Source organism: Lysinibacillus sp. NPDC056185 (genome assembly GCF_047737915.1).
Classification (GTDB): Bacteria; Bacillota; Bacilli; order Bacillales_A; family Planococcaceae; genus Lysinibacillus.
The window spans coordinates 46,936-129,867 of record NZ_JBLLLQ010000012.1 but is presented as its reverse complement, the minus strand read 5'-3'; the positions used below and the strand labels follow the sequence as shown (position 1 = coordinate 129,867).

Below are 82,932 nucleotides of genomic sequence, written 5' to 3'. Positions count from 1 at the left end.
GCTATATACAGTTTATATTTTTATTAAAAGTCAAGAATTAAAGTAATGCACTTAATATTTCTGGATCTATATACAATGTGCAACATTATAATATGATATTTTTTAAGCTGAACTAATTTTGATCTTGGTTCAGCTTTTATGTGTGTTTTAAGTGTTGGTTTGAAATAAAGATTGATCAAAAGTATGCTACGGCTGTTGTTATAATCTAACTCAAAGTTGAAAGGGTTAGACCTCAACGCCTCGCCCTGCTGTAACAGTCAATCTCCCTTGTTAGTCATACAGATCCATCTCCCACCAACATTTGAAAACATGTTGCACTATACCAAACAACTGATTATTCAGATATTCAACTAACGGAGCAGTTTAGTTGATTAAGCTAACGAATTTTAAAGGAGAGTAGAAATTGAGTATGAATCAATTATATTTATCTTTAAATAAAGCAGGTTTGATGTTTAAGGGGAATTCAGAACAGGGAGAGGGTGATTTCATTCATCTTGAAACTGACGAGAATGGAACAACAAATTCAGTGGATGTAAATACATTTGAAACGCTTTTTGGGGATGTAAAAGGGAATCCAAGCTACGAGGCATTGTCGGGTTCTCATACTTTTAAATGGGAAGATACGCAATACACTATGACAGCAGAGGAAATGGGTTATCAAAAGTACTTTAACAAGTGGAAAGAGCAAGGGTTGTTTAACTAACGAGAGCGGTAGGTTAATAAGAAAAGGGCTTGCGTGTATGATTGAATCTCATATATGCAAGTCCTTTTGTTATGCTTTCTCAATCACTCCAGTAGCTTAACACAAGACTTTGTAGCTCCCATCAAGCAATCTGTGTCAATGAATTTAGTTATAAAAGGTTCGAGGAGTGTCGAGAAAGGATTTATTAAACATAAAAAAGAAAAGATGACTTTTATAGTCACCTTTTCACTTGTAAGTAGCAATTTAGTTATTGAATATTTGTTCGTAACGGTGGAAGAATGCCACTGTGTGCGCTCTTGTTAGAGAATCATTTGGTTTAAACTCTTCATTTGTTTTAGTAGTTGTTAAACCATTATCACGAAGGAATTTAATAGCTTCTGACTGAGATACAGTCTTACCATAATGCATTGAAGCTAAGATACGAGCGAAGTTACCCCGTGTGATATCCTTACCTGCAATGGCTTGTTTGGATGCTGTGTTTGCACCTAGCACTGGTAGAGAGTATTTTGTAGCCAGTTGGTAGTTTTTGTCTCCATACCATGAAGTTTTAGCTATCGTTGAAGCTAGTTCTGATGGTTTGAAGTAACGAAATAGGATAGATAACATTTGGTTTTCCGTTAAGTTAGTGTACGGTTTAAGTAAGTTTTCGTACTTACCTGTTGATGGGTTTTTCACGTTTGGGTCTCCACTGATGATACCGATGTTGACAGCCCACTTAAAATCCTCAGCCCAGTATTGGTTTGCATCGTAATCAGCAAACTTCGTTACATCAACGTTGCCCGTTGTGGGCGGTGTTACTGGAGGTGTTGGTGTTGGTGTTGGCGTTGGTGTTGAAGCTGAGTAGTTTAAATAACTTGATGCTACATACCCCTTTGTCCCGTCACTTCTTTTCACAGGATACCAAACAAAATGGTTTTTCTTCGTTGATACTTCTTCATATTCAAAAGGACCCGTAATGGTAACAATTTCGCCTTCACGTAAAGTATCAAAAGGACTATCAATAGAAGGTCTTGTTCTAAATTTTACATTAGTTGTTGTTGCACTAACTTTTTGATTTGTTTCAAAAAAATACTTTGATTTTGTTAATGGTAAATCAAAATCATAGTTCATCTCTGAAAATTTAATATTTTCCCTGCTGTTAGAGTCATATTGAAAATCTTCGCGTGAAAAAGGCAGCTCTGTTAAGTCTATTAATTCTAATTTCTCAATAATTTGGAGAATTCTTTCTTGATAGGCATTTGTATTTCTTACATCAGTTGCTTGGACAATTGGACTATTTACTGGCTTAGTACCGTTATAAGCCATGATAGCGAAGTACCAATGTTCCAGTACATCTCTTTCCCCACCGTTGATGCTAGGTAAATCCTTCCGCTCAAACATTTTATTTAGAGTCTCTACACCAGCTTGAATATTATAGACAATATCGCTTTTTAGTTTATCTTGATTGTAGCCGGCTTGATTTGTAATTTGCATAATGCCAATTCCCTTATCAGCTGTCACAATCGCTTCACCATTCATATCGAAATGACGCCAATTTCCACTTTCACCTTCCGCTATTGCTTTCACAATTTCAGGAGGAACATCATAACTCAGTGCTGTTTCGGTTAACAAACAGTTCATTGTGGAATAATCAGGGTTTTTTTTCGATGCCGATTTATAATCACATGTATTTGCAATATTATTATTATTAGCTAATACATTTTTATCTATATTTATAGATAGAGAGAGGGCACCAATGGCAATAACACTAATCAATGGTTTCAATATCTTTTTCATATCTGAATATTACACTTCCTTTCATATTTTCTAAAGTTATAAGATTCAGATATATGTTATCATAAACCCAATATTTGGGATAGTGGTAATATTCAATGTTTCTTTCATTTAACAGGATTGAGTGATAAATGATAGCCCTAACATATATTGTTTAATATTGATTCGGTGAAAGGGTTGTAAATAGTGATTGTTGGATTTTTACCTTTTTGTTAAATATGTAAGCTTCCTAAAGTCCATTGAGACAAGCCCAAGCCAAATCTATCAACTCTTACAGGCTCGTTAAATGGCTCTGTAAGCTTGCTCGATTGTTGTTGTAAGCTGACTCAAAGTTGAAAGAATTGAACTTTGCCACACTCCTTATTTCAACCAAGAGCTTGTGTTTGTTTTTTCGCTTCTTATATTTATTAATCCGATTCAAATAGAAAAAGCACACCAATTTAATGATGTGCTACCGCAATCTCATCATAGCTCGATTTATAAGCTCACACTTCCGCACACCCATATTTGTAAATATGTTTCACTAGACATAGCAACTGATTATTCAGTTATTCAACTAACGGAGCAGGATAGTTGAATAAGGAAAAAATTACATATATAAAATAAGGCATTATATTGTTAAGATTTGATAGGTAAAGTATTCTATGGAATGAAATTGGAACAGTGGCGTTTCTCCAACAAGTGAGGACGTCTTTTTAATTAACGTAGCAGAATTGAGGAATAACGATGTCAGAACATTTAATATAAAGTATCAATACTTCTTGGTAGGTGAAATCAGTGTATTTTAAAGCATTTTTAAAAAAGGAAAAAATAGATATATTAATTTTTGCATCAGCTATGATTCTTGGATGTGTTTCAAGTTATATATTTATTAATGGGCCTGTAACGTGGGCAGGTCCTATTGGGTGTATTACCGCATATATAGTAATGTTCTTTTGGGAATATAGAAAATTTAAAAGAGATACTAAAGAATCAAATAAACTATTACATAATAGAAGGAGTTTTTAATACTATTAAGAACTCTGTTTCTTCTTTACTAATTTTTTAACTTTGTGAATAAATACACTTAAACAAACGGGGTGCGATTGTTCAATTAGAGCAGTCGCTTCTTGTGCTAACGGTGCAGTTTAATTGCACAAGATTGTGTTATAAACTGAAACTTTTACCAATATATACCGTCAAACTTACGTACGGAGAATTATTCTGGAATGTGCACTTAATTTTTGAAAGAGGAATTTAGAAATGATGAAACAAGCTATAATTTCAGGAATTGTATTTAGTTCAATTTTGTTAGTTGGGTGTAATGGGGAGTAGAAAGAAGAACAAGTTCAAGAGAAAATGACTGAGGGAATGGAAAGCGAGCGGAAGTATTAGTTGCTTCGAAAAAAGGGGAAATTGATGAAATACCAAATTTATTATCTGAATTGCCATAGGTGGTGTTTTGTATCGATAAGAATCCAGAACAAGAAATTAAACGAACTAAAATAAAAGCAAAATGTGGCTGTAAGGGTTCTTCTGTTCCAGCAACAGAAGGCATTCTTGGTTTATCAACTCGGACACCTTTTAATTCTTCTTTTAATTGATTTAATATAGCTAATTAATGGATTATTATATGGATATTGATTTAAACGGATTATTGCTTTATAAAATGATTTTAATGCTGACAAAAAACGACTAATTGTATTCGGACTTTTATTGAATTAGTCTTGATCTCGGATCTTGCAGTTCATTTCATGCATTAAATAATCTGCAACAACAACTCGTATCTTTTCTTCTTCATCATTCCATTGCACTCGTTCCCCTTAAAAATTACTTTCTTCCTCTAACCATTTGAAAAAGGGAAGTAAACAGTTTAAATAGGATGTTGCAGAGCTCTTATCAATTCGTCCTAAACAATCATTAAAATAATCTGATAATGGTAAAAAGGGTTGGTTTTCTTTAAATACTAAAAGCTTATACTTACTTTCTATATGTTTTGGGCAGTATTCATACCAATACAAAAACATTCACCTCCACTAATTAAAAACAACTAATATTACTTTAATTTTTTACATTGTAATTTGGTGCATACTTCAATAAATTACAATGTAATACTTAACAAAATAAAAAATGTACACCACAAAAATTTATTTTAGTAATGTACATTTTCGTAATTTGTGCAACATTATAAACAAGTTATGATTGAATCAAATACCATGTACAATTACTTGTTTTTAACCTTACAGAGTACTGTATATAGTCTTTTTAATTTTTTTCTATAATAAATTGAATGGTATGAGCAAGTCCTGTGTGGAGTATACCTTCATTTCGCATTTGTTCACCTGTGAAAAAATGGATGATCTTATAAGGTTGACACCATTTTAGAACATCCAAAGGATCATATAAAAAATCAAGCTGTTTTGGGCCACCTGACGCGTAAGGTAGTTGATAAATTGAATAAAGTTCCATCATAATACGGCCGCCAGATTTTACAGAGTTCACAATCCTCTTAAACACTTCTTGTTGCTGTTCAACCGGAAAATGTCCAAACACCATAATAGCAGCATCAAACTTTTCTACTGGTAGTTCATCTTGCAGTAAGTCAGTAAGCTTTGTATGAACTGAAACATTATGTTTTTCTGCGAGCTGTTCTGTTTTTTCAAGACCGCTTTCTGCATAATCAAAGGCAGTTACTGTATGCCCCTGTAAAGCTAAAAATACAGCATTTCGACCTTCACCTTCGGCATATGCAGCCACATTTGGATAATCCTTTAAATAGTGTACATAGTCTTCTATAAATGTATTTGGCTGCTCACCATACACATATTCAGCTGTTTTAAATCGTTGATCCCATGTATTCATTCCATCACTCCTCACTAAATAGTGTAAGTAAAATATGCTCTAGAATCGAATTTTTTGCTCAGTTTCTTTGAAAGCAACCATGCGTTGCGAATTAGCAAATGATAACTTCTAGAATAAAGTGTAATAATCCATTATTATTTGATCAAAATCCTATATGTTGGAGGTGAAATTTAATGAATTTAGAAAACCGTTTAAAGGAATTGAGAGAACAGCATAAGTATACACAGGATGATGTCGCAGCTTTTTTTAATATTTCAAGACAATCCGTTTCAAAATGGGAGTTAGGAAAAGGCTATCCTGATATAGATAATTTAAGAAGGTTAAGTGATTTATATAAAATTTCTTTAGACCAGCTTATTACAGGTGAAGAAAAATATCATAAACTAGAAGCCTCAGCCCCAACCCCAGCTTCAGCCACTGATTCAAATAAATCCGATCATAAAACTGTTGGGGATTTCTTGTGGAGGCATTGGTGGCTTGTTTTTCCTATATTTGGTATGTTATCTGCTTGGTTCCATTATTATTAATCAATAAAAAGCTACCTCTCTTTGAGGTAGCTTTACCATTAAATAATAGGTTTGCGTTCTTTAATGACGCGAATTGTTTTTAATGTTGTATCTTCTGGTCCTTGAACAGGTAAACCAGCTTCAATATTCATTTGAATATAACGAATATTTTCTTGAGTAATTATTTCCCCGGGAATAAAAATCGGAATACCTGGGGGATATACCATAACAAATTCTGCGCAAATACAATTATCCGCTTCTGCAAGTGGAACAACTTCAGTATCTGCATAAAATGCATCACGTGGTGACATAGCAAGTGCAGGAATTTCTGGTACATTGACCATTGTTTCAGTAATAGCAGCTTCTGAATCGAATGCTTTTGACATACGGCTAAGGGCATTGATAAGGAGATTAATTTCCTTTTTCGTATCACCTAATGTCACTAAACATAAAATATTGTATAGATCTGATAATTCTACTTCAATATTTGCATTGTGACGAAGCCATTCTTCAGCTTGATGACCAGAGATACCTAAATCTTTAATACTTATTAATAGCTTTAAAGGATCCATATCATAAGTTGCTGATGAATTTAATTTTTCTTTACCAGCACATTTTAAATGTGGAATTTGGTTAATGCGTTTACGTGCATCCTTTGCCAAGCGAAGTGCATCGCCAATTAAATCATAACCATGGATCGCTAGCTGACGTCGAGCTGTGTCAAGGGAAGCGAGTAATGGATAAGATGTCGATGTTGTTGTTAGCATCGACAGGATAGCTTGGACACGTTTTGCAGAAACAAGTCCTTCACGAACATTTAAAATAGACGTTTGAGTCATAGAACCGCCAAGCTTATGTACGCTGGTTGCAGCCATATCAGCTCCAGCTTCCATTGCAGAGTATGGAAGATCATCATGGAATTTAATGTGTACACCATGTGCTTCATCGACAACTACCGGAATATTGCGGCTATGGACTATTTCGACAATACGCTTTAAGTCTGCTGAGAAGCCGAAGTACGTTGGATTAATAACAAGAACTGCCTTTGTATCTGGATAAGCATTTAAAGCTTTTTCAACAGCTTCAGGCGATATTCCATGAGAAATACCATATTCACTATCTACTTCAGGATGAATAAAAATCGGGATTGCTCCAGCGAAAACAATCGCCGACATAATGGATTTATGAACATTCCGTGGTACTAGAATCTTATCACCTGGACCGACGACGGTCAGAATCATCGCCATGATGGCGCCACTAGTACCTTGAACGGAAAAGAATGTATGATCAGCACCAAAGGCTTTGGCAGCAAGTGCTTGCGCTTCTTTAATAGCGCCCTTTGGTGAATGTAAATCGTCTAGTGGAGCAATATTAATTAAATCAATTGATAAAACGTTGTCGCCGACGAATTCTCGGAACGCAGGGTCCATACCTTGACCTTTCTTATGGCCTGGAATATGGAACTGAATTGGGTGTCTGTTCCGATGTTTAAGTAATACGTCGAACAATGGAGTCTCTAATTGTGACAACGCAGGTACCACCTCACTTTATAATATGTAAGAAAACAAATGAATTATAGCACCTAATTGCAAGAAAAAATAGACTTTACAGAAAAAAATAAAATAAAAAGGATATTTTGATAATTTCGAGAAATTAGTATCGTAGGAAAGGGGAGATACTATGAATTGGAATTCACGTGTAACAGAGCTTTTAAATATTAAATACCCAATTATTCAAGGGGGATTAGCCTATTTAGCATATGCAGATTTAGCAGCGGCGGTGTCGAATGCTGGGGGGCTAGGGCAAATAACAGCAATGAGTTTACGAGATCCTGACTTATTGCGCGCAGAGATTCATAAAGTACGAACATTAACGGATAAACCGTTTGGCATAAATTTTGCAATTGGTATGTATGGCACTGGTTATGAAGATATGGTGCATGTTGCAGTGGAAGAAAAAGTACCAGTTGTTACAATGACTGGTGGGAATCCTGCACCAATTTTTGATATTTTAGAAGGAACGGATATTAAAAAATTAGTACTTGTTGCTGCACGTAGACAAGCTCAAAAGGCGGAACAACTAGGTGCAGATGCTGTTATGGTTGTTGGTCAAGAGGGTGGAGGTCATCTTGGACGTGATGATATAGGGACAATGGTACTTGTGCCACAGGTTGTAGATAGTGTGAAAATACCTGTTATTGCCTCGGGTGGAATTGGCGATGGTCGTGGCTGGATGGCAGCTCATGCACTAGGAGCAGAGGGAATTGAAATGGGTACTCGTTTTATAGCGACAAAGGAATGTGTTGATGCCTCTGAGGCTTATAAAGAAGCCTTAATCGGAAGCACCGAGGCAGATACGACTGTTATAAAACGCTCTATAGGTGCACCGGCAAGAGCGTTGAGCAGTGAATTTACGGAAAAGATATTAGAAATTGAGCGTACTACACCTACGTATGAGGCATTAAAAGATTATATTAGCGGGAAAGCAAATAAACGTTTTATTTATGATGGCGAAAAAGATGAAGGAATTGGCTGGGCTGGACAAGTTACAGGAATGATCCACGATATTCCAACAGTCGAGGAGCTAATCACTCGAATGCTTGCAGAAGCAGAAAGTATCCGGGTAAAATGGTGTCAGTAAGATAAAGGTGGTTATGTCCAATGGAATACTCTTATCCATTTTCAACTGATTGGTCAACTGAGGAAATTGTTGATGTTGTCCAATTTTTTGAAGGAATTGAACAAGCTTATGAAAAAGGCATTAAGCGTGAAGTAATGATGACGAAATATCGTCGTTTTAAAGAAATTGTTCCTTCACAGTCCGAGGAAAAAACAATTTTCCGTGAGTTTGAAGAAGCAAGTGGCTATGTCAGTTACCCTGTTGTGAAACAAGCAAAAGAAGGAACTGATGGCACGATTATTAAAGTTGCCCCGAAGCAACGTCGATAAAAATGTGGACGTGAGAAATACTCACGTCCACATTTTTTATCTGCTAGCTTTACACTATCCCTGTGTTAAAAATAAGCGTATTTCATATACTACATAAACAATATAAAACATCCCAATTTTTTGAAAAGAAGAGAAAAAATAAATAATTTCCTCAAACCCTCATCCATAAGAATATTCCTCAAATAAATTTTCAATAGCTAGGAATAATAACGAAAATTTTCCACAATATATAAATATCATTAAAATTGTTTTAGTTATTATGTCACAAAGCTTGAAGCACAATCCGTCAAACTTTATTTTCCAACAATGATGTTATAAATAGGGAGTAAACGGCTAAAGGTTTCTTCCGTTAATTGATGAAGTTGGCTAGCTGACAGCTTGACAGCTTGATCTTTTGGAATATGGCGACCTACTAAAAACTCGCCTTTTTTAACATCACGTAAACGGATAAGTAATTCATCTAGCTTGTCTTCCTTTGCATCTTGCATGGAAATGGCTGCTGGAGACATGTGGTCCCCAGAGACAATGAAATCCTCAGGAAGCTGCTGCAGCATTGCTCTGTTGGCAATTAAACGTTCTGCCATCACATTTTTTTGTGGAGCTTCATAAATAATAGCTAAGACGATGAATAAATGTGTGCTCCAAAGTCCAATCTGAAAGTGAGGTAATGATTTATAACCTCTTTTGTACGGAGCGAAAGCAACCCAGCTGTCGTTTGGGGGATTTACTGTTCTACGCGCATGCTTCGCAACATGAGGATAAAATTCTTCTCCGAGATGACTCGAAAAGAAGGAAGAAAAATCCTCTCCAAGCAATTGGAATTTTGGACGTACACATACATTTAAAGCATCCATTCTCTGTTCTAAACCGTCTATTTGAAAAACATTGAAGTCTTTGTTAGTCCACTTTATTTTCGGCATTTTTATTAACTCCTTTCGATTTATAAGGTTTATTTTATAAGGAAAATGGGAAAAAATCTTATAACAAGCATTTTATCGAATGTGACAAGTTTTGTGAAAAAATAAAAAAAGGAAGTGATTTTTATGAAACCAATCGTAAAAATTATACGTAAAGTCGACATTGAAAAGCAATATGAACACATTTTGCAATTAGAATTAGATTATGAATTAGCCTCGCTATTCTCGGCAATGAATGAAAAAAATGAAATTGAAATTGAAAAAAGTAAAAAACGTCTTGGTGAAATTCAGCTGGAACTTGAAAGCTTGCACGCCTATGCGTAATAAAAATAATATTCCGATTTGAAAAATCACTTGCTGAATATTCCGACAGCAGGTGATTTTTATTGCTATAAAGGGTAAAATAGACAGTATATCATAATGGAAAGTTATATTTTCAGGGAAGAATTATGTGCTGCTTATTAAGTAGGCTAAAAGCATAGGACCTTTTCTTATAATCGAAGGGTGGGTTTTTATGGATTTACAACAAATTGATCAATTTGCGAAAAGTATTATATATGAAGCGGGTAGCCGTATTCGAGAGGCCTTTTCGTACAATCTAGTTATCGAGACAAAATCAAGTGCAAACGACCTTGTCACAAATATTGACCGTGAAACAGAATTATTTTTTATCGAAAAAATACGAGGTTTCGATCCAACCCACAAAATTTTAGGGGAAGAGGGTATGGGAGAGAAAGTTGAGTCGTTAGATGGTGTTGTATGGATTATTGATCCAATCGATGGCACGATGAATTTTGTGAAACAACATCGTCATTTTATGATTTCTATCGGTATTTTTGTTAATGGGGTAGGCAAGCTTGGTTACATATTTGATGTAATGCGTGAAGATTTATTTTATGCTATTGCAGGTGAAGGGGCATGGTACAATGACTCACCATTACGTAAATTGCAGTCAGTCAAAATAGAAGAATCGGTCATTGGTATAAACGCACACTGGGTAGCACCAAATCGACATATTCACAATGAAAAAGTAATTGAAATGGTTCGGAAAATACGTGGAACGCGGTCATATGGTTCAGCCGCAATGGAAATAGCGTTTGTTGTCAGTGGTAAATTAGATGCTTATGTATCAATGCGACTATCGCCGTGGGATATAGCTGGAGGTACGATTATCGCCAAGGAAGTTGGTGCTATTACCACTAATTTACACGGAGAGGGCTTTGATTTCTTGCATCAGGATACGTTTATTATTGCCAATCCTTCTATACACAAAGAGTTATTAGAAAAATATATTGTGCCTTATGAATAAAAAAGGAGCTGTCTATTTTTTAGACAGGCTCCTTCTTACATTAGCAATCAACTCTTATTAAAGTAAACCTTGCTCACGTAGTTTACGTTTCATTTTAAAGGCTGTCATGAAAATGACACAAGTAGCAACAATGCCTGCTATTATACCTAATACACTGTCAATTGCCACTGAATATCCGATAGAACACATTGCTAAAACAGCTGCTAATGCGTAAATGGCCATTACGAATTTTGCACGATTCATAGCCGAGCCTCCTATATTAAAAATTTGTAAATAAAATATATTTTTTAGAATGAGGAAAATTCTAATAAGGACATTTCTATCCTTCTTGTGCTATAATATCACAGTTAAACATTCGAAAAAAGAATATGGAGTGGAATAATGACAAACTTACGTCAAGATCTTCGCAATATCGCAATAATCGCCCACGTTGACCATGGTAAAACTACTTTAGTCGACCAATTACTAAAACAATCAGGTACATTCCGTTCAAACGAACGTGTTGAAGAACGTGCAATGGACTCTAACGATATTGAACGCGAACGTGGTATTACGATTTTAGCTAAAAATACAGCAGTAAACTATGAAGGAACTCGTATCAACATCCTTGATACGCCTGGACACGCTGACTTCGGTGGTGAGGTAGAACGAATTTTAAAAATGGTAGATGGCGTTGTACTAGTTGTCGATGCGTATGAGGGTTGTATGCCACAAACACGTTTTGTGTTGAAAAAAGCATTAGAACAACGTTTAACACCAATCGTTGTTGTTAATAAAGTAGACAAAGATTCAGCTCGTCCACTAGAAGTAGTAGATGAAGTACTTGAATTATTCATTGAACTAGGTGCAGATGAAGATCAATTAGAGTTCCCTGTTGTCTATGCTTCAGGTGTAAATGGTACAGCTTCTTTAGACGCTGATCCATCTAAGCAAGAAGCGGATATGAAATGTCTATTTAAGAAAATTATCGAAGCTATTCCAGCACCAATTGATAACTCAGAAGAGCCATTACAATTCCAAGTAGCTTTACTTGACTATAATGACTTCGTTGGACGTATCGGTATTGGTCGCGTATTCCGCGGAACAATTTCTGTAGGTCAACAAGTATCTCTTATGAAGTTAGACGGAACAGTGAAAAACTTCCGTGTAACGAAAATCTTTGGTTTCTTCGGCTTAAAACGTGAAGAAGTTGAGACAGCAAAAGCTGGTGACTTAATCGCCGTTTCAGGTATGGAAGACATCAACGTTGGTGAAACAGTTTGCCCTGTTGAGCACCCAGAAGCGCTAACGCCATTACGTATTGATGAGCCAACTTTACAAATGACTTTCTTAGTAAACAATTCTCCATTCGCAGGTCGTGAAGGGAAATGGGTTACTTCTCGTAAAGTAGAAGAGCGTTTACGTGCTCAATTACAAACAGACGTATCTTTACGTGTTGAAGATACTGATTCTCCAGATGCTTGGACAGTTTCAGGTCGTGGAGAGCTTCACTTATCTATCCTTATCGAAAACATGCGTCGTGAAGGCTTCGAATTACAAGTGTCAAAACCACAAGTAATCGTGCGTGAAATCGACGGCGTGAAATGTGAACCTTTCGAACGCGTTCAAATCGATGTGCCTGAAGAAAATGTTGGTTCAATTATTGAATCAATTGGTACACGTAAAGGTGAAATGCTTGATATGGTGAACAACGGCAGTGGTCAAGTTCGTTTAACGTTCTTAGTACCAGCTCGTGGATTAATCGGTTATACAACTGAATTCATGTCGATGACAAAAGGTTTCGGTATTATCAACCATACGTTCGATTGCTATCAGCCGTTATTACCAGGAAGAATTGGTGGCCGTCACCAAGGTGTACTAGTTTCAATGGAAACTGGTAAATCAACAACTTATGGTATGATGCAAATTGAAGACCGTGGTACACTGTTCTTGGAGCCAGGTACAGATATTTACGAAGGTATGATCGTTGGAGAAAATACTCGTGACGCTGATATCACTGTAAACATCACAAAAATGAAACAAAAAACAAACATCCGTTCAGCAAACAAAGACCAAACGAATGTTATTAAAAAGCCACGTATTCTATCACTAGAAGAAGCGCTTGAATACTTAGGTGATGACGAGTACTTAGAAATCACACCAGAATCTATTCGCCTTCGTAAACAAATTCTAGATAAAAACGAACGTGAGAAAGCAGCGAAAAAATTACGTAACGCAGAACAATAATTTTCCGCTGACATGAAAGGAAGAGGAGTCTTGGATATAAAGTCCGCTTTATTGGGTGAACTAAATGTTATTCAAGTTGCTGCATCAACAAATGCAGAGGAAACAACAAAGGTTTATGAGAGAATGGCTGGTATAACAAGATTTTTATATGAAAATTTACCGAGCTATGACATTGCAGGCTACGTTGTATTTCTTCTTGTATTTGTACTTTCTGCTATTGTCTATAAATTAGGCTTTGCAAAGAAGTTAAAGCTATCTCAAAATATTGCCATTTATGTATTCCTGTTCCTAGGGTGTATTATGTTGACATTTTTCGCGTTGTTCCTACCTATGATTGAGGGTCTCATCGTAGCGGCGTTAATTTTGATTGTATATAAAACACGTATGTGGCGTGAAAAAAGAGAAGAGCAACAAGCTGCAAATCGATGAGGGTAGCTTGGCTCCTATACCGTGAAACTTGTATTGAGTTTTTAAGTAATAAAACAGCCTTAGCATTAATTTGCTAAGGCTGTTTTATTTGGTATAGTAAAAAATTTTATCGTTTTAAGCCATCTACATATAAACGATTGGCTACGGAACCCATTTTCAATCGATTGTGTCTCTCAAACCTAAATTGATTGGCACCGAAATCTTCTAGTGTGAATAAGTTAATGTCGATAGGCTTATTTCATCAATCAAGGAGGAAATGGAATGCGGTGGCTTAAAAAAGGTTTACTATTTAGTGTTATTGCTTTATTATTCCTTTCTTTGACGGCGTGCAATAAAACAGAGCTTGAAAAAGTCAAAGTTGGGGAAGTGACGCGCTCGATTTTCTATGCGCCGCAGTATGTAGCACTTGAAAAAGGGTACTTCAAGGATGAAGGGCTTTCCGTTGAGCTACAAACAATTGCAGGTGGCGATAAGACAATGACGGCGTTACTTTCTAATGGCATTGATATCGCCTTAGTTGGATCGGAAACTTCTATTTATGTAACGCTCCAAGGCGCCAATGACCCGATTCAAAATTTTGCGCAGTTAACTCAAACTGATGGCACATTTTTAGTGGCGCGTAAAAAGATGGATAATTTTTCATGGGATCAATTAAAAGGCTCTACATTTTTAGGACAACGTAAAGGTGGAATGCCACAAATGGCTGGTGAGTTTGTCCTGAAAAAACATGGCATTGACCCTGCGAATGATTTAAAGCTCATTCAAAACATTGATTTTGCTAATATTTCTACAGCCTTTGCTTCTGGAACAGGGGACTATGTACAGTTATTTGAACCACAAGCTAGTATCTTTGAGAAAGAAGGTAAAGGCTATATTGTCGCTTCATTTGGTACTGAATCTGGGCAATTACCTTATACATCATTTATGGCGAAAAGCAGCTATTTAAAAGACAATGCGAAGACAGTTCAAGGCTTTACAAATGCATTGAAACGAGCACAGGATTTTGTACAAAAAGCGAGTCCGGCCGAAATAGCGAAAATTATTCAACCATACTTTGAAAATGTCGATGTTGGATTAATTGAAACAGTGGTTGAGCGTTATAAATCACAAGGTTCCTATGCTACAGATCCTATTTTGGATAAGGGGGAATGGGATAACTTGCAAAAGATCATGGAGGAAGCAGGTGAACTTCCTCAACGGGTGGATTATGAAAAGCTTGTGAATACAACCTTTGCTAAAAAGGCAGCTGAGTAATATGGAAATTTTAAAAGTAGAAAATATTCACCATAGCTATTTTTCAAAAACGCAGGCTAAGGAAGTTTTACGTGATATAAATTTAGATATTCGTGAAGGTGAGTTTGTTTCTTTTATAGGGCCTAGCGGATGTGGGAAAACGACGTTATTATCAATTATTGCGGGCTTATTTGCGTCTACAGAAGGTAAGGTATACATTGATGGTGAGGAAATTTCATCACACAATCAGTCTCTCATTGGTTACATGCTTCAGCAAGATTATTTATTTCCTTGGAAAACTATCGAGGAAAATGTCACGATTGGTTTGAAAATCATGGAGCGAAGCACTAAAACGCATAAAGTAACTGCAAATGCACTTTTGCGAGAAATTGGTTTACCGCACGTAGGGAATAACTATCCGAGAGAGTTATCAGGTGGCATGCGTCAACGAGTAGCACTGGCAAGAACTTTAGCGGTGGACCCTAAAATTTTATTGCTAGATGAACCGTTTTCGGCACTTGATTATCAGTCTAAATTAAAACTGGAGGATTTGGTTGTTGAAACGTTAAAGGCCTATCAAAAAACTGCAGTTCTTGTAACACATGATATTGGTGAAGCCATTGCGATGAGTGAACGGGTATTTCTATTCTCGGCAAATCCGGGTACATTGCATAGAGTTTTTGAAATACCTTCGGAGTTACAAGAGCTTTCACCTTTTGATGTTCGACAGCATCCAGCATATTCAGATATATTCCAAACTATTTGGAAGGAGCTGGAGAGTCTTGGATAATGCTTTATTTAAACAGTATCTGCAAATGCTAAAAAAAGAAAAGCGCTATGTTCGATTATATCAGCTTATTATCTTACTCGTATTTTTTTGTGGGTGGGAGCTTCTTTCAAGATTTGGATGGATTGACCGTTTAATTTTTAGTTCACCAACGCAGGTATGGCACACATTAGTAGAAAAAGTGAGTGATGGTACGTTAACACTGCACGTTGGTGTAACGTTAATGGAAACAATCATTGGCTTTATTGCTGGTACATTAATAGGTACTTTAATAGCAATCGTATTGTGGTGGTCACCGATGCTATCAAAGGTGCTGGATCCATATTTAGTAATTTTAAACGCCATGCCGAAAGTTGCCTTAGGGCCAATTTTAATAGTCGCTCTTGGTCCGGGGTATTTTTCAATTATAGCGATGGGTGCGTTGATTTCAATCATTATTACAACCATCGTAGTTTATACAGCTTTTAAAGGGGTAGATCCAAACTACAGCAAAGTATTACAAACTTTTGGGGCAACTAGATGGCAAATATTTAGGGCAGTTATTTTACCTGCTTCGTTCCCAACGATTATTTCTACTTTGAAAGTAAATGTAGGACTTTCTTGGGTAGGTGTCATTGTAGGTGAGTTTTTAGTTGCTTCCAAAGGGCTAGGTTATTTAATTATTTATGGCTTCCAGGTGTTTAATTTTAATCTTGTGCTTATGTCACTTCTCATCATTGCTTTCTTTGCTACGATTATGTATCAGGTTGTCGAGTTAATTGAGAAGGCGATTGTAAAAAATAATGATTAGACGACGAAGGAGGTGTCTCAAAAATAATGAGACACTTCCTTCAGTTGTTGAAAAACTCTTATATCAATGAAATTAAGGTTTCCCATTATATAAAGTATGGCTCTTCGGCAAAGTGCGGGGGTTGATTTCCGTTCCGACTGGGTGCTTTGTCGCTGACACTTCGCTTTCGCGCAGAGCAAAGCTTCCTAGGGGCGTCCGATGAGCCGCTTCGCTTCGCTGCAGGGTCTCGGGCCAACAGATGTCTTTTGCGCGAAAGCGTAGTGCTAACGAAGCGTCAGTAGCACGATGTTGGTCACGAGGGCGTTATCACAGGACGTGATGGTTTTAGCCTTCGTTCCTCTTTTGCTAATCCCCTAGGAGTCACCCAGCCTCCACTCCAATCAACCACTTCACATAGCGCGTATCTTCTGGCATGTTACTCTAATTTATAGTGATAAACCAAAATTTCAGCAGCAAATGTTTTCTGTGCGAAAGCGAAGCGTCAGCAACAAATGTTTTCTGTGCGAAAGCGAAGCGACAGCAACAAATGTTTTCTTCGATGAAATGAAGTGTCAGCGGCCCAGGGTTACGATCGTATCACTGTTATAAGTCTTTCCGTTCGATTAGAGAGCCTGGAATCACCTTTATCTAAAGCATCACAACATTCACAAAAATGTCCTTGACCATTTTATTTTTCAACACTATAAAGGAGGTGTCTCAAATAATGAGTCACCTCCTTCAATTGCTGTTAAAATTCTTTATCCATTTGTGGTGAAGTACGATAAAAACGGAAATTTCCTGTTTCAATGCGTGCAACGGTATTTTCTTCAATACGATCATGGCATGTGCCACACATATACGTATGAATTGGTCGATTGCGTAATTTTTTTGCTAACGGTAAATTATCATCTAAATTGTTAATTGTATCGCAAATAACGCATTTTACGCGCATTGCATTCCCTCCTACTCAGCACGAATTGCTACTATATTTTTGATAGGGTTGTCTACATTTGAACCGTCTCTAAATAGCACATGAACAGGGCCATCTTCCATTAATGGCTTGCCATCTTGGCTATATTTTAAAATTAATGTGTAAGCTTCTTCAATTGTAAATGAATATTCTTTGCCATCTTCACATTCAATGACGATTGTTGTTGCTTCAGGTTTAATCTCAGCATTTTTCAAGAAGTGACTTAATTCAATCCCGAAAGTACCTGTTGCCATCCCTTTGCGGTCAAATTTTCGTTCTGATTTCAATGTTGGTGGGAAAGTAGCTCCTTCCATAATCTCACGCGACCAGTGAGCACCTACCTCACGCATATATTTAATATCCGAATCTTCCTCAACTTCTTTTGTATCGAAGTACGTTTTTAAATCTAATTTACGATCATCGAAAATCCAAACAGTGGGATCTAATGTTAGTTGGAATGTAACTGCGCCCTTGATAGGAATTATTGTTTCCATTATAGAAATCCTCCTCAAATCTTGTATATCCATGAAATAGTATAACGCTAATGACTAGAGATAATAAAGAAATATAATTCGATTTCTCTATTTTCCAATGTAGACACTTGCATTTTTAACGACTAAAAGATAAACTTTATTAAGATAGAATCGAAGAAATATCAGATAATGGGGGCGTCCTCATGGATACTAAATCACAAACTTCTTTTCAGGAGAAGGCTTTGGAGCTTTTAGTTGCTGATGCAGACAAAATTGCTCGCCTCATTCGAGTACAAATGGATCATTTAACAATGCCACAATGCCCTTTATATGAAGAAGTATTAGATACACAAATGTTCGGCCTTTCACGTGAAATTGACTTTGCTGTGAAGCTTGGACTCGTTGATCGTGAAAAAGGCAAAGAAATTCTCGATTCACTCGAGAAAGAGCTTTCTGTACTACATGACGCGTATACAGACAAATAAAAAGAAAAAACTCAAACGCAATTTGCGATTTGAGTTTTTTTTCTAGAATGAGGTTTTCCGATGAAACAATATTTAAAACGTTATGCACAAAATTTTGATTACCCATTATTTTTTACTGTCCTATTTTTATGCTTATTTGGATTAGTAATGATTTATAGTTCAAGTATGATGGTAGCGATTGCAATAAAAGAAAAGGCGCCAGATTATTATTACCACAAGCAAGTAATCAATTTATCTGTAGCTTTTCTTGGATTTTTAGTAGCGGCATTTTTCCCGTATAAGCATTATGCGAATAAAAAAGTTATGTTGATACTTACCGCTGTATTAGTTGTACTATTTACTTGGGTAAAAATTGCTGGTAATGGTGATGAAGTAGGAATAGGGTCTAAAAGTTGGATTCATGTCCCTGGTTTTGGGAACTTTCAGCCTTCTGAATATGCGAAGCTATTTATAATTTTATATTTTGCTGCTGCTTTTTATCGGAAGGGACAAAAATATACACTTGAAAAGCTACAACCAACAGAAATATTTTATCCAATATTTATCTGGATTATGGTTGTTGCTGGTGTAGCGTTTGAAACCGACTTGGGAGCAAGTATTATTTTATGTGGAATTGCTGTTTCTGTTGTAGCAGCGAGTGGCATTCCATTTAAAACGTTTTGGAAGTTTTTTGGGGTATTGGGTGCGTTTGGAGGAGTCATCTTTGGTATACTAATGCTGTTTAAAGGAAATATGTTAACGCCAAACCGTATGGGACGTCTTCATTCTTTCATAAACCCGTTTGAGTATGAGAGTGGTAGTGGTCACCAAGTTGTCAATAGTTATTATGCCATTGGCGGAGGCGGTCTAGAGGGAAGAGGTCTCGGTCAATCGATTCAAAAATTGGGGTATTTACCTGAACCACAAACCGATTTTATTATGGCGATTATTATGGAGGAACTAGGAATTTGGGGCGTTCTTATCGTTTTAGGTGGTATAGGATTTATTGTATATAAAGGATTTTCGATTGCGTTGCGCACGAAAGATCCACTAGCACGTATGATTACGGCTGGTATTGCGAGCTGGATTGGCTGGCAAACGTTTATCAATCTTGGGGGTCTAACTGGGTTAATCCCGTTAACCGGTGTAACGCTACCTTTTATTAGCTATGGCGGGACATCTATAATTATTCTATCTTTAGCAATGGGAATATTAATCAATGTTTCTATGTTTGAAAAGGTAGAAAGGAGAAAGACACAATCATAAAGGGGGATATCAATGGAGTCAATCAAAAAAATTCTCGTAGCCAATCGAGGAGAAATTGCAATTCGTATTTTCCGTGCATGTACGGAGTTGAATATCCAAACAGTAGCCATTTATTCGCGGGAGGACAGTGGGGCTTTCCATCGCTTTAAAGCAGATGAGGCCTATTTAGTAGGAGCTGGCAAGAAACCAATTGATGCTTATTTGGACATCGAGGGCATTATTTCGATTGCCAAAGATGCTAATGTTGATGCGATTCATCCGGGTTATGGTTTTTTATCGGAAAACGTAGAATTTGCACGTCGATGTGAAGAAGAGGGGATTGTCTTCATTGGGCCGACTTCTCAGCATTTAAATATGTTTGGAGATAAGGTGAAGGCGCGTGAACAAGCAATTGCTGCAGGCATTCCTGTTATTCCTGGAACAGATGGTCCAGTAGATAATTTAGCAGAGGTAAAGGCTTTTGCTAGCGCATATGACTATCCAATTATGATTAAGGCAGCATTAGGCGGCGGTGGTCGTGGAATGCGTCTTGTTCATACAGAAGAGGAGCTAGCTTCCTCCTATGAACGTGCAAAATCAGAGGCGAAGGCAGCATTTGGCTCTGATGAGGTATATGTAGAAAAGGCTATTATTAAGCCAAAGCATATTGAAGTCCAAATTATTGGCGACCAACAAGGTAATATCATTCATTTATATGAACGTGATTGCTCGATTCAACGTCGTCATCAAAAGGTTGTTGAAATTGCACCATCTAATTCAATTTCGGAAGATTTAAGAAACCGAATTTGTGATGCAGCGGTTCAATTAATGAAAAATGTCTCATACATAAATGCAGGGACAGTAGAGTTTTTAGTCGCAGGCGAGGATTTTTATTTCATCGAAGTCAACCCTCGTATTCAAGTAGAGCATACGATTACTGAAATGATTACGGGTGTTGATATTGTGCATGCCCAAATTAAAGTAGCAGCAGGCTACGGACTGCATAGTGAGGAAATCCACATTCCACAACAGGCAGATGTTCCAATGATTGGCTATGCTATTCAAGCACGTGTTACAACGGAAGACCCTGCTAATGACTTTATGCCAGATACAGGGAAGCTTATGGTGTATCGTTCAAGCGGTGGCTTCGGCGTTCGATTAGATGCCGGAAATGGCTTCCAAGGGGCTGTAGTAACACCGTTCTATGATTCATTGCTGGTGAAAATTTCAACGACAGGGATGACGTTTAAAGAAGCTGCAGCAAAAATGGATCGAAATTTAAAAGAGTTCCGTATTCGTGGGGTGAAAACGAATATCCCATTCTTAAATAATGTCGTGACGCACGAGAAATTTTTAACAGGTGCATTTGATACAAGCTTTATCGATACAACACCTGAGCTATTCATTTTCCCTGAGCGCAAGGACCGTGGGACAAAGCTCTTAAGCTATATTGGTAATGTGACGCTAAATGGCTTCCCTGGAGTAGAGCAGAAAGCGAAACCAATTTTTATACAGCCGAGCATTCCGAGAGTCGATAAACTAATCGTTCCTCCAGCGGGGACGAAGCAAATTTTAGATGCCCAAGGAGCAGACGGGCTTGTGAAATGGATTCTAGAGCAAGAGGACGTGCTATTAACGGATACAACTTTCCGAGATGCGCACCAATCACTTCTTGCGACACGTGTACGTTCACAGGATATGTTCGAAATTGCAGATGCAACAGCGCGTATGATGCATGATTTCTTCTCACTCGAAATGTGGGGAGGCGCGACGTTTGATGTGGCTTACCGTTTCTTAAAAGAAGACCCATGGGAGCGCCTTGCCAAGTTGCGCGAACAAGTACCGAATGTGCTATTCCAAATGTTATTACGTGGTGCGAATGCAGTTGGTTACACAAACTATCCAGACAATTTAATTCGTGAATTTATCGCTGAATCAGCGGCATCAGGCATTGATGTTTTCCGTATTTTCGATAGCTTGAACTGGATTAAAGGAATGGAAGTAGCCATTGATGCTGCACGTCAATCAGGTAAAATTGCTGAAGCTGCGATCTGTTACACAGGAGATATTTTTGATGAAACAAGAGCGAAATATTCAGTTCAATACTACAAGGAAATGGCAAAAGAGCTGGAAGCAGCAGGTGCCCATATTTTAGCGATAAAAGATATGGCTGGATTATTGAAACCAGAAGCAGCATATCGTTTAATTTCCGAGTTGAAAGAGACGACAAGCCTACCAATCCATCTGCATACGCATGATACAAGTGGCAATGGTATTTATTTATATGCCAAAGCGATCGAGGCGGGAGTGGACATCATTGATACGGCGCTCGGTTCGATGGCAGGTTTAACGTCCCAGCCAAGTGCAAATTCCTTGTACTATGCAATGAAGGGCAGTAAGCGTGGGGTTCGTGCCGATATTGATGCGCTTGAAAAGTTATCGTACTACTGGGAAGATGTGCGTAAATATTATAAGGATTTTGAAAGCGGCATGATTAGCCCGCATTCAGAAATTTATGTCCACGAAATGCCAGGAGGCCAATACAGTAACTTGCAGCAGCAGGCCAAAGCAGTGGGCCTTGGGGACAGATGGGAAGAAGTGAAGCACATGTATTCCCGTGTAAACCTTCTATTTGGCGATATTGTCAAAGTAACCCCATCATCGAAAGTTGTCGGTGATATGGCGTTATTTATGGTACAAAATGATTTAGATGAAAATTCTGTACTGACAAGAGGGCAAACTATCGACTTCCCAGATTCTGTGATTGAGTTCTTCCAGGGGTATTTAGGACAACCGCATGGCGGCTTCCCAGAGGCACTGCAAAAGGTTGTGTTAAAGGATCGTGAAGCAATTACTGTACGTCCTGGCGAGCTATTAGAGCCTGTGAATTTTGAGCAACTAGAGGCGGTACTCGAGGAAAAATTAAATCGTGCCGTGACGAAACAGGATGTGCTAGCGTTTGCTTTGTATCCAAAAGTGTTTGAAGAGTATGCCAAAACAGTGAACTCCTTCGGTAATATTTCGGTATTAGATACGCCAACATTCCTATATGGTTTAAAACTAGGCGAAGAAATCGAAGTCGAGATCGAAAAAGGAAAAACACTGATTATAAAACTTGTTTCCATTGGTGAACCACAGCACGATGGTACGCGTGTTATTTACTTTGAGCTAAACGGTCAATCCCGTGAACTAGTCATTCAAGATATGACTGTCGAAGTAGATGGTAGCTTGGCATTGAAAGCTGATCCAAGCAATCCAAATCAAATTGGTGCAACGATGCCAGGTACGGTCTTAAAGGTAGTCGTATCAAAAGGAAGCCATGTAAAACGTGGGGATCACTTATTGATTACTGAAGCAATGAAAATGGAAACGACCGTCCAAGCACCGAAAGATGGCATCGTGAAAGAAGTTTACGCAAGTGCGGGCGACGCCATTTCAACAGGTGATTTGTTAATTGAAATTGAATAATTGATAAAAAAGAAGGTTATTAGATGGCTTTTATAGCATACTAATAACCTTTTTCTTTGCTATATTGATTCATCAGCATAATGTAGGATTGCTTTCCCGGGGGCGTCGGGGCAACAAGTCTGTGCGAAAGCGAAGCGACAGCAACAAATGTTTTCTGTGCGAAAGCGAAGCGACAGCAACAAATGTTTTCTGTGCGAAAGCGAAGCGACAGCAACAGGATGTTGGTTTTATCGGAACACTTTCAGGAATTATCGACCAACTTTTGAATTTTATCTACTAACTTTTACGTTTTATCTACTAACTTTTGAATTTTATCTACTAACTTTCACGTTTTATCACCCAACTTTTAAATTTTATCGACATCCACCTTCCAGAGAGCAAAAAAGATTCACACACAAAACTTTATTTTGTCGCAACTAACATATTCATATGACATGTTTTAATAAATGCCATTCCCAACTTTTGATGATGTACCTATAAATATTACTATTGTTTAATAATAAACTTGTGTCGATTTTTTGACATATTATTGAGATAGAAGCGTTTGAAAATAAAAAGATTCGCCATCGGAAATATGGCGAATCTTTTTCTACTATTATTTGTTTTTTTCATTATAATTGCTACGTGCAACTAGCATTACCATATAGCAAAGTAGACCAAATAGAATTGAAATAAATAATGAATGAAGTAATGCGACTGTTAAATTCAATTTAGTTAGAACTACTAGCATACCAGCAATTACTTGTAAAATTACTATCGTAAAGGCAATAATCCAGCCGTAGTAAATAACACGTTGATGTTTATATTCTTTTACAACGTGCCACGTTATGTATGCAATCCAAATGAAAAAGATAAGAACAGCTAGACGATGTCCCATTTGCACCCATTCATACATATTATTAAAAGCTGCGAATGGTGTGTCGTTATAGCAAAATGGCCAGTCAGGACATATTAAGCTAGAATCTGTATGGCGAACAAGCGCCCCTGTATAAACGACTAAATAAGAATAAATTGTGACAGCAATCGTATGCCAACGCAATTTTTTTCCAATAAAAACGTTATCGGCATCAAATTTCCGATCGACTTCAAATACAATCATAGAAAGGAGGAGTACAGCAGCAAAGGAAATAAGAGAAATCCCAAAGTGGAGCGCTAATATGAAATCACCTTGTCCCCACAACACTTGAGCTGCTCCGATAAGAGCTTGTGCGATTAAGAAAAACATCGCTAAGAAACCTAATAATTTTACTTCGCGAATATGACCGAGTTTACGCCATGTCCAAACTGTTAACGCAAGAATTGAAATAGATACGACCCCAGTTACAAGACGATGTGAAAATTCAATTAAGACTGCTGATGTAATTTCTTTTGGAATAAGAGAACCATTGCAATCAGGCCAGTTTCGACCACAGCCTAAGCCACTATCTGTTTTGGTAACTAGTGCCCCACCTAGTAAAACAAGGAGCATTCCAACTGTAGCGGCAACAGCAAACCATTTCATATACCTGTTGTGTTGCATAAAATGAGTCACCTACTTTATCTATGGACATTACATGAAAGTAATGTTTCTGCTACTAGATAATATCGAAAATACAATTAAAATACAACTTGTAATGAGTAGGGAGTATTAGATGTCGATTCCATTTCACAAATTGTTCATAATTTCGTACTCTAACCTTCACAATTCATTTTAGAAAATGATTTACTATAGATATGTTGTTTTTAATATATTTCTAGACAAAGCTAATTTTTACAACTTCATCTAAATTTCACTTAATGTCTAGAAATCAATCGCAAATTTCGCTATAGTAATTGGTAGCGGAATATGCTTACAAAAATGAAAGGAGAAGGTATCATGTCAAACGGTCGTGCACTGACGGCTACTAGAAATAATGGACCAGCATCTACATCTGTTGTAAAAGATTTCTTAGCACTAATAAAAATTGGAATCGTTAACTCGAATCTTGTCACAACGTTTACAGGGATGTGGCTGGCATTTCAATTTTCTAGTAGACACTTCTTGCAAGAGCTTGATGTCATATTGTTCACCATGCTGGGTGCGGCATTAATTATAGGTGGCTCAGGCGCAATGAATAACTTTATTGATCAGGATATTGATCCAATCATGAAAAGAACAAAGGGTAGACCGACAGTAACGGGTAGATTTAAGCCGAATTTTGTATTGACTATTGCCCTCTCATTTTTAATTGTAGGTGAAATTTTGTTATTTGCGGCATCGTTTGCTGCCGGCATGTGGGGACTAGTAGGGATATTTGCTTATGTCGTTCTGTACTCAATGTGGTCAAAGAGGAAGCATGTTAGTAACACGGTTGTAGGAAGTATTTCAGGGGCGATCCCACCAGTTATTGGGTTTGCAGCAGTTGAACCTGCATTAGGTCCTGGAGCACTTGCCCTATTCCTTATTATGTTTGCATGGCAACCACCGCATTTTTATGCACTTGCTATGAAACGTACTGAGGAATATCGTGCAGCTAATATACCAATGCTACCTGTAGTAAAAGGATTTAAACGTACAAAGTACTCAATGTTTTTCTGGATTCTTTTATTATTACCATTACCATTCCTTTTACCAGAGCTTGGGGTTGGCTTCTTAATTCTTGCCACTGCATTGAACTTGGGCTGGTTGATTCTAGCTTGTAAAGGCTTTACCACAAAAGATGATATGAAATGGGCAAATAAAATGTTTATCTATTCTTTGAATCATATGACCATACTATTTGTATCCATCATAATTTTTGCGTTGTTTAGCTAAATTTAGGAATTCTTTCTTTTCCTAAAGAATTCATATAGACAGAACTTATTTCCTAGGTACACATGAAAAATACAACAAAGAAAGAGGGGTTTAATTAAGCTATGATGAAAGGGCTTAAAAAATGGCGTCTTTTTTCACTACTAGCAGTGATGATGGTTTTCCTTTCTGGCTGTGGTGAAGATTATATTTCTGCACTGAAACCATCTGGTCAAGTAGGTAAAGAACAATTCAATCTATTAATGCTAGCTACTGGAATTATGACGTTAGTTGTAGTAGTAGTATCCGTTATCTATTTACTTGCATTCTTAAAATTCCGCCGTTCAAAAGTTGGCGAAAACGTTATTCCTAAGCAAGTAGAAGGAAGTCACACTCTTGAAATAATTTGGACAGTTATTCCAATTATTTTATTATTAATCTTAGCTGTACCAGTTGTTACGGCTACTTACAAATTTGCAGATGTTGCTGCGATGGACGAAGTAGATGAAAACGGTGACAAAACAGCACTTACAGTAAATGTAACTGCTAAATTATATTGGTGGGAGTTTGAATACCCTAACCAAGGTATTGTAACTGCACAAGAATTAGTTGTACCAACAGGTCAAAAAGTTTACTTTAACTTAAAAGCTGCCGATGTTAAGCACTCATTCTGGATTCCTGCTATAGGCGGTAAAATGGATACGAACGTTGATAACTTAAACAAGTTCTATCTAGAATTCGATAAAGAATCCAAAGACCTTAAAGATGGTGTATTCTATGGTAAATGTGCTGAGTTATGTGGTCCTTCACATGCTCTAATGGACTTCAAAGTTAAAGCATTAAGTCCGGATGCATTCGATGCATGGGTAGCTTCAATGAAAGCAACAGATAAAAAAATAGCTGACAAAACTTCAGCTGATCTTGGGGAAGCTACATTCGCTAATAGCTGTATGGGTTGTCATGCTGTATCTGGTACAGGCGGTTCAGGTTCAGCGGGTCCTAACTTAGCTACATTTGGTGACCGTAACCGTGTCGCTGGTTTCTTAGATCATGATGAAGAAAACTTAAAAGCTTGGATTAAGAATCCTGAGCAATTCAAGCCAGGTAACTTAATGATGAATCCAGAAGGTACTGCGCCAGTTTATGGCGATTTAACTGACGAAGAAATTCAAGCTCTAGCAACTTATATCATGGGCTTATCTGTTGAGAAATAATTTTAACTTTTATGTAACAAACTTTGAGGGAGGTAAAAGTTGTGAGCTCATACACACAGAAAAAGGGCTTTGGAGCAACTGTCTGGGAATACATTACAACTGTTGACCATAAAAAGTTAGCAGTAATGTATTTATTAGCCGGTACATTGTTCTTCGCTATCGCTGGTTTTGAAGCGTTATTAATGCGTATTCAATTAATGAAACCAAATAACGATTTCGTCTCAGCTGGTTTTTTCAATCAATTATTAACAATGCACGGAACAACAATGTTATTCCTAGCTGCGACTCCATTACTATTTGCATTTATGAACATGCTTGTACCATTACAAATTGGTGCGCGTGACGTAGCATTCCCGTTCCTTAACTCTTTAGGGTTCTGGTTATTCTTCCTAGGTGCACTATTCCTTCACCTATCATTCTTTATGGGTGGCGCGCCTGATGCGGGCTGGACGTCTTATGCATCATTATCTTTATATTCTCCTGGACATGGTATTGACTTCTATGTTCTCGGTTTACAAATATCAGGGGCGGGTACATTAATATCAGGTCTTAACTTTATCGTTACGATTATTACGATGCGTGCTCCAGGTATGACATTCATGCGTATGCCATTATTCACTTGGACAGCGCTAGTATCAAGTGCATTAATTCTATTCGCATTCCCTCCATTAACAATTGGTTTATTAATGATGTTATTTGACCGTATGTTCGGTGGTAACTTCTTTGACCATTTAATGGGTGGTAATACAATTATTTGGGAACACTTATTCTGGATCTTCGGACACCCAGAGGTTTATATCTTAGTATTACCAGCGTTCGGTTTATTCTCTGAGATTATTCCAGCGTTCTCTCGTAAACGTTTATTTGGATACTCTTCAATGGTATTCGCAACAATTTTAATCGGTTTCTTAGGGTTCATGGTTTGGGCTCACCACATGTTTACAGTTGGTCTTGGGCCAACAGCCAACGCAATCTTTGCTGTTGCAACAATGGCAATTGCCGTTCCAACAGGTATGAAAGTATTCAACTGGATCTTAACTATTTGGGGCGGATCTATTAAAGTTACAACACCAATGCTTTATGCACTTGGTTTCATCCCATCATTCGTTGCGGGTGGTGTTACAGGGGTAATGCAAGCATCTGCACCTCTTGACTACCAATTACACGATTCTTACTTTATCGTTGCTCACTTCCACTACGTAATCGTTGGTGGTATCGTAACAGCGTTATTTGGTTCAGCGCACTTCTACTGGCCAATTTTCTTCAACCGTATGTTAAACGAGACACTTGGTAAAATTACTTTCTGGGTATTCTTTATTGGATTCCATTTAACGTTCTTCGTTCAACACTTCTTAGGTTTAATGGGTATGCCACGTCGCGTATTCACATACAGGGAAGGTCAAGGTTGGGATTCGTTCAACTATATCTCTACAATCGGTGCATTAATGATGGGTGTAGGGGTTATCTTAATGGTAATCAACTGCTTAATGTCAATCAAAGGCAAACCAGCAGGTCGCGATCCATGGGGCGATGGACGTACATTAGAATGGTCAATTCCACAACCAATCCCATTCTATAACTTCCGTCAAACACCACTTGTTCGTGGTTTAGATCCATGGTGGATCGAAAAGCAAGAAGGTAATAAAGAAGTTACATTTGCTGAGCCAATCGGTGATATTCATATGCCAAACAACTCAGCTATCCCATTTGTTATTTCTATGGGCTTGTTTATCGCAGCATTCGGTGCTCTTTATAATCAAGATGCAGATAAACCATGGTCAATTTATATTTTAATTGGTGGTCTTGCAATTACATTTGGTGCAATGATTTTCCGTTCTGTTAAGGACGATCACGGTTTCCACTTACACAAAGAGGAAATTCTTGAAATTGAAGAACATCTTTACGGCAAAGGAGGAAATAAATAATGGATTTCAATACTAAATTTACTCCTCATACTTGGCCAGATCATCCTGAACAAGCGACGATGGAAGGGAAAAATAAAGTTGTTGGTTTCTGGATTTTCCTTGCCTGTGAAGTTGTACTTTTCGCAAGTTTATTCGCTACTTACCTAGCACTTAAGAACAAAGGGCCTGCTGGCATGGAGTTCACAACACAAGATTTATTTGAATTACCTTTAGCTTTCGCTATGACGATGTTATTATTAACATCTTCACTAACATCTGTTTATGCCATTTACCATATGCGTAACTTTAACTTTAAAGCTATGCAAACTTGGTTTGGTATAACATTACTTTTAGGTCTTGGATTCTTAGGTCTTGAAATCTATGAATTCAATCATTATGTAGGTCTTGGTTTTACATTTGACCAATCTGCATTCTCAACTGCGTTTTATTCATTAGTTGGTACACATGGTTTCCACGTAACATTAGGTCTTGTGTGGTTTGCTACGTTAATGCTTCGTAATGCTAAGCGTGGTCTTAACTTATACAATGCACCTAAATTCTTCGTGGCTGCTTTATACTGGCACTTTATCGACGTAGTTTGGGTATTCATCTTTACGGTAGTATACTTGATGGGAGTGATCGGATAATATGTCTTCACACGATACACCTATAGTTGCTAAGTCTCAGGCACAATACGAGTATGATCGTCATCATAATGCCGTTCATATGCGTAAACAAGTTATCAACTTTGCGATTATGATTTTCTTTACGTTTATCGCATTCGCAGTAGTTGCAGCTGATTTTTCTAAATACTTAATATTACCGCTTATTTTATTGCTTGCTGGTGTTCAAGTTGTTCTTCAACTTTACGCTTTCATGCACTTAGAAGACAAAAAAACACACTTCGGTGGTGTAATTGGCTTCTTCATGTGGATGGGTATTTTAATCGCATTTACATTCTTCTTAGCATTTTTAACAATTATTTGGTGGTAATCACCAAAAAAGCACGTTCTCTACTTCGGTAGGAACGTGCTTTTCTTTTTGGGTTCTATTCACGTTATAGTGATGAGCCGGTATGAATTAATATAATTCATGTGAGAATGATTTTCGTTCCAGGTTACTCGCGTTCCTGTGGGCGAGCGTCGAGCCGCTTCCTTCGCTGTTGTTGTTGCTGTCGCTACGCTTTCGCACAGATAAAACATTTGCTGCCGCTACGTTAGCACTACGCTTTCGCACAGAAAACATCCGCTCCGTGCAGGGTCTCACCTGTCTCGCTTTCCCACGGGAGTCGAGTAGCCTTCCACTCCAATCAGCAATAGCGTAGAATTTTTATAAATTTTATTCATTTCAATAGTGGACGCTATGGATAACACACCATAATGAATAGAATAGACTTGTAACAGTGACGTAATTGTACATTTCTGTTGGTTTTACACAGACAAACCCTTTTGCTAAAGATACATTTTCATTTAAATTAAGAGAATACATGCTATGTGAATCAGTTGATTGGAGTGGAGACTGGGCGACTCCTCGGGGATCAGCAATAGAGGAGCGAAGGCTAAAACCATCACGTCCTGTGATAACGCCTTCGTGACCAACATCGTGTTGGCCCGAGACCCTGGAGTGCAGTGAAGCGGCTCGTCGGACGCCCCCAGGAAAGCGCCCAGTCGGAACGGAAATCAACCCTACGCTATGCTGAGGAGCTGGAATTTCCAATAAATTTGGGTACATCATTGAAAGTTGAGGATGACATTTTGTTAAAACGTATGTCATGTGAATCAGTTGATTGGAGTGGAGGCTGGGTGACTCCTTGGGGATTAGCAATAGAGGAGCGAAGGCTAAAACCATCACGTCCTGTGATAACGCCTTCGTGACCAACATCGTGTTGGCCCGAGACCCTGGAGCGAGCAGCGCGAGTGAAGCGGCTCATCGGACGCCCCCAGGAAAGCACCCAGCCGGAACGGAAATCACCCCACGTTATGATGATGAGCTAGCAAAAAATAATATAATTCATGTTGGGTTTTTATACTCTGAATATTTTTTCTATAAATATGATAATCCTGTAAGAGAGGTAAACTGTAGATAGTAATTTGTTCACCTTTCGTTCATTGCAGAATAAGTGTAAGCGTTCTATAATAGGGGTACTGAAGTTAAAGGAGTGCGTTCTGTATGCCACTTAGTATATTTGGTTTCCAAGCTTTATGGAGCCCATACTTAATAGGGGTTCTTGTTTTCATAACAGTCATCTATTTTCTAGTCACAACAAAGTGGCGCAAGGATTTTAAAGTAAGTGAGCCTTTGAAAAAGGAAGAGGCTATTTATTTTGTACTGGCAATGGTAACGATTTATATTATTAAAGGATCACCGATAGATTTAATGGCGCATATTATGTTTACGATGCATATGGTGCAAATGGCTATTTTATTGTTACTTGTACCGATTTTCATAATTAAGGGAATTCCTTGGTGGGTATGGAAAGTAGCGATTGAAGCACCGGTTGTTAAATCTTTATTTAAAGTATTTACACTCCCTGTCGTTGCGGTATTTGTGTTTATTGGTTTATTTTCTTTTTACCACTTACCTGCAGTATTAGACTACATTAAATTAACCGAAACTTTACATGGTACATATACGTTTGTATTATTTGTTTCTGCAGTTTTAATGTACTGGCCTTTGATTCAAAAGATGCCTAATCGTCCGCAAATGAAACCTTTGTATAAATTAGGCTATATCATTGCGAATGCGGTATTAATTACACCTGCGTGTGCGTTAATAATTTTTGCACCAAACGCTATGTATGAAACATATACAAATGGTGATGCATGGCTAAAGGCAATGGAACTTTGCGTACCAGTTTCCACATTATCTAGTTTATCTCTTTCAGGACCAGAGCTCTTTACAAATATGTCAGCTGTTGCCGATCAGCAACTAGGCGGTGTTTTAATGAAGATTTTACAAGAGCTTATTTTTGGGGTATTACTCGGATCAATCTTTATTAAATGGTATCGTTCAGAACAAAAGGATCCTGATAAAATTACTGCTGATGCATTAAAAGAACATCAAAAGAAATGGGAAAGTCAACAACAACAACATCAGTTGTAAAAAGAAACTTAAATTTGTATAAGGGGTTTTGTCAATGGAATTGCAAATTTTGCCTACTATAAGTACGTCATTCATCGTTATTAGTGCTGTACTTGTAGCTATTGGTTGGGGCTTAATTATAAAAGGAAAAGTAGAGGCACATAAAAAAGTAATGCTTGCAGCAGGAGTTGCAGCACTTATCTTCTTTATTATATATGCTACCCGTACAGTCTTTATTGGTAACACGGCTTTTGGTGGCGGAGAAGATTTAAAGCCATATTATACTTTCTTCTTAATTTTCCACATTACTCTCGCAACAACTGGAGCAGTATTTGGAATTGTTAGTATTATTTCTGGTTTGAAAACTAATCTCAAGCTTCACCGTCGTATTGGACCGATTACAAGTATTATTTGGTTCTTCGTAGCTATTACCGGAGTTTTAGTATACATTTTACTATACGTAATGTTTGAACCAGGTGAAACAACATCTGTCTTTAAAGCTATATTAGGCATTTAACCTCTTTCGGCAGGTGTTTAAACATTTAGTACTACGCTTTCGCACAAAGAACATCTACCGGCCTAAACACAAAGCCAATTCAGGACGCAATTATGCTGAGGCATAATTGAAAAAAAAAAATCTCCCTCCTTATTTTTGAGAAGGTGGGAGATTTTTTATGGATGTTTGATTAAATAGGGAAACGATGACAACAACGAGTAAAGGACCAATTAAAATACCGAAAAATCCAAACATTTTAAAACCGATAAACATGGCAATAAAGGTTGTTAGTGAGGAGAGTCCAACTTTATTTCCAATAACTCTAGGCTCAATCATTCGTCGAACTAAAAATTGTGCGATCGTAAGTATGACTAATATAAAAGCATAGATATATTCGCCTGTAAAGGCTTTGTATATTGCCCAAGGAATAAGTAAAATAAATGAATCTAAAAAAGGTACGAAATCTAAAATGACTAGTAAGAGTGCTAAAATAAATGGGAATGGTGTTTTAAGAAAATAAAAGGTTCCAAAAGCTATAGCAAAAATGCAAATACCAACTAAAAATTGTGCTTTTACAAAACCAAATAAAGCCAGTTTTACACGCTGTCCAATAAATAGTATTTTTTGATGATAGTGAAACGAAATAGGTGCTAACATTTTACGGTTAATATTCGGTAGTTCTAAAAGAAACATATATAGTACAATCCAATAAACAAAAATATCGAACAAACGAGAAGTTATATACGTAATTGAAGATGACCAAACATTTACATTTGTTAAAGAAAGAGCATATTTCTCGATTGAAGATAGAGCCCGTGCTATCATAAGTTGAATCTGTATAACAAGATCTAAGGGCAAGTGATAAGTATAGTTGGAAAGCTTGGATTGTGTTTGAATCCATATTGCTGATAGCTGATTGAGGTACTCTGGAATATGAATGATAAATGTTGAAAATTGTTTCCAACTTATAAATATAATGAGAATACATAATAGTAATGTCATGCTTGAAAAGAACAAGAAAAAAATAGATGCGACTATTTTGCGTTTTTTTCGGAACCGTTTACTAATTCGTATGATGACAGGTTCCAATAATAATGCAGTTACGTAGGCAAGCAGTATGGGTAATGACAGGGATATAAACCAGAGAATTGCAATTCCGATAGCTATAACGATGATCGGATGGCGAAAAAAGGGGTGTTTTAAAAATTGTAACATTTATCTCACCTACATCATGTAAAAGATATAGTTAGTATGAGGAGAAATAAAATTTTTACTCAAAATAAAAAAGACTGGACCACCAGTCTTTTCAGATTTAGCTATTGCACTGCATGCTACTGTTGCCGATTTACTGTTAACCCTAATAAAAAAATAAAATAATTTCGATGTTTAATCGACATGTATGCAAAGTGAAAATAACTATCTAAAATTATGCATGAATTTCAAAAGCTTCTAGGTCTAATTTAACCTTTTTTAAGATTTCTTCACATTTTTTTACAAGATGAGCTGGATAAACTTCATCATCACCATACTCAACACCGTGTGGATAGTAGTACTTACCAAGTGCTGGTTTCATTAATGTTAGAATTGCATCGTGTGCACCAACATCACCAGATTTAGCATATGAGAATACACGTAGATAATAACGACCTTCGCGAGTATCGAAACGCTTATCAAATGTCATACGTTCGTAATCCCAGCCGCCATCACATTCTAAACCGTTTTTTTTCATGACGCTTACAATAAGTTCTTGATCAGCTGTTAAATTTTCAAGGTTAGTATTTTCGAAATACATCTATAATCCTCCTTTAGGTTCTCGTACAAAGTATACGCTCATTTTTATAATAGAGCATATTCGACATTGTTGCAATGACAACATTGTGTCAACCCAATTACAATTGATATAGTAAATAGAATAATGTGATAAGAAGGAGTCATGTATGAAAGCTTTATTTCGCATTTTTATGGCATGTGCTGCAATTGCATTGATTGGCTTTATGTTTTTTAATACACCACCACGTGAAAATGAGCCATTAAAAGGCCCAAATGCCAATTCAAATATTATTCCCAAAACCGAATTAAAACAGCCTGAAATGGGAGCAACGACACGTCCGAAAAGCGGGATGTCGACATTAATCGGTCAAGAAGCGAAGGTAGTTTTGGAGAAATATGGTGAACCAGCACGAAAGGAACCATCCTCCTTTGGATATGATTGGTGGGTCTATAACTCCAGTTCCTCTACATTTTTTATGGTAGGCGTTGACAATAATATTGTGACACAAGTTTACATTGCTGGTGAAGGTTTGGATGCTTCTCCTTTTAAGGTTGGTCAGAAGCGCGATGATATATACCGAATGACAATTATTGATTATGAAGTAACTGCGAATGTCGGTAAAAATATTTTCGTTTTCTCGATGAGTGAAGAAGATATGCAGACACGACTGCTTGTAAAATTCGATGGGCTTTTTGCACAACTTTATATAGATAGAGAAACGGGTAAGCTACAAGGAATACGCTTTACTAATAGTAAAACCCTTGTTCTTCATCAACCGTATGAAATGACTTATCAAGGTGAGCTAGTTATACCAACACCACCATCTTCCTTTTTACAGCAGGAAATTAATGTAGCAAGTGCTGCACAGCTTGACGATTTAATAAATGTAACAAGAGTTCAACATGATTTAACACCATTAAATATTGATGATTCATTAGAAGAAGTTGCAAAAATGCATAGTGAGGATATGAAGGTTCACAATTTCCTTGCTCATGAATCACCAACAAATGGAGATTTAAAAAAGAGATTAGAAACACAGGGAATCGAATATAGTGAGGCGAATGAAAATCTTGCGACTGATTATTTTGATGCGATTGAAGCAATGCATGGCTGGCTTAATTCACCTGAGCATCGAAATGTCATTTTAAATGATAAATATACGACAGTGGGATCTGGAGTATTTTTAAACTATTATACGCAAATGTTTTTAGAATCTTCTTCTCAGGGGCTGGATAGTGAGAATAAAGACTCTGAGGAACCAGTAGAAAATATTGATGAATCATCACCATAAATAGAAATTTGAGACTGAAGATAAACTTGGCGAAATCAAGTTTATCTTCAGTCTTTTTCATTTTTAACTTCTTTCAGCAATTGTATTGTATAGCGAAAGCAAAGCGTCAGCTACAAATGTCTTTTGTACCGAAAAGCGTAGAAAAGGTACATAAGACTCCCAGCTCTATAGGTGAGATTAAGCACAATAATCGCCTACATTTTTCGTCACATCGTTACATACGCCGTCATATGATAGAGAACCGAAAGGGGGAATGAAGCTTGCAATTAGCGGAGCTATTAAAAGATTGGCCATGTAGCGTAACTGGGGGATCTATTCGCACAACTATTACAGGAGTCGAGGATTATGCTCAGGCAGTAAAACCTGGGGACATTTTTATTGTACGTAAAGGTAAGAAAACATCGGGAAGTCGTTTTGTAAAAGAAGCATTAGCTCGGGGTGCTGCCGCGATAGTATCAGAGGAAAGTATTTCAATGCCTATTACCGATCAAAATATTCCTTTTGTTTGGGTTCCAAATACATCCTTATTTTTATCGTATGCGAGTGCAAAGCTTTCAGCCTTTCCCGCAGAAGCATTAACAGTCATTGCGATTACAGGTACAAATGGTAAAACAACAGTGAGTCATTTTGTGAGCCAATTATTAAGAGCCCTACATAAAAACGTTGCAGTTATTGGAACTGTAGGATTTTTCATCAATGAACAGAAACAACAAACTGTGTATGAGCAATTAACTACATTACAGGCAAAAGAGTTGCATCCGATTTTAAAGCAATGTGTACGAAATGGTGTTACACATGTTGTTTTAGAAGCTTCATCAATGGGATTACAGCAAAATAGACTTGATCATTGTGATATCGATTGTGGTGTTTTTTTAAATTTATCGGAGGACCATTTAGAAGATCACGGAGGACTTGAGGCATATAAGCGTGCGAAAAAAAGGTTGGCAGATTTATCGAAAAAGCTAGTGCTAAATGGAGATGATAATTTTTGCCGTTCCGTCGGTATTTATGATAAGAAAAAATCCTGCTCATTTGGCTTTGATAATCATAATGATTTACATATCCAAATTGTCAGTGAATCATTTGGAAAAACGGTACTTTGTTTACAAACATCATCGACTGAGCATATTGTAGAAATCCCTTTTGTTGGTAAATATCATGTGCAAAATGCTGTAGCTGCGTTGATGACTTTATGGCGTCTAGGTTTCTCAATTGAAGAGATAGCAGAGCATATGTGGTTGTTAAGGCTACCAGAAGGAAGACTTGAGAAAATAGACAATCCATTTGGGATTGATGTGTATGTAGATTATGCACATACTGCAGAGGCATTACAGGCTGTTCTGCAAACTTTTGATCGCTCGAAAACCCTTTACCTTGTATTTAGCTGTGGGGGAAATCGAGATAAGGCGAAACGTTTTGCGATGGGAGCAGTAGCTAGTAAGTATGCGGATGTCATTTTTTTAACAACTGATAATCCACGCGATGAAGACCCAATTTTAATTAATGAAAGTATTATTGCTGGTTTTACTGAGCAGCAATATTATGAAATCTATCTAGATCGGAAAGTTGCTATTCATCAAGCAATAGCAAAGGCAGAAAAAGGTGATATTGTACTTGTTGCCGGAAAAGGGCATGAACAGACCCAACAAATAAAAAATCAAAAATTCCCTTTTTCCGATCAACAATGTATTCGAGATTACTTTTTAAATCTTATGTCTAAGGACGGCGTTGAATGACAAAGAAAGAACCAGTCGCAATAGCAAGTTTTCGTCCTGTCTCATCCTCGATATCACATTCCATCACAAGTGTCTGACGCCCTTTATGTACGAAACGTCCACGAGCGATTAGTTCTTTATTAGTGGTTGTAGCAATATAAGAGATATTCATATTGGTTGTGACAACATTAAAGCCTTCTGGTACTGAACGTGAAGCAAGTCCTCCCATTGCTGCATCTGCAATTGTTGCAATAATCCCGCCGTGTGGTACCTTAATGGTATTATGGATAACAGGTGTAATGGGAATGCGAACTTCGCTAACTTCAGGCTCAAATTTGCCAACCATGTGTAAAGCAGCATTAATATAACGTCGATGAATACCTTGTTGTTTATCGTGAAGGCCAGACAATAAATGTAGTAAAACTTCCTCATCTTCAGCTGTACTATGTTGTAAAATCTCTGCAAGTAATTGTTCTATTTCTTTTTTAGACGATGGTACCAATTTAAAAACTCCTTCTTTTAAAAATATCAATAATGTAAAATTACCATAAAATCTGTTATGATGGGAAAGAGATTGGGGGAATTAAAAATGATGATGACCTCTGACTGGGCAATCATTTTGGATGAGGCCGATGCGCTTTGTGAGATGATTCTTTCCTCTGAGCCTGCGAAAATGCTGCAGCAAGCATATGATGCTGTGTATAGCGATGTCCAAATAGTCGAAGCTATTTATGCATTTAATCGCATGAAAGAGCAGTATGAAGATGTACAACGTTTCGGAAAATATCATCCGGACTATCATACAATTATGAAATCGATTCGTCAGCAAAAGCGCGCACTCGATTTAAATGAAAAGGTTTCAGCTTTAAGAATTGCTGAGAACGATTTTCAAGATTTACTTGATCAAATAAGCTTACTTATAGGGAAAACTGTTTCAGAAGCGGTAAAAGTTCCTGTAAGTAATCCGTTCTTTGCATCAGGTTCTTCATGTGGTGGAGGATGTGGCTCAGGCGGTTCATGCTCTTGCTCTGCATAAACAAGGTAATACTTTTTTTAGACTGTATGTAAACTCGGGTGAGTTTCTATACAGTCTTTTTTATACTATGCTACAGTAGCGACAGCCATAAACATCAGAGTGTAATTACTGCAGAAAAATTGTATAGTAATTGTATAGGCGTTATGGAAATTAAAGGAGGATTAACAGATGAAGACTTATCGAATTGCCGTTATACCAGGAGATGGGATTGGTAAAGAGGTTGTACCAGCGGCGATAGAAGTTCTTGATAAAGCAGCTCAATTAGATGGCAGCTTTCAATTTGAATGGACAACATTCCCTTGGGGTTGTGATTATTATTTAGAGACAGGTAAAATGATGCCTGATAATGGTATTGAAATTTTGAAAGGTTACGATCAAATCTTTTTAGGTGCTGTAGGCATGCCAGATCTAGTACCAGACCACATTTCATTATGGGGGCTACTTATTAAAATCCGCCGTGAGATGAAGCAATCTATTAATGTGCGTCCAGCAAAGCTACTTCAAGGTTTGCCTTCACCTTTACGTAATCCAAATGGCTTTGATTTTGTTGTTGTACGTGAAAACTCAGAGGGTGAGTATGCTGAGAGTGGTGGCAGAATACATAGTGGACAGGATGAGGTTGCGATCCAAAATGCTATTTTCACAAGGAAGGGAACAGAACGTGCAATGCGATATGCATTTGAAATGGCAAAAACTCGACGCCAGCATGTTACAAGTGCCACAAAATCTAATGGAATTACATACAGTATGCCTTTTTGGGATGAAGTATTTGCAGAAGTAGGTAAAGATTACGAGAATATAGGACAAGTATCTAATCATATTGATGCTTTAGCTGCCTTTTTAGTAATGAAGCCAGAAAACTTTGATGTTATTGTTGCATCCAATTTATTTGGAGATATTTTAACCGACTTAGGTGGTGCAATTATGGGGAGTATCGGAATTGCTCCAGCTGCAAATTTAAATATAGAACGACAATATCCATCTATGTTTGAACCAGTCCATGGCTCTGCTCCTGACATTGCAGGACAAGGGATAGCAAATCCACTTGGACAAATTTGGACAGGCAAAATGATGCTTGATTTCTTAGGTTATCATGAGCTTGGCGCCAAAGTGCTAAATGCGATGGAAGCAACATTAGCTGAAGGTATTAAAACAGGTGATTTGGGAGGAAAAGCGACATTACGTGATGTAACGGATGCCGTATTACATCATCTACAATAAAGCAAAACTTTTGGAACAGTGGGGTTTTCTAATTTTGGGTAGGAATTATTAACACCAATCCCTAAATCTATTATAGAAACGAAGCGAGGTGTAAAATCAAAAGAGGCTGGGACAAAAAGAAATGTTAGACCTAGATATAATCGGTCTAACATTTTTTTGATTTTAAATAGGGAATTCACTTTGGTGAAGCGAAAAATTATTATCTCTTTTTGTTATTTTTCAAAATAAACGAGTTCTGTCCCAGCCTCTATTTTTTCCTTAACAATGTATCCCCAAGAGGGATTCCAACCACAACAACCAAAACCGTTAGAATTACCAGGGCTTGAAAAATAAAATACGCAACTTGATCGAACATCGTATCTCTCCTTCTTTTTTTAATAATTCCTACCTTATATTCTGTAATTATCCAACCCTTGTTGAAGAGAAATAAAGCACAAAATCATTCGTGCTTTTAATAATATAGTTTACTTCATTACGACGTATGTATGCACTTTTTATATTTTGTGATCTTCAACAATAGGTCGCGATTGTTTAATATAAGCTTCGCTGTTCTTCTTAAATTAACGAGTTCTTTAGTAGCAGAACTTTGAGCTGTTCAGACAGCTCTTTTTTTATTCAACTTCGTGGTAGAATAATAAAAAGATAAGACAAATGAACAATTATTTAATAAACTAACGATTATATATTAACTACTTTTGTAGGAGGATTACTATGTTAAACTTAACGGAATATTTGTACAAAAAGATAAAACCGATTATTGAAAATTGGAATGAGGATGGAATATATGCATTATCTTTTTTTGTATATACAAATGAAGCTTCAGATAATATCCCTATTTTTGTAATCAGTTATAATACCGAGGAAGATTGTGAGTATAGTTCACAGCTCAGTGAGCAAAGATGGAATTACGCCTTTTGGAGACAAGATGAAAATGAAATTATTGGCGATGAAGAATCGACAAACATATTATTACAATGGTTTAAGGAAAATGGCATAAAAGATATTGGGTACGAGGACGAAACATTAATGTATGATGAGGATTATAATTATATAGGAAAAGGACCAAACGGATATTTTGAGTTTTTACAGGTAGTTTCTAATGTAGCAAAAAGATTACACGACAATAAAGTTATTATACATACTTTTAACAGAGAAATACCCATAATTATTCACGATTTGGAGTATTCTTGGTTTTCAGAAGAAACAACGAAAAATGGAAACCCTAATGGGATAGCCGAGATATTTTTGGAAGCATTACGTCTAGAATTTCCAGAGTGAATTCTTGTATATAAGCTTTCTGTGTAGGTAAGAGAGTTAGATTTATCCCCGGTACCCAATAATTATATAGGTAGAGAAATTAATAAAAGGTAAGGGCTGTTAAAAGAAGGCCCTCACCAATCAATGTGTTAACCATAATAAAATGGAGATTAGGCTCCATTTTATTATTCTTATTTTTGTAGTAATTCTACAGCAATATCAGGTCGATCTGTAATAATACCTTTTGCACCGTTTTGAATTAGTTTATTCATTGTTGCTACGTCATTGATAGTCCAATAATGAACAGGGATGTTTAAATTGTTCAGAAACTGGATAAACTTTGGAGATTCTAGTGTGATTACTCCTGATTTAGGCGGTATCTGGAATACGTCTACCTTTGGATGATATAAGTGTCCAAACTGGCTTGAGAAAGAAGCAAATGCTTTACGAACATCTGATTCACCTGCACCGAGCGCTACTTGATTTTGTGCATATAAATTAAAGCGATCGATCTGTTCACCGTAAAAGCTTGTGACAACTACTCGATTCTCAGCACCAAGCTCTTCAATTAAACGCCATAGTTTAGATGGCATTAAACTTCCTTCATACGTATCTGGTGCATCTTTAATATCAATATTTACTAACAAGTTTGGATAAGTTTCTAATAGTTCACGTAATGTGACAACGTCTATTTTTTCATCTCGATAAGGAAATTCCCTATCTAAATCTTCAAATTGATAGCCGTGGTTTAGTGCATTTATTTCCGCTAAAGTCATGTCTGCAACAAGTCCATAGCCATCTGTCGTACGATCGACAGTATCATCGTGGAAAACGATAATTTCCTCATCTTTGGTTAAGCGAATATCTATTTCAAAGCCGGCAACACCTAACTGTGCGGCTTTTTCAAAAGCAGGCATTGTATGCTCAGGTGCTATATGAGCACCGCCACGATGTGCGAGAATAATTGGGTGATCAAATTGTAATGCTTGTTTACCTTCTCGTTGTTGAGGTTTAGAAATAGCTTTACTACCTGCCCAAGCCGCTGCACTTGCCGCTGCGATTGCAAGCGCAATCTTTGTTTTCTTACCCATATTCGTCCTCCTTAACAATTAAATTAATATAAATAGTACTGGCAATTTCACTTTTTAACTTTTTTCAGCAATTGTTTTTGTAGCGAAAGCAAAGCGTCAGCTACGATTATGCCGAGGCATAATTGTGAACAAACAAAAGTTCTACGTAAACTAGTACTCTATAACTTGCATAAGTGAATATAAAACTCTAAGTCAACGTTGTATGCTTTACCATTATAACGGAAAATTGAGCGTTCTGTCAGCTAAACTCTGTTGCTATCATTTTCCGGTCTATGGTATTCTTTTATGTAAGAAATGAGGGGAATACTATGAACGAACGCCAAGGACTAATCGTTTACGTCCATCAATTAAAACATGCGAAGTCTCTTCGAAAATATGGTCATGTTCTTTATATTTCTCGGAGGCAAAAATATGTGGTGATTTATTGCGAGCGAGAGGAAATAGAATCAATGACAACAAAACTACAACGCCTTCCATTCGTGAAAGACGTTGTAAAATCTTATCGTCCATTTGTTAAAACTGAGTATGAAAATGCAAAACCAGATAAAGCGAAAGAATATGACTATAAAGCAGGTCTATAATACTATACCAACGCCGGGATGTAGTGATGAAGTCTCATTATTCCAATCAGGTATTGATAAAATAGTTTTGATTCCGAAAATATAGAAGAGTGCTTTATTTCTACAACAACCGCTTTTCTATCTAGTCGTTTAATACTTTCTTCAAACATTTTTTGTCGCTGTGAAGGCTGCTCTTCATTATAAGGGATGCCTTCTCGACAAATATAAATCGGCATGAATTTACTTTCACCGACTGGTTTTAAAGCGACTGCTAAAGAGGCAACCTTTTTTTCTTCTTTAGTGGATGTTAGTATAAAGGCTTGGTGGAAGCGATCTTGGTTGGTTTTCACTATTTCAAGTAGCTCATAAACATCACCATAGCCCTCACCTAATTCTATAAATTGTTGTGGCATAAAAATTGCACATCCTTTCCAATACACATAGTATCATGCTGCGGGAGGTCAAGCACATGAAATTTGCAATGAGTTTTTTTTCCATTCTAGCACTAATCATTACCGGAACGTTATTTTTTCAGTACCATGCTTATTCGTCTGACTTAGAGACAGGCAATGGCGAATTCCGTTATTCACAAGAGATAGAAATTGTCTATCGAGAAAATAGCTTGGATATTCGTCAACATTTTAAAAATTTACCCAACCAAAAAGTGAAGATAGAGTGGCCAGAAAATGCGATAAATCCTAGTTGCTTTATCGATAACGAAAAAAGCTGTGATCGCTTATCAAAAGAAGTCTCACATTTTGAAAAAGGGGAGACTAAATCACAATCTGTTTCATACATAATTCCGATTAAGGGTGGCTTAAAAGATAAAATGCTCATCCAAAATGTTTTCGCCACATTAACGAATGGTGAATCATCTTATTCTGTTGTACATATTTCAACGGATAGTAAAATTGTTGGTCAGTGGATAACAGGCTTGCCTTTAGTAGGTCAGCAAAAACTATCACTTGTTAACTATACAATGTTTAGTGGTTATGGTACAGTTCGTGATATTTATTGGCAGACGGGTAATTTAAAAGTACAAGAGCAAACTCCTGTGTTGTCTATTTATGCCCCGGGAGCTATTTCGAAGGATTTCTTGAAATCATTGGAGAATTTTAAGTTTTTGAATGATGAACATATTGCTATTATTCAAGAAAAGAATCCAGTGAAAGAACATGATGACCGACTTTTATTTTTACCAGAGCTAACTGAACAAGCTGTTGAACAGGAAGTTATACTGTCACAAATAAAGTCGCAATATAAGTTTAAAGATTCACCGGCATGGTTGCCAGAAGTGGTGGCATCCTATTTAGTGAAGGATACGATTGGCTCAGATAAAGCAAAGACAATCGTGAAGACGTTAAAAGAATATATGACGGCTAATCAAGAGTCGGCATGGCAGGAAGCTTTGAATAAACTTGGGGAAGAGCCGATTTCCCCTGCTTCAATGGACGATCTTTTATCCGAGGTATTAGATGCAAAAACGTCTTATTTTAAGTTGAATGCTTCCCAAGAAAGTGGCACATATCCACTATTATTTGAGGATGACCGAAGTATTTACGTGAATGATGTTTTGAGAGAAGATGTTCATGTGATACTTTATGAAGGGCAAGTATTATATAATGCTGATAAATTGTTACCTTATTTAGGTTATACTGCTGGTGAAGGTGAAAATGGATATTATATCAATAGTGATAATCGTACCTTCCGTTTCCCTAAAGAACCAGGATTTTATGTATTTAATCAACGTAGATATTCGACTATTTCAGAACCGCTTATTAAAATTGCCAATAATTATTATGTTGAAGAAGCTTGGCTACAACGATTATTTTTAGTAGAATTACAAAAAAGTGATGGTCGTATCAATATTAAGTTATTAACACAAGAACAAGAATAAATTTTTTGCAGCGGAGGTTCGTCTTTCGCTGCAAAAATGCTTTTATCTTCAATCAGCAGGTTGTTGTTGCAGAAACAACAGGGTTTTGTCTGTGCGAAAACGAAGCGACAGCAACAACAGTTTTTTTGTCTGTGCGAAAGCGAAGCGACAGCAACAACAGTTTTTTTGTCTGTGCGAAAGCGAAGCGACAGCAACAACAGGTTTTTTGTCTGTGCGAAAGCGAAGCGACAGCAACAACAATTACGCTAAGGCGAAATTGATTTATGGAAAAAGAAAGTACGGTGATTTGCCTATGAGAGTTGTAGCAGGAGAACGTAAAGGGATGCCTTTAAAGGCAATTGCAGGGAACACGACGAGACCTACAACTGATAAAGTAAAGGAATCCATATTTAATATTATTGGTCCATTCTTTGATGGAGGTATAGCGCTCGATTTATTTGCAGGGAGCGGTGGCTTAGGTATCGAATCTTTAAGTAGAGGGGCTGAACACGCCGTTTTCATTGAAAAGGATGCAAAGGCGTTCCAAGTACTACAGGAAAACATAAAAAAATGTCGTTACGAGGATTGCTCTGAGCTTTTTCGTATCGATGCGAAGCGTGCTGTGAAAGCGTTATTAAAACGTGATATTACGTTTAAATTAGTATTTTTAGATCCACCATATCATCTCAAAGAATATTATGACTTAGTGCAGATTCTTGTCGACAATGATAAAATTCAACATGATGGCATTATTTTATGTGAGCATGCAAAAGAAGTAGAATTACCACAGAGATTTGGGGATTTTGTATTAAAAAGACAAGAAACATATGGCGGAACGATTATATCCGTTTATCTTCATTCAGAGGGTGTCTAAACACCCGTGGAAATTGATCGTTGCATAGAGGGAGAGGGAGAATAAGTTGTCAGAGAAGATTGCTGTAGTTCCTGGAAGTTTTGATCCAGTGACATTTGGTCACTTAGATATTATAAAACGGGCGGCAGATGTATTTGACACAGTTTATGTTGCTGTTTTAAATAATTCATCCAAGCAGCCGTTATTTTCAGTAGAAGAGCGCATGGCTTTAATGGCGGAGGTTACTAAAGCATTGCCTAATGTACGTATTGAAAGTTCATCGGGGCTATTAATAGACTATGCTAAGGAAAAAAAAGCAAAAGCGATTGTTCGTGGTTTACGTGCTGTTTCGGATTTTGAATACGAAATGCAAATTACTTCGATGAACCGTTTTCTTGATGAAACCATTGAAACGTTTTTCATCATGACAAAAAATCAATATTCATTCTTAAGCTCAAGCATTGTTAAAGAAGTTGCGAAATATGGTAGTGATGTTACTGAGCTTGTTCCTGCTTGTGTTGTAGAAGCTTTAAAAGAAAAGTATGGGTTTGAAAAATAAACTAAAAAAGAGAGGCTAGGGCAAAACTGGCCAAAGCCTTGAAAAGCGCGAGAAATCAATTTTAGCAATGTTGATTTCTCGCGCTTTTTGGATGTGAATTTTTCCTGTTTTTATTTATTTGACAAAAAATGGATTATGGAATTATCATAATATTTTCTGCTATTTTATGTGGTTCTTCGGAGGGAAGTTATAAGAGTAGGGAAATGATTGAATTCCTCTGCTGTGCTTACTCCTAAGTCCGATCTTTACTCCTCGCTCCAATCAAAAAAACTTAAATGCTAAACCTTTTTTTACTCTAAAGAACGATTATTTATTTTAAGAAAAAAAGAGCATAAATAGTGGGTACAATGATTATGCTAAGTAGGCGGAATTTTATATAGGGTCGAACGGAAAGCTTGGCTGATTTCGCGATTACGAAAATTTGTAAGTGAATGCTTATACTTTGCATTGTTAACAACATAACAACTAGTAACGGTAAATATGGAAAGTTTGGAAAAGCTGAGACGGTCATTTTAAGACCATTTGTAACTTCAAGAATAGCGGCTATGGAAAGCTCAGCTGTATAGGGAAGTTTAGGTAGCAGTGAGTCTAAGCCTTGTTGGACAATCGTCTGGATGGTAGTGAAAAAAATTATTGTAGTTCCAACTAATAGTATTGTCGGTGCTGTTTCTTTAATGCTTTCAGAAAATGGTGCTGTATGCAAAGGTGTATTGTGTATGGAGATGCTAGGAGGATCTGTTTTACGAAATAAGAAGTAACCAGTTATTAAACAGCAAATATTAAAACTATGTAGTAAACATAAAAACATCCATCCGAACGTATTACTGTGTAATAAATCAAGGCTTACAAATCCTAGAACGAAAAGAGGACTAGGTGCGTGACATACGGCTAATAAAAAATTTGCTTCTTTTGGATGTAGTTGCCCACTGTTTTTTAAGTAAACAATCGTTGTTGCTCCAGATGGATACCCCCCGAGTGCGCTAATAATGTAGGCTTGTACGTATAGAGAAGCTCTTTTTGTTTTCGTTCGCATAGGAGCCGTTAAACGGAGAAGCCATTGCGTTAAAATAAGGTAAGGTAATAAATACGGGAAAAGGGCCTCCATAAATAGGTTTAAACCTAAATCAGTACCGTTATGAGCAGTTTGTGGGAATAACAAGAGTAATAGAATAAGAACTATGCAAATCGCTATTTGAATTATCGCATACATGTTATCATCTCGTTTCAACTTTTTGTCATTCACATAGGCAAATGCTAAAATCAATATATGTAAAAAAGGCAAAAACATGAACGTATGGTTTTGCAAGCGTCCTAGGAGGTGTTTTTCTTTGAAGAAAAAAATTAGTATTTATGCAGTGTTATTAGTCGTGATTTGTTTTTTAATGTTGTACCGACTAGACGCTTATATCATGAAGCCGGGAAGTGCTTATGATGTCAGTAAATTTGTAAACGTCGAAAATAGCCATACCGATGATAAAGGATCCTTGAGTTTAATGACGGTGGCTATGCAGCAAGCTACGCCTTTTTCATATGTATGGGCGAAAACTCAAAAATATCAAAAATTAATGGATATTGAACAAGTTCGAAATCCATTAGAGGATGAAGAGGAATATAATGTTCGACAGTTAAAATTAATGTCTGATTCTCAATTTAATGCAAAGTATGTAGCTTTTCAAAGGGCTGGACTTCAAACAAAAATTCTCTTTAATGGTGTTTTTGTATTAAATGTATTAGATGGCGGTGCCTCGGATAATTTGTTAAAAGCTGGTGATGAAATTATTGAGGTTGATGGACAAAAAATTAAAAACCAACAAATGCTTGTAGACCTTTTAAAGCCGAAGCAACTTGGTGATAAGGTGACAATTAAATTTGATCGTAATACAAAAGAACAAGAGGTAACGATTGCATTAAAGGAAATCCCTGAGTCAGAAGAGAAAAGGGCAGGGTTAGGTATTACTTATACTGAAAGTAAATCTATTGAAACAAATCCAAATGTGTCAATGAAAACGGAGGATATTGGAGGTCCGTCTGCTGGGTTAATGTTTACCTTAGAAATTTTAGACCAACTTCTCGAAGAAGATTTAACGAAAGGTTATGCTATTGCAGGGACAGGGGAAATGCTGGTTGATGGCTCTGTTGGAAGAATTGGTGGAATAGACTATAAAGTCATTGCTGCTGATCGCGATGGTATGGAATTCTTTTTTGCACCAGATGATGAAATTACTCCAGAAATGAAAGCTAAATATCCTGAACTGGAATCTAATTATGCTACAGCAGTAAAGACTGCGAAAGAAATTGGAACAAAAATGAAAATAGTTCCGGTTAAAACTGTGGATGATGCAATCGAATATTTAAAACAGTTACAGCCGAAATAAAGTTTTTTCTGTAGCGTGGGGTTGATTTCCGTTCCGGCTGGGCGCTTTCCTAGGGGCGTCCGATGAGCCGCTTTGTTGCTGTCGCTTCGCTTTCGCACAGAAAACATCCGCTTCGCTGCAGGGTCTCGGGCCAACAGATGTTTTTTGCTCGAAAGCGTAGTGCTAACGTAGCGGCAGTAGCATCGATGTTGGTCACGAAGGCGTTTTCACAGGACGTGATGTTCTAGCCTTCGTTCCTCTATTGCTGATCCCCGAGGAGTCGCCCAGCCTCCACTCCAATCAACCATTTCACATAGCGTATAACTTTTGCATTTCGCTCAAATGAAATAAAAAAATGGAAGAGCAGATGAATATACTTTCGTCTGCTCTTTATGTTATTGAAAGACTATGTCAATGAAATTATTTGCAATAAAGTAATGCTCTTCGACAAAACTACGGGGTTGATTTCCGTTCCGACTGGGCTTTGCCGCTGTCGCTTCGCTTTCACGCAAAGCAAAGCTTCTGGGGGCGTCCGATGAGCCGCTTTTACGTTTTAACAAAATGACATCCAACTTTTTAGTTTGAGCGGGACCTTTTCAGGAATTATCGCCCAACTTTTAAATTTTATCTACCAACTTTCACGTTTTATCTACCAACTTTTAAATTTTATCTACCAACTTTCACGTTTTATCACCTAACTTTTAATTTTTATCGACATCCTCCTTCAGAAGAACAAAAAGGATTCACACACAAAACTGTGAGTGAATCCTTTTACTTTTTTATGTTGCCCAGTCTCGACTCCAATCAATTCATTAGTAAGCAAAATGTTTGCGCAGCAGATGTACAATAACATTCTCTATTCTGTTTGATTATGGTAAGTGGCCATAGCGTTCATTCTTAATTGCATAAATTAAAAGTACTGCGCTATCATTGATTGGAATGGAAGGCTACTCGACTCCCGTGGGAAAGTGAGACAGGTGAGACCCTGCACGGAGCGAGTGTTTTCCGTGCGGCAGCAACGTAAGCGGCTCAACGGCGAGTAGCCTGGAATGGAAATCACCCTCATTTAAAGCGCCACGACATTTCTTGACCATTTTGTTTGTCAACAACATAAAAGGATGCTAGAAGAATTTCTGGCATCCTTTTTCGTTACTTAAAAACGAATCGGTGGTGTTTGATAATCTTTAGGAAGACTTTGCTCTTTTATTCCTTGTTCTATACTTAAATTGTATACCTCTGCAGCATGAATATCTACAGCAAGCATAGCATCATCCATAGCGGCTACACGACTGATTAAAGGTAAAGGTATATCTTTTTTATGCATGCCTAAATAGCCTTGTCCCTTCTTGCTCATACCAAGTAAACGTATACTAGATGGAGCGTCAAAGCTTTGTAATTGTTCCTTTGTAAACCCAGTATAAATGTGTGTGAGCATACGTTGAAGACGCGTCCAAGTATAGCGTTTTGATTTAATTTTCTCCATAAAACTACTGAATGAATGACTTGTTTTCGCTGCTTTAATTAGAGCATTCTCAATGCCTTCTGTTACTTCAGCGTAGCGCGTAAGTTCATGAGGTGTGTGACGAATAAGCGTAAACTGTAACAATGGCCAAAAAGTTTCCCAACTTGCAAATTCACCATATTTTTCGTGCCAATCAGCTAAATAATCAAACGATGCTTTAGGGAGAAAATCTTCCACACTTTGTAGGGTGCTAGTTGTTGCTAGAGCCTTGCGAATTCCTGTGGCACTAGCAATAGATGCACCTTCTTGTAAAGCGTCATGGTAACCTGCAACGATGCGTGGGATTGTTAAAGGCTTAATGTTACTACTTAGCACTTTGGCAGCCTCAATATAATGAAAACCAAGTATATTGTTTGGCTGTCCCAAATCAATGTATGTTGCAGGGAATTTTTGAGAAAGCTGTTCATAGGCGTAATGTAGACTTTTAGGATAGCTTGCACCCGTTTTAAGGCTTTCTTTAATAAGAGTGTTATATTCAGTGCGATGATTATTAATGAGCTGAAACGTATTCATAAAGGGTTGAATGGAACCATCTTCGCTTCCAAAGGCAAAAGAATCGCAACCAATTGCTGATAATAAGGAAATTGCACCTTTTGCGAAATCGGTTGCAGGTGCGGTACTATAAACGTAGGGTAGCTCGATGACTATATCAACGCCACCTGCTAGAGCCATTTTTGTACGTGTCCATTTATCGACCATGGCTGGTTCACCACGCTGCAAAAAATCCCCGCTCATGATGGCGATGACAATATCCGCTTGTGCTACTTTTTTTGCCTGTTCCAAATGATAGGCATGTCCGTTGTGAAAAGGATTGTATTCAACAACTATTCCGACTGCTTGCAAATTTAAGCCCCCTTTATCATTTGCTTCTCGTTCTTGTAAATTTGGAGCTTTTTGCTTATTATAGAACGATTTGGAGCAAATTCACTTAGTATAATATATAATTATAGGTGGGTTTTATTGTGGTGACAAGAAATTATCTTGACATCTATTTTTACACATTATATAATCAACATTGTTGTCTCGAGGTGATTAAACGAATGAAATGGTCAATTCATCAATTATCTAAATACCGCCAAAACGGGATGCCAATCGATGCCTATGTCCAGTTGGACGAGGTGATGGAGCGAAACCAGGATATTCGAGCAATTTCGCCCGTTCATGTAAAAGGGCTATGTACTTTCGGTGCATCGCAAATGACATGTCAGCTAACTGTGACAGCGACGTTAACACTACCATGTGCACGCACATGGGAAGATGTTGAGTTTCCTATCGAAGTTGAGACAGTTGAAATTTTCAGCTGGATTGACGAGGATAAACGAGGGGAAGATGACGGAGAAATTCACTATATTGATGGTGAAGTAATCGACATGAAGCCGGTTATCGAGGAGTTAGTGCTTCTTGAAATACCTTTGCAAGTGTTCAAGGAGAATACCGAAGGACAAGTGCAAGGTGGTAAAAACTGGTCTTACGCAACAGATGAAGACGTTGAACTACACAAAAAAGCTGACACACAAAAAGTGGATCCAAGACTTGCTAATTTAGCTAAGTATTTTGATCAAACAGACGAATAGACGATCTGTAAGGAGGTGCCATCAATGGCTGTACCATTTAGAAGAACTTCTAAAACTGCAAAAAGAAAGCGTCGTACGCATTTCAAACTATCTGTACCTGGTATGGTAGCTTGCCCAAACTGTGGGGAAGCAAAATTATCACACCGTGTTTGCAAAGCTTGCGGACAATACAAAGGTAAAGAAGTAGTAAGCAAATAATACAGTGTTTGCTCACTTAAAAGGCTAGTAGAGAGACCATGGCTCTTTACTAGCCTTTTTGTTAGTTTGAAGAGACGGAATTTTCCGGCAATAACGAAAAGATATATAGTACTATAATAATTGTATGATACAATTTATCCATCGGGACAAAGGGGGAAATAGTGTGGCTTACATAATTGATAACAAAGAAGGTATTATGACGTTTACGATTAATCGAGAAGAAAAACGGAATGCGGTTAATGATGAGGTTATGGATGGGCTCCAAGAAGTCATTACATATATTCGTAATCATGATGATGTACGTTTCTTGGTCGTGACGGGTGCGGGGGATAAATCATTTTGCTCAGGAGGCGATTTATCTGAGTTTCATTCGCTTGAAACAGAGGATGAAGCGTTCGGGATGTTAGGTAAGATGGGTAAAATATTATATGACCTTGCAACATTGCCTGTACCTACGATTGCGTTAATTAACGGAACAGCGGTTGGTGGAGGTTGTGAAATTGCAACAGCTTGCGATTTTCGTCTAGTGGCAAGTCATGCGAAGTGCGGTTTTATACAGGGGACATTAGCAATTACAAGCGGTTGGGGTGGCGGTACATACTTATTCGAACGAGGATTACGCCATGATCGTGCGATGAAGATGCTAGTCGATGCGAAGCCTTACCCGGCGGAATTACTATATGAGATTGGTTGGGCAATGCGCGTTTTTGAAGGTTCAAAAGAAGCGGCATTGAACGATTTTATCGAACATATGCGTAAAATTCATCCTTCTGTTCATAAGGCTTATAAAGAAATTGAGCTTCGTAAGTGGCGTGAACGTAATATGTATGAACGTGTTATGGAGGAAGTTCGAACATGTGCGAAATTGTGGGAAAGTGAAGCTCACCACGAGGCAGTTGCTAATTTCCTAACAAAGAAAAACAATAAATAATGTATAACGGCAGTGATTATAAGAAAACATAATCACTGTCTTTTTTAATTCGATGATTCTATTTTGCTCGCTCACGCATATAGTAGTAAAAAATGCGAGGGTGATAGATTATGGAATTGAAAAAAAGAAAAGATCAATGGACAAAGGAAGACGATGAAAGATTAGCAGAAATTGTGTTGCATAATGTGCAAAATGGCAAAACACAGCTAGAAGCTTTTGAATTGGCTGCTGCTGAACTAGGTCGTACAAAACAAGCTTGTGGTTTCCGTTGGAATAAAACATTACGTAGTCAATATAGTCAGTCACTACTAGCTGTCCGAAATCAGCCACAACAATCGATGCGGAGCCATTTGAAGTTGGCATTAACAAGTTTTGATGAATTAACAGAAGCCTATCAAAGTCTCGAAGTAAGGCACCGCGAATTACAAAATGAGCACGATAAACTAGTGAAATGGTTGCAGCAAGGGTATTCTTTAATGAAAGATTAAAATAAGGAATCTGACGAAAGTTAAAAGTGCTGTAGAGTAAGGTACTTAGAAAAAATGTAAACTTGAATGAAAACATAATGCTGCGCTGAGTGTTTCAAAAAATATTTATCCCTCATTAACGGTCCGTAAAATTCCAATAGGTGAAGGCTGATAATTAGTGAGAAAAACCACTGATTAAAGTTTCGCTTATTATATTATCGTAAACACTTAGTCAATCCTGTATAATAAAAGAAGCTGCATAGGAGGTGCCTTAGAGATCATTCTAAGGCACCTCCTTCTGTAGAAAGGGACGAAAAGGATCATTTAACTTCTTTCAGCGAATGTCTAATGTAACGTAAGTGAAACGGCAGTTACGGATGTCTTTTGTAGCGACAGGTACAGGTGTCCAAACATCTGCTGAAATAGAGGAACTCAGTCCGAACGTCACGTCCTGTGGCAATTTATCTGTACGAAAGCAAAGAGACAGCAACAAGTGTTTTCTGTGCGAAAGCGAAGCGACAGCAACAAATGTTTTCTGTACGAAAGCGAAGCGACCACCAATCAATTATGCCGAGGTATAATTGATTGGTGGTCGGCAGCGGCTAAGATGTAATTGCGGTAGAACTGTTTAGGAGGGCGTTCTCTTATGTTAGATTGTCCATTGTATATATGGGAGGTGTGATGGATTGTGGATGTAGCGATTATTGGTGCAGGTGCTGTAGGTTTGTTAACGGCAAGTTTTTTAGCTGAGTCTGGTATGTCTGTAACGTTGGTTGCAAGAAGGCTGGAGCAGGTAGATGAACTTAATGCGAAGTATTTAACACGAGAGAATGTTGATGGAACGAAAACTGTGCAAAAAGTTGCTTCAACTACGAAATTAATGGAGTTACCACAGCAAGATTTAATTGTAATCGCTGTTAAGTATGGTCAATTACAAGAGCTATACGGACAATTATCTGCGTTACCAAGTACAATTTCGTTGTTGTTTATGCAAAATGGTTTAGCGCATTTTGATGAAGCACTGCGTTTGCCACAAAAAAATATTGCCTTTTGTTCTGTGTCATTTGGTGCTCAAATGATAGATCAGGTAACCGTGCAACATAGGGGTGTAGGTCCTTGTAAAATTGCGATAGAGCGAGGGGGCAGTGATGCCTTTAACGATTTGTTACAAATTGAAAATTCCTTGTATCCAGTTGAATTGGTTGCTAATGCTGAACAAATGTTGTTTGAGAAAGCTGTATTCAACTGCTTGATTAATCCTTTAACGGCCATATTGCAAGTGAGGAACGGAGAATTAGTAACGAATAAGCGAGCATTTTTATTAATGCAAACTATCTATCAAGAATTAACAGATGCTTTTGAAGGCATAGAACAAGCTATACCTTTTTTCAAGGTGATAGAGTTATGTGAAAAAACAGCAAGTAATACATCATCTATGCTAGCGGATCGGATACATGGGAGGAAAAGTGAAATTGACACGATTGTAGGAGTAATACTAGAAAAAGCTCTAGCAAAAGGTCATGATTTGCCTACTTTACGTACTTTATACCACCAAGTACTTGCGATAGAGGAGAGCGGTGAAAGACGTTGAAAGATTTTTTACATATAATAATAAGTATCATTATTTTTTGTCCAATACTCCTTTTTGTGATTATCTATTTAATTAGTCGAAAGGTTAAAATTCGAGGTACTCATGCTTTTGGGGTGGCATCCGACGTGACAACGGTCTGTTTGTTTTTTTCAGTACCATTAGCAATTGGTGTGCTGTGGCATGTCAATGTTAGTGTGCTATTAATAACGTTGGCGATAATGATGGCAATGATTTTTACATATATTGATTGGCGAACGAAAAAGGAAATTGAAGTGAAATCGCTACTTAGGAAAATTTGGCGCTTTCAATTTTTAGTGTTAAGTACGGCGTATATTGTTATTTGTATAGTAGGTGTTATTCAATCGGTTATAGAATATTTACAGGCTGTCTAAGCATTTTCTTTTCAAGTTGAAGCCATAAGCGTTAAAATAATAGCATTAAAGATTGTTTTATATTAATAACTCTATATGTGCAAAAAATTAAATAAAATTCCAATGTACGACAACGTTTGAGTATCTGGCAAAAATCGTATACTGTTTTTCTAAATATTTGTTGGGAATTGTCGGTTTGATAAACGTTCTAATTGCTTAGTAGTATAAAAAGGGATTTATTTTATTTCAAGTTTGCTTATGAAGAGTAAGAAGATGATTTAGTGAGTAGAGGAGTTTGTGTTAAATGAAACTGGAGTCAATCCAAGTACCCATAAAAAATCGTTTGCTAGCAGATTATTGGTCGTCGAATACTGCCATCCATGAGTTTTTTGAATACGCATATAACGATAAATCTTTTGAAAAACGAGCGCAATATTTAGATCAGCATGCATATGATCAAAAAGAATTAACAGCCATCATACGTCAATTTATGGAGCCGCTCGGTTTATCAAAGAAAGCGAATGAACATTTGCAGCAACTAGAGCAAGGGGCTGTTGCAGTTGTCGGTGGGCAACAAGCGGGTATCTTAACAGGTCCTCTTTTCTCAGTGCATAAGGCGATTTCGGTCATTGCATTAGCAAAAGAGCAAAGTGTAAAACTTCAACGACCTGTTGTTCCTGTTTTTTGGATAGCTGGTGAAGATCATGATTTAGAGGAAATTAACCATACGTATACAGTACGTGGTGAAGATATTAAAAAACGTGTTTACGGTGAACGTTCAAGACGTAAAACGATGGCTTCTGAAACAAGTATAAACAAAGAATCAATGACACAATTAATTAATACGATTGCGAAGGATATGGGCGAAACAGAATTCACTGAAATGCTTGTGAAACAATTAGTGGATACTCTTAATGAGTGTGAAACATTTACGGACTTCTTTGCGCAACTTATGAATCAATTGTTTAAAGATGAAGGTTTATTGATGATTGATGCAGCAGACTTTAAATTCCGCCAATATGAGCGTGATAATTTTACCCGTATCATTCATAAAAATGAAGAAATTGCTAGAGTGGTGACAGAAAAAGAAGCGGAGCTTGAACGTGCAGGCTATGGCACTCCTATTTTGGCATCAAATGAAGCGGCCAATTTATTCTATGTAGAAGATGGGGAGCGTCATCTTTTAGAAAGAAAAAATCAGCAATTTGTAAATCTAGCTGCAAATATCAAGCTATCACGTGAGGAAGTTTTAGAAATTGCTGAAAAACATCCTGAGCAGTTAAGTAATAACGTTGTGACGCGTCCGCTAATGCAGGAAATGACATTGCCTGTGCTTGCGTTTGTTGGTGGACCAGGGGAGCTTGCATACTGGGCGACATTGAAAGATGCGTTTGCGGTATTAGGTTTACAAATGCCGATTTTTGCTCCGCGTCTTCATATCACGATTGTCACACGTCACGTAGAACAACTTTTGCGTGAATATCGTTTAAATGTTGCCGATGTTTGGGATGGAAAAGCGGTACAGCTTAAAGAACAGTTTATTGCTAAAATACAGGATACTGAAGCGAAGCATCAAATTCAGGTGATGCAACAAGATCTTTTAGAAAAGTATGAGGCTCTTCAACTTTATTTAGAAGAGCAACAACTATTACTAGATAAAATTCTTGTGAAAAATAAAGAGAATCATCTAAAGCAATTTGAGTATTTACAGCAAAAGGTTGAACAAACTGTTCTAAACAAGCATGAAACGACAATTCGAAAATTTATGACGCTACAAAATGAGTTGTATCCAAATGAAGGATTCCAGGAAAGAACTTATAATCCTTATCAATATTTTAATGAGTTTGGACCTATGCTAATTACTGAAATGCTGAAACAAAATTATAGCATTGGCAATCACCATTATTTAATTTATTTATAATTCCAATGTTTGTAACTTTATACCTAATTAACAATTTAATACAATGTTAATTTGATGAACAATGACGACATAAATAGTAAATGGAGAGCTATCCTACTAAGGGTAGCTCTTTTTTTGTGTCATTTATCATGGGTTCAATAATTTGTTAAAGGTCTATTCACGTATTAAGTGTTAAAATGTCAAGTTTTTTTTAAAAAAAGTGGTGGAAAGTGGGGGGATGTGGTACATTATTTAATAAAGTGGGGTGAATAGCATGTTCATGGGAGAATATCAACACTCTGTTGATGCGAAAGGACGACTAATCGTGCCCGCAAAATTTCGTGACGCCTTAGGTGAAACGTTTGTTGTAACACGCGGACTTGATAATTGTTTATTTGGCTATCCTATGGATGAATGGCGAAAACTCGAAGAAAAATTAAAGGGCTTACCGATGACCAAAAAGGATACACGTGCATTTGCAAGGTTTTTCTTTTCTGGGGCAACGGAAGTAGAGATAGACAAGCAGGGGCGCATTAACATTCCTTCAACTCTTATGCAGCATGCACATCTTGTAAAAGAATGTATCGTGTTAGGAGTTTCGAATCGAATTGAAATATGGGCGAAAGATGCTTGGGAAGCTTACTTTAGTGAGTCGGAACAATCCTTTAATGAAATTGCAGAAAATATGATTGGCTTTGATTTCTAAATTTTTTTTAGTTAAGGCCAGAAGGGAGCGAGTGGTATGTTCGATCATACAACCGTGTTATTAAAAGAAACTGTTGATGGGTTGAACATCGATCCTGATGGTGTATATGTGGACTGTACGTTAGGTGGAGCAGGACACAGTGAATATTTAGTACAACAATTGTCTGAAAAAGGGCGTCTAATTTGCTTCGATCAAGATATGACAGCTATTAACAATGCAAAAATTCGATTGGCGCCATATATTGAGCGTGTGACATTTGTTCATTCGAATTTCCGCTATTTAAAAGAAGAGCTATTAGCGCTTGGTATTGAGCAAGTTGATGGTGTTTTATATGATTTAGGCGTATCTTCACCACAGCTTGATACACCAGAACGTGGCTTTAGTTATCACCATGATGCACCTCTAGATATGCGCATGGACCAAACGGCACCACTTACAGCATTTCATGTTGTGAATGAATGGGCATATGAAGATTTAGTACGTATATTTTTCCGTTATGGCGAAGAGAAATTTTCCAAGCAAGTTGCTCGTAAAATCGAAGAAGCACGTAAAGTGGCACCGATTGAAACAACCGGCCAACTTGTAGAACTTATTAAAGAGGGTATTCCAGCAGCGGCTCGCCGTAAAGGTGGACATCCAGCGAAGCGCATATTCCAAGCAATACGAATTGCTGTTAACGATGAGCTAGGCGCGGCAGAGGATTCATTAGTCGATGCGATTGATATGATAAACGTAGGTGGACGCATTAGTGTCATTACGTTCCATTCATTGGAGGACCGCCTATGCAAGACTATTTTTAAGGAAGCGTCATCATTACCGGAATTACCACCGAATTTACCAGTGATTCCAGATGACATGAAGCCAACTTTAAAGCTTATCACGAGAAAGCCGACTCTTCCTTCTGATGAAGAATTGGCAGTAAACAATCGTGCTCGTTCAGCAAAGCTTAGAGTGGTGGAGAAAATTAACGACAAAGGGCGTGAGTAAATGGCAGCAGTTCGTGTAAGGCAGCACCAGCAACAACAAGTGCAACAACCGATAACACCCCCTAGTCCACAACCCACTATCATACGTCGCAAAAAAACGAACCAGAAGTTTGAAAAAACAATGCTAATTTTTTTAGTTAGCATTGTTGCTGTATTATCGGTACTAGTTTTGAACAAGCAAGCAGCAATTCAAACGACAAGCATGGACATTCAAAAAATCGAAACTGAAGCAGGAGAGATTGCAAAAAAGAATGTTGACTTGACAGTTCGTGTGAGTGAACTTTCTACATACGACAACATATGGAAAAAAGCTAAAGAACTCGGTTTAACTCAAAATGAGAAAAATGTAAAGGTAGTGCCGGGAGAATGAAAAAAAAGAGATTTCGATTCCAATGGGGAGCCTTTCTATTATTAATTTTTTATGGAGGGCTCTTTTTTCTATTGTTCTCAAGAATGTTTATGTTACAAGCGACAGGTGAAGTGGAAGGACAAGAGCTTGCGGCAAGAGCAGCAGCGAAATATAGCAAAGAAAGTGCAATATCAGCAAGCCGTGGGAAAATTTACGATACAAATGGACAAGTTATCGCGGAGGATACACTTAGTTATCGACTAATCGCAGTCGTCAATAAACAAGCCACGACGGATGCAAAAAACCCTCGACATGTAGTAGATGCTGAAAAAACTGCGAAAATATTACATGAATATATTCCTGCTATGGATGAAGAAAAAATCTATAAACAACTTACTAGGGTAAATGATAAGGGCGAAAAGCCTTATCAAGTTGAATTTGGAAGTGCAGGCCGTGGAATAAGTCATGAGATTATGAGTAAAATTAAAGCGGAGAAATTACCGGGGATTTTATTTGTAAACGATTTAAAACGTTATTATCCAAATGGTATATTCGCCTCGCACTTAGTTGGTTTTGCACTAAAAGAAGAAAATAAGGATGGTTCGTTCACGACAAAAGGAAAAATGGGTCTTGAGCTTACTTATAACAAAGAACTAACCGGAAAAGACGGCAAGGTTGAATATGAGACAGATGCTTTCAGTTATTTATTGCCGAATAGTGAAAAAATGGTGACACCTGCGAAAAATGGTGATGACATTTATTTAACACTTGATAAAACGATTCAAAGCTTTTTAGAGGAAGCGATGACAGCGGTTGAAAAGGAATATAACCCTGAATCGATGACAGCTATTGTGGCAGATCCGAAGACTGGTAAAATCCTAGGGATGTCACAACGACCTACGTTTAATCCTGATACACGTGAAGGCGATAATATGAAATGGCTGAACGAGGCTATTGAAGAGACCATTGAACCAGGCTCGACGATGAAAACGTTCACGCTTGCCTCGGCTATTGATACAGGTGCGTGGGATCCAAATGCAAGATATCCGTCAGGAACATACATGGTTTATGGTAAACCTATTAGAGACCATAATAATGGGTATGGTTGGGGTACGATTCCTTATTTACAAGGCTTCCAACGTTCATCTAATACGGCAATGGCTCACCTTTTAAAGAGAATTGGTGAGGATGTTTTTTTTGATTATTTAGATCGATTTGGATTTGGTAAGAAAACAGGCATTGATTTACCGAATGAAGCATCGGGTACACTTTTATCGAAATATCCAGTAGAACGAGTGACAACAACGTTCGGTCAAGGTTCTACAGTAACGCCGATTCAGTTAATTCAAGCAATGACAGCGATTGCGAATGACGGGAAAATGATGCAACCCTATGTCATAGATCGTATCGTTGACCCTTCGACAGGAAAAACGATTAAAAAGCATGAGCCGATTGAAAAAGGAAAACCAGTTTCAGCCGACACAGCGAAGCAAGTAAAAGAAATCCTTGCATCTACATTAACATCTGAGTTTGGTACGGCGAAGGATTTTATCCTTGATGAATATGAAGTTGCAGGGAAAACAGGTACTGCCCAAATTCCATTAGGAAATGGCAACTATTCATGGGGAGCAAATGAATTTTTATATTCTTTCTTAGGAATGGCTCCTGTAGATAACCCTCAGCTCATTGTGTATGTTTCCGTAAAAAGGCCAAAGCTAAAGGGTGACCTTGGTTCTGTACCAGTTTCAAAAGTATTTAAACCAGTTATGTTAAATAGTTTAAAGTATTTAAATGTGAATACCGAAGATGTAAAGCATGTTGACAATACAAAAATACAAGATTACACAGGTCAAAGTGCTGAGGCTATACAAGTAGAGCTTGCGAACGATGGTCTACAGCCTGTTATTGTTGGTAGTGGCGGTAAAATTATTGATCAATATCCAAAGGGTCCTCAAAAACTTGTAAAAGGTAATTTTGTATTTTTAAAGACTGAGGGTGATATAACGTTGCCAGACTTCACCAATTGGTCGTTACGTAATGTACTTGCTTTTAAGACAATGGCAAATTTAGAAATTGAAGTTGTTGGAGAGGGCTTTGTAGATAGTCAAAGCGTCTCGGCAGGTACGGTAATTTCAGATAGTTCACCGATTGTCGTGAAGCTGAAAACGCCAGCTGAAAGCTTTAAGCAAGATGTAGAGACCCCACCCGAGGGTGAAACAACTGAATAAACCCTGAATAGAAGCCCACTTTATTTCATACGTTGTAAAAAACAAGGTGTGATGTCGAATGAAGTGGATTTCTATCCATTCTAAAAAGCGATTGCGTATTTTATATGTATTGTTTATGTTTGTAGCTGTTGCGGTTGTTATTAGGCTTGTCTTCTTACAAGTATTAGATCAAAAAGATCTGACAAAGAAAGCCGAAGAGAATTGGGACCGAGAAATTCCTTTCGCCAATGAGCGAGGGCATATTACTGACCGTAAGGGGAAAAATATTGTCACAAATAAGCTTGCGCCAACTTTATATTTCATGCCTTCGCAAAGTAAGGATATTGAAGGAGCGGCAGCGAAAATTGCACAAGTTTTGGGAGTAGATGAACAAAAGCTGTTAAAAAAAATGAAGGAAAAAGAATACTTAGTAAAGCTGGCACCTGAAGGAAAAAACATTCCCTATGAAAAAGCAGTAGAGTTACAAGGTATGCAGATTGAGGGATTATATAGTGGTGTCGATTACTCAAGGGATTATCCATACGGTACCCTACTATCTCGTTTTTTAGGCTTCACAGGTTATGATGCCCAAGGTTTAGCAGGAATTGAATATGAATACGATAAGTTGTTACAGGCTAATTCTTCTGCAATACGGATCTTTACAGATGCGAAAGGAAATAATTTACCGAACGTAAAGAGCGCCTGGAAGGCTGGTGAAGATGGCGCAACGATCGAGCTAACGGTAGACGTAGATGTACAACAAGTCGTCGAGCGTGAACTGTCACAGGCAATGGAGCGTTATGATGCTGACCAAGCAATGGCGATTGCCATGAATCCAAACACTGGCGAGATTTTAGCGTTATCCTCATATCCAACCTTCAATCCGGCAGCATATCAAACGGTAGAGCCTGCTATCTACAATCGGAATTTGCCAGTTTGGATGACATATGAGCCGGGGTCGACGTTCAAAATTATAACTCTTAGTGCTGCTTTAGAAGAAAATGTAGTGGATTTAGAGAAGGATACTTTTTATGATCCAGGCTATTCAATGGTTGCAGGAGCAAGATTACGTTGTTGGAAGCGTGAAGGTCATGGTTCTGAAACCTTCCTTGAAGTTGTAGAAAATTCTTGTAACCCTGGTTTTATTGAATTAGGTCAGCGAATAGGTAATGAAAAACTACTACAATATGTTAAAGATTTTGGTTTTGGCCAAAAAACAGGTTCTAACATCGCTGGCGAATCTTCAGGGATTCTATTCTCCAAGGATTCTTTTGGACCAGTTGAGCAGGCCACAACTTCATTTGGCCAAGGTGTTGCCGTTACACCAATTCAGCAAGTGCAAGCAGTAGCCGCAGCAGTAAATGGGGGCAAGCTTTATACGCCATATGTTGTGAAGAAAATTATTAATCCTAATACTGGAGAAATTATAAAAGAGACTAAACCGGAAGCTAAAAAACAGGTTATTCGTGAGGAGACGTCTGCAAAGGTACGAGGCGCATTAGAATCTGTTGTTGCAAAGGGCTCAGGACGTCAAGCTTACCGAGATGGATTACGAATTGGTGGCAAAACAGGTACAGCACAAAAGGTAGAGAATGGTCGTTATAAAGACGGTGAATATATTGTATCGTTTATTGGCTTCGCACCTGCGGATAATCCGCAAATTGTCGTTTATGTAGCAGTAGATAACCCGAAAAAGGGAACACAGTTTGGTGGTGTGATAGCAGCGCCAATCGTTGGTCAAATTATTGAAGACGTTGCACCTTTTGTTGGCATTGAAAAATCGAAGGAACAGCTTGAAAAGGATTATCGTTGGGGTGACCCAATCACTGTGAAGGTACCAAGTTTTATTGGTCAAACGAAGGACGATATTGCCAAGCAACAATATCCATTCCGTATTGAATGGCATGGAGAAGGAACTAAAATTGGCAATCAACTGCCTGAAGTGGATAGTGTTATTAACCAAGATGGCACCATTCACCTTTATTTAGAGAACTAATATAACTTTACCTTTAAAAAATGGGAAAGAACCACTATTATAATGAAGGGTAGTAATAAATACATGAAAGTTTGTGCTTTTTTCTTCAAGAAGAAAGTGAAACAAGATTTAAAGGAGATTTTTCAATGAAACTCGCAACAACACTTACCATTTTAGCTCTTGCTTTTATAGTAACAGTTATCCTGGCACCAATTAGTATTCCACTTCTTCGCCGATTAAAGTTCGGTCAAAGTATTCGTGAAGAGGGACCACAATCCCATATGAAAAAAGCTGGTACACCAACAATGGGGGGCATTATTTTCTTACTTGCCATTATCCTCACTACTGTTGGTGTAGGTAGCTTTTTAGATTTATTTACATCATATACCTTCATACTGTTATTAGTATTAGTAGGGTTTGGGGTAATCGGCTTGTTAGATGATAGCTTAAAGGTTGTTTTTAAACGTAACCTAGGACTAACATCACTTCAAAAGCTTATTGGTCAGATTGTCATTGCGGTCTTGGCCTATTTCTTACTAAATGTAGGATCGTTTGATACAACACTTGCTATACCATTTACAGATTGGACGATCGATCTTGGTATTTTCTATGTAGCCTTTTTAATTTTCTGGTTAGTGGGCTTCTCGAATGCAGTAAATTTAACAGATGGATTAGATGGACTTGTAGCAGGTACTGCATCTATTGCCTTTGCAGCATTTGGTGTTATTGCTCTGTTCCAAGATCAAGCTGATATCGCCTTGTTTACATTTGCGGTAACGGGTGCATTACTAGGATTTTTACTTTTTAATGCGAATCCTGCAAAGGTATTTATGGGGGATACGGGTTCGTTAGCATTAGGCGGAGCTTTAGCCATGGTCTCTGTTTTAGAAAAAGCAGAATTCCTACTGTTATTAATTGGATTGGTGTTTGTTATTGAAACATTATCCGTTATTTTACAGGTTGGTAGCTTCAAACTTCGTAAAAAACGTATTTTTAAAATGAGTCCTATTCATCATCATTTTGAATTATCAGGTTGGTCAGAATGGAAGGTAGTACTTGTCTTTTGGTCAACTGCTTTAGCAGTAGCATTGATTGCAGTTTTATCGGAGGCGTTCTTATGAGAAACTTTTCAGATTTACAACATAAAAAAGTCCTTGTTTTAGGTCTAGCTAAAAGTGGTGTGGCTGCAGCTGAGATTTTACATGAGCTCGGCGCCTTTGTGACGGTCAATGATTCCAAACCATTTGATGAAAGTCCAGATGCGCAAGGTCTATTGCAAAAGGGAATTACGGTTATTTGTGGCCGTCATCCAGAGGATTTACTTGATGAAGGCTTTGAATTAGTAGTGAAAAATCCAGGGATTCCTTATAGCAACAAAATAGTAGCGGATGCAATAAACCGTGGAATCCCCGTCTGTACAGAAATTGAGCTTGCCTATTTAATTAGTGAAGCACCGTTTATCGGTATTACAGGATCAAACGGTAAAACAACTACGACAACAGTAATTTTCGACATGCTGAATAACGGTGGTTTAAAACCGTTAATTGCAGGGAATATAGGAACAGTCGCATGTGGTGTTGCAAGAGAAGCACATAAGGATAATGTAATTGTTACAGAGTTATCGTCTTTCCAATTAATGGGCACAAAAACTTTTAAGCCGAAAATTGCTATATTAACAAATCTTTATGATGCGCATCTTGATTATCATGGGACGTTTGACAACTATGCAGAGGCTAAGTTTGGTGTTACACGTAATCAAGATGAAAGCGATTATTTTATCTATAATGCTGATCAGCCGATTGTTGTTGGCTATGCAGCACAATCAAAAGCTAAAAAGGTACCATTTAGTTCTAAAGGACGTACGGATGATGGAATTAGTGCGGATGATACAACAATTTACTGGCAAGGCGAGCCTTATCTAGATCGAGCAAATATCGCTTTGCCTGGTAAGCATAATTTAGAAAATATTTTAGCGGCTGTCGCAGCTTGTATTTTAGTCGGCTGTGACAAAGCTAAAATGGAAGAAGTTTTAGCGAAGTTTGGGGGAGTTCGTCACCGTACTCAGTTCGTGCGTGAATGGAACGGCCGCAAGATTTACAATGACTCAAAAGCAACAAATTGCTTAGCGACAAAAAGTGCTTTAGATGCATTCCAAGCACCAGTTATTTTACTGGCAGGTGGCTTAGATCGAGGACATTCGTTTGAAGAATTACGTCCATGCATGAGCCATGTAAAGGGTGTTGTTGCCTTTGGAGAAACAGGACTACGCTTTGTAGAATTTGCAAAATCATGTGGTGTACAACAAACTGTCATTGCCCAAAATGTTGAGGATGCAGTACATTACGCGGCGCCAATGTCAGCAGAAGGCGATGTTATTCTATTATCTCCAGCATGTGCAAGTTGGGATCAATATGACAGCTTTGAAATACGAGGCGATGTTTTTATTGATGCTGTAATGAAGCTGTAATGAGCTTGTAACTATTTTAGAATATACTTGACTTGGAAGGATGGCAATACTGAGAGGGAAAGAAAGCTATTTATTGCTCGTCACAACATTGATGCTTTCTATAATCGGCATTATTTTCGTCTATTCTGCAGGTACCTATTGGAGTGCCGTTCATTATAGTGGAAAAATGCCGTTTTATATGAAGCAAAGTCTATACTTTGCGGTAGCTATTGTAGTGTTTTTAATCACTATTCGATTAAATATTTTGAAAGAGCAGTCCTTTTGGAAAATGGCCTATATATTTTCGTTAATTTTACTAGTCCTCGTACTTATACCAGGAATTGGACTAGTTCGTAATGGTTCTCAAAGCTGGATTGGCTTAGGTCCTTTAACAATTCAGCCAGCAGAGCTAACGAAAATTACAGTCATTGTATACATGAGCCATATATTAGCGCAGCATAAAACTGGTACGTCGATTATTAATTGGCGGCATGGATTGATTTTATTATTGCCTGTTGTACTTATTATGCTACAGCCTGATTTTGGGTCAGTTTTTATTCTCGTAGTGTCTGTGTTTTTATTGTTTTTTGTGGCAGGGTATCCTTTAAAGCTTTATGCGATGTTTATGGTTGTTGGGATTGCTGGATTAGTAGGCTTGATTGTCACAGCGCCATACCGACTAAAGCGGATTCAGGCATTTATCGATCCGTGGGTCGATCCTTTAGGTAGTGGGTTTCAGGCTGTACAATCATTAATGGCTATAGGCCCTGCTGGAATTTTCGGGCATGGTTTTGGACAAAGTAGGCAAAAGTTTTTATATTTACCCGAACCACAAAATGACTTTATTTACGCAATAATTCTTGAAGAGGTTGGATTGCTTGGTGGACTTGTTATTTTAGCACTTTTCGTACTGGTGATTTATGCAGGCTATAAATTTGCAGTGCGGGCTAAAACAAGAACATCATATTACGCAATCATTGGACTAGTAACAATGCTGGCCGTACAAGCATTTCTAAACATAGCAGTCGTGATTGGCTTAGTTCCTGTAACAGGTGTTACATTGCCTTTTATCAGCTATGGAGGAACATCTTTAGTAACAATGTGGCTAATAATAGGTATTATTTATCAATTAGCGAAATAAATATAAAGGAGGAGTACTTTTTTGGAGAAAGTAATTGACATAGAAGATCGCATACCTACGCTAAAAAAGCGACGAAAAAAGCGTACAAATCGGAAATTTATAGTGCTAATATTACTTTTCTTTATCGTGTTAGCAGTACTCCTTTATTTTCAATCTCCTTACAGTAAAATCAACAACATAACAGTCAACGGTGCTCGATTAGTAGAAGAACAATATTATATGAAGACAAGTACTCTTACAACTGGGAAGTCGATGTGGGGATTTAAAGTAGAAGACGTAGAGAAATTATTACTAAAGGATAAATGGGTGAAAGAAGCACATGTTAAACGTAATTGGCTTCAAGGCGTGACAATAGAAATTAAAGAATGGAAAAAGGTTGCGTACTTAGCTGGTGACGGTACTTATTATCCATTGCTTGAAAATGGCAAGCGCTTTGAACAAGCTGGGGATGATATCCCGATTGATGCACCTGTATTTATCGGCATAACTGGCGAAAAGACAATTAAGAAGCTGGTCAAGCAATTAGCTCAATTAAATCCAGAAGTATTAGCATTAATTTCTCAAGTCAATACAAATAGTAATGAGACAAATCCTAATGCAATCAAGCTCTATATGAACGATGGCTACGAAGTTCGTGCTGTTATTCAAACTTTAGCAGAAAAACTAAATCATTACCCCTCACTTGTAGCGCAAATTCCAAATTTGGAAAAGGGGGTTATCGATTTAGAGGTCGGCTCGTATTATCGCCCTTTCAATAATGAGTACAACCAAGCAAACCTTGATATGGATAAAGATGCGGCCAACCAGGAAGTGAAAAAAGATGAACAACAAGAAAAAGAATAGCAAAGAAAATTTCTTTTCAAGAAAACAATTTCAGTTGCTTATCGTTTGTATAACTATGGGGTTTATCATTGGCTATTCCTACAACCAGGCAAAAGATAATCGAGATGCAGGTTCGACTAATAAGAAGCTTTTCGAACAAGAGGATTCTTATCGTGAGGAGTTAATTGCACAGCAAGAGCGCAATAAAGAATTATCAGAAGAGGCGAATGCTTTGCAAGAAAAAATTCGCAAGTATGAAAAATCATTTGTCGCAAGCAAAAAGGATTATACAAAGCTTGTTGAAGAAGCAGAGGATTTACGTTTATTGTTAGGCGATTTAAATTCAGAAGGAAAAGGGATACGTATTACCCTTCAAGATGGTGATTACAATCCAAAGTCCGCTAATCCTAATGATTATATCGTGCATGAAAGTCATATTTTTAAATTGCTCAATGAGCTTAAAATTTCTGGTGCGCAAGCAATTGCTATTAATGGTCAACGTGTTTTGGCGAATTCTTATATACGCTGTAATGGACCAGTCATCACTATTGATGGCAAGCAACATCCAGCTCCATTCGTCGTCGAAGCTGTAGGAGATTCAGCAACGTTAATAGCTTCCTTAAACTTAACTGGTGGCGTTGTGGATCAATTATTAAACGACAATATTGTTGTTTCATTAGAAGAAGATCAAAAGCTTACAATGCCAAAAGCAAAAGTAGAAAGTTAAACGATTACTAGTTAATATTTACAGATTAAATTTGGTTATAGCCTCTAGGTAGCTTATAGATAATTTTGCATAATTCAAGATCTAAGGCGTAAATCTGTGAGGGGTTACGATACGTCTAGGAGGGGCTATTTTGAAAAAAAATATGTTTACCCGAATAACGATCGTGCTATTTATTATCGGTTTGATGATAGCGGTACAATACAATACCATAAAGCAACCAGCTGAGCGAGATACACGAGATATTTGGGCCATAAGAGAGGAATTAGCAGAAGAGAAGCAAAGGCATTCCGCATTATTAGCAGAAATTCGCTCACTTAATGAAGTAGTGGGTCGCTATGAGCAATCTGAGAAAGCAAATTTACAGTCAGCATTAAATGAAACGCTGAATCGTTTAAAACTACAGGCCGGGCTAACGGAAGTCACAGGCCCAGGAGTTATACTTCGAGTTGAACCAGCACCCGAATTAGTTGAAATGGGGTTTGAAATCAAAGAAATTACACCTGATTTACTAACCCAATTACTAAATGCTCTGTTTAAAAACAATGCAGCGAGTGTCTCGATAGATGGAAATCGCGTTGTTCAGACGACAGCCATTCGAGACATAAATGGAAAGACTACAGTGAACAGTGTACCACTGTCCGCACCACCCTTTGAAATTTATGTTGGGACAAGCTCTTTTAAAGAAGCTCAAAAAATGTACAACTCGTTACAAGCTTCTACATTTATCGATTCCTTTTATTTGGATAACTTTAATTTAATAATAGAGGAACCAACTGAGCATTTAACAATCCCAGCATTTGAGCAGCCATTGACAAATGATTATTTAACAGAGGTGGAAAAAGGAGAATAATATATGTGGCTACCATTTTTAGGTTTGATATTTGGACTTGCCCTTGGCTTGTTAACAAATATACAAATACCCTCTATATATGAAAATTATCTGTCAATAGCTGTTTTAGCAGCTTTAGATACATTATTTGGCGGTATTCGTGCTCAATTACAGCAAGTATATGACGATAAAGTATTTGTGTCAGGATTCTTTTTTAATATAGCTTTGGCAGCGGGATTAGCCTTTTTAGGTGTGTATTTAGGGATAGATTTGTATTTAGCTGCTATTTTTGCCTTCGGAGTACGTTTGTTCCAGAATATAGCAATCATTAGGCGTATTTTACTAACTCGCTTAGATGAGAAACGTCACAAAAGGAACAAAAATTCCATAGAATGAGAGAAAAATTGAGCAAAATACTCGATTTGCTTAGACATTATGCCGAATTTACAATAGAATGAGAATAAGAGCATTTTTTCAAGGAGGTGCAGCTAATTGAATCAGCAAGATTTATATATTTCTCTTGATATAGGGTCTTCCTCTATCAAGGTATTAATAGGTGAAATGAGCGACGGCCAATTACATGTAATTGGTGTCGGAAATGTAAAATCGAATGGAGTTCGAAAAGGTGCAATTGTTGATATTGATGCAACAGTTCAATCGATTCGAAAAGCAATAGAGCAAGCTGAACGAATGACAGGGTATCAAATTAATGAAGTCGTTTTAGGTGTTCCTGCTAACCAGACGATGTTACAGCTAGTTAAAGGTGTTGTCGCTGTAAATAGTGAAAATAGAGAAATTACAGATGATGATTTAGATAGAGTGGTAGAATCTGCACAAGTCATGTCAATACCTCCTGAACGTGAATTAGTAAATATTATTCCAAGACAATTTATTGTGGATAATTTAGATGAAATCAAAGATCCACGAGGTATGATTGGTATTCGTTTAGAAATGGATGCCACAATGATCACAACTTCCAAAACACTTTTACACAATGTATTACGTTGTGTAGAACGTGCAGGTCTAAGTATTCGAGAAATCTATTTACAACCATTAGCAGCAGGTTACTTTGCATTAACAGAGGATGAAAAAAACCAAGGTACCGCTTTCATTGATTTAGGAGGCGGTTCAACGACTATCACAGTATTCGAAGAAGGACTGTTAACTCATACGGGTGTCATACCAGTTGGTGGCGATCATATTACGAAAGATATTTCAATCGTCTTAAAAACACCAACAGAACAGGCAGAACAAATTAAACATCAATTTGGACATGCCTTTTATGATGACGCATCAGATGATGAACTCTTCGAAGTACCGGTTGTAGGGACAGATTCAACAGATCAGTACAGTCAGCGCTTTATATCAGAAATAATTGGCGCTCGTTTGGAAGAATTATTTGAGTTAGTCATCGACGAGTTAGCCCGTCTAGGTGTTAGAGATTTACCAGGCGGTGTTGTTTTGACAGGAGGCGTTGCAAAGCTTGAGGGAATTGCTCAACTGGCACGCCAGATTCTGCAAACACGTGTTAGAATATATACACCTGACTATATTGGCGTTAGAGAGCCTTCATTTACGACGGCAGTTGGACTTATTCGTTACGCCTATTTAGAAGATGATTTTTATGGAAAAAGTACTAATACGCAGCCTATTGAATATGCAGTTGTAGGATCCCCTACAGCCACACCTAAGAAGCAAGAATATGCTGCACCTTCAGAATCAAAAGGAAGCGTAATCGGAAGAGCAAAAAAATTATTTGATAAATTTTTTGATTAACTTCTTTCAGCAGAAGTCTCCCACCTCTATAGGTGGTGAGAGATGAATGCGGATTTAAGCTACTTTTCAGCAGATGTCCAAACACCTGCTGAAAGAAGTTAATGCCTCCGGCGGATGTCACGGAATCGGCTTTGTGCCAGCACAAAGCCGATTCCGGACGCAATTATACCGAGGCATAATTGATCTTGAATGCGTAATGAATGATACAGAGTCGAGTTACCGTGGGAGGAAAAAGAAATGTTAGAATTTGATACAAGTGTTGATCAACTTGCAGTAATAAAAGTCATTGGTGTTGGTGGCGGCGGTAACAACGCTGTCAATCGAATGATAGAACATGGTGTACAAGGTGTTGACTTTATCGCAGTAAACACAGATGCACAGGCGCTAAATTTATCGAAAGCAGAAATAAAGCTACAAATTGGTACAAAACTTACACGTGGATTAGGTGCAGGTGCAAATCCTGAAGTAGGGAAAAAAGCTGCTGAAGAGAGTCGTGAACAATTAGAAGAGGTTCTACGTGGTGCAGATATGGTATTCGTTACAGCTGGAATGGGCGGAGGAACTGGTACCGGTGCCGCGCCAGTAATCGCACAAATTTCTCGCGATTTAGGAGCTCTTACAGTCGGTGTTGTAACGCGTCCATTTACGTTTGAAGGTCGCAAACGACAAACACAAGCTATCGGTGGTATTGGTGGCATGAAAGAGTCTGTTGATACTTTAATCGTCATTCCGAACGACAAGCTATTACAAATTGTCGATAAATCTACGCCAATGCTAGAGGCCTTCCGTGAAGCAGATAATGTTTTACGACAAGGTGTACAAGGTATTTCAGATTTAATTGCAACACCAGGTCTTATTAACTTAGACTTTGCAGACGTAAAAACAATTATGTCTAACAAAGGTTCAGCGTTAATGGGTATTGGTATTGCTACAGGTGAAAACCGTGCTGCAGAAGCAGCTAAGAAAGCTATTTCAAGTCCTTTACTTGAATCATCAATTGATGGCGCTAAAGGTGTCCTCATGAATATTACTGGTGGCTCAAATCTTAGCCTATTTGAAGTACAAGAGGCTGCAGATATTGTAGCATCAGCATCAGATGAAGAAGTAAATATGATTTTCGGTTCTGTTATTAACGAAAATCTAAAGGATGAAATTATTGTGACAGTAATTGCGACTGGTTTCTCAGAGGAAGCTCTACAGCAACAGCGTAATGTTACAAGACCGACGTTAAATGCAAATAGAAATGCTGCACCGCAACAGCAAGCTCCGATTCGTGAGCAACGTCAAGAGGTGCACGTACAACAAGAGCAACCACGTCAAAACCAACAAAATTATGTACAGGATGACACGCTTGAGGTACCAGCATTTTTACGTAACCGTAAAAATCGCGGATAAATCAGCATCCAACCTTCTAAAAAGCTCGTATTTTACATTATGTGAAATACGAGCTTTTTGTGTTGATATGAAACATTAAATAAAGTATGGCTTTTCTGCAAAACGAGGGGTTGATTTCCGTTCCGACTGAGCGCTTTGTTGCTGACGCTACGCTTTCGCACAGAGCAGAGCTTCCTGGGGGTGTCCGATGAGCCGCTTCGTTGCTGCCGCTACGTTAGCACTACGCTTTCGCACAGAAAACATCCGCTTCGCTGCAGGGTCTCGGGCCAACAGATGTTTTTTGCGCGAAAGCGAAGCGGTGGCAGCACCGATGTTGGTCACGAAGGCGTTATCACAGGACGTGATGGTGTTAGCCTTCGTTCCTCTATTTCCTGATCCCCAAGGAGTCGCTCAGTCTTCACTCCAATCAACCAATTCACATGACATACCTTTTAACAAAATGACATCCAACTTTTTAGTTTTATCGAAACACTTTCAGGAATTATCGCCTAACTTTTAAATTTTATCGACTAACTTTCACGTTTTATCACCCAACTTTTAATTTTTATCGACATCCACCTTCAAAAGAGCAAAAAAAGGATTCACACACAAGACTGTGTGTGAATCCTTTTACTTCATTATGTAGCTTAGTCGGAACGTAAATCGACTGATTCACATGGCAACAACAATAGTGGAGGAAACGGCTCGACGTTCGCCTCTCAGAAAAGCGGCGAATAGCCTGAACAGAAATCATCCACATATAAAACGCTCCAACATTCATAAAAATTTCCTTGACCATTTTCAACGTCTAAAAAATTAATTATGTTCAAATGTGTAAGGAAAAGATGTATTTTGTCAAAACATTTTAATGAAATGATGCGATTGTTTGACAATATTTGTGGGAGTAACATGATAACTTTGTATGTAGGAGGCGGCTGTTATGTATGGAGAATGGCTGGTGCTCATTAATACACTTTTTAATCTAGCGATACTCAAGTTTACGGCAAAAGTAACAGGGGTTTTTGTAAAGAACACGAGATTATTAATGAGTTCTATTTGTAGTAGTTTTGTAGCTGTAATAGGTGGACAAATGCTGTTGACGACGCTACTGAGCTTTATCTTACTGATTGGACTAGCTTTTCGCTTCAAGATTCGAAGCTTTCAAAAGCAAGGACCGATCGTTTTAACAGCAACAATTATTATTGGTGGATTATTAACAGCATTACAACCGCATTTAAAGAATCTTTCTGTTGTCCATTTTATAATTATTTGCCTACTATTAGCTGTTGGTAATCTTGTAGCTTTTTATAAGCAATGGGGATTTGTAAAGCTTGAGCGGTTAAGTGGTCAGTTTGTGTTTGATACAACGTTAAAAATTTTTGATGTAAAAATACCGCTTTCTGCATTTGTGGATACGGGAAATCAAGCGATTGAGCCACTTTCAGGAAAACCTGTTCACTTTGTCTCTTATTCAGCATTACGTCCACATTTACCTGTAGCATTTAGCAAATCATTGCTAGAATGGCAAGAAACTGATCCGTATAATGTATCCATGTTTTCAGAAGATTATCAGCGTTACATTCGATTTATTCATGTCAATACAGTACAACAGCAATCGGTTGTATTAGGTTTTCGCTTTGAAGAGTGGCATATAAAGGGGGAGCACTCACAAGTGAAATCGAATGAATATATCGTTTTAACAAAAAAGGCTAAAAATTTTCCACATAGCACAGCAGCAATTTTACATTTTTCAGCGCTTTCAAATAACTCATAGAGGGGGAGAACTATTGCTTCTTAGGCTACTTGCTAGCTTGAAAAAATTTTGGAGTAAGTTTCGGAGTCGTGAAACGTACTATATAGGGGGAAATGATTCATTGCCAGTGCCATTAAGTCGAGAAGAAGAAGTTACAGTCATTGCATCCTTTATGAATGGTGATTTACGTGCTAGAGATACACTAATTGAACGTAATTTACGTCTTGTTGTTTATATTGCTAGACGTTTTGATAATACGGGTACGCCGATTGAGGATTTAATAAGTATTGGCTCTATCGGTTTAATAAAGGCGATTGAAACGTTCAATACAGATAAAAATATTAAGCTTGCCACATACGCATCTCGTTGTATTGAAAATGAGATTTTGATGCATTTACGTAAAACAAGTCGCATGAAGGGTGAAGTTTCACTAGATGAACCATTAAACTCTGATGCTGATGGAAATGAGTTGTTATTGTCTGATATTTTAGGAACGGAAGAGCATATTATTTTAGACAATGTAGAGAAGAAAATTGAGCGTCAACATATGTTTCATGCCATAAATTTACTAGGTGCACGTGAACGATATATTATGGAATGTCGTTTTGGTCTCAATGGAAAAATTGAAATGACTCAAAAAGAAGTTGCTGATCATTTAGGCATTTCGCAATCTTATATTTCCCGATTAGAGAAGAAAATTATTCAAGATTTACGTGAAAATCTGAATCAGCCAATATCTTAGGGAGGGAAATTTAACCTACCTAAAATTGGTCGTAGCTTTTGTGCATATTCTCGTTTCTCTCGGACAAACTGATGTAACGGTTTAGTCAGAGAATAACATCCGGAGGAATCGAATATGCGAACTAAAGTTGATCTTTGCGGCTTAGATACATCGACTTTGCCAATTTTAAAACACGAGGAAATGAAGGAACTATTCATTCGTTTACAAGCTGGAGAAAATGAGATTAGGGAAGAGCTTGTAATGTGCAATTTAAGGTTAGTGCTCAGTATAGTCGGTAGATTTGCCTACAGGGGTGAACAGGCAGATGATTTATTTCAGGTAGGCTGTATTGGCCTCATGAAAGCTATTGATCATTTTGATTTGAAGCATAATGTACGATTTTCAACATATGCTGTTCCAATGATCATTGGTGAAATTCGTCGCCATCTGCGTGATCATCATGCATTGCGCGTTTCTCGTTCTCTAAGAGATATTGCATATAAGGCAATGCAGGCAAAAGAACAATGGATAACCGATAATTTACGAGAGCCAACAATTGAAGAAATTGCTGAGATGATTGACATGAAAAAGGAAGATGTTTTATTTGCTTTAGATGCCATTCAAGACCCAGTTTCCTTACAGGAACCCATTTATTCAGACGGTGGAGACGCTGTTTATATGATGGACCAATTACGTGATGATGATGTATCAGAAGATCAATGGGTTGCCTACGTGTCAGTGAAGGAAAGTTTGCAAAAGTTAGATGATCGTCAACAAATGATTGTTGCAAAGCGTTTTTATTACGGTGAGACACAAACTGAAATTGCAAAAGAATTGGGGATTTCTCAAGCGCAAATTTCACGTCTAGAAAAAAATGCAATCGAAACAATGCAGAAAGATTATAAGTAAAAAAACAATGCGCATCCGAATTCAGGGTGCGCATTTTATTTATATCAATGGTATAAATTAAGTAGGGCAGGGGTTGATTTCCGTTCCGACTGGGCGCTTTGCCAAAGAGAGATTCCTTGATCATTTCATGTTCATTTAAACAACAATAAACACATAAATATAAAGAGAAAACATAGTTTGTTGAGATAAAACGATGTTGAGAGTAATTGATTTAGGGAGGGATAAAATGCGTTTCTCAATGTTACAACAAAAAGAAGTTATTGAAGCAGGTAATGGACGCTTTTTAGGATTTGTGGTAGATGCAGAGGTATCCAAAGAAACAGGCTATGTAACGGCTTTTATGATTGCTGAACCCCGTAAATATCTAGGCTTTTTTCGCGGAGAAGAATCTGTTAGGAAAGTGTATATGAAAGATGTACTTGTAGTGGGGAAAGATGTAATTTTAGTAAAAGCATTATCCTAAAGAGAAAAATATTTTGCATATTAAAATATTTAAGCAATTTTAAAGCATAGGTAGGGTATAAGGACTTTCACATAGGTCAGGCTATTCATTGATAATTCAAGCATTGCTTGTTACAATAAAAGAAACTATTGTTGTAAAGTTGGGAAAAACATTGACAAAAATCTTAGCAAATTTGAAGAAAATTAATGATCTTATACAAACAGCAAAAAAACGTGCAAATCGTGAAACAGAAAAAGTCCAAATTATTGCAGTGACAAAAGAAGTTTCTGTAGAAAGAACACAAGAAGCAATTGATGCAGGGCTTATACATTTAGGTGAGAACCGTCCTGAAGGCTTAAATCGTAAAATTGAAACGATTCAAGCTGATGTACATTGGCATTATATCGGGTCTTTACAAACACGTAAGGTCAGACAAGTTATTAACAGTATTGATTTTTTACATTCATTAGATCGTTTAGGTTTAGCGCAGGAAATTGAAAAAAGAGCAGACAAACCTGTCAAATGTTTTGTACAAGTTAATGTATCTGGCGAAGAAGCAAAACATGGTTTATCGATTGAAGAAGTTCTGCCTTTTATTGAATCATTAAAGGATTTTACAAAAATTCAAGTTGTTGGTTTAATGACAATGGCACCAAACACAGATGAGGATACAATTATTCGCTCTGTTTTTAAGCAATTAAAACAATGTCAACAGCAAATAGCCGAGCAAGGATTCGCGCACGCTCCTTGTACCGAGTTATCAATGGGCATGTCTAATGACTTTGAAATTGCGGTAGAAGAAGGGGCTACATTTGTTCGAGTTGGAACGGCTCTTGTTGGAAATGAAAGAAGGGAACAGGATGAGCATGAAAAATAAAATTAAAAATTTCTTTTATCTTGAGGAAGAACTAGAAGAAGAAATCACGCAAGCTCCTATTCAACAGCAACAACCCGTACAACAACAGCAACAGATTCAATCTGCGAAGCCTAAAAAAATGATGAAGGAGCGTAAAGCACCGGTTCAGGAAATTTTTCCGCAAAGTACAACACCTACAAACAACATAGTAAGTTTGCAGGCAGCCATGAATTCTAAAGGCGCAAAAGTTGTCTTAGTTGAACCTAGAGTTTATGCCGAAGCTCAGGATATTGCGGAACACTTAAAAAATAAGCGTGCAACGATTGTCAATTTACAACGTATTGAGCGAGAACAAGGTGTACGGATTATTGATTTTTTAAGTGGCACAGTTTATGCGCTTAGCGGTGATATTCAAAGAATCGGTAAAGATATTTTCCTATGCACACCTGATAATGTAGAAGTGTCTGGCGAAATTTCGAATTTTATTTTAGACGATAATTAATAGCGAGGATTGTAGTTTATATGGATTTATGGATAATTCTAGGTTATATATCATTAGCATTTAACGTGTATTCTTATATGTTAGTTGGATATGTTTTAATGTCATGGGTGCCTGCTGTACAAGATTCAGCAATTGGCCGTTTCCTTAAAAAAGTATGCGAGCCTTATTTGGGGATTTTCAGGAAATTCATCCCTCCAATCGGGATGATTGACATTTCACCAATTGTGGCAATTTTTATGCTTAATTTTATTAAAAATGGGCTTTTTATTGTAATTCAAAAAATATACTTTATGTTTTAATATAAGAAATCCTCACGAATGGTGGGGATTTTTTATTTATGGGGAATACTTAATTTAAACAATTTAGTGGTGATCCCCTAGAATTCCTAAGCGTGAGTAGCGAGACGGCTCGTCGGACGCCCCGTGCCCCCTGTGAGCCTATTTTTTATAAATCCTTAAAATACCAATGAAATTGTACAAATAAAAGAGTGATAATAGAGGTGAAGTTATATGGAGCATTTAATACAGCATTTTAGAAAAGATGAACAGCCTTTCATTGAACAGGTTATGGGCTGGCAGCATGAGGTAGAGGATCGATATGCTCCAAAGCTTACGGATTTTCTAGATCCTCGACAGCGCTTTATTGTAGCATCGATAATTGGACAGTATGACACATTAAAAACAGCTAGTGCTGGGCTCTTTGATGAAGCAGAAAGACAACGCATGCTGATTTATCCTACTTATTATGAGCCTATGGAGGAAGATTTTCAGCTTACAGTATTTACGATTCAATATCCTGTGAAATTTGTCCAATTAGGACATCCAGATGTCCTTGGAGCTTTGTTATCTTTAGGATTGGATCGTGGCAAATTCGGTGATATTCGTGTCAATGACCATCTTGTACAATTTGTAGTAGCGATTGAGGTAGCTGATTATGTACGCTTACATTTAACAGGCATCGGCAAGGTAAAGGTACATGTAGAATCGATTAAAGAGACGGAGTCATTGCTACAAAACGAGGATGAGTGGCTAGAAGAATCTCATACGGTTTCTTCTATGCGTTTAGATGTGATTATCTCAACGGTTTTAAAAATTTCTCGTCAGAAGGCACAAGCATTAATTACAGGTAAAAAGGTACGTGTCAATTGGACTGAACGGGATACAGTTGCTTTTGAATTACAAGAAGGAGATATTTTATCTGTACGCGGAAGCGGTCGAATAAAAATGATGATGACTGAAGGTCGTACAAAAAAAGATAAAATTCGTTTACAAATCGGTCGATTGACCCAAAAAAGCTAAAAATCAAGTGAATTTCATTAATTTTTACTGCTAAGTTGTTTGAACAATTGTATAATAGAAAGTACGAATGTACATGTAAAGGAGAGAAGGATCGTATGCCATTATCACCTATTGATATACATAATAAGGAGTTTACTAAATCTTTCAGAGGTTATGCTGAAGATGAAGTAAATGAATTTTTAGATCAAATTATCAAAGACTATGAAATTTTGTTACGTGAAAAAAAGGAAGTAGACAGACAACTAGAAATTTCCTTAGAACAAGCGAGACATTTTAACACATTAGAGGAAACGTTACAAAAATCAATTGTTGTTGCACAAGAAGCAGCTGATGAAGTACGAAGAAATTCTCAAAAAGAGGCTAAACTCATTGTGAAGGAAGCAGAAAAAAATGCTGATCGTATTATCAATGAGGCTTTAACAAAGGCTCGTAAAGTAACAATTGAAATTGATGAGCTGAAAAAGCAATCAAAGGTATTCCGTAATCGTTTTAAAATGCTTGTAGAGGCACAACTGGATTTACTAAATGCAGATGATTGGGACCATTTGCTACAATACGATATTGACCTTACTGAAATTCAAGCATCTGTTGAAGAAGCACAGGAAGCCGATCAAGTTTAATCCTATATTAGGTAGCAATAAGTGAAACTTGACGTGATTGTATGATTTTCATATACTAATGTAATAGTAATTATTTTGAACACATATGCAAAACAGGCAGAGACGAAGACAGTATTTGTTAGGCGTAGTTAAGCGATTTGGGGATAGTGTGAGCCCGAACAAGCAAATAACAATGAATATCACTTCTGAGCTAAAATAACTGAATGTAGTAAGTTATTTCGTGATGCACAACGTTAACGTGCTTTAAGAGTGGTAGTACAATTTTGTGCTACAATTAGGGTGGTACCGCGAGTATAAGCTTCTCGTCCCTTTGAGGGATTGAGAGGCTTTTTTATGTTCAAATGGAGGTAACTTATACTTCTGTTGTTAAAACGTGTTAATTTTGCCGATAAATAGAACTTGAGGATGGTATTTCACAAAACGTATGTCATGTATATAAGTTGATTGGAGTGGAGGCTGGGCGACTCCTTGGGGATTAGCGATAGAGGAACGAAGGCTAAAACCATCACATCCTGTGATAACGCCTTCGTGACCAACATCGTGTTGGCCCGAGATCCTGCAGCGAAGCGGCTCATCGGACGCCCCCAGGAAAGCGCCCAGCCGGAACGGAAATCAACCACACGTTATAATGATAAGCCTAATAACTGTCGTAATTGTATGAGCGCCTAAGTGCATATGTTCTTTGTTTGTAAAATAAAGGAGGAATTGAAAAATGGTTGAGTACAAAGATACTTTATTAATGCCAAAAACAGATTTCCCAATGCGTGGGAACTTACCGGCAAATGAACCGAAGATGCAAGAAAAATGGAATGAAATGGACATTAATAAATTACAAATGGGGCGTACAGAAGGATGCCCTGAGTATGTGTTACACGATGGACCTCCATATGCGAATGGTGATATCCATATCGGCCATGCTTTAAATAAAGTACTGAAAGATATGATTACGCGTCATCGCTCTATGACTGGCTACCATGTAAACTATATTCCAGGTTGGGATACACATGGTTTACCAATTGAGCAAGCACTTACGAATAAAGGTGTAAAGCGCAAAGAAATGTCTGTTGCTGAATTCCGTAAATTATGTGAAGAGTATGCTTACGAGCAAATCGACAACCAACGTACACAATTCCGCCGTTTAGGTGTTCGTGGTGATTGGGAAAATCCATATATTACATTAAAGCCTGAATTTGAAGCTCGTCAAATTGAAGTTTTCGGAAAGATGGCTGAAAAAGGCTATATTTATAAAGGTTTAAAACCAGTTTACTGGTCTCCATCATCTGAATCTGCACTTGCAGAAGCAGAGATTGAATATAAAGATATTAAATCGCCTTCTATTTATGTAAGCTTTGCGCTTAAAGATGCTAAAGGTGTTGTCCCAGCAGATGCTAAAATGATTATTTGGACAACTACACCTTGGACAATTCCTGCAAACTTAGGGATTTCTGTGAACCCTGAATTTATCTATGTGGTTGTTGCAGTTGCAGATAAAAAATTCATTATTGCAAAAGAATTATTAGAAAAAGTTGCTAACGAACTTGAGTGGGAAGCATACGAAGTTGTTCAAGAAATTAAAGGTGATGCATTAGATCGAATTGTTGCACAGCATCCATTCTATGATCGTGAATCTCTTGTGATGGTTGGAGAGCACGTAACTGCTGAAGCGGGTACTGGCTGTGTTCATACAGCACCAGGACACGGGGAAGATGACTATCATATTAGTAAGCAATATGGTCTACCAATTCTTAGCCCTGTTGATAATAGCGGCTGCTATACAGATGAAGCACCTGGTTTTGAAGGTGTATTCTACAATGATGCAAACAAATTAATTACAGAAAAATTAAAAGAAGTTGGTGCATTAGAAAAGCTTAACTTCTTTACGCACTCTTATCCACATGACTGGCGTACGAAAAAACCAGTTATTTATCGTGCAACACCACAATGGTTTGCGTCAATAGATGCATTCCGTGATGAGTTACTAGACGCTGTAAAATCAACAACATTTACACCTACTTGGGGTGAAACTCGTCTTTATAATATGATTCGTGACCGTGGAGACTGGGTAATTTCACGTCAACGTGCATGGGGTGTGCCAATTCCAATTTTCTATGCTGAAAATGGAGAGCCAATTATTACACCAGAAACAATTGCCCATATCTCAGCATTATTCCGTGAGCATGGATCAAATATTTGGTTCCAAAAAACAGCTAAAGAATTATTACCTGAAGGCTTCACACATGCAAGTAGCCCGAACGGTGAATTTACAAAAGAAAACGATATTATGGACGTTTGGTTTGACTCAGGTTCTTCTCACCAAGGTGTGCTAGTAGAACGTGGTATGAAATATCCAGCTGATCTATATTTAGAGGGTTCTGACCAACACCGTGGATGGTTTAACTCATCATTAATTACTTCTGTAGCTATTAATGGCTATGCTCCATATAAGGGACTATTAACACATGGTTTCGTGCTGGATGGTGAAGGTCGTAAGATGAGTAAATCTTTAGGGAATGTCATTATCCCGAAAAAGGTTATGGATCAATATGGTGCAGATATTCTGCGTTTATGGGTTGCTTCTGTAGATTATACAGCCGACGTTCGTATCTCAATGGATATGTTGAAGCAAGTATCTGAGGTTTATCGAAAAATCCGTAACACATTCCGTTTCTTACACGGAAATGTAGCTGATTTCGATGCAACGAAAGATCGAGTAGCATATGAGGATCTACGTGAAATGGATCAGTACGTTTATATGCGTCTTCAGGATGTATTAAAAACTGTACGTGCTGCATATGATCGCTATGATTTCGCAGCTGTTTATCATGCAGTGAATAACTTTGTTGCAGTAGAATTATCTTCATTCTATTTAGATATTGCAAAAGATGTTGTGTACATCGAAGGCCATGACAACAAAGATCGCCGTGCGATGCAAACAGTTATTTATGACACATTAATGACATTAGTAAAAGTAATGTCACCTATTATCCCTCATACAAGTGACGAGATGTGGTCTTACTTACATGCTCAAGGTGTTGTAGAAGAGGTATCTGTACAATTAACAGACTTCCCAGAGGTAGATGAACATGAAAACTTCGAAAGTCTACGTGCAAAATGGGTGAAAATTATTGATGTACGTGATGATATTTTAAAAGCATTAGAGGAAGCTCGTAATGCAAAAACAATTGGTAAATCACTTGAAGCGAAAGTGACAGTTTATGCGAAAGAAGATGTGGCGGCATTATTAAATGATGCAAGCATCAATTTTGCACAACTTTCAATCGTTTCTGCCTTTGAAGTAGCATCAATAGAAGCCGCACCTGCAGATGCATTAGCTCTAGAACATGCATCGATTGTTGTTGAAAAAGCAACAGGTGAAAAATGTGAGCGTTGCTGGTCTATTTCTGAAACAGTCGGTTCAAATGAAGCACAACCAACAGTATGTGCGCGTTGTGCAGAAGTTGTTGAGAAGTATTACGTTTAAAATTAACAGCAGTAATGCAAAATAAAAATAAGAATCTACATTCTATGTAATTAATAACGCAAGTCTCCTTAGTAATGGGGGCTTGCGTTTTTTTGAAGGTCGAGAGCGACGGAAAGAAGAGTCGAGGCGACGGAAAGAAGATCAAAAGCGACGGAAAGAAGAGCCAAGGCGACGGATGAAAATCAGAGCGACGGAAAGAAGAGTCGAAGCGACGGATAGAAAGACGAAAGTGACGGAAAGAAGAGCCGAAGCGACGGATAGGAAGTCCAGAGCGACGGAAAGAAGAGCCGAAGCGACGGATAGGAAGTCCAGAGCGACGGAAAGAAGAGCCGAAGCGACGGATAGGAAGTCCAGAGCGACGGAAAGAAG

Annotated in this window: 81 protein-coding genes and 1 other annotated feature; of the genes, 64 read left to right on the top strand and 17 right to left on the bottom strand. The window is 37.6% G+C overall.

The features are described from left to right. Positions 1–409: 409 nt before the first annotated feature. A complete protein-coding gene (locus tag ACMZ42_RS13780) occupies positions 410–703 on the top strand; it encodes a hypothetical protein (RefSeq protein WP_415731802.1) in 294 nt (97 codons plus the stop codon). Between the two features lie 243 nt (positions 704–946). Here the strand turns inward: ACMZ42_RS13780 and ACMZ42_RS13775 are convergent, their stop codons facing one another. After that, the gene (locus ACMZ42_RS13775; protein WP_415731800.1) at positions 947–2,479 is read right to left on the bottom strand and encodes an SH3 domain-containing protein; all 1,533 of its coding nucleotides are present in this window, start codon (positions 2,477–2,479) and stop codon (positions 947–949) included. A gap of 774 nt (positions 2,480–3,253) precedes the next feature. Between ACMZ42_RS13775 and ACMZ42_RS13770 the strand changes: the two genes are divergently transcribed. After that, positions 3,254–3,484 carry a hypothetical protein gene (locus ACMZ42_RS13770; RefSeq protein WP_415731799.1) on the top strand — a complete coding sequence of 77 codons (231 nt, stop codon included), beginning with the start codon at positions 3,254–3,256 and terminating at the stop codon, positions 3,482–3,484. Positions 3,485–4,278: 794 nt separating this feature from the next. Here ACMZ42_RS13770 and ACMZ42_RS13765 read toward each other — a convergent pair. Together ACMZ42_RS13765 and ACMZ42_RS13760 are read right to left on the bottom strand one after the other, a co-directional pair. Continuing rightward, positions 4,279–4,476 (bottom strand): hypothetical protein, encoded by a 198-nt coding sequence (locus tag ACMZ42_RS13765; protein ID WP_415731798.1) that lies wholly within the window; start codon positions 4,474–4,476, stop codon positions 4,279–4,281. Between the two features lie 244 nt (positions 4,477–4,720). Further along, on the bottom strand, positions 4,721–5,317 hold the full coding sequence (locus tag ACMZ42_RS13760; RefSeq protein WP_402872265.1) for a class I SAM-dependent methyltransferase: 597 nt from the start codon (positions 5,315–5,317) through the stop codon (positions 4,721–4,723). A gap of 173 nt (positions 5,318–5,490) precedes the next feature. Here ACMZ42_RS13760 and ACMZ42_RS13755 point away from each other — a divergent pair, with 173 nt between their 5' ends. After that, positions 5,491–5,844 (top strand): helix-turn-helix transcriptional regulator, encoded by a 354-nt coding sequence (locus tag ACMZ42_RS13755; protein ID WP_415731797.1) that lies wholly within the window; start codon positions 5,491–5,493, stop codon positions 5,842–5,844. A 38-nt stretch (positions 5,845–5,882) separates the two neighbouring features. Here ACMZ42_RS13755 and ACMZ42_RS13750 read toward each other — a convergent pair whose 3' ends face one another. Next, the gene (locus ACMZ42_RS13750; protein WP_370083761.1) at positions 5,883–7,352 is read right to left on the bottom strand and encodes an aminotransferase class I/II-fold pyridoxal phosphate-dependent enzyme; all 1,470 of its coding nucleotides are present in this window, start codon (positions 7,350–7,352) and stop codon (positions 5,883–5,885) included. Positions 7,353–7,503: 151 nt separating this feature from the next. Here ACMZ42_RS13750 and ACMZ42_RS13745 point away from each other — a divergent pair, with 151 nt between their 5' ends. Together ACMZ42_RS13745 and ACMZ42_RS13740 are read left to right on the top strand one after the other, a co-directional pair. Then, positions 7,504–8,463, top strand: a complete 960-nt coding sequence (locus ACMZ42_RS13745) for an NAD(P)H-dependent flavin oxidoreductase (protein ID WP_415731796.1) — start codon at positions 7,504–7,506, stop codon at positions 8,461–8,463. 20 nt (positions 8,464–8,483) lie between these two features. Beyond that, positions 8,484–8,771: a UPF0223 family protein gene (locus ACMZ42_RS13740; RefSeq protein WP_370083138.1), complete on the top strand. Its 288-nt coding sequence runs from the start codon at positions 8,484–8,486 to the stop codon at positions 8,769–8,771. Positions 8,772–9,064: 293 nt separating this feature from the next. Here ACMZ42_RS13740 and ACMZ42_RS13735 read toward each other — a convergent pair whose 3' ends face one another. After that, complete coding sequence (locus tag ACMZ42_RS13735) at positions 9,065–9,691, bottom strand: YktB family protein (protein ID WP_415731795.1); 627 nt, start codon at positions 9,689–9,691, stop codon at positions 9,065–9,067. 123 nt (positions 9,692–9,814) lie between these two features. Between ACMZ42_RS13735 and ACMZ42_RS13730 the strand changes: the two genes are divergently transcribed. Beyond that, a complete protein-coding gene (locus ACMZ42_RS13730; protein ID WP_370083134.1) occupies positions 9,815–10,012 on the top strand; it encodes a hypothetical protein in 198 nt (65 codons plus the stop codon). 190 nt (positions 10,013–10,202) lie between these two features. Beyond that, positions 10,203–10,997 (top strand): inositol monophosphatase family protein, encoded by a 795-nt coding sequence (locus tag ACMZ42_RS13725; RefSeq protein WP_370083132.1) that lies wholly within the window; start codon positions 10,203–10,205, stop codon positions 10,995–10,997. A 57-nt stretch (positions 10,998–11,054) separates the two neighbouring features. On the opposite strand, the gene ACMZ42_RS13720 is transcribed toward ACMZ42_RS13725, so the two are convergent. After that, positions 11,055–11,240, bottom strand: a complete 186-nt coding sequence (locus tag ACMZ42_RS13720; RefSeq protein ID WP_370083130.1) for a DUF5325 family protein — start codon at positions 11,238–11,240, stop codon at positions 11,055–11,057. A gap of 138 nt (positions 11,241–11,378) precedes the next feature. On the opposite strand from ACMZ42_RS13720, the gene typA reads away from it, so the two are divergent. The 5 genes from typA to ACMZ42_RS13695 all read left to right on the top strand — a co-directional run bounded on the left by typA (position 11,379) and on the right by ACMZ42_RS13695 (position 16,462). Continuing rightward, positions 11,379–13,223, top strand: a complete 1,845-nt coding sequence (gene typA / locus ACMZ42_RS13715; RefSeq protein WP_370083128.1) for a translational GTPase TypA — start codon at positions 11,379–11,381, stop codon at positions 13,221–13,223. A 30-nt stretch (positions 13,224–13,253) separates the two neighbouring features. Next, complete coding sequence (locus tag ACMZ42_RS13710) at positions 13,254–13,652, top strand: YlaH-like family protein (protein WP_370083126.1); 399 nt, start codon at positions 13,254–13,256, stop codon at positions 13,650–13,652. 261 nt (positions 13,653–13,913) lie between these two features. Continuing rightward, positions 13,914–14,906 carry an ABC transporter substrate-binding protein gene (locus ACMZ42_RS13705; protein WP_415731794.1) on the top strand — a complete coding sequence of 331 codons (993 nt, stop codon included), beginning with the start codon at positions 13,914–13,916 and terminating at the stop codon, positions 14,904–14,906. Position 14,907: 1 nt separating this feature from the next. Next, positions 14,908–15,675 carry an ABC transporter ATP-binding protein gene (locus ACMZ42_RS13700; protein WP_370083122.1) on the top strand — a complete coding sequence of 256 codons (768 nt, stop codon included), beginning with the start codon at positions 14,908–14,910 and terminating at the stop codon, positions 15,673–15,675. After that, on the top strand, positions 15,668–16,462 hold the full coding sequence (locus ACMZ42_RS13695; protein WP_370083120.1) for an ABC transporter permease: 795 nt from the start codon (positions 15,668–15,670) through the stop codon (positions 16,460–16,462). Before ACMZ42_RS13700 ends, ACMZ42_RS13695 begins: the two co-directional genes overlap by 8 nt. Positions 16,463–17,189: 727 nt before the next feature. Here ACMZ42_RS13695 and ACMZ42_RS13690 read toward each other — a convergent pair. Continuing rightward, positions 17,190–17,393 (bottom strand): YlaI family protein, encoded by a 204-nt coding sequence (locus ACMZ42_RS13690; protein WP_053483434.1) that lies wholly within the window; start codon positions 17,391–17,393, stop codon positions 17,190–17,192. 11 nt (positions 17,394–17,404) lie between these two features. Beyond that, positions 17,405–17,905 (bottom strand): peptidyl-prolyl cis-trans isomerase, encoded by a 501-nt coding sequence (locus tag ACMZ42_RS13685; RefSeq protein ID WP_415731793.1) that lies wholly within the window; start codon positions 17,903–17,905, stop codon positions 17,405–17,407. A gap of 182 nt (positions 17,906–18,087) precedes the next feature. Between ACMZ42_RS13685 and ACMZ42_RS13680 the strand changes: the two genes are divergently transcribed. From ACMZ42_RS13680 to pyc, 3 genes are read left to right on the top strand one after another with little or no spacing between them, the layout of a single operon-like run. Further along, entirely contained in the window at positions 18,088–18,369 is a 282-nt protein-coding gene (locus ACMZ42_RS13680) for a YlaN family protein (protein WP_049668302.1), read from the top strand. 60 nt (positions 18,370–18,429) lie between these two features. Then, complete coding sequence (locus tag ACMZ42_RS13675; protein WP_370083116.1) at positions 18,430–19,614, top strand: FtsW/RodA/SpoVE family cell cycle protein; 1,185 nt, start codon at positions 18,430–18,432, stop codon at positions 19,612–19,614. Positions 19,615–19,626: 12 nt separating this feature from the next. Beyond that, on the top strand, positions 19,627–23,061 hold the full coding sequence (pyc, locus tag ACMZ42_RS13670) for a pyruvate carboxylase (protein WP_415731792.1): 3,435 nt from the start codon (positions 19,627–19,629) through the stop codon (positions 23,059–23,061). 595 nt (positions 23,062–23,656) lie between these two features. On the opposite strand, the gene ACMZ42_RS13665 is transcribed toward pyc, so the two are convergent. Continuing rightward, on the bottom strand, positions 23,657–24,580 hold the full coding sequence (locus ACMZ42_RS13665; RefSeq protein WP_370083112.1) for a COX15/CtaA family protein: 924 nt from the start codon (positions 24,578–24,580) through the stop codon (positions 23,657–23,659). A gap of 336 nt (positions 24,581–24,916) precedes the next feature. On the opposite strand from ACMZ42_RS13665, the gene cyoE reads away from it, so the two are divergent. From cyoE to ACMZ42_RS13630, 7 genes are all read left to right on the top strand, one after another. After that, on the top strand, positions 24,917–25,834 hold the full coding sequence (cyoE, locus tag ACMZ42_RS13660; RefSeq protein ID WP_370083110.1) for a heme o synthase: 918 nt from the start codon (positions 24,917–24,919) through the stop codon (positions 25,832–25,834). 101 nt (positions 25,835–25,935) lie between these two features. Beyond that, positions 25,936–27,024 carry a cytochrome c oxidase subunit II gene (gene coxB, locus ACMZ42_RS13655; RefSeq protein ID WP_415731791.1) on the top strand — a complete coding sequence of 363 codons (1,089 nt, stop codon included), beginning with the start codon at positions 25,936–25,938 and terminating at the stop codon, positions 27,022–27,024. Positions 27,025–27,065: 41 nt separating this feature from the next. Continuing rightward, a complete protein-coding gene (ctaD, locus tag ACMZ42_RS13650) occupies positions 27,066–28,949 on the top strand; it encodes a cytochrome c oxidase subunit I (RefSeq protein ID WP_415731790.1) in 1,884 nt (627 codons plus the stop codon). Next, positions 28,949–29,575: a cytochrome c oxidase subunit 3 gene (locus tag ACMZ42_RS13645; RefSeq protein WP_132357625.1), complete on the top strand. Its 627-nt coding sequence runs from the start codon at positions 28,949–28,951 to the stop codon at positions 29,573–29,575. Before ctaD ends, ACMZ42_RS13645 begins: the two co-directional genes overlap by 1 nt. Before the next feature lies 1 nt (position 29,576). Continuing rightward, positions 29,577–29,921 (top strand): cytochrome C oxidase subunit IV family protein, encoded by a 345-nt coding sequence (locus ACMZ42_RS13640; protein WP_053594672.1) that lies wholly within the window; start codon positions 29,577–29,579, stop codon positions 29,919–29,921. Between the two features lie 1,176 nt (positions 29,922–31,097). Next, a complete protein-coding gene (gene ctaG, locus ACMZ42_RS13635; RefSeq protein ID WP_402868251.1) occupies positions 31,098–32,030 on the top strand; it encodes a cytochrome c oxidase assembly factor CtaG in 933 nt (310 codons plus the stop codon). A gap of 34 nt (positions 32,031–32,064) precedes the next feature. Next, positions 32,065–32,526, top strand: a complete 462-nt coding sequence (locus ACMZ42_RS13630) for a DUF420 domain-containing protein (protein WP_370083100.1) — start codon at positions 32,065–32,067, stop codon at positions 32,524–32,526. A gap of 129 nt (positions 32,527–32,655) precedes the next feature. Here ACMZ42_RS13630 and ytvI read toward each other — a convergent pair whose 3' ends face one another. Continuing rightward, the gene (gene ytvI, locus ACMZ42_RS13625) at positions 32,656–33,720 is read right to left on the bottom strand and encodes a sporulation integral membrane protein YtvI (protein ID WP_370083098.1); all 1,065 of its coding nucleotides are present in this window, start codon (positions 33,718–33,720) and stop codon (positions 32,656–32,658) included. 211 nt (positions 33,721–33,931) lie between these two features. After that, the gene (locus ACMZ42_RS13620; protein ID WP_370083096.1) at positions 33,932–34,297 is read right to left on the bottom strand and encodes a YugN family protein; all 366 of its coding nucleotides are present in this window, start codon (positions 34,295–34,297) and stop codon (positions 33,932–33,934) included. Positions 34,298–34,442: 145 nt separating this feature from the next. Here ACMZ42_RS13620 and ACMZ42_RS13615 point away from each other — a divergent pair, with 145 nt between their 5' ends. Together ACMZ42_RS13615 and ACMZ42_RS13610 are read left to right on the top strand one after the other, a co-directional pair. After that, entirely contained in the window at positions 34,443–35,567 is a 1,125-nt protein-coding gene (locus ACMZ42_RS13615) for a CAP domain-containing protein (protein ID WP_415731789.1), read from the top strand. Positions 35,568–35,827: 260 nt separating this feature from the next. Continuing rightward, positions 35,828–37,303: a UDP-N-acetylmuramoyl-L-alanyl-D-glutamate--2,6-diaminopimelate ligase gene (locus tag ACMZ42_RS13610; protein ID WP_370083092.1), complete on the top strand. Its 1,476-nt coding sequence runs from the start codon at positions 35,828–35,830 to the stop codon at positions 37,301–37,303. On the opposite strand, the gene ACMZ42_RS13605 is transcribed toward ACMZ42_RS13610, so the two are convergent. Beyond that, positions 37,284–37,784 (bottom strand): PaaI family thioesterase, encoded by a 501-nt coding sequence (locus ACMZ42_RS13605; protein WP_370083090.1) that lies wholly within the window; start codon positions 37,782–37,784, stop codon positions 37,284–37,286. The two genes, ACMZ42_RS13610 and ACMZ42_RS13605, sit on opposite strands and share 20 nt — an antisense overlap. Before the next feature lie 87 nt (positions 37,785–37,871). On the opposite strand from ACMZ42_RS13605, the gene ACMZ42_RS13600 reads away from it, so the two are divergent. The 3 genes from ACMZ42_RS13600 (at position 37,872) to ACMZ42_RS13590 (ending at position 40,817) form a co-directional block, all read left to right on the top strand. Beyond that, complete coding sequence (locus ACMZ42_RS13600) at positions 37,872–38,318, top strand: YlbF family regulator (protein WP_370083088.1); 447 nt, start codon at positions 37,872–37,874, stop codon at positions 38,316–38,318. 168 nt (positions 38,319–38,486) lie between these two features. Continuing rightward, positions 38,487–39,539, top strand: coding sequence for a tartrate dehydrogenase (locus ACMZ42_RS13595; RefSeq protein WP_370083086.1), 1,053 nt, complete (start codon positions 38,487–38,489; stop codon positions 39,537–39,539). A gap of 711 nt (positions 39,540–40,250) precedes the next feature. Further along, entirely contained in the window at positions 40,251–40,817 is a 567-nt protein-coding gene (locus ACMZ42_RS13590) for a hypothetical protein (RefSeq protein ID WP_415731788.1), read from the top strand. Between the two features lie 170 nt (positions 40,818–40,987). On the opposite strand, the gene ACMZ42_RS13585 is transcribed toward ACMZ42_RS13590, so the two are convergent. Further along, entirely contained in the window at positions 40,988–41,887 is a 900-nt protein-coding gene (locus ACMZ42_RS13585; protein WP_415731787.1) for a glycerophosphodiester phosphodiesterase, read from the bottom strand. A gap of 308 nt (positions 41,888–42,195) precedes the next feature. Here ACMZ42_RS13585 and ACMZ42_RS13580 point away from each other — a divergent pair, with 308 nt between their 5' ends. Beyond that, the gene (locus ACMZ42_RS13580) at positions 42,196–42,468 is read left to right on the top strand and encodes a YlbG family protein (protein WP_132357596.1); all 273 of its coding nucleotides are present in this window, start codon (positions 42,196–42,198) and stop codon (positions 42,466–42,468) included. Positions 42,469–42,470: 2 nt separating this feature from the next. Here ACMZ42_RS13580 and ACMZ42_RS13575 read toward each other — a convergent pair whose 3' ends face one another. Beyond that, positions 42,471–42,860 (bottom strand): methylthioribose kinase, encoded by a 390-nt coding sequence (locus tag ACMZ42_RS13575; RefSeq protein WP_415731786.1) that lies wholly within the window; start codon positions 42,858–42,860, stop codon positions 42,471–42,473. A gap of 56 nt (positions 42,861–42,916) precedes the next feature. On the opposite strand from ACMZ42_RS13575, the gene ACMZ42_RS13570 reads away from it, so the two are divergent. From ACMZ42_RS13570 to coaD, 3 genes are all read left to right on the top strand, one after another. After that, positions 42,917–44,344: an RNA polymerase II gene (locus ACMZ42_RS13570; RefSeq protein ID WP_415731785.1), complete on the top strand. Its 1,428-nt coding sequence runs from the start codon at positions 42,917–42,919 to the stop codon at positions 44,342–44,344. Positions 44,345–44,636: 292 nt separating this feature from the next. Further along, complete coding sequence (rsmD, locus tag ACMZ42_RS13565) at positions 44,637–45,197, top strand: 16S rRNA (guanine(966)-N(2))-methyltransferase RsmD (protein WP_370083076.1); 561 nt, start codon at positions 44,637–44,639, stop codon at positions 45,195–45,197. A gap of 46 nt (positions 45,198–45,243) precedes the next feature. Next, positions 45,244–45,735, top strand: coding sequence for a pantetheine-phosphate adenylyltransferase (gene coaD / locus ACMZ42_RS13560; RefSeq protein ID WP_370083074.1), 492 nt, complete (start codon positions 45,244–45,246; stop codon positions 45,733–45,735). A gap of 310 nt (positions 45,736–46,045) precedes the next feature. Here coaD and ACMZ42_RS13555 read toward each other — a convergent pair whose 3' ends face one another. Continuing rightward, positions 46,046–46,945 (bottom strand): hypothetical protein, encoded by a 900-nt coding sequence (locus ACMZ42_RS13555; protein WP_370083072.1) that lies wholly within the window; start codon positions 46,943–46,945, stop codon positions 46,046–46,048. 118 nt (positions 46,946–47,063) lie between these two features. On the opposite strand from ACMZ42_RS13555, the gene ACMZ42_RS13550 reads away from it, so the two are divergent. After that, a complete protein-coding gene (locus ACMZ42_RS13550; RefSeq protein WP_415731784.1) occupies positions 47,064–48,110 on the top strand; it encodes a SepM family pheromone-processing serine protease in 1,047 nt (348 codons plus the stop codon). Between the two features lie 1,132 nt (positions 48,111–49,242). Here ACMZ42_RS13550 and ACMZ42_RS13545 read toward each other — a convergent pair. Beyond that, a complete protein-coding gene (locus tag ACMZ42_RS13545) occupies positions 49,243–50,454 on the bottom strand; it encodes a nucleotidyltransferase (protein ID WP_415731783.1) in 1,212 nt (403 codons plus the stop codon). Positions 50,455–50,651: 197 nt separating this feature from the next. Here ACMZ42_RS13545 and ACMZ42_RS13540 point away from each other — a divergent pair, with 197 nt between their 5' ends. From ACMZ42_RS13540 to ileS, 32 genes are all read left to right on the top strand, one after another. Then, positions 50,652–51,185, top strand: a complete 534-nt coding sequence (locus ACMZ42_RS13540) for a YceD family protein (protein ID WP_370075332.1) — start codon at positions 50,652–50,654, stop codon at positions 51,183–51,185. Positions 51,186–51,209: 24 nt separating this feature from the next. After that, complete coding sequence (gene rpmF, locus ACMZ42_RS13535; RefSeq protein WP_010858320.1) at positions 51,210–51,383, top strand: 50S ribosomal protein L32; 174 nt, start codon at positions 51,210–51,212, stop codon at positions 51,381–51,383. Between the two features lie 163 nt (positions 51,384–51,546). After that, positions 51,547–52,314, top strand: coding sequence for an enoyl-CoA hydratase/isomerase family protein (locus ACMZ42_RS13530; RefSeq protein WP_402868243.1), 768 nt, complete (start codon positions 51,547–51,549; stop codon positions 52,312–52,314). A 110-nt stretch (positions 52,315–52,424) separates the two neighbouring features. Beyond that, a complete protein-coding gene (locus tag ACMZ42_RS13525; RefSeq protein WP_132357574.1) occupies positions 52,425–52,802 on the top strand; it encodes a transcriptional regulator in 378 nt (125 codons plus the stop codon). 667 nt (positions 52,803–53,469) lie between these two features. Further along, positions 53,470–54,372, top strand: a complete 903-nt coding sequence (locus ACMZ42_RS13520) for a ketopantoate reductase family protein (RefSeq protein ID WP_415731782.1) — start codon at positions 53,470–53,472, stop codon at positions 54,370–54,372. Further along, positions 54,369–54,764 (top strand): DUF3397 domain-containing protein, encoded by a 396-nt coding sequence (locus tag ACMZ42_RS13515; RefSeq protein WP_415731781.1) that lies wholly within the window; start codon positions 54,369–54,371, stop codon positions 54,762–54,764. Before ACMZ42_RS13520 ends, ACMZ42_RS13515 begins: the two co-directional genes overlap by 4 nt. A gap of 283 nt (positions 54,765–55,047) precedes the next feature. Further along, on the top strand, positions 55,048–56,664 hold the full coding sequence (gene bshC / locus ACMZ42_RS13510; protein WP_415731780.1) for a bacillithiol biosynthesis cysteine-adding enzyme BshC: 1,617 nt from the start codon (positions 55,048–55,050) through the stop codon (positions 56,662–56,664). A gap of 253 nt (positions 56,665–56,917) precedes the next feature. After that, entirely contained in the window at positions 56,918–57,349 is a 432-nt protein-coding gene (mraZ, locus tag ACMZ42_RS13505; RefSeq protein WP_402868235.1) for a division/cell wall cluster transcriptional repressor MraZ, read from the top strand. Between the two features lie 36 nt (positions 57,350–57,385). Further along, positions 57,386–58,336 carry a 16S rRNA (cytosine(1402)-N(4))-methyltransferase RsmH gene (gene rsmH, locus ACMZ42_RS13500; RefSeq protein ID WP_402868233.1) on the top strand — a complete coding sequence of 317 codons (951 nt, stop codon included), beginning with the start codon at positions 57,386–57,388 and terminating at the stop codon, positions 58,334–58,336. Beyond that, entirely contained in the window at positions 58,337–58,705 is a 369-nt protein-coding gene (locus ACMZ42_RS13495) for a cell division protein FtsL (RefSeq protein ID WP_370075325.1), read from the top strand. Next, the gene (locus tag ACMZ42_RS13490) at positions 58,702–60,912 is read left to right on the top strand and encodes a penicillin-binding protein (protein ID WP_370075324.1); all 2,211 of its coding nucleotides are present in this window, start codon (positions 58,702–58,704) and stop codon (positions 60,910–60,912) included. The genes ACMZ42_RS13495 and ACMZ42_RS13490 overlap by 4 nt, the downstream gene beginning before the upstream one ends. Before the next feature lie 58 nt (positions 60,913–60,970). Further along, positions 60,971–62,887: a stage V sporulation protein D gene (locus ACMZ42_RS13485; RefSeq protein WP_370075323.1), complete on the top strand. Its 1,917-nt coding sequence runs from the start codon at positions 60,971–60,973 to the stop codon at positions 62,885–62,887. A gap of 125 nt (positions 62,888–63,012) precedes the next feature. Next, positions 63,013–63,987, top strand: coding sequence for a phospho-N-acetylmuramoyl-pentapeptide-transferase (mraY, locus tag ACMZ42_RS13480; RefSeq protein ID WP_402868227.1), 975 nt, complete (start codon positions 63,013–63,015; stop codon positions 63,985–63,987). Then, positions 63,984–65,333: a UDP-N-acetylmuramoyl-L-alanine--D-glutamate ligase gene (gene murD, locus ACMZ42_RS13475; RefSeq protein ID WP_415731779.1), complete on the top strand. Its 1,350-nt coding sequence runs from the start codon at positions 63,984–63,986 to the stop codon at positions 65,331–65,333. The genes mraY and murD overlap by 4 nt, the downstream gene beginning before the upstream one ends. 40 nt (positions 65,334–65,373) lie before the next feature. Further along, a complete protein-coding gene (gene ftsW / locus ACMZ42_RS13470) occupies positions 65,374–66,453 on the top strand; it encodes a putative lipid II flippase FtsW (RefSeq protein WP_370075320.1) in 1,080 nt (359 codons plus the stop codon). A gap of 21 nt (positions 66,454–66,474) precedes the next feature. Then, positions 66,475–67,296, top strand: a complete 822-nt coding sequence (locus tag ACMZ42_RS13465) for a cell division protein FtsQ/DivIB (RefSeq protein ID WP_415731778.1) — start codon at positions 66,475–66,477, stop codon at positions 67,294–67,296. Continuing rightward, complete coding sequence (locus ACMZ42_RS13460; RefSeq protein ID WP_370075318.1) at positions 67,274–68,002, top strand: DUF881 domain-containing protein; 729 nt, start codon at positions 67,274–67,276, stop codon at positions 68,000–68,002. Before ACMZ42_RS13465 ends, ACMZ42_RS13460 begins: the two co-directional genes overlap by 23 nt. Before the next feature lie 130 nt (positions 68,003–68,132). Continuing rightward, the gene (locus ACMZ42_RS13455; protein WP_370075317.1) at positions 68,133–68,852 is read left to right on the top strand and encodes a DUF881 domain-containing protein; all 720 of its coding nucleotides are present in this window, start codon (positions 68,133–68,135) and stop codon (positions 68,850–68,852) included. A gap of 3 nt (positions 68,853–68,855) precedes the next feature. Next, the gene (locus ACMZ42_RS13450) at positions 68,856–69,227 is read left to right on the top strand and encodes a small basic family protein (protein ID WP_370075316.1); all 372 of its coding nucleotides are present in this window, start codon (positions 68,856–68,858) and stop codon (positions 69,225–69,227) included. 96 nt (positions 69,228–69,323) lie between these two features. Beyond that, positions 69,324–70,607: a cell division protein FtsA gene (gene ftsA / locus ACMZ42_RS13445; protein ID WP_415731777.1), complete on the top strand. Its 1,284-nt coding sequence runs from the start codon at positions 69,324–69,326 to the stop codon at positions 70,605–70,607. Positions 70,608–70,844: 237 nt separating this feature from the next. After that, the gene (ftsZ, locus tag ACMZ42_RS13440; RefSeq protein ID WP_370075314.1) at positions 70,845–72,002 is read left to right on the top strand and encodes a cell division protein FtsZ; all 1,158 of its coding nucleotides are present in this window, start codon (positions 70,845–70,847) and stop codon (positions 72,000–72,002) included. Between the two features lie 187 nt (positions 72,003–72,189). Beyond that, on the top strand, positions 72,190–72,501 hold the full coding sequence (locus ACMZ42_RS13435) for a hypothetical protein (protein ID WP_415731776.1): 312 nt from the start codon (positions 72,190–72,192) through the stop codon (positions 72,499–72,501). A 420-nt stretch (positions 72,502–72,921) separates the two neighbouring features. Then, entirely contained in the window at positions 72,922–73,755 is an 834-nt protein-coding gene (locus tag ACMZ42_RS13430; protein WP_415731775.1) for a sigma-E processing peptidase SpoIIGA, read from the top strand. 13 nt (positions 73,756–73,768) lie between these two features. After that, positions 73,769–74,476 (top strand): RNA polymerase sporulation sigma factor SigE, encoded by a 708-nt coding sequence (gene sigE, locus ACMZ42_RS13425; RefSeq protein ID WP_049668349.1) that lies wholly within the window; start codon positions 73,769–73,771, stop codon positions 74,474–74,476. Between the two features lie 114 nt (positions 74,477–74,590). Further along, a complete protein-coding gene (gene sigG / locus ACMZ42_RS13420) occupies positions 74,591–75,364 on the top strand; it encodes an RNA polymerase sporulation sigma factor SigG (RefSeq protein WP_142507543.1) in 774 nt (257 codons plus the stop codon). Positions 75,365–75,590: 226 nt separating this feature from the next. Further along, positions 75,591–75,827 (top strand): PRC-barrel domain-containing protein, encoded by a 237-nt coding sequence (locus tag ACMZ42_RS13415; RefSeq protein ID WP_049668351.1) that lies wholly within the window; start codon positions 75,591–75,593, stop codon positions 75,825–75,827. Positions 75,828–75,978: 151 nt separating this feature from the next. Continuing rightward, positions 75,979–76,683 (top strand): YggS family pyridoxal phosphate-dependent enzyme, encoded by a 705-nt coding sequence (locus ACMZ42_RS13410; protein WP_370075311.1) that lies wholly within the window; start codon positions 75,979–75,981, stop codon positions 76,681–76,683. Then, complete coding sequence (locus tag ACMZ42_RS13405) at positions 76,667–77,164, top strand: cell division protein SepF (RefSeq protein WP_370075310.1); 498 nt, start codon at positions 76,667–76,669, stop codon at positions 77,162–77,164. Before ACMZ42_RS13410 ends, ACMZ42_RS13405 begins: the two co-directional genes overlap by 17 nt. Positions 77,165–77,184: 20 nt before the next feature. After that, positions 77,185–77,463, top strand: coding sequence for a YggT family protein (locus ACMZ42_RS13400; protein WP_370075309.1), 279 nt, complete (start codon positions 77,185–77,187; stop codon positions 77,461–77,463). 210 nt (positions 77,464–77,673) lie between these two features. After that, positions 77,674–78,462 carry an RNA-binding protein gene (locus ACMZ42_RS13395; RefSeq protein ID WP_370075308.1) on the top strand — a complete coding sequence of 263 codons (789 nt, stop codon included), beginning with the start codon at positions 77,674–77,676 and terminating at the stop codon, positions 78,460–78,462. Between the two features lie 95 nt (positions 78,463–78,557). Next, entirely contained in the window at positions 78,558–79,082 is a 525-nt protein-coding gene (locus ACMZ42_RS13390) for a DivIVA domain-containing protein (protein WP_142507538.1), read from the top strand. Positions 79,083–79,172: 90 nt separating this feature from the next. Beyond that, positions 79,173–79,395 (top strand) — a binding site (T-box leader). A 399-nt stretch (positions 79,396–79,794) separates the two neighbouring features. After that, on the top strand, positions 79,795–82,563 hold the full coding sequence (gene ileS / locus ACMZ42_RS13385) for an isoleucine--tRNA ligase (protein ID WP_415731774.1): 2,769 nt from the start codon (positions 79,795–79,797) through the stop codon (positions 82,561–82,563). Positions 82,564–82,704: 141 nt separating this feature from the next. On the opposite strand, the gene ACMZ42_RS13380 is transcribed toward ileS, so the two are convergent. Next, on the bottom strand, positions 82,705–82,932 hold a 228-nt coding region (locus ACMZ42_RS13380), incomplete at its 5' end, for a hypothetical protein (RefSeq protein WP_415731773.1).

Excerpts from the sequence above, each read along its gene's own strand:
- ACMZ42_RS13780 (WP_415731802.1), top strand. The coding sequence starts at position 410 with ATGAATCAATTATATTTATCTTTAAATAAAGCAGGTTTGATGTTTAAG.
- ACMZ42_RS13775 (WP_415731800.1), bottom strand. The coding sequence starts at position 2,479 with ATGAAAAAGATATTGAAACCATTGATTAGTGTTATTGCCATTGGTGCC.
- ACMZ42_RS13760 (WP_402872265.1), bottom strand. The coding sequence starts at position 5,317 with ATGAATACATGGGATCAACGATTTAAAACAGCTGAATATGTGTATGGT.
- ACMZ42_RS13755 (WP_415731797.1), top strand. The coding sequence starts at position 5,491 with ATGAATTTAGAAAACCGTTTAAAGGAATTGAGAGAACAGCATAAGTAT.
- ACMZ42_RS13745 (WP_415731796.1), top strand. The coding sequence starts at position 7,504 with ATGAATTGGAATTCACGTGTAACAGAGCTTTTAAATATTAAATACCCA.
- ACMZ42_RS13740 (WP_370083138.1), top strand. The coding sequence starts at position 8,484 with ATGGAATACTCTTATCCATTTTCAACTGATTGGTCAACTGAGGAAATT.
- ACMZ42_RS13735 (WP_415731795.1), bottom strand. The coding sequence starts at position 9,691 with ATGCCGAAAATAAAGTGGACTAACAAAGACTTCAATGTTTTTCAAATA.
- ACMZ42_RS13730 (WP_370083134.1), top strand. The coding sequence starts at position 9,815 with ATGAAACCAATCGTAAAAATTATACGTAAAGTCGACATTGAAAAGCAA.
- ACMZ42_RS13725 (WP_370083132.1), top strand. The coding sequence starts at position 10,203 with ATGGATTTACAACAAATTGATCAATTTGCGAAAAGTATTATATATGAA.
- ACMZ42_RS13720 (WP_370083130.1), bottom strand. The coding sequence starts at position 11,240 with ATGAATCGTGCAAAATTCGTAATGGCCATTTACGCATTAGCAGCTGTT.
- typA (WP_370083128.1), top strand. The coding sequence starts at position 11,379 with ATGACAAACTTACGTCAAGATCTTCGCAATATCGCAATAATCGCCCAC.
- ACMZ42_RS13705 (WP_415731794.1), top strand. The coding sequence starts at position 13,914 with ATGCGGTGGCTTAAAAAAGGTTTACTATTTAGTGTTATTGCTTTATTA.
- ACMZ42_RS13700 (WP_370083122.1), top strand. The coding sequence starts at position 14,908 with ATGGAAATTTTAAAAGTAGAAAATATTCACCATAGCTATTTTTCAAAA.
- ACMZ42_RS13690 (WP_053483434.1), bottom strand. The coding sequence starts at position 17,393 with ATGCGCGTAAAATGCGTTATTTGCGATACAATTAACAATTTAGATGAT.
- ACMZ42_RS13685 (WP_415731793.1), bottom strand. The coding sequence starts at position 17,905 with ATGGAAACAATAATTCCTATCAAGGGCGCAGTTACATTCCAACTAACA.
- ACMZ42_RS13680 (WP_049668302.1), top strand. The coding sequence starts at position 18,088 with ATGGATACTAAATCACAAACTTCTTTTCAGGAGAAGGCTTTGGAGCTT.
- ACMZ42_RS13675 (WP_370083116.1), top strand. The coding sequence starts at position 18,430 with ATGAAACAATATTTAAAACGTTATGCACAAAATTTTGATTACCCATTA.
- pyc (WP_415731792.1), top strand. The coding sequence starts at position 19,627 with ATGGAGTCAATCAAAAAAATTCTCGTAGCCAATCGAGGAGAAATTGCA.
- ACMZ42_RS13665 (WP_370083112.1), bottom strand. The coding sequence starts at position 24,580 with ATGCAACACAACAGGTATATGAAATGGTTTGCTGTTGCCGCTACAGTT.
- cyoE (WP_370083110.1), top strand. The coding sequence starts at position 24,917 with ATGTCAAACGGTCGTGCACTGACGGCTACTAGAAATAATGGACCAGCA.
- coxB (WP_415731791.1), top strand. The coding sequence starts at position 25,936 with ATGATGAAAGGGCTTAAAAAATGGCGTCTTTTTTCACTACTAGCAGTG.
- ACMZ42_RS13645 (WP_132357625.1), top strand. The coding sequence starts at position 28,949 with ATGGATTTCAATACTAAATTTACTCCTCATACTTGGCCAGATCATCCT.
- ACMZ42_RS13640 (WP_053594672.1), top strand. The coding sequence starts at position 29,577 with ATGTCTTCACACGATACACCTATAGTTGCTAAGTCTCAGGCACAATAC.
- ctaG (WP_402868251.1), top strand. The coding sequence starts at position 31,098 with ATGCCACTTAGTATATTTGGTTTCCAAGCTTTATGGAGCCCATACTTA.
- ACMZ42_RS13630 (WP_370083100.1), top strand. The coding sequence starts at position 32,065 with ATGGAATTGCAAATTTTGCCTACTATAAGTACGTCATTCATCGTTATT.
- ytvI (WP_370083098.1), bottom strand. The coding sequence starts at position 33,720 with ATGTTACAATTTTTAAAACACCCCTTTTTTCGCCATCCGATCATCGTT.
- ACMZ42_RS13620 (WP_370083096.1), bottom strand. The coding sequence starts at position 34,297 with ATGTATTTCGAAAATACTAACCTTGAAAATTTAACAGCTGATCAAGAA.
- ACMZ42_RS13615 (WP_415731789.1), top strand. The coding sequence starts at position 34,443 with ATGAAAGCTTTATTTCGCATTTTTATGGCATGTGCTGCAATTGCATTG.
- ACMZ42_RS13600 (WP_370083088.1), top strand. The coding sequence starts at position 37,872 with ATGATGATGACCTCTGACTGGGCAATCATTTTGGATGAGGCCGATGCG.
- ACMZ42_RS13595 (WP_370083086.1), top strand. The coding sequence starts at position 38,487 with ATGAAGACTTATCGAATTGCCGTTATACCAGGAGATGGGATTGGTAAA.
- ACMZ42_RS13590 (WP_415731788.1), top strand. The coding sequence starts at position 40,251 with ATGTTAAACTTAACGGAATATTTGTACAAAAAGATAAAACCGATTATT.
- ACMZ42_RS13585 (WP_415731787.1), bottom strand. The coding sequence starts at position 41,887 with ATGGGTAAGAAAACAAAGATTGCGCTTGCAATCGCAGCGGCAAGTGCA.
- ACMZ42_RS13580 (WP_132357596.1), top strand. The coding sequence starts at position 42,196 with ATGAACGAACGCCAAGGACTAATCGTTTACGTCCATCAATTAAAACAT.
- ACMZ42_RS13575 (WP_415731786.1), bottom strand. The coding sequence starts at position 42,860 with ATGCCACAACAATTTATAGAATTAGGTGAGGGCTATGGTGATGTTTAT.
- ACMZ42_RS13570 (WP_415731785.1), top strand. The coding sequence starts at position 42,917 with ATGAAATTTGCAATGAGTTTTTTTTCCATTCTAGCACTAATCATTACC.
- rsmD (WP_370083076.1), top strand. The coding sequence starts at position 44,637 with ATGAGAGTTGTAGCAGGAGAACGTAAAGGGATGCCTTTAAAGGCAATT.
- ACMZ42_RS13555 (WP_370083072.1), bottom strand. The coding sequence starts at position 46,945 with ATGTATGCGATAATTCAAATAGCGATTTGCATAGTTCTTATTCTATTA.
- ACMZ42_RS13540 (WP_370075332.1), top strand. The coding sequence starts at position 50,652 with ATGAAATGGTCAATTCATCAATTATCTAAATACCGCCAAAACGGGATG.
- rpmF (WP_010858320.1), top strand. The coding sequence starts at position 51,210 with ATGGCTGTACCATTTAGAAGAACTTCTAAAACTGCAAAAAGAAAGCGT.
- ACMZ42_RS13525 (WP_132357574.1), top strand. The coding sequence starts at position 52,425 with ATGGAATTGAAAAAAAGAAAAGATCAATGGACAAAGGAAGACGATGAA.
- bshC (WP_415731780.1), top strand. The coding sequence starts at position 55,048 with ATGAAACTGGAGTCAATCCAAGTACCCATAAAAAATCGTTTGCTAGCA.
- mraZ (WP_402868235.1), top strand. The coding sequence starts at position 56,918 with ATGTTCATGGGAGAATATCAACACTCTGTTGATGCGAAAGGACGACTA.
- rsmH (WP_402868233.1), top strand. The coding sequence starts at position 57,386 with ATGTTCGATCATACAACCGTGTTATTAAAAGAAACTGTTGATGGGTTG.
- ACMZ42_RS13495 (WP_370075325.1), top strand. The coding sequence starts at position 58,337 with ATGGCAGCAGTTCGTGTAAGGCAGCACCAGCAACAACAAGTGCAACAA.
- ACMZ42_RS13490 (WP_370075324.1), top strand. The coding sequence starts at position 58,702 with ATGAAAAAAAAGAGATTTCGATTCCAATGGGGAGCCTTTCTATTATTA.
- ACMZ42_RS13485 (WP_370075323.1), top strand. The coding sequence starts at position 60,971 with ATGAAGTGGATTTCTATCCATTCTAAAAAGCGATTGCGTATTTTATAT.
- mraY (WP_402868227.1), top strand. The coding sequence starts at position 63,013 with ATGAAACTCGCAACAACACTTACCATTTTAGCTCTTGCTTTTATAGTA.
- murD (WP_415731779.1), top strand. The coding sequence starts at position 63,984 with ATGAGAAACTTTTCAGATTTACAACATAAAAAAGTCCTTGTTTTAGGT.
- ftsW (WP_370075320.1), top strand. The coding sequence starts at position 65,374 with ATGGCAATACTGAGAGGGAAAGAAAGCTATTTATTGCTCGTCACAACA.
- ACMZ42_RS13460 (WP_370075318.1), top strand. The coding sequence starts at position 67,274 with ATGAACAACAAGAAAAAGAATAGCAAAGAAAATTTCTTTTCAAGAAAA.
- ACMZ42_RS13450 (WP_370075316.1), top strand. The coding sequence starts at position 68,856 with ATGTGGCTACCATTTTTAGGTTTGATATTTGGACTTGCCCTTGGCTTG.
- ftsZ (WP_370075314.1), top strand. The coding sequence starts at position 70,845 with ATGTTAGAATTTGATACAAGTGTTGATCAACTTGCAGTAATAAAAGTC.
- ACMZ42_RS13435 (WP_415731776.1), top strand. The coding sequence starts at position 72,190 with ATGAGCCGCTTCGTTGCTGCCGCTACGTTAGCACTACGCTTTCGCACA.
- ACMZ42_RS13430 (WP_415731775.1), top strand. The coding sequence starts at position 72,922 with ATGTATGGAGAATGGCTGGTGCTCATTAATACACTTTTTAATCTAGCG.
- sigG (WP_142507543.1), top strand. The coding sequence starts at position 74,591 with ATGCGAACTAAAGTTGATCTTTGCGGCTTAGATACATCGACTTTGCCA.
- ACMZ42_RS13415 (WP_049668351.1), top strand. The coding sequence starts at position 75,591 with ATGCGTTTCTCAATGTTACAACAAAAAGAAGTTATTGAAGCAGGTAAT.
- ACMZ42_RS13405 (WP_370075310.1), top strand. The coding sequence starts at position 76,667 with ATGAGCATGAAAAATAAAATTAAAAATTTCTTTTATCTTGAGGAAGAA.
- ACMZ42_RS13400 (WP_370075309.1), top strand. The coding sequence starts at position 77,185 with ATGGATTTATGGATAATTCTAGGTTATATATCATTAGCATTTAACGTG.
- ACMZ42_RS13395 (WP_370075308.1), top strand. The coding sequence starts at position 77,674 with ATGGAGCATTTAATACAGCATTTTAGAAAAGATGAACAGCCTTTCATT.
- ACMZ42_RS13390 (WP_142507538.1), top strand. The coding sequence starts at position 78,558 with ATGCCATTATCACCTATTGATATACATAATAAGGAGTTTACTAAATCT.
- ileS (WP_415731774.1), top strand. The coding sequence starts at position 79,795 with ATGGTTGAGTACAAAGATACTTTATTAATGCCAAAAACAGATTTCCCA.